The organism is Hallella absiana, from assembly GCF_025457485.1.
GTDB classification, from domain to species: domain Bacteria; phylum Bacteroidota; class Bacteroidia; order Bacteroidales; family Bacteroidaceae; genus Prevotella; species Prevotella absiana.
In genome coordinates this window covers 1-115,343 of sequence record NZ_JAMXSP010000011.1, presented here as the reverse complement: position 1 = coordinate 115,343, position 115,343 = coordinate 1, and the positions used below count along the sequence as shown (strand labels likewise).

General features: G+C 51.6%; 99 protein-coding genes and 1 pseudogene (1 of these 100 running past the window's edge). 73 read left to right on the top strand and 27 right to left on the bottom strand.

Features of this window, described 5'->3' with window-relative positions; genetic code table 11:
• The 7 genes from NG346_RS07640 to NG346_RS07610 form a co-directional block, all read right to left on the bottom strand.
• On the bottom strand, nucleotides 1-344 hold the beginning of the coding sequence (locus NG346_RS07640; RefSeq protein ID WP_262279926.1) for a thioredoxin-like domain-containing protein. The gene continues 793 nt to the left of window position 1, outside the view; only the first 344 of its 1,137 coding nucleotides appear in the window; its start codon is at nucleotides 342-344; its stop codon lies beyond the left edge, outside the window.
• 9 nt (nucleotides 345-353) lie between these two features.
• Nucleotides 354-1,073: a fibrobacter succinogenes major paralogous domain-containing protein gene (locus NG346_RS07635; protein WP_262279925.1), complete on the bottom strand. Its 720-nt coding sequence runs from the start codon at nucleotides 1,071-1,073 to the stop codon at nucleotides 354-356.
• A 28-nt stretch (nucleotides 1,074-1,101) separates the two neighbouring features.
• The gene (locus NG346_RS07630) at nucleotides 1,102-2,022 is read right to left on the bottom strand and encodes a hypothetical protein (RefSeq protein WP_262279924.1); all 921 of its coding nucleotides are present in this window, start codon (nucleotides 2,020-2,022) and stop codon (nucleotides 1,102-1,104) included.
• Between the two features lie 29 nt (nucleotides 2,023-2,051).
• Nucleotides 2,052-3,650, bottom strand: coding sequence for a RagB/SusD family nutrient uptake outer membrane protein (locus NG346_RS07625; RefSeq protein ID WP_262279923.1), 1,599 nt, complete (start codon nucleotides 3,648-3,650; stop codon nucleotides 2,052-2,054).
• A gap of 12 nt (nucleotides 3,651-3,662) precedes the next feature.
• Nucleotides 3,663-7,238: a SusC/RagA family TonB-linked outer membrane protein gene (locus NG346_RS07620; protein WP_262288546.1), complete on the bottom strand. Its 3,576-nt coding sequence runs from the start codon at nucleotides 7,236-7,238 to the stop codon at nucleotides 3,663-3,665.
• Between the two features lie 127 nt (nucleotides 7,239-7,365).
• Nucleotides 7,366-8,541 (bottom strand): FecR family protein, encoded by a 1,176-nt coding sequence (locus NG346_RS07615; RefSeq protein WP_262279921.1) that lies wholly within the window; start codon nucleotides 8,539-8,541, stop codon nucleotides 7,366-7,368.
• A 48-nt stretch (nucleotides 8,542-8,589) separates the two neighbouring features.
• A complete protein-coding gene (locus tag NG346_RS07610) occupies nucleotides 8,590-9,114 on the bottom strand; it encodes an RNA polymerase sigma factor (protein ID WP_262279920.1) in 525 nt (174 codons plus the stop codon).
• Nucleotides 9,115-10,110: 996 nt separating this feature from the next.
• Here NG346_RS07610 and NG346_RS07605 point away from each other — a divergent pair.
• From NG346_RS07605 to NG346_RS07570, 8 genes are all read left to right on the top strand, one after another.
• Entirely contained in the window at nucleotides 10,111-10,332 is a 222-nt protein-coding gene (locus tag NG346_RS07605) for a DUF2795 domain-containing protein (RefSeq protein WP_154534591.1), read from the top strand.
• Nucleotides 10,333-10,442: 110 nt separating this feature from the next.
• Nucleotides 10,443-11,375 carry a PorP/SprF family type IX secretion system membrane protein gene (locus tag NG346_RS07600; protein ID WP_262279919.1) on the top strand — a complete coding sequence of 311 codons (933 nt, stop codon included), beginning with the start codon at nucleotides 10,443-10,445 and terminating at the stop codon, nucleotides 11,373-11,375.
• 37 nt (nucleotides 11,376-11,412) lie between these two features.
• Complete coding sequence (gene porK / locus NG346_RS07595) at nucleotides 11,413-12,855, top strand: T9SS ring complex lipoprotein PorK/GldK (protein ID WP_262279918.1); 1,443 nt, start codon at nucleotides 11,413-11,415, stop codon at nucleotides 12,853-12,855.
• Nucleotides 12,856-12,860: 5 nt separating this feature from the next.
• Complete coding sequence (gene porL / locus NG346_RS07590; protein ID WP_262279917.1) at nucleotides 12,861-13,679, top strand: type IX secretion system motor protein PorL/GldL; 819 nt, start codon at nucleotides 12,861-12,863, stop codon at nucleotides 13,677-13,679.
• Between the two features lie 3 nt (nucleotides 13,680-13,682).
• Nucleotides 13,683-15,239 (top strand): type IX secretion system motor protein PorM/GldM, encoded by a 1,557-nt coding sequence (gene porM, locus NG346_RS07585; protein WP_262279916.1) that lies wholly within the window; start codon nucleotides 13,683-13,685, stop codon nucleotides 15,237-15,239.
• 49 nt (nucleotides 15,240-15,288) lie between these two features.
• On the top strand, nucleotides 15,289-16,338 hold the full coding sequence (gene porN, locus NG346_RS07580) for a type IX secretion system ring subunit PorN/GldN (protein ID WP_262279915.1): 1,050 nt from the start codon (nucleotides 15,289-15,291) through the stop codon (nucleotides 16,336-16,338).
• 71 nt (nucleotides 16,339-16,409) lie between these two features.
• Nucleotides 16,410-17,042, top strand: a complete 633-nt coding sequence (locus NG346_RS07575; RefSeq protein ID WP_262279914.1) for a porin family protein — start codon at nucleotides 16,410-16,412, stop codon at nucleotides 17,040-17,042.
• A gap of 777 nt (nucleotides 17,043-17,819) precedes the next feature.
• A complete protein-coding gene (locus NG346_RS07570) occupies nucleotides 17,820-20,414 on the top strand; it encodes a fimbrillin family protein (protein ID WP_262279913.1) in 2,595 nt (864 codons plus the stop codon).
• 168 nt (nucleotides 20,415-20,582) lie between these two features.
• Here the strand turns inward: NG346_RS07570 and NG346_RS07565 are convergent, their stop codons facing one another.
• Complete coding sequence (locus tag NG346_RS07565) at nucleotides 20,583-22,970, bottom strand: beta-galactosidase (RefSeq protein WP_396266755.1); 2,388 nt, start codon at nucleotides 22,968-22,970, stop codon at nucleotides 20,583-20,585.
• Between the two features lie 146 nt (nucleotides 22,971-23,116).
• The gene (locus NG346_RS07560; RefSeq protein WP_262279912.1) at nucleotides 23,117-25,636 is read right to left on the bottom strand and encodes a glycoside hydrolase family 127 protein; all 2,520 of its coding nucleotides are present in this window, start codon (nucleotides 25,634-25,636) and stop codon (nucleotides 23,117-23,119) included.
• Nucleotides 25,637-26,699: 1,063 nt separating this feature from the next.
• Between NG346_RS07560 and NG346_RS07555 the strand changes: the two genes are divergently transcribed.
• The 40 genes from NG346_RS07555 (at nucleotide 26,700) to NG346_RS07360 (ending at nucleotide 52,274) form a co-directional block, all read left to right on the top strand.
• Nucleotides 26,700-27,632 carry a hypothetical protein gene (locus NG346_RS07555; protein ID WP_262279911.1) on the top strand — a complete coding sequence of 311 codons (933 nt, stop codon included), beginning with the start codon at nucleotides 26,700-26,702 and terminating at the stop codon, nucleotides 27,630-27,632.
• Nucleotides 27,633-27,659: 27 nt separating this feature from the next.
• The gene (locus NG346_RS07550; protein ID WP_262279910.1) at nucleotides 27,660-27,887 is read left to right on the top strand and encodes a LytTR family transcriptional regulator DNA-binding domain-containing protein; all 228 of its coding nucleotides are present in this window, start codon (nucleotides 27,660-27,662) and stop codon (nucleotides 27,885-27,887) included.
• Nucleotides 27,888-28,114: 227 nt separating this feature from the next.
• Entirely contained in the window at nucleotides 28,115-28,561 is a 447-nt protein-coding gene (locus NG346_RS07545; protein WP_262279909.1) for a carboxypeptidase-like regulatory domain-containing protein, read from the top strand.
• 149 nt (nucleotides 28,562-28,710) lie between these two features.
• Nucleotides 28,711-31,014 (top strand): glycoside hydrolase family 3 C-terminal domain-containing protein, encoded by a 2,304-nt coding sequence (locus tag NG346_RS07540; RefSeq protein ID WP_262288545.1) that lies wholly within the window; start codon nucleotides 28,711-28,713, stop codon nucleotides 31,012-31,014.
• Between the two features lie 45 nt (nucleotides 31,015-31,059).
• Nucleotides 31,060-31,935 (top strand): proline iminopeptidase, encoded by an 876-nt coding sequence (pepI, locus tag NG346_RS07535; RefSeq protein WP_262288544.1) that lies wholly within the window; start codon nucleotides 31,060-31,062, stop codon nucleotides 31,933-31,935.
• A gap of 352 nt (nucleotides 31,936-32,287) precedes the next feature.
• On the top strand, nucleotides 32,288-32,614 hold the full coding sequence (locus tag NG346_RS07530; protein ID WP_262279906.1) for a DUF3467 domain-containing protein: 327 nt from the start codon (nucleotides 32,288-32,290) through the stop codon (nucleotides 32,612-32,614).
• A gap of 288 nt (nucleotides 32,615-32,902) precedes the next feature.
• Entirely contained in the window at nucleotides 32,903-33,283 is a 381-nt protein-coding gene (gene rpsL / locus NG346_RS07525; protein WP_262288543.1) for a 30S ribosomal protein S12, read from the top strand.
• A gap of 192 nt (nucleotides 33,284-33,475) precedes the next feature.
• Nucleotides 33,476-33,952: a 30S ribosomal protein S7 gene (rpsG, locus tag NG346_RS07520; protein ID WP_262288542.1), complete on the top strand. Its 477-nt coding sequence runs from the start codon at nucleotides 33,476-33,478 to the stop codon at nucleotides 33,950-33,952.
• Between the two features lie 31 nt (nucleotides 33,953-33,983).
• A complete protein-coding gene (gene fusA / locus NG346_RS07515) occupies nucleotides 33,984-36,089 on the top strand; it encodes an elongation factor G (protein ID WP_262279905.1) in 2,106 nt (701 codons plus the stop codon).
• A 96-nt stretch (nucleotides 36,090-36,185) separates the two neighbouring features.
• Complete coding sequence (gene rpsJ / locus NG346_RS07510) at nucleotides 36,186-36,491, top strand: 30S ribosomal protein S10 (RefSeq protein WP_154535321.1); 306 nt, start codon at nucleotides 36,186-36,188, stop codon at nucleotides 36,489-36,491.
• A gap of 61 nt (nucleotides 36,492-36,552) precedes the next feature.
• Entirely contained in the window at nucleotides 36,553-37,167 is a 615-nt protein-coding gene (gene rplC / locus NG346_RS07505; protein WP_154535320.1) for a 50S ribosomal protein L3, read from the top strand.
• Nucleotides 37,167-37,796: a 50S ribosomal protein L4 gene (rplD, locus tag NG346_RS07500; protein WP_262279904.1), complete on the top strand. Its 630-nt coding sequence runs from the start codon at nucleotides 37,167-37,169 to the stop codon at nucleotides 37,794-37,796. The genes rplC and rplD overlap by 1 nt, the downstream gene beginning before the upstream one ends.
• Nucleotides 37,797-37,816: 20 nt before the next feature.
• A complete protein-coding gene (rplW, locus tag NG346_RS07495) occupies nucleotides 37,817-38,113 on the top strand; it encodes a 50S ribosomal protein L23 (RefSeq protein WP_262279903.1) in 297 nt (98 codons plus the stop codon).
• A 3-nt stretch (nucleotides 38,114-38,116) separates the two neighbouring features.
• Nucleotides 38,117-38,944: a 50S ribosomal protein L2 gene (rplB, locus tag NG346_RS07490; protein ID WP_262279902.1), complete on the top strand. Its 828-nt coding sequence runs from the start codon at nucleotides 38,117-38,119 to the stop codon at nucleotides 38,942-38,944.
• A 21-nt stretch (nucleotides 38,945-38,965) separates the two neighbouring features.
• Nucleotides 38,966-39,235 (top strand): 30S ribosomal protein S19, encoded by a 270-nt coding sequence (gene rpsS / locus NG346_RS07485; protein WP_154535316.1) that lies wholly within the window; start codon nucleotides 38,966-38,968, stop codon nucleotides 39,233-39,235.
• A gap of 33 nt (nucleotides 39,236-39,268) precedes the next feature.
• Nucleotides 39,269-39,673 (top strand): 50S ribosomal protein L22, encoded by a 405-nt coding sequence (gene rplV, locus NG346_RS07480; RefSeq protein ID WP_154535315.1) that lies wholly within the window; start codon nucleotides 39,269-39,271, stop codon nucleotides 39,671-39,673.
• Nucleotides 39,674-39,681: 8 nt separating this feature from the next.
• Nucleotides 39,682-40,407: a 30S ribosomal protein S3 gene (rpsC, locus tag NG346_RS07475; RefSeq protein ID WP_154535314.1), complete on the top strand. Its 726-nt coding sequence runs from the start codon at nucleotides 39,682-39,684 to the stop codon at nucleotides 40,405-40,407.
• Nucleotides 40,408-40,421: 14 nt separating this feature from the next.
• Nucleotides 40,422-40,850 (top strand): 50S ribosomal protein L16, encoded by a 429-nt coding sequence (rplP, locus tag NG346_RS07470; protein WP_154535312.1) that lies wholly within the window; start codon nucleotides 40,422-40,424, stop codon nucleotides 40,848-40,850.
• Between the two features lie 2 nt (nucleotides 40,851-40,852).
• Nucleotides 40,853-41,047, top strand: coding sequence for a 50S ribosomal protein L29 (gene rpmC, locus NG346_RS07465; protein ID WP_154535310.1), 195 nt, complete (start codon nucleotides 40,853-40,855; stop codon nucleotides 41,045-41,047).
• Nucleotides 41,048-41,058: 11 nt separating this feature from the next.
• Nucleotides 41,059-41,316 (top strand): 30S ribosomal protein S17, encoded by a 258-nt coding sequence (gene rpsQ / locus NG346_RS07460; RefSeq protein ID WP_154535309.1) that lies wholly within the window; start codon nucleotides 41,059-41,061, stop codon nucleotides 41,314-41,316.
• Between the two features lie 2 nt (nucleotides 41,317-41,318).
• On the top strand, nucleotides 41,319-41,684 hold the full coding sequence (gene rplN / locus NG346_RS07455; RefSeq protein WP_154535308.1) for a 50S ribosomal protein L14: 366 nt from the start codon (nucleotides 41,319-41,321) through the stop codon (nucleotides 41,682-41,684).
• A 17-nt stretch (nucleotides 41,685-41,701) separates the two neighbouring features.
• Nucleotides 41,702-42,019, top strand: a complete 318-nt coding sequence (rplX, locus tag NG346_RS07450; RefSeq protein WP_154535306.1) for a 50S ribosomal protein L24 — start codon at nucleotides 41,702-41,704, stop codon at nucleotides 42,017-42,019.
• A complete protein-coding gene (gene rplE, locus NG346_RS07445; protein ID WP_154535305.1) occupies nucleotides 42,019-42,576 on the top strand; it encodes a 50S ribosomal protein L5 in 558 nt (185 codons plus the stop codon). Before rplX ends, rplE begins: the two co-directional genes overlap by 1 nt.
• Before the next feature lie 3 nt (nucleotides 42,577-42,579).
• Complete coding sequence (gene rpsN / locus NG346_RS07440; RefSeq protein WP_154535303.1) at nucleotides 42,580-42,882, top strand: 30S ribosomal protein S14; 303 nt, start codon at nucleotides 42,580-42,582, stop codon at nucleotides 42,880-42,882.
• A 115-nt stretch (nucleotides 42,883-42,997) separates the two neighbouring features.
• A complete protein-coding gene (gene rpsH, locus NG346_RS07435; RefSeq protein ID WP_154535302.1) occupies nucleotides 42,998-43,393 on the top strand; it encodes a 30S ribosomal protein S8 in 396 nt (131 codons plus the stop codon).
• A 14-nt stretch (nucleotides 43,394-43,407) separates the two neighbouring features.
• Nucleotides 43,408-43,980: a 50S ribosomal protein L6 gene (gene rplF / locus NG346_RS07430; protein ID WP_154535300.1), complete on the top strand. Its 573-nt coding sequence runs from the start codon at nucleotides 43,408-43,410 to the stop codon at nucleotides 43,978-43,980.
• A gap of 20 nt (nucleotides 43,981-44,000) precedes the next feature.
• Nucleotides 44,001-44,345 carry a 50S ribosomal protein L18 gene (gene rplR / locus NG346_RS07425; RefSeq protein ID WP_262279901.1) on the top strand — a complete coding sequence of 115 codons (345 nt, stop codon included), beginning with the start codon at nucleotides 44,001-44,003 and terminating at the stop codon, nucleotides 44,343-44,345.
• Nucleotides 44,346-44,351: 6 nt separating this feature from the next.
• Nucleotides 44,352-44,864: a 30S ribosomal protein S5 gene (rpsE, locus tag NG346_RS07420; protein WP_154535297.1), complete on the top strand. Its 513-nt coding sequence runs from the start codon at nucleotides 44,352-44,354 to the stop codon at nucleotides 44,862-44,864.
• Nucleotides 44,865-44,879: 15 nt separating this feature from the next.
• Nucleotides 44,880-45,056 (top strand): 50S ribosomal protein L30, encoded by a 177-nt coding sequence (rpmD, locus tag NG346_RS07415; protein WP_154535296.1) that lies wholly within the window; start codon nucleotides 44,880-44,882, stop codon nucleotides 45,054-45,056.
• A gap of 24 nt (nucleotides 45,057-45,080) precedes the next feature.
• Entirely contained in the window at nucleotides 45,081-45,527 is a 447-nt protein-coding gene (gene rplO / locus NG346_RS07410; RefSeq protein ID WP_262279900.1) for a 50S ribosomal protein L15, read from the top strand.
• A 2-nt stretch (nucleotides 45,528-45,529) separates the two neighbouring features.
• On the top strand, nucleotides 45,530-46,870 hold the full coding sequence (secY, locus tag NG346_RS07405; RefSeq protein WP_262279899.1) for a preprotein translocase subunit SecY: 1,341 nt from the start codon (nucleotides 45,530-45,532) through the stop codon (nucleotides 46,868-46,870).
• Between the two features lie 14 nt (nucleotides 46,871-46,884).
• Nucleotides 46,885-47,679: a type I methionyl aminopeptidase gene (gene map / locus NG346_RS07400; RefSeq protein WP_262279898.1), complete on the top strand. Its 795-nt coding sequence runs from the start codon at nucleotides 46,885-46,887 to the stop codon at nucleotides 47,677-47,679.
• A gap of 4 nt (nucleotides 47,680-47,683) precedes the next feature.
• Nucleotides 47,684-47,902: a translation initiation factor IF-1 gene (gene infA, locus NG346_RS07395; protein ID WP_154535290.1), complete on the top strand. Its 219-nt coding sequence runs from the start codon at nucleotides 47,684-47,686 to the stop codon at nucleotides 47,900-47,902.
• A 23-nt stretch (nucleotides 47,903-47,925) separates the two neighbouring features.
• The gene (gene rpmJ / locus NG346_RS07390) at nucleotides 47,926-48,042 is read left to right on the top strand and encodes a 50S ribosomal protein L36 (protein WP_009160995.1); all 117 of its coding nucleotides are present in this window, start codon (nucleotides 47,926-47,928) and stop codon (nucleotides 48,040-48,042) included.
• A 103-nt stretch (nucleotides 48,043-48,145) separates the two neighbouring features.
• Nucleotides 48,146-48,526, top strand: a complete 381-nt coding sequence (gene rpsM, locus NG346_RS07385) for a 30S ribosomal protein S13 (protein WP_262279897.1) — start codon at nucleotides 48,146-48,148, stop codon at nucleotides 48,524-48,526.
• A gap of 19 nt (nucleotides 48,527-48,545) precedes the next feature.
• A complete protein-coding gene (gene rpsK, locus NG346_RS07380; protein ID WP_154535288.1) occupies nucleotides 48,546-48,935 on the top strand; it encodes a 30S ribosomal protein S11 in 390 nt (129 codons plus the stop codon).
• 35 nt (nucleotides 48,936-48,970) lie between these two features.
• Nucleotides 48,971-49,579, top strand: coding sequence for a 30S ribosomal protein S4 (gene rpsD, locus NG346_RS07375; RefSeq protein ID WP_154535286.1), 609 nt, complete (start codon nucleotides 48,971-48,973; stop codon nucleotides 49,577-49,579).
• Nucleotides 49,580-49,591: 12 nt separating this feature from the next.
• Nucleotides 49,592-50,584 carry a DNA-directed RNA polymerase subunit alpha gene (locus tag NG346_RS07370; RefSeq protein ID WP_262279896.1) on the top strand — a complete coding sequence of 331 codons (993 nt, stop codon included), beginning with the start codon at nucleotides 49,592-49,594 and terminating at the stop codon, nucleotides 50,582-50,584.
• A 27-nt stretch (nucleotides 50,585-50,611) separates the two neighbouring features.
• Complete coding sequence (rplQ, locus tag NG346_RS07365) at nucleotides 50,612-51,208, top strand: 50S ribosomal protein L17 (protein WP_262279895.1); 597 nt, start codon at nucleotides 50,612-50,614, stop codon at nucleotides 51,206-51,208.
• A gap of 166 nt (nucleotides 51,209-51,374) precedes the next feature.
• On the top strand, nucleotides 51,375-52,274 hold the full coding sequence (locus tag NG346_RS07360) for a hypothetical protein (RefSeq protein ID WP_262288541.1): 900 nt from the start codon (nucleotides 51,375-51,377) through the stop codon (nucleotides 52,272-52,274).
• A gap of 90 nt (nucleotides 52,275-52,364) precedes the next feature.
• Here the strand turns inward: NG346_RS07360 and NG346_RS07355 are convergent, their stop codons facing one another.
• From NG346_RS07355 to NG346_RS07345, 3 genes are all read right to left on the bottom strand, one after another.
• Nucleotides 52,365-53,135 (bottom strand): septal ring lytic transglycosylase RlpA family protein, encoded by a 771-nt coding sequence (locus NG346_RS07355; RefSeq protein ID WP_262279893.1) that lies wholly within the window; start codon nucleotides 53,133-53,135, stop codon nucleotides 52,365-52,367.
• A gap of 267 nt (nucleotides 53,136-53,402) precedes the next feature.
• Nucleotides 53,403-55,994, bottom strand: a complete 2,592-nt coding sequence (locus tag NG346_RS07350) for a fimbrillin family protein (protein ID WP_262288540.1) — start codon at nucleotides 55,992-55,994, stop codon at nucleotides 53,403-53,405.
• Between the two features lie 348 nt (nucleotides 55,995-56,342).
• Nucleotides 56,343-56,516, bottom strand: a complete 174-nt coding sequence (locus tag NG346_RS07345; protein WP_262288539.1) for a hypothetical protein — start codon at nucleotides 56,514-56,516, stop codon at nucleotides 56,343-56,345.
• 536 nt (nucleotides 56,517-57,052) lie between these two features.
• Between NG346_RS07345 and NG346_RS07340 the strand changes: the two genes are divergently transcribed.
• The 6 genes from NG346_RS07340 (at nucleotide 57,053) to NG346_RS07315 (ending at nucleotide 62,275) form a co-directional block, all read left to right on the top strand.
• Nucleotides 57,053-57,496: an arsenate reductase ArsC gene (locus NG346_RS07340; protein ID WP_262288538.1), complete on the top strand. Its 444-nt coding sequence runs from the start codon at nucleotides 57,053-57,055 to the stop codon at nucleotides 57,494-57,496.
• Nucleotides 57,474-57,806 carry an ArsR/SmtB family transcription factor gene (locus NG346_RS07335; protein ID WP_262288537.1) on the top strand — a complete coding sequence of 111 codons (333 nt, stop codon included), beginning with the start codon at nucleotides 57,474-57,476 and terminating at the stop codon, nucleotides 57,804-57,806. Before NG346_RS07340 ends, NG346_RS07335 begins: the two co-directional genes overlap by 23 nt.
• A gap of 91 nt (nucleotides 57,807-57,897) precedes the next feature.
• A complete protein-coding gene (arsD, locus tag NG346_RS07330; protein ID WP_262288536.1) occupies nucleotides 57,898-58,320 on the top strand; it encodes an arsenite efflux transporter metallochaperone ArsD in 423 nt (140 codons plus the stop codon).
• 8 nt (nucleotides 58,321-58,328) lie between these two features.
• On the top strand, nucleotides 58,329-60,035 hold the full coding sequence (gene arsA / locus NG346_RS07325; RefSeq protein ID WP_262288535.1) for an arsenical pump-driving ATPase: 1,707 nt from the start codon (nucleotides 58,329-58,331) through the stop codon (nucleotides 60,033-60,035).
• Between the two features lie 54 nt (nucleotides 60,036-60,089).
• Complete coding sequence (arsB, locus tag NG346_RS07320; RefSeq protein WP_262288534.1) at nucleotides 60,090-61,124, top strand: ACR3 family arsenite efflux transporter; 1,035 nt, start codon at nucleotides 60,090-60,092, stop codon at nucleotides 61,122-61,124.
• 227 nt (nucleotides 61,125-61,351) lie between these two features.
• On the top strand, nucleotides 61,352-62,275 hold the full coding sequence (locus tag NG346_RS07315) for a DMT family transporter (RefSeq protein ID WP_262279891.1): 924 nt from the start codon (nucleotides 61,352-61,354) through the stop codon (nucleotides 62,273-62,275).
• Nucleotides 62,276-62,285: 10 nt separating this feature from the next.
• Here NG346_RS07315 and NG346_RS07310 read toward each other — a convergent pair whose 3' ends face one another.
• From NG346_RS07310 to NG346_RS07295, 4 genes are read right to left on the bottom strand one after another with little or no spacing between them, the layout of a single operon-like run.
• The gene (locus tag NG346_RS07310) at nucleotides 62,286-63,461 is read right to left on the bottom strand and encodes a sensor histidine kinase (RefSeq protein WP_262279890.1); all 1,176 of its coding nucleotides are present in this window, start codon (nucleotides 63,459-63,461) and stop codon (nucleotides 62,286-62,288) included.
• Nucleotides 63,458-64,147 carry a response regulator transcription factor gene (locus tag NG346_RS07305; protein ID WP_262279889.1) on the bottom strand — a complete coding sequence of 230 codons (690 nt, stop codon included), beginning with the start codon at nucleotides 64,145-64,147 and terminating at the stop codon, nucleotides 63,458-63,460. The genes NG346_RS07310 and NG346_RS07305 overlap by 4 nt, the downstream gene beginning before the upstream one ends.
• A gap of 51 nt (nucleotides 64,148-64,198) precedes the next feature.
• Nucleotides 64,199-64,771 carry a chromate transporter gene (locus NG346_RS07300; RefSeq protein ID WP_262279888.1) on the bottom strand — a complete coding sequence of 191 codons (573 nt, stop codon included), beginning with the start codon at nucleotides 64,769-64,771 and terminating at the stop codon, nucleotides 64,199-64,201.
• Between the two features lie 55 nt (nucleotides 64,772-64,826).
• Entirely contained in the window at nucleotides 64,827-65,360 is a 534-nt protein-coding gene (locus tag NG346_RS07295; RefSeq protein WP_262279887.1) for a chromate transporter, read from the bottom strand.
• A 201-nt stretch (nucleotides 65,361-65,561) separates the two neighbouring features.
• Here NG346_RS07295 and NG346_RS07290 point away from each other — a divergent pair, with 201 nt between their 5' ends.
• The 13 genes from NG346_RS07290 to NG346_RS07230 all read left to right on the top strand — a co-directional run bounded on the left by NG346_RS07290 (nucleotide 65,562) and on the right by NG346_RS07230 (nucleotide 93,361).
• On the top strand, nucleotides 65,562-66,809 hold the full coding sequence (locus tag NG346_RS07290; protein WP_262288533.1) for a TolC family protein: 1,248 nt from the start codon (nucleotides 65,562-65,564) through the stop codon (nucleotides 66,807-66,809).
• Nucleotides 66,810-66,817: 8 nt separating this feature from the next.
• Complete coding sequence (locus NG346_RS07285; RefSeq protein ID WP_262288532.1) at nucleotides 66,818-67,903, top strand: efflux RND transporter periplasmic adaptor subunit; 1,086 nt, start codon at nucleotides 66,818-66,820, stop codon at nucleotides 67,901-67,903.
• On the top strand, nucleotides 67,896-71,000 hold the full coding sequence (locus NG346_RS07280; protein WP_262288531.1) for an efflux RND transporter permease subunit: 3,105 nt from the start codon (nucleotides 67,896-67,898) through the stop codon (nucleotides 70,998-71,000). Before NG346_RS07285 ends, NG346_RS07280 begins: the two co-directional genes overlap by 8 nt.
• 137 nt (nucleotides 71,001-71,137) lie before the next feature.
• Nucleotides 71,138-71,401 carry a hypothetical protein gene (locus tag NG346_RS07275; protein WP_262288530.1) on the top strand — a complete coding sequence of 88 codons (264 nt, stop codon included), beginning with the start codon at nucleotides 71,138-71,140 and terminating at the stop codon, nucleotides 71,399-71,401.
• Between the two features lie 251 nt (nucleotides 71,402-71,652).
• Entirely contained in the window at nucleotides 71,653-75,633 is a 3,981-nt protein-coding gene (locus NG346_RS07270; RefSeq protein WP_262279882.1) for a hybrid sensor histidine kinase/response regulator transcription factor, read from the top strand.
• Nucleotides 75,634-76,448: 815 nt separating this feature from the next.
• Nucleotides 76,449-79,541, top strand: coding sequence for a SusC/RagA family TonB-linked outer membrane protein (locus NG346_RS07265; RefSeq protein ID WP_396266751.1), 3,093 nt, complete (start codon nucleotides 76,449-76,451; stop codon nucleotides 79,539-79,541).
• Nucleotides 79,542-79,588: 47 nt separating this feature from the next.
• Nucleotides 79,589-81,466: a RagB/SusD family nutrient uptake outer membrane protein gene (locus NG346_RS07260; protein ID WP_262288529.1), complete on the top strand. Its 1,878-nt coding sequence runs from the start codon at nucleotides 79,589-79,591 to the stop codon at nucleotides 81,464-81,466.
• A 45-nt stretch (nucleotides 81,467-81,511) separates the two neighbouring features.
• Nucleotides 81,512-84,331, top strand: coding sequence for a SusC/RagA family TonB-linked outer membrane protein (locus NG346_RS07255; protein ID WP_262288528.1), 2,820 nt, complete (start codon nucleotides 81,512-81,514; stop codon nucleotides 84,329-84,331).
• Nucleotides 84,332-84,354: 23 nt separating this feature from the next.
• Nucleotides 84,355-86,127 (top strand): RagB/SusD family nutrient uptake outer membrane protein, encoded by a 1,773-nt coding sequence (locus NG346_RS07250; RefSeq protein WP_262288527.1) that lies wholly within the window; start codon nucleotides 84,355-84,357, stop codon nucleotides 86,125-86,127.
• Between the two features lie 151 nt (nucleotides 86,128-86,278).
• Entirely contained in the window at nucleotides 86,279-87,262 is a 984-nt protein-coding gene (locus NG346_RS07245) for a DUF5627 domain-containing protein (RefSeq protein WP_262288526.1), read from the top strand.
• Nucleotides 87,263-87,381: 119 nt separating this feature from the next.
• On the top strand, nucleotides 87,382-89,076 hold the full coding sequence (locus NG346_RS07240; protein WP_262288525.1) for an endo-1,4-beta-xylanase: 1,695 nt from the start codon (nucleotides 87,382-87,384) through the stop codon (nucleotides 89,074-89,076).
• A 177-nt stretch (nucleotides 89,077-89,253) separates the two neighbouring features.
• On the top strand, nucleotides 89,254-92,247 hold the full coding sequence (locus NG346_RS07235) for a glycoside hydrolase family 98 domain-containing protein (protein ID WP_262288524.1): 2,994 nt from the start codon (nucleotides 89,254-89,256) through the stop codon (nucleotides 92,245-92,247).
• 151 nt (nucleotides 92,248-92,398) lie between these two features.
• The gene (locus NG346_RS07230) at nucleotides 92,399-93,361 is read left to right on the top strand and encodes a hypothetical protein (protein ID WP_262288523.1); all 963 of its coding nucleotides are present in this window, start codon (nucleotides 92,399-92,401) and stop codon (nucleotides 93,359-93,361) included.
• A gap of 790 nt (nucleotides 93,362-94,151) precedes the next feature.
• Here the strand turns inward: NG346_RS07230 and NG346_RS07225 are convergent.
• Genes NG346_RS07225 through NG346_RS07215 form a run of 3 tightly spaced genes read right to left on the bottom strand, consistent with a single transcriptional unit; the run spans nucleotide 94,152 to nucleotide 98,588 of the window.
• Nucleotides 94,152-94,982, bottom strand: a complete 831-nt coding sequence (locus NG346_RS07225; RefSeq protein WP_262288522.1) for a GSCFA domain-containing protein — start codon at nucleotides 94,980-94,982, stop codon at nucleotides 94,152-94,154.
• A gap of 14 nt (nucleotides 94,983-94,996) precedes the next feature.
• Nucleotides 94,997-97,873, bottom strand: coding sequence for an excinuclease ABC subunit UvrA (uvrA, locus tag NG346_RS07220; RefSeq protein ID WP_262288521.1), 2,877 nt, complete (start codon nucleotides 97,871-97,873; stop codon nucleotides 94,997-94,999).
• Entirely contained in the window at nucleotides 97,866-98,588 is a 723-nt protein-coding gene (locus NG346_RS07215) for a gliding motility-associated C-terminal domain-containing protein (RefSeq protein WP_262288520.1), read from the bottom strand. The genes uvrA and NG346_RS07215 overlap by 8 nt, the downstream gene beginning before the upstream one ends.
• 134 nt (nucleotides 98,589-98,722) lie before the next feature.
• On the opposite strand from NG346_RS07215, the gene NG346_RS07210 reads away from it, so the two are divergent.
• From NG346_RS07210 to NG346_RS07200, 3 genes are read left to right on the top strand one after another with little or no spacing between them, the layout of a single operon-like run.
• Entirely contained in the window at nucleotides 98,723-100,096 is a 1,374-nt protein-coding gene (locus NG346_RS07210) for a LysM peptidoglycan-binding domain-containing protein (protein ID WP_262288519.1), read from the top strand.
• A gap of 18 nt (nucleotides 100,097-100,114) precedes the next feature.
• A complete protein-coding gene (locus NG346_RS07205; protein ID WP_262279870.1) occupies nucleotides 100,115-100,846 on the top strand; it encodes a porin family protein in 732 nt (243 codons plus the stop codon).
• 46 nt (nucleotides 100,847-100,892) lie between these two features.
• Complete coding sequence (locus tag NG346_RS07200) at nucleotides 100,893-102,413, top strand: peptide MFS transporter (protein ID WP_262279869.1); 1,521 nt, start codon at nucleotides 100,893-100,895, stop codon at nucleotides 102,411-102,413.
• 145 nt (nucleotides 102,414-102,558) lie between these two features.
• Here NG346_RS07200 and NG346_RS07195 read toward each other — a convergent pair whose 3' ends face one another.
• From NG346_RS07195 to NG346_RS07180, 4 genes are read right to left on the bottom strand one after another with little or no spacing between them, the layout of a single operon-like run.
• Nucleotides 102,559-103,950 (bottom strand): PFL family protein, encoded by a 1,392-nt coding sequence (locus NG346_RS07195; RefSeq protein ID WP_262279868.1) that lies wholly within the window; start codon nucleotides 103,948-103,950, stop codon nucleotides 102,559-102,561.
• Between the two features lie 18 nt (nucleotides 103,951-103,968).
• Nucleotides 103,969-104,241, bottom strand: coding sequence for an ACT domain-containing protein (locus NG346_RS07190; protein WP_262279867.1), 273 nt, complete (start codon nucleotides 104,239-104,241; stop codon nucleotides 103,969-103,971).
• 53 nt (nucleotides 104,242-104,294) lie between these two features.
• A complete protein-coding gene (gene serB / locus NG346_RS07185; RefSeq protein WP_262279866.1) occupies nucleotides 104,295-105,581 on the bottom strand; it encodes a phosphoserine phosphatase SerB in 1,287 nt (428 codons plus the stop codon).
• Nucleotide 105,582: 1 nt separating this feature from the next.
• On the bottom strand, nucleotides 105,583-106,185 hold the full coding sequence (locus tag NG346_RS07180) for a TetR/AcrR family transcriptional regulator (RefSeq protein ID WP_154533459.1): 603 nt from the start codon (nucleotides 106,183-106,185) through the stop codon (nucleotides 105,583-105,585).
• 460 nt (nucleotides 106,186-106,645) lie between these two features.
• On the opposite strand from NG346_RS07180, the gene NG346_RS07175 reads away from it, so the two are divergent.
• Nucleotides 106,646-109,630: an FAD-binding and (Fe-S)-binding domain-containing protein gene (locus tag NG346_RS07175; RefSeq protein WP_262279865.1), complete on the top strand. Its 2,985-nt coding sequence runs from the start codon at nucleotides 106,646-106,648 to the stop codon at nucleotides 109,628-109,630.
• Nucleotides 109,631-109,736: 106 nt separating this feature from the next.
• Here NG346_RS07175 and NG346_RS07170 read toward each other — a convergent pair whose 3' ends face one another.
• Nucleotides 109,737-109,877 carry a hypothetical protein gene (locus NG346_RS07170; RefSeq protein ID WP_317620788.1) on the bottom strand — a complete coding sequence of 47 codons (141 nt, stop codon included), beginning with the start codon at nucleotides 109,875-109,877 and terminating at the stop codon, nucleotides 109,737-109,739.
• Nucleotides 109,878-109,978: 101 nt separating this feature from the next.
• Here NG346_RS07170 and NG346_RS14525 point away from each other — a divergent pair, with 101 nt between their 5' ends.
• Both NG346_RS14525 and NG346_RS07165 read left to right on the top strand, forming a co-directional pair.
• Nucleotides 109,979-110,146: a hypothetical protein gene (locus tag NG346_RS14525; RefSeq protein ID WP_317620787.1), complete on the top strand. Its 168-nt coding sequence runs from the start codon at nucleotides 109,979-109,981 to the stop codon at nucleotides 110,144-110,146.
• A gap of 99 nt (nucleotides 110,147-110,245) precedes the next feature.
• A complete protein-coding gene (locus NG346_RS07165; protein WP_317620786.1) occupies nucleotides 110,246-110,998 on the top strand; it encodes a hypothetical protein in 753 nt (250 codons plus the stop codon).
• Between the two features lie 53 nt (nucleotides 110,999-111,051).
• Here NG346_RS07165 and NG346_RS07160 read toward each other — a convergent pair whose 3' ends face one another.
• From NG346_RS07160 to NG346_RS07150, 3 genes and pseudogenes are all read right to left on the bottom strand, one after another.
• Nucleotides 111,052-113,061, bottom strand: a complete 2,010-nt coding sequence (locus tag NG346_RS07160) for a ComEA family DNA-binding protein (RefSeq protein ID WP_262279864.1) — start codon at nucleotides 113,059-113,061, stop codon at nucleotides 111,052-111,054.
• Between the two features lie 258 nt (nucleotides 113,062-113,319).
• Nucleotides 113,320-113,538 (bottom strand): annotated as a pseudogene (locus NG346_RS07155) (carboxymuconolactone decarboxylase family protein); the annotation flags it as partial.
• A gap of 213 nt (nucleotides 113,539-113,751) precedes the next feature.
• Nucleotides 113,752-114,954: an ATP-binding protein gene (locus tag NG346_RS07150; protein WP_262279863.1), complete on the bottom strand. Its 1,203-nt coding sequence runs from the start codon at nucleotides 114,952-114,954 to the stop codon at nucleotides 113,752-113,754.
• Nucleotides 114,955-115,343 lie beyond the last annotated feature (389 nt).

Sequence of the window (115,343 nt, the reverse complement as noted above, 5' to 3'; positions counted from 1 at the left end):
CAGTGGTTCTTTGCCACGATATTGAGGTTGTTGGTGATGAAGGTAGCCGCGCGTGGCCTGTCTATCTTCCCTGTAAAGGAGAAGGTATGGTTGCGGAGCACGCCAGAGCAGCACTCTACTGATTGTGCCGTGTCCGTGCTGACGAGAAGTCCCACGGCAGTCCCGTCGGGAAGGGGCAGACAGCCATGAAGGCGGAATCCATCATGCTGCGCCCAAGCAGTATAGCTACCGGTGAGGACCAATAGGACAAGGAGCAACAGCCTGTGCATGGCTGTTGCTGTCTTTTTTGTTGTGGCTATGAGCAGCCGTTCTCCCCTCATAGCATAGAAGTTGTTTGTTGTCATAGTAGTATCTTATTTTCCTTGTGTGTCACGAACAAAGCGAACGCTCATCATGTTCTGAACCGAAGAAGTATGGCGGTAAACATCCTGACGGTTGTACATCAGCTTGCGGATATAGGCCGTGCTCTTCAGGTTGTCGCCAGGTGTCGCTGTCCAGTAGTATCCCATGGCCTGTAGGAAGTAATATTTCGAGGCAAAGGAAGTAGACAGCCCGTCCATGAATCCACCATAGCGCATGTCGAGGCCGGTACCGTCTTTTTGGTGCATCAGTGTGCCCTGTACGGTTCCTCTCCATCCGTCGGCGTCGGCTTGCTGCTGTGTCATGCCGAGTGCCATCTCCAGTTTCTTCCAGTCGTCGTCGGTAGGCAGCCGCCATCCATCGGGAACTGCCTCCTGGGCCCCTTGCCAGGAGTAGAGATATCCATAGGTGCTGACGGTCTGTTGTGCCGCCGTGCCCTCTTCGTCGCCGATGGCATCGTTGGAGAGATAGATGGACCGGGTGTCATCGTTGCCTGTGTCATAGCGTGCATTCTCCACTGTCCAGTCGAGGCCACCGTAGGTGACATAGTGGTAGATGTTGCCGTCGCGTTCATCGGTAAACTCTCCGGTGGCTTCAGGGGTGATGTGGGGCACCGTCGTGTCATCATCGTCGCTCCCGCAGGCCGTCAGCAGGGACACCGTAGCTGTCAGCAGGGTTGCGGCAAGGAGCGAAAGAATATGTTTTCTGTTCATTGTCTTCTGTCTTTTTGTTGGTGTTTTCTTAGTATACATAGCCGAGGTCCGTGAGCAACTGCTTCATAGCCTGGTATTTGGTGATGATAGTGGGGTAGTCGGCATACTGTGTGCTCACCTCCTGCTCCGTATGTGTGAGTGCAAGGTTGACGTAGGATGCAATGTCGTCGTTCTGGGCAGGATATTGTCCCCAGAAGAGGTATCCCCAGGAGTAGGCGCCGTCGATGAATCCGGCGTTGTTCATATCCTTCATGTTACCATCGTCGTCAAAGTGTGGGTCTGCCACGTTGTGACCATAATACGCAGCCGAATACTGTGTGAAGGCGTTGAGGGCCTTAGCTGGCTGTTGCGCCACTTTGTTGCTAAGCAGGTCTACGAGGATACTTTCCGCTGTACTTTTCTTTGTTTCTTCGTCGGCACCATCGAGGACGTCGAGGGCCAGTGCCGTAGTCCTGTTGCCTACAGCACACTGTGGCTCGGCATCATAGGTGTAGACACCATCCGTTACGGTATAGCGTGTGATATGGCTGACGAGGAGCCAGGAGAAAGGCCGCAGCTTGGGACCGAGATGTGGCAGGATATAGCCTTCGAGGAAGCTGATGCCGTCCTTCATATCACTTATCTGCGTGAGATATTGGTATTTGAATGCCGTCCGCTGTGCGTTGGACGCCATGACATAGGACACGTCGAGGAGCTCGTTGGCATAGAGGGTGTTGCCCTCGGCATCGGTGCCTATGGCCTCATGGCGGAGGGTATCGTTGAAGAGGAGGTAGGAGCCCGTCTTCCGATAAAACTCGTTGCGCATGGCCGACACAGGGTTGGTGGCGCTGTCGGTGGCTAAGAATCGGTTTTGGTCAGCGTAGGACGGTGTGAGCTCGTCGTCGTCCGAGCAGCCTGCGATAGTCAGGCAGGCTGTGAGGGCGAGTATATAAATGAAGTAATGTCTCATGATTACTGTGTGTTGTGAATAGGTGATTGTTACAGTGCTGTCGAGGAGTATGTTCTCGTGCCGCGCTCATTGTTCTTCATGCCGTTGTTGGCGTCGAGAACTTCCTGTGGGATAGGCAGCACCCATCCCCAGTCGTCGGGCTGGAGGATGAAAGTGTGGAGGGCTGTGCGTCTGGAGGAGCTGCGACTCTCGTAGTAATAATAATGGTGCGTGATAGTCTCTTTCTGCGGCAGCACCTGGCAGACGCGGTAGCGGCGGAGGTCGAACCATCGCTGTCCTTCGAGGCAGAGCTCGCGCTCCCGCTCGTTGCGTATCGTCTTGATGAGGTCGTCACCGGTAGCCGTGACGGCATAGTCGGTGCCTGGCGCATAGCGCTGAGCCCGGAGGGTGTTGAGCGCCTGGCGGGCAGCATCCTCATGGCCCATATATGCCTCCGCTTCGGCTTTGATGAGATAAGCCTCTGCGGCACGGAAGCAGAACTTGTCAGAGATGTCGACATGGTTGAACGAGGTGGGCGAGTAGTAGGCATAGAAATAATACTGTGGGTCTGTGGGCTCCAAGGTGAGGTTCGTGGCTATGATGGGTGTCTTGGCATAACCGTGGAAGTCGCCGTTGGTCCAGATGAACTTTGACTTGCGCAGGTCATCGTCACTGTAGAGCCCGTAGATCTTGTCGGTGATGGTGAAGCTCTTGATATAGTTCATCGTGTAGCAAGGCATGGCGTTTCCTCCCATGGAGAAGATGAGCTCAGGAGAGGCGGCGTTGAGGATTCCAGCCTTCTGGTTGAGTGCGTTAAGGTTCTGCAGGGTAGGATGCTCGTTGATGACCTTCTGAGCATAGCGTGCGGCCAACTCCCAGTTCTGCATGTAGAGGTAGACGCGGCTCTTGAGGAAGTGGACGGCGACGGAGTCGGCACGGTACTTGCTGGGCTGGGCGCCATAGGCCGTGAGTTCCTTGTCAGCGATGTCAAGGTCGGAGAGTATGAGGTCATAGACTTCCTGTACGGTATTGCGCTGGAACGACTTGTCCTCAACGTTCTCCGAGGTCTTGATCGGCACTGCGAGGTCGGAGGATGCCGTGGCAGGGTCGTAGGCCTTGCCGTAGAGGTTGGTAAGGAAGAAATAATAGTAGGCACGCAGGAAGTGAGCTTCACCGTCGACTTTTATCTTGCCCAGCTGAGCGGCGTTATCGTTCTGCTTGAGTTTGGTGACACTGTAGATGATGTTGTTGGCCACGTTGATGAGTTTGTACATCTGTGTCCAGTTTCCGTTCTCGGTGTTATAGCCGGTGTAGCTGTCGTTCTGTCCGGAACGAGCCTGCCAGGTGAAATAGCCGAAGACGCGTTCCTTGCCGTCATACTCCATTAAGTTGTCGTCGTTGGTGGAGAGGTTCTCATCGAGCTCGTCACCGAGGAAGTGGAGGAAGAACTGATTGTCGTCATTGGCTTGTCCAAGGGTGCTGGACTGATATTGTGGCAGGTAGCAATTGCCGATGAGAAGCTCGTTGAGGTCCTCCCAGCTGTCGACATAGTCGGTATCCTGACTGTACTCTTTGAGGAAGTCGCCACAGCCGGTAACGGAGAGAAGCAGGGCAGCGGCGCACATATATTTATATATTGCGTGTATCATGATGGATAAGCATTAGAATTGAATATTGACGCCGAGGGTGAAATAGGGCGTGTCGGAGAGCTGCACCTCGGCAAAGCCGGACTGTGTGGGTGTCTGTCCTTTGAGCTTGCTGTTGCAGAAGGTGTAGAGGTTGTTGCCGGTGAGAGTCATGGCAAGTCGCTCAAGGTGGAGCTGCCTCAGTGCGTTGGCGGGAAGCTCATAGGTGAGGCTGATGCTTGCGATGCGCAGGTAGTCGGCACTGACGACGCGGAGATCACTGTAGTCGTACATCGTCCAGGCGTCGTTGGCGATGGCCACACCCTGGTAATTGCTGCCATTGGACCAATGCTGGCTGTATTGGTAGTATCCGGGTGCATCTGAAGACATGATGGCGGGGATATTGGTGTACAGCTCATCACCGGGCTTCTTCCATCTGTTGAGGACGGCGCGGTTGAGGTTGTACTGTGGATAGATTTGTCCGGGGTCGCTGTTGCCGCCGTTCTGTCCGTAGAGTTTGAAGAGCCGTATCTTGTTGCCTGCGGCATAGTCGAGGAAGATGCCGAGGCGCCAGTTCTTATAGGTCAGTGATGAAGAGATGCTTCCCGTGATATCGGGGTCTCTCCTGCCAGAGAGCGAGAGGACACGCATTGCCGTCTCGTAGTTGTCGAGTCCCACGAGCTCGTTGGCCCTGTCCTGCCAGTCGTCGAAGAGCGGACCGCCGTTGAGAGGATTGAGGCCTATGAAGCGATAGGAGTAGAAGGTGCCGATGGCTTGGCCGTTGACGAGTGCTGTGCCGTCGAGGTAGTCGCTGATTTTATACGTGTCGCCACCAGGTGTTGTCTCCATGCGGTTGATGATTTTGGAGAGGGAGGCAGAGAGCAGCCAGTTCCAGTTCTTCGTCTGCACGGGAGTAGCGGTGATAGAGAAGTTGTAGCCTTTGTTGAGAATCTTTCCCGAGTTCACGACATAGGAGGTAAAACCGTTGACATCGCTGATGGTCTTGTTCATAAAGGCATCGACAGTCATCTTGTGGTAGTATTCTATCTCCATCATGAGGCGGTTGTGCATGAACGCCATCTCCAGTCCGGTGTTGAAGGAGTGCGTCTGTTCCCATTTTAGGTTTGGATTGGCGAAGTTTGCCACAGTCGATGTCATCTCGTTGTAGTGAGTATCGAGCGCACCTTTGGTGATGGTGAGCACAGGCGTCTGTCCGTCGAGCATGTTGCCCTGACCACCGTAGGAGATCTTCCAGGTAAGGTTGTCAATCCATTTAGGATGCCAGTTGGTGATGTCGAGAACGTTGGCGAGTCCGGAGACGGACCAGACGGGAAGAATCTTCTCGTTGGATCTGTCGCCGAACTTGTTACTACCGTCGTATCGTGTGTTGGCGTTGAGGGTGAAGAGCGTCTTGTAGCTGTATGACAGCGTGCCGTAGGCCGAGAGCAGGTTGGTGCGTGTGTCAACGATCGTGGGCATGTTGGTGCTCAGCCAGGTGAGGTACGAGGTATAGGTGTTGGGTATGGACGTGACAAACTTCTTGCCTCTATCGCTGTAATAGCCGCGCTGGGTGTAGCTGTTGCCTGTGTAATGCGTGCTGCTGGCCTCGACACCGACAGCGAGGTTGATGTTATGCTGGAGGTTGGCACCGAAATATTTATTCATGTTGCCTTGCAGACGCATGGTCCAAGCCGTCATGTCGGTGTTGTTCTCCGACAGCTCACCACCAAAGGGCATCTTGCTCATCGACGGCTGGTCGGGAGTGACACCATATTCACTCTGCCGCTCATTGGCAGCATAGTAGCTCTTCTCACCATACCATCCCTCTTGTGTGGTGTTGGCGGTAGAGAAGGAGGCGATGGCATTGAAGTAGAGCCAGTCGTAGGCTGTGTATTTGAGATTGAAGGTCGACTTGAAGCCGTTGTCCTTCTGCTTGTTGTAGCTGTTGTCAAGCTCGTTGAGGATGTTGTAGTTGTAGGCGCCCTGTGTTGCAGTGCCTTTATAATAGTAGTAGGTGCCGTCGTCGTTGTAGGCCGGTATGACACGGCTGGTGTTGTAGGCGTAGTCGATGGCATTGACTTTGTCATAGCGTTTTCTGCTGTGGTAGCTGCTGAGCTGCAGCGAGAGCGCAAACTTCTGACTGAGGTTGAAGTCGAGGTTGGTGGCAGAGGTGATCCTGTTGTTGTAGTTGTTCTTGATAACGTCCTCATCGTTGGTGTAGCCCACGGAGGCGTAGTATCGGAACTTGTCGGATCCGCCGGAGATGTTGACGCTGTGGTCAGAGGAGACGGCATCGCGGCAGAGCAACTTAAACCAGTCGGTATTGCGTGTCTCATCGGCGTTGACGGCATCCTGAAACTGCTGCCAGGAATACTGTCCGCTGTAGTATTTGTCGATAGCATCCTCATAGCCCACGAGGACCATGGAGGAAGGATACTTATAGTGCATGCCGACCATATCGCGGGAAACGGCAGTGCGCTCTTTGGAGTCCATGAGATCTATCTTTCTGTCAGAGTAGCGTGGACGCCGACGGTAGGTACCTGTATAGTTGTAGGAGATGATGGGCTTGCCCTCACGACCCTTCTTTGTGGTGATGACAATGACGCCATTGGCTGCGCGTGTGCCGTAGAGGGCAGTTGCCGAAGCGTCCTTGAGGACGTCGATACGGTCTATGTCTTGAGGGTTGATACCTGAGATGGCGTTACCGATGCGGTTGACATAGTCAGGATCGTTGAGTACGCTGGCCGAGAGGTTGACTGGATTGCTGACGATAATGCCGTCGACGACCCAAAGAGGCTCGCGGTCGCCGATGAGAGTGCTGGTACCGCGGATGCGTATCTTCGGCACAGCATTGATTTCACCACTGGCATTGCTGACGACGAGGTCGGGGATGCGTCCTTGCAGCATCTTGTCAAGGCTGCTCATTCCGGGGCGGTCTATATCACTCATTTTCACACTGGTGACCGAACTGGTGAGGTTGCGGCGGTCGAGTTGCTGGTAACCTGTGATGACGACATTGTCGAGCTCCTGCGCGTTGTCTTCCAGTACCACAACAGCGTAGTCGTCGCGGTTGCCCCGCCACTGATTGTCCTTCATGCCTATGCTGCTGACGTTGAGCACAATGCGATCGCTCTTAGCGTCGATGGAGAACTTGCCGTCGGCATCACTCACCGTGCCCACACCATTGGCGCGGTCGCGGATGACAGCACCGATGATAGGCTCGCCGCTCTCGTCCATGACGATGCCCACAAGGTGCTTGCCGTCACCGATATTCTTGTCGTGAGGAATGTTGGCAGTGCGCATGATGACGATGTAGTCGTCCTTGCGGTCTGCGTGGAGGCCGTGCCCGCTGATAAGCCGGTTAACGACGGCCACGGGAGCCTGGTTGTCAGCCTTGAGCGTGACGCGGAAGTTGACATCATCATAGTTGTACTGTATCTTCAGCCCCGAAAGCTTTTCCACCCTCTTTAGAGCTGTGGTGGCTTTCTCGTTGCTGAACGATACAGAGATACGGTTTCTCACCTGTGCCAGGGCTATGGTGCACCAGCAGAGCAGCATGAGGCACAGCAGTGTGCACCTCCGTCGTCCCTGCCGTCCCCCGGCTTCTGTCATTGCATGAATCATAGGTAATAAAGTATTGATACTTATTAAATGTTTATTCTGCTCTCTTACTTACTTATTTATTGTCAATACGCTAAGCCTCAAGGTATTGTGCCCTAAATAAATGTTAAAACTAAAATCAATCTATTCGAAGTCTGTTGTCGTGAATCTCTACCTTGGTATGACTAATCTTGTTAAGTTCATCGACGACGCGTGTGACGGGCCAGTTGCGCTCGGCATTGAAGTGCAGGCGCGTGTTGATATCGGCATCAGGCATATAGCTCACGGGCATATCATACCATCGCCCTATCTCATCGACAATCTCTTGGAGCGTCTGTCCGTCGAAATAGAAATGTCCATCCTTCCAGCTCAGTGCCACGTCCATGTCGGCCTCCTGCGTCATCAGGTCTCCGTTGTCGAGTACGGCCTGATGTCCCGGACTGAGCATGACGGTCTTGCTGTGATAGCTTACACCGACCTTGCCGCTGACGAGTGTCACCTGTGGTGCGTCACCCTCAATGTTGCGAACGTTGAAGCGTGTGCCGTAGACAGTGGCGTGGCAGTCGCCGGCATCAACGGTGAAGGGCGATGCGGTGTCGTGGTGAACGTCGAAGAATGCCTCGCCGCGGAGAGTCACACGTCGTGGGGCGCCTTCGCCGAAGTGGCTGTTGAAGGCAATCTCACTGTCCACGCTGAGCCATACATGAGTGCCGTCGGGCAGAATCAGCTGTGCCGTCTTGCCCTTGGCCACATGCAGGGTGTAGGTCTCTGCATCACGCTGTGCACTGCGTTCCACCTTGATGATGTTGTCGGGTAGAACAGTGATGCCTCGGTCCCGGGCCGAGACGTTAGAGAGAACTTTGTCGCCAGCTATGAGCGACACGCCGCCTTGCTGGTGGGCATCGTCGATGGTCGTCATCTTCTTAGCAGTGATGGTTTGTGAAGACTGGTTGTCATTGTGTAACCATCCCTTAGGTAAGAGGGTGAAGAATAGCAATAGGGACGCAGCGAGGGCCAGTGCCACTTTACCCACCACGGCCCATCGCGAAGGATTTGCAGTGACGGTTGCGTCCTCGCTTGCTTCTTTAGGTTTTTGAGTTGTCTCCTGTGCTTCTCCGTCTGCTTTCACCGACTTTTCCTGCGCTTCTATCCGGCACCGACAAGCCTGAAATGCCACCTCGACATCGGGCGACGGCGTGTCGTCGAGGAGCGCGCGCTCAACGAGAAACGTGAGACGGGCATCTTGGATAGTGCCTTCCTGCGGGGATGTTCCTTGGGCTCCTTTGGAAGGAATATTGCTGTTGCGTGTTGTCATAGATGGTTCAATTTTGGTAATATTACGCCGAGTACGTGCTGTTGGTGCCTATGTGTATTCTTCTTTTAACATTTTTCGCATCATCTTGAACACTATGCTCATCCGTTTGTGAATCATGTTCACCGAAGTGTGGAGCACTTCTGCCGTTTCCCGGTAAGTCATCTTTCTGAAATAGGTGCACTTGAGGATGGACTTCTCAGGCTCGGGCAACTGTTCTATGGCTTCTTTGACCTGCTGTATGCGTTGCTCAAACTCCATAACTTCTTCCTCAGTGCCGAGTGGCGTCGTGCCAACTTGCAGGCGTGTGTAGCGGTCTATGGCCTTGTCGTGTCGCAGCTTGTCAAGGCAGCGGTGGCGTACGGTCGTGTAGAGAAATCCGACAGCCTGCCGGTCGTCGGGGGTCAGACTGCCCTCACGCAGCATCTCCCAAACGGTCTGAAAGACGCCGCCCGTAATGTCTTTGGCCTGCTCCTCGTCGCAGAGAAAAGTCAGCGCATAGAGATATAGCGGCTTGTAGAAACGCTTGAAGAGCGCTTCCATCCTTGCTGTCGTTGTCGGTACCTCGTTACACATTATTATATATAGGGCTTCCTGTCACCATCAGAACGATGGGACGGGGAGAACGCCCAACTTGTTAACTGGTGCAAAAATACGAGTTTTCTTTCAGATAACACACAGCAGTAGGGATCTAAATACTTCTTCTATGTTTTTTTTGTGTTTATTAGATGTTAGAAAGTCAATACCGAAGGGCCTCGTCTACTTCAATTCTTCATTTTCATTCTATTGGCGAGTCTTTTATGTGCTCGAAAGACAGACAATATATTCGTGTAGACTTCGTTTCTTACTTATGCTAACAATATTGTCTTCGTTACATAAGTTCTTGTCTACACTCTTGCGCCTGCCGCGTACGAGAGGTTTTGGCGTGCAGTCACCCTTTGCTTATCGTTTTCTTCGTGAAGTGATCACGGAGCGGTGGCCCTATTATGCTTACGACGATTTGAAAACGTTGTCAAGAGACGAGGATGAAAGAAAGTTGGGACAGTTGCTGTTGAGGTTATCCAATCACTTTGGACCGCGTCAGTGGTACTTTGGTAGCGATGACATCTTACGAAGATATAAGGCTTATGTTTCTGCTGGGTGCCACCGGACCCAATGTATTTCTGAGTTACCAAATAAGGTAGAGATAGCTTTGCTATCAGCAAATGGCTCTTTGCAGGAAGCGTTGCAGCATGTGTCTGACGATTCCGTTTTGATACTTCTTGATCTTCGTTCTCGTTCCCTTTCTTGCAGAGATACGATGCGACAGGCCATTGATGCAGGTGCCACTGCGTGTTTTGATCTGTACAATGAGGCTATCATCTTTTTCAATTCCAAGTTACACCCTCACATCTACAAAGTCAACTATTAGTTGATGGGGATGATGATTAAAGAGTCGTTAATAACCACTCTGTTTGTATAAAAAACTATTATAATAAGGATAAGCGGCTAAAAAAGTAAGTGAATAATTTGGTTTTTCGAATAATTTGCTTATTTTTGCGCCACAAATTTAATTGACTAACACTTAAGACTATGTATTGGACACTAGATTTGGCTTCCAAGTTGGAGGATGCTCCATGGCCAGCCACGAAGGATGAGTTAATTGACTATGCTGTACGTTCTGGCGCTCCAGATGAAGTGATTCAGAATCTTCAAGAGATTGAGGACGAGGGTGATGTCTACGACAGTATAGAAGATCTATGGCCTGATTACCCAACAAAAGACGACTTTTTGTGGAATGAGGACGAATACTAACGGGCATTTACGATAGTGCTTGACTGATGAAGCCGTTCCGTAAGGGACGGCTTTTTTAGTCTGATCACCCCAAGAAAACAATAAAGAAAGGCTTGAAACGTTATTGTGTTGTGAGAAAGAAGTTATACATCATATTGTTTATGCTATGGGGATGCGTCTGCATTTCCAAGGCTCAGTATGACCCTTCCTTCAGTCATTATTTCGACATGGAGACTTCTTTCAATCCGGCTGCTGTCGGTAAGCAGAGCAAGTTGAATGTCGTGGCGGCCTACGCGTTGGATTTCGCAGGTTTCGAGCACAATCCTCAGACGGCTTATCTCTCGGCCGACATGCCTTTCTATGCGTTGAAGACCTATCACGGTGTCGGTGCTCAGTTCCAGAACGATAAGCTCGGTCTGTTCACCCATCAGAAGTTAGGCCTTCAGTATGCTTTTCGTACCAAACTCTTTGGCGGACAACTCGGCGTCGGCGCCCAGGTATCTTTCTTGAACGAGAGTTTCGATGCTTCCAAACTGGATGTGGAAGATGCCAACGATCCTGCTTTTGCTACAGCTTCGGGCAATGGCATTGACCTTGCCGCCGGTCTGTATTTTCAGCGCCGTAATTGGTATGCCGGCCTTTCCGTTCAGCATGCCACAGCTCCATTGATCACACTGGGTGATCGCCAGGAATTGCAAATTGATCGCACCTATTATTTGACCGGTGGATACAATATTCAATTCCGATCTCCGTTTTTATCATTGCGAACGTCAATGCTCGCCCGTACCGACGGCACTGCTTATCGCGCTGATGTCACGGGCCGGCTGTATTATCAAAACAATGGTAAAGTGCTGTATGGCGGCGTAGGCTACAGTCCCACGAATTCCGTGACGGTGCTGCTTGGCGGCTCTTTCCATGGCATCGTGGTGGGCTACAGCTATGAAGTCTACACGTCAGCGATCAGCATAGGCAATGGCAGCCATGAGCTGTTCATCGGCTATCAGCATGATCTCAACCTGACGAAAAAGGGACGCAACCTCCATAAGAGCGTGAGAATCCTCTGATGTCGCAGTCATCCGAAAATATGAAATCAAGATGAATATGAGAAGATATATCTTTATATTAATGAGTGTTCTGACCTGCTCCCTGCTCTTGACAGGATGCTTCAGTGCCAAGTCCGCTTCATCGTCCGGTCGCGGTGGTGAAGTTGTTGGCGTTGGCGGAAAGGTCATGAACGAGCCTACTCCTTATGGCATGGTTCGCGTCAACCGTGGCTTCCTGAAGATGGGACTGAGCAAGCAGGACAGTCTTTGGGGCAAGTCCACGCCTACCAAGGATATCTCTGTGGACGGCTTTTGGATGGACCAGACCGAGATCACCAATTCACAGTATAAGCAGTTTCTCTATTGGGTACGCGACAGCATTCTGCGTACCCGCCTGGCCGATCCCTCTTATGGCGGCGACGAGTCCTATATGATCACAGAGGACAAGAATGGTGATCCCGTGAAGCCGCATCTCAACTGGAATAAGCGCTTGCCGCGTAAACCCAACGAAGATGAGCAGCGGGCTATCGAGAGCCTGTATGTCACCAATCCTGTGACGGGTGAGAAACTGCTCGACTGGAAGCAGATGAACTATAAGTACGAAGTCTACGACTACGTCACAGCAGCCTTGCGCCGCAACCGACTGAACCCGGCAGACCGCAATCTCAACACGGACGTCACGGTGGATCCTAACGAGGAGGTGATGATCAGTAAGGATACAGCCTACGTCGACGACGATGGCAATATCGTGCGGCAGACGATCAACCGTCCGCTGACCGGACCTTGGGACTTCCTCAATACTTACATCGTAAACATCTATCCCGACACCACTTGCTGGGTCAATGACTTCCAGAACTCAGACAACGAGGTCTACCTGCGCAATTATTTCTCCAATCCCGCCTACAACGATTATCCTGTTGTCGGCGTGACCTGGGAGCAGGCCAACGCCTTCTGCGCTTGGCGTACTGATTACCTGCTCAAGGGCTTGGGCCCTGAGGCACGCTATGTTCAGCGTTACCGTCTGCCGACCGAGGCCGAATGGGAGTATGCCGCGCGTGGCAAGGATCAGAACGAGTTCCCTTGGGAGAACCAGGATGTGGTGAACGGCAATGGATGTTTCTATGCCAACTTTAAGCCCGACCGCGGTAACTACACCAAGGACGGCAATCTGATCACCGCTAAGGTGGGCAGTTATTCCGCCAATTCCAATGGACTTTACGACATGGCAGGCAACGTTGCCGAATGGACCAGCACCGTCTATACCGAAGCCGGCGTGGACGCGATGAACGATCTCAACCCTCAGTTGCGCTACAATGCTGCAAAGGAGGATCCCTATAAACTGAAAAAGAAGAGTGTGCGTGGCGGTTCGTGGAAAGATCCCGAGAGCTTCATCCGCTCGGCATGGCGCTCATGGGAATATCAAAACCAGCCGCGCTCCTATATTGGTTTCCGTTGTGTCAGATCGTTCGCCAACTCCGTGACAGGAAAACAGAAAAGATAAGTATTATGACAAAGCATAGCAAATACAATTTGGTGTACCGTCTCCAAAAGTGGATGGACACGGTAGATGGTCAGACCTTCCTCAACTATGCCTATAGCTGGGGTGCTTCTGTCGTCATCTTGGGTGCATTGTTCAAGCTCACGCATTTGCCGGGCGCCAATATCATGTTGTTTGTCGGTATGGGCACGGAGGTTTTCGTGTTCTTCATCTCTGCCTTTGACCGTCCTTTCGACAAGACGGCAGACGGGCGCGACATTCCCACGCACATGACAGAGGAATACCTTGCCAGCGGACAGTTCTCCTATACCAGAGAGGAACAAAAAGCCGCTGCCGAGGAAACGGCTACCTATGAGCCGGCCCAGGCTTCAGCGACTGCTCAAAGTCAGTCTGCAGGTACTGTTGCTCCACAGCCAGCTCCTTTGTATGCAGCCTCGTCACAGCCGATGGCTCAGCCGCAGCCTAACTTTGTGCCACAGATGAGCGAGGAAGAAGCCAAGGCGCTCAACGAGGCTCAAGGCAACTATGTCGAAGAACTTAAGGCACTGGTCGAGACGCTGAAGAAAGTCAATGAGCAAAGCGAGCGACTGACGCGCGACAGTGAGGAGATGGAGAATCTCAACCGTACGCTCACCGGTATCAGCAAAGTCTATGAGATGCAACTCAAAGGTGCCAGCCAGCAGATTGGCACTATCGACCAGATCAATGACCAGACACGCAAGATGGCGCAGCAGATCGAGCAACTCAATCAGATCTACGCCCGCATGATTCAGGCCATGACCGTGAATATGAAGGCTGCCGCTCCTTTGCAGCAAGAACAACAATAAGCTATGGCAATCAAGAAAAGACCGGTCTCTCCCCGTCAGAAGATGATCAACTTGATGTATATCGTCTTGTTGGCCATGCTTGCCTTGAACATTTCTACCGAGGTGCTCAACGGCTTTTCCGTTGTCGAGGAGAGTCTCAACCGTACCACTGCCAATGCCTCTTCGGAGAACGAAGCCATCTATGGCGACTTCCGCCATCAGATGGAAGCCAATCCCGAAAAGGTTCGCGAATGGTTTGAGAAAGCCACTCATGTGAAGAATATGAGTGACTCTCTCTATGACTTTGCCCAGCAGCTCAAGGAAGAAATCGTGCGCAAAGCCGACGGTGCTGACGGCGACGTCCACAATATCAAGAACGACGACAACATCGACGCGGCGGGAGAAGTGATGCTGGCGCCTATCACGGGCAAGGGCAAGAAACTTTTCAATGCCATCAATGCCTACCGCGAGAACATCCTGCAATATGTCACTGACCCGCGTCAGCGCAAGATTATTGCCAGCAACCTTTCCACCAAAGTGCCGCACAAGCCCAACACCCTTGGCAAGAACTGGCAGGAATACATGTTTGAGAACATGCCGGTGGCAGCCGCTGTGACGCTACTCTCCAAATTGCAAAACGATGTGCGCTATGCCGAGGGCGAAGTGCTTCACACGCTGGTGTCGAATATCGACATGAAAGACATCCGCGTCAACAAGCTCAGCGCGTTTGTTGTCCCGGAGAAGACCACGCTCTATCCCGGTGAGCGCTTCTCTGCCAACATTGTCATGGCGGCTGTCGACACGACGCAGCAGCCCGAGATCTATGTCAACGGTTCCCGGGTGAATACGCGCAACGGACAATACAGTTTCACCGCAGGCGGTGTCGGCGAGCATCAGCTCAGCGGTTATATCCTTATGCGTAATACCAAAGGCGATGTGCTGCGCCGTAACTTCCTGCAGAAATATTCCGTTATTCCTGTGCCGGGAGGTGCCACCATTGCCGCCGACCTGATGAATGTGCTCTATGCGGGCTATAAAAATCCGATGAGCGTCAGTGTGCCGGGCGTGCCACAGAATGCCGTGTCGTTGAGCATGACGGGCGGCAGATTGTCGATGGTCGGCCCAGGCCGCTATGTCGCTGTGCCGTCTGCTGTCGGTCACGATGTCACTTTCCGTGTCTCAGCGCGCGACGGCAAGCAGGTGCGCTCCTTCCCGCCCTTCACGTTCCACGTGCGTAAGTTGCCCGATCCCACGGCCTATCTTTCCGTGGGCACCGATCGTTTCAAAGGCGGCTGGCTGATGAAGGGCAGTCTGATGGGCGCTCACCAGCTCAACGCAGCCATTGATGACGGCATTCTTGACATACAGTTCCGGGTAGTAAGTTTCTCTACCGTGTTCTATGACAACATGGGCAATGCCGTGCAGATGACCACTTCCGGTGCCTCGTTCAGCGACCGTATGCGTGAGCAGTTCCGTCATCTGTCCCATGGCCGCCGTTTCTACATCACGGAGATCAAGGCCGTTGGTCCCGACGGCATCACGCGCAGTCTGCCCGGTGCCATGGAGGTGAAGGTGAGATAAACATGTTTTAGACAGTATTCAAAGACAGATAGATCCAATGAAAGAGTTGATGAAAAAGATATTCTTCCTGATGCTGGCGGTCCTCTTCTCGCAGGGGATGACCGCACAGCCTAAGGCGCGCAGGGCCGAGCAGCAGGCTGCCGCGGCCCAGAAGTCCAATGCCAACAACATGACGGTGCGGGCGCAGATCTCGTTCCCAACGGAGCAGAAGATGAACGAGGACGTGGTATGGCGCCGTGATGTCTACCGCGAGATCAAGTTGGAGGATGAGGCTAACTCGGGCCTCTACTATCCCACAGAGCCCTTAGGCACGCAGATGAATCTCTTCACCTATATCTTTAAACTTGTCATGGCCGGCCCGCGTCATGGTGGCATCGCCGCTTATGCTTACGATGTCAACACGGGCAATGAGCGATTCGACGAGAGTGTGCGCATCCAGCCGTTGAAGTTTCTCGACGACTACCACATCTTCTATGAGCGCACCGACCGCGGTGTGCATATCGACGACAGCGACATTCCCTCGGCTCAGGTCAAAAGCTATTATATTAAGGAGAGCTCCTATTACGACCAGAACACAGCCACTTTCCATACCAAGGTCCTGGCGCTCTGTCCGGTGATGTATCGTGAGGACGACTTCGGCGATGGCGCTACCAAATATCCGCTGTTTTGGATCCGTTATGACGACCTTGCGCCTTACCTGGCCAAACAGACGATCATGACGAGCAACCTCAACAATGCTGCCACGATGAGCCTTGAGGACTATTTCGCCACCAACAGCTACCGTGGCAAGATCTACAAGACCACCAACATGCTCGGCAAGACGCTGGCACAGATAGCAGGCGGCGACTCGGTGAAGCTCAGCAAGGAGCAGTTGCGCATCGACAAGGAGATTGAGGCTTTTGAAACCCATATATGGGGCGATCCGGCCAAGCGCGACTCGCTGGACAGTATCGCGAAGCTCGACAAGAAGAGCAAGATCAAGCTCAAGAGTGCCAAGCCTCGCAGCCGTCGCTCTTCCGTGCGCACAAAGCCTCTCTCCTCGGGCTCTGTCACCCCAGGCGGTCAGGCGCGTGTCACCGTACGCCGCCAGCGTCATTGATCTTGTCGGATAGCAATACAATAGATATTGCAGCATACAGATAAATAGCAAACATAAAAGATAAGTAAAAAATGAAAAAGTTATTCGCAATGTTCGTGCTCGCTGCCGGCATGTTGCTGACTGCAACGACGGCGCAGGCACAAGTCAATTTTGGTGTGAAGGGCGGCTTGAATGTCACCAACATGTCCTTGTCCAACGATGTCTTGGATGCCTCCAACCGTGCTGGCTTCTTCTTCGGTCCTACCGTGAAGTTCACCTTGCCTATCGTTGGGCTGGGTGTAGATGCCAGTGCTCTCTATGACGAGCGCTCCGCCAAGGTGGAGAATGCAGGCAAAGAAGACAAGACCATCAAGCAGCAGCAGATCGCCATCCCCGTCAACCTCCGCTATGGTTTTGGCTTGGGCGACCTGGCCAGCCTCTATTTCTTTGGCGGTCCGCAGTGGGGTATCAACGTCGGTGACAAGAGTTTTAAGTGGTCAGACACGTCGAACTATGAGTTCCGTAAGTCCAATTTCAGCGTCAACCTCGGTGCCGGTCTGATGCTTGCCTCCCACTTGCAGTTGTCAGCCAACTACAACATCGCCTGTGGCAAGACAGCCGACGTGACGTGGCAGAACGCTACGTCAACGGTGACGGATCAGGTCACCAGCAAGTCCAAGAGCCGCAACAACAGCTGGCAGGTCAGTCTGGCTTACTATTTCTAACAGCAGTTCTGTTAGTTCTTAGATCAAGAACCATACAGAGAAACCATAAAAGGCGACGGCACACGTGTGCTGTCGCCTTTTTTCTTGTCCCGCATATTACGTCCGGAACCTGCGCTTCGCTGATTTTTCCAGACAAAACCACTTCCTGCACAACTCACAAAATAGATTAGCGAGCGCTAAGACTCCAATATCATTCGCTGGATAGTTACAAGAATTCACAGGAAGATTTGTCTTCTCTGTATTTAACACCCGCAAAGCATTCTACTCCCCTCTCCCTTGGAGAGGGGCACGGGGGTGAGGCTACTAAAAAAAATTGGGCGAGAACGTGGAGATTTCACAAAAACTCCGTATCTTTGCAGCGGAGTTGATGTGCGGCCCGCCGCATGTCTTCGCCGGACATAGTCGTGTCGTCGCCGTCGGCTAAGCGTAGCCGGCACACCAAAGGCCGCGACACATAAAGACGTTTACAAACATATATCTCTGAAACTCAAATCTCGCAAATTTGAATCCATACCAGAGGTAGAGGCATGTAGACGTCCACGAAGGTGTATTGTTACTGCATCCGAAAGGGTGTATTGTATAATATCCTCTCGTGGGCTCTATGTGCAATTATCTAGGTATGGGGGCAATGCGAGAGCCTGAGTTTCTAGATTAATTGTACAGATGCCCACGTTTTTTATGTCCTCACATGAACACATTATATATATAAAGGGAGCCGAATCAGGGGCGATTCTATAGGCCACGAAAAAGTAAGTAATATTAAAGGTCTGTAGAATTATGCGATTACGTCACTCTGTTTCTAAGTTCCGCTCTTGTGACCTGCTGCTGTTGTCACTAAGTGCGCTGTCGTTTCTCACCAGTTGCAGTGAGACGCTGACCGACAGCACGCCCGTTCTCTCTTTCGAACCAATCTCGTTTAAGGTGGATGCCATCGACGGCACGCCGGTCGCCCACTCTTCGAGCGCCTCGGCCAAGGCTTCCCGTGGCGTAGCGGCCGCCGCTATTTCCACGGCTCCTGCGCCCGATCCCCAGTCTTATTTTGCCGCTCCGCTGAAGACCACGGGCGGCGGCCACACGCTCTATCTCCATCCGCTCGTCTCCGAGCGTGTGGGCGGCGCTATGGCTGCAAAAGTCACCGACGAGCCAATCACGCGCGGCACGCGCATTGAGTCTCTCAGCCAACTCAAGCAGTTTGGCGTGTCCGCCATCCCATACGCCAACGACAACGCCTTTGCCTCGGCCACGCCCAACAGCCTCTTCTACAACGAGACGGCTACAAACGCAAGCTACGGCTGGAAGACAGCCAACGAGCACTATTGGCCTGCCACCGACAAGGTGGCCTTCTATGCCTATGCGCCCATTCCGTCTTCTTCCAATGGGCTGACGCTGTCCTCCGGCAGTACGCAGGGCACGCCCTATATCGACTATGCCCTTCCCGCCACTGCGGAGAACCAGCCCGACCTGATCGTGGCCACAAACAAAGGCCTGACGCTCGCCTCTGTTGGCACCAACAAAGCTGTGCCGCTCACCTTCGACCATCAGCTCACCTCCATCCGCTTTGTGGCCGGACCGGACATGCCGTCGGGAAAGATTACCTCAGTGGGCTTCACAAACATCGCCACCAAAGGACGGCTGTCGTTGGGCGGCAACTGGTCGACGACGGCCGCGGGCAACTACACCATCAGCAACATGAGTCTACAGCTCACGGGCTCAGATAACCAGGAGATAGTTTCTAGCACAAAGACGCTGCTGATGATTCCGCAGTCATTTACCACGGACAATCAGAAGATTGCCATCACCTACGTCTTCGACAACAACACGTATAACCTCACCGGTTCACTCAAAGGCACGTCGTGGGACAAGGGCCAATCCATCGTCTACAAGGTCTCGCCTCACTCCGTCTCAAAGTTGCAGTTGGGCAGCATCGCCTTTGCCACATCATGGGGCAACAACTATCCCAAGACGGCCTTTGCCGCCGGCGATGCCGTGGGCATCTATGTGGCTGATGCCAGCGGACTGAAATACAGCAACGTCAAGCTGACACTCGGGTCCGATGGCAAGTGGACACCAGTCTCCCGTGTGCTCCTGCCCGAGAACTGCAGGTACTATGTCTATTATCCCTATAGCACGAGTGGTCTCGCCAACACGGGCAAGGCTGCCAATGATGCCGCCACGTTCTTTGCCTCCGGCATATCGACATGGAACCCCAACGCAAATCAAAGCACGCTTGCTAACCTATATAACAGTGACTTGCAAGTGGCCGCAGGCGTTGTCTCCACGACAACCGCTTCTACCGTGAACTTTAGCATGAGCCATCAGATGGGATTGGCGGTCATCAATCTCGGACAGAAGACGCACTATGACTACAGACACTTGTCGACGGACGCGAACTTCAAGTGGCTACATGCGTCAAGCACGGTAACGGCCTCTTCGTCTTTCAGCGGCAATATGCCCTATAAGAACGGCAGTAATTATATGGCTGTAGTAAGAACGGCTTCACCCACAGTCTTCAAAAGTGTCTCTACTGATGCGGACAAATGGAGTTTGTCTTTTCAGCCTTCAGCCGGTCAGATAGTTACCAAGACTGCAATCAGTGCCCGCGCAGACAACAACGATGCTTACGTCATGGCAGTCGGTGACGTGTACTACAGCGATGGCGATATGTCGCATCAAAGCGAGAGCCTGATTAGTGGCAAGACACCAATCGGCATCGTGGGATATATCGGCAGCAACTACTGGACGGAAAAGAATACCAAGTCGAGCAGCGTGGGCGGTCATGCATTGGTGATGTGCTTAAAAACCATTGGCTCAACAGGTACCACAAACCATGGAACAAGCTATCAATGGAAGACAAGTGATACCGATGATGGCAGGTCAAAGGTAAACACTTCAGCCCTCATTATTGGTTCCTCTACCCAAGCTTACGGTTCTGGCTATAAAGAATCAGTGGCCTTGAACAACTCTGCCCATCCTGCGGCACAGGCAGCACTTGCCTATACCGCATTGAAGGCTCCGTCTACCTCTACCGGTTGGTTCCTGCCAACGGCCGGCCAGTATTATGCCATCATGCATGCCATTGGCGGTTACCCGTCAAGTGGCTGGAATATTAATGATTGGGTCTCCAACATGACAACGGTTTCGTCCAAAGTAAATACCGCCTTGAGCAAGGTGGGCGCGAACAACTATACCGAATTTTTCCAAGCGGTGAACACTTGGGAGTGGATCTCTACGGAGCTTTCCGCCGCATACACGATCATCGTCGATTCGGGAGTCGACGATGGGCAGGGAGCCGGTTCTGTTCGCTTCATCGACAACTACTACAACAACCACAAGACGGTCAGCCTTCCTGTCCGGCCGTTTCTCGCTTTTTAATCCCTTTAATATATAAAACAGTTACTTTGTAATCGCAGTAACACTTGCAAGTCGTGAGACTTGCCTCACACATCTCGCTAAACTCTAAGAGATGTATATAATTCAACCTTTGGGGCTTGTGGACTGTGAAGTTCGCAAGCCCTTTTTGGGTTGAAATGGGAATATCTTTTAGTACACAAACACCTTGCAGTCCTTGACGCAGCCCGGTGCTCCTTGCTCGGCGCGTGGCAGATATTCCATGGCTGTGACAGTCTGTACGGAGCCGAGGTCGATGACGAGCAGGTGGGGCAGGTCGGTGCCCGGAACAGTCTGCCAATAGGTGGACTCTTGCAGGTCGAAAGCCTTGTCGCCCGTGTGGTTGCCGTTGGCGGCATCTTCCGAGTCAGCGTATTTCGTCGTCCAAGACTCACGGCTGATACGATGACCTTGGGCATCCTGGAGATAGAGCTCAGCGATGGCGGAGAGGTCTTTACCACTATGATTACTACTGATGAGGATAGCCAGGAAGCGGCCCTGCTGTGGCTTGTCGAAGCGGATGGTCTGCCAACCGTTGCCGGACTGTAGTGCACCGCTGAAGGCTGGTGTGCGGCTATTCAGGTCAGGCTTGTCACCGATGTTGTTGTGCAGGTTGGTCTTCTCCAGTTGCAGTTTGTCGAGCTCTGGCTTGGCTTGTCCCCAAAGGACGGGGTTTGCGGTACCTGCCACGTCGAGCACCATGATGTCGTTCTTTCCTTTCCGCAGCCAGCAACCCGGGCAGTAGAGCGTCTGCTGAGGGCCGATGCGCCAGAAACGGCCAAGGGCGTGACCATTGACGTAGACCTGACCCTTGCCGAAATTCTCCATATTAATAAAGGTGTCGCCGACCTTACTGAGGTAGAAAGATCCGAGGAATACGCTTGGCTCCTTATCACCGTTGCGAACATTGAGGTGGGAGCGCAGTTCTGCATACGGCTTGCGGGATTGTGTGGCCAGCGTGTCCACGTCATCGGGAACGAGGCCGATGGTCCAGTCCTTGAGGTTGTAGGTGATGTCGTGCTGTCCGTCAGTTGTAGCGATGGTCACGTCGCCCGTAATGCCTTTGTAGTCCTTGATGGCGCGTCCGAAGTTGATGCGTCCCATCGCCTCTACGAGGATGTCGAGTTTATCACCTTTCTTTACAGATGGGAGCATGATACTCTTCTCGTTTTTCACGCGGTCGATCTTTCCGACAAACTCCCCGTTGATGAACACCTGTGCATAGTCGTGAGCGTCGCTGATGGTCAGTCGGCTTGGTTGATTGATTTCGGGCAGGGTAGTGGAGTAGAAGGCAGATCCCCATCCCATGTCCATCTCCTCGAAGGTTTGCGTGTCGTGGCTCTTCACCGAGCGTGTGATGAACTGGCAGAGAGGGATGCGGGCAGAGAGCTTCACCTTGGGGAAGCTGACCAGCGGAGCCGCAGGCTTGGGAACAGCGGGCAAGGCTTTGCCTCCATTGTATTTCTCCATGGTGTGTCGCAACTCAAAGAACTTAGGTGTCGTGCGGCCATATTCATTGATCGGCGCGTCGTAGTCGTAGGACGTCACGTCGGGTGCGAAGCCCGGGCTGTTGGCTCCAGCCCAGTGTCCGAAGCTCGTTCCTCCGTGCGTCATATATAGAGAGAAGGAGATGCCTTTGGAGAGCATCTCGTCGATACCAGCTACCATGTCCTTGGCCGGACGCGTCTCGTGGCGGGCCCCCCACTTGTCAAACCATCCGCTCCAGAACTCCGAGCACATCTTCGGCGCGTCGGGGCGCAGTTCGCCGAGTCGTTTGAACTGCTGGTCGATGTTGGCACCTGTGCCGAAGTTCATTGTCCACACCAAGTCATCGAGTCCGTTCTTGGTGAAGTTGCTCGACCAGTCGCACTGGAAGAGTACAGGACCAACGCTATTGCCTTGCTTGTCCTTGAAGTACCAATTGTCTTTAAGCAGGTCTCGGATGGCTCGGATGTAGGTTTTGTCTTCGCCGTAGCTGCCATACTCGTTTTCAACCTGCACCATGATAATCGGCCCTCCGTGCTGTATGGTCAGCGGAGCAAGTTGCTCAGCAACCTTCTCCTCGAAGATCTTTACACGCTGCATGAAGAACGGGTCCTGCTCGCGTAGCCGTATGTCCTTCTTCTTCAACAGCCACCAAGGCAGTCCGCCCATCTCCCATTCGGCGCACACATAGGGTCCCGGACGCACGATGACGTACATGCCGTGTTTCTGTGCCAACCGGCAGAAGGCGGCCACGTCGTTGTTGCCTGAAAAGTTGAAATGATCCTGCTGTGGCTCATGGATGTTCCAAAACACATAAAGGCAGAGCGTGTTCATGCCTAAAGCCTTGCACATCTTGATGCGTTGCTCCCAGTAGGGGCGGGGAATGCGCGGATAGTGCACTTCGGCAGCTTTGACGACAAACGGCTTGCCGTTGAGGAGAAAGGTGCCTTTTCCCACCGTGAAATCACCACTGCGGTTCGCTGCCTGGCTGGAGACGGGATTCAGCATCATAGCCAGTGCGAGCATGAAAAAAAGAATCTTTTGTTGTAACTTCATAGAAGAATTGTTATTAGGATTGTCTTCCACAAAATTACAAAAAAGATTCTTTCCTGTTGTTCACTTATCTTTCAATCAATCGTGCAGCAGAGAGAAATGTCGAAAAATGCCTTCTGATTCACGATTTGTTCCCTTCTGAATCTTAGCTATTTATTTGTTCTGACCAGTCTCAGACTATACCAGCCCGGGTTGGGCGTATTGCCGTCGGCAGACAGTCTGACGACGAACTTGGCGGTAGCCTTTCCTTGTTTGTTACGGAGGAGGCTGGCGGGCAGAGGATATTCAACATCGAAGAAGCCATTGGTCTCGCCTTCAGCTTTTTCCGGAATGACGATGTTGGCAATCGTCACACCGTTGACGGTCAGCGTGGCCTGACGACCCTTGTCGGCTGAAGTGAAGCGACAGCGGATGGCAAGGCTGTCAGTGTTTTCAGGTGTATTGAAGAGCGTGTACTGCACGTGTCCGCCTCTCTGGGCATCGCGATAGGTCTCGTCACGGAACGATCCGGCATGCGAGTCGGTGGAATAGTTGTATTCGTGTCCCGCCTCGTTTTGCTGTTCACCCGGAGAGACGAAGTCGATGGTGCGCTTGGCGAGCGCTTCTGCCTTGCGCTCTGTCTCTGCCATGTCGCTATGGGCGTAGCCCTCCGGAGTCTGCTGATACCAATAACACGAGTAGCGGGCGTGGTGGATTGTGGCAAACGGTTGCAACATGAGACGGGTCCAGTGGTAGCCTGCTACGCCCGGACGGCTCACATCCAGTGGAAAGCAAAGTGTGGACGGCTTTCCTTTGCCTACACGTGAGAGCACCTCACTGCGATTGCCGATGAGCAGAGGTGCCGTGGTGAGCGGCAGACTCTTGCCCACAGCACCGGGTGCATGGTCCATACGTCCTTCCCCGGCATATTCGTTCTTCAGTGGCTCGTAGCTCAATCCTGTTGCGTCAGCGTCAGCCTTGTCGCAGGCTGTAGTCTTGGCGGCAAGCAAGACGGGACCATACTCAAAGGCGACATAGTCCGGGAGGTTGGGGCAGGGCACCACACGCATCTGCATGGGCAGATCTACTTCCACCTTGTCGCCGGCTTTCCACTGTCGGTGTAGCTTGACGTAGGAAGCCTGCCCGACGGTTGTCTTGAGCGTTTGCGGCTCGCCATTGACGGTGATACGGAAGTCAGCAGTGGTCCACCAAGGATGGCGGATGGCCAGTGAGAAATTGCCGTCGCGGTTGATCGTCAGCGTGGTCTGCTGGCTATAAGGATAAGAAGTCGTCTGTGTCAAGTCGAAGCGGCGGTCGGAGAGATGACTTGGCGTGAAGAGATTGACGTAGAGCACAGAGTCGGCATCGTGGGTGTAGACAAACTGCCCGTACTTACTGTGGTTTTCCATGCCCGTACCGACGCAGCACCACATGCCTTTGTTTACTTGGGAATAGATGCGGTATCCTTGTGGGCGCAGCGTGGTGAAATAGACATATCCGCCCGTCTTCGGGTCTTGCGTGGAGAGGATATGGTTGAGAGTGGTATATTCGTAGAAGTCGGCGTAGCGGGCGTCGTGGGTGCGGTCGGCGAGTATTTCCGAGAGTTTCAGCATGTTGTTGGAGTTGCAACTCTCAGGTCCGTCGGCCCTGTCAATATAGCGGTTGCTGTTGGCTTTTGAGAGGAAGTGCTCCTCAACGCTGTTGCCGCCGATACATGTCGTGCGGTAATTTGCCACGTCGTCCCAAAAGTTTTGGGCTGCCTTGGCATAGCGCTTGTCGGCGGGGCTCATCTCTGCAATGCGCTCGAAGCCGATGTATTTTGGCACCTGTGTGTTGGCGTGCCGGTTGTCGAGAAACGTGGTGTTGAGCGTCTGCATACCGTCTACCATCTTTTGGTGTGAGAACGCCTTGGCAGCTTCGAGGTATTTTTTGTTGCCGAAGATCGTGTAGGCATCGGCGAGGACTTCATTCATACCTCCCTGCTCGGTGTTGAGTATGCTCTGCATCTGTGCGGTGCTGAGATGACTGATCAGCGCCACGGCCCAGTCTGCCATCTTGCGGTACATCTCTTTGGCGGTCTTGTTGCCGGTGTAGAGATAAGCATCGCGCAGTCCGGCCATCACCTTATGCTCGCAGTAGAAGGGCACCCATCCGCGAACGGGGTCGAAAGCTTTGGCGTTGCCCTGATAGAGTTCTCGCCACACCTCGTTGATCGGCTGCCCGCCGAGGAAGCCTTTCATACCCGTCTTGTCGTGTTGGTAGACGTCCTGACAGTCTTTCAGGACACTGAGCATATAGTCGAGTCGGGACTTGAGCAAGGCGCGTGTCTGCTTGTCCTGGCAGGCAGCGTAGGCCATGGCGAGGGCAGAGAGATAGTGCCCGCCCACGTGTCCGGAGAGGTCAAAGCCGTTACCGCCCCAGTTTTTGAAGTTGGGATGAAGTTGCAACCAATTGGTATAGCGTCCGGTGGTGAGTCCGGCCTGTCGGACGAACGGCGTGAGCAACCGGTCGGCATCGTAGTCGAGGAGTACCCGGATGTTGAGATCCATGGCGCGCTTCATGGGACTGTCGAGCAGCGTGACCTCACTGAGGTTGAAATGATGAGGATAGAGCAGCTCCTGTGCCAAGCCTTTTGCGGGCGAGGCCATCAGCATGGAGGCAGTGAGAGCGAACAGCAAAGTGTGTTTCATGATTTGTCTTTAGTATTTTGTTTTTAGTCATGTGCAAAGATAAGTGTTTGGCTCCATATATGCAAGAATCTCTTGTTTTTTATGTTTCTGTAACATTGACAATCTCGGTTGCTGGGCTCATACAGTTAGAAAATGACGGTACTCTTATGTGTTGCAGCTTGTATAAGTATTATTAAAAACTTTACAAAATCATGTCACGATTGTTGAATGAAATAGAGCGAAACCCGAAACTAAAATCAGCGAAAACCACAGTGAAAACCTCAAAAAGTGGTTCTGTCTGTGAGAAAACGGTGAGTTGATCGGGTTAAAACGGTGGAATGACACGCACAAAACGGTGAGATGATGCGGTCATCTCGGTTGTTTGATCGAAAATTCTCTAGAGAATTTTTCGTCAAAGTGCCTTTCTGACATAAAGGTAAAAGCCACTAAAATCGTATGTTGTTGATTTTTAGGCGTTTGTGGAAAACGCTGAAATTCGCGAAAATCAGACGAGAGACCAGTTTGCTGGCGAGAATCGTCTTCTCGTGGCCGGTTTATTGTCAGAATATCGAACATAAACACCAACCGAGAGAATGACGCCCTATGAGTATGTAGAAGAAGTACCTTCATGGAGATTATTATTCACACGAAGATCCACGAATTATCCACGATCTTCTCATAAATATAATAATTGATGAATAATTCGTGGTCAATTCTTGATCATTCAATGTCTTAATAGTCTTAATAGTCTTAATAGGGCAGAGTTAATGTTCATGAATCATGCAGGTTAACCAATTACAGATCTGTAACCAGAGAAAATTGCGAAGTTTCTGCACGTCAAGAACAAAGCGTTAGTAAACGCTTTTCCATAAAAGTCACCCACCCTTCGGGCTTCCGCAAAACGTTAGCTCTCAGAGTAGACGCTGCAAAGATACTATTTTTAAATTAATTAATCGATACTTAGAAGAAAAAAAATTTGCATAAGCATATACAAAATATTTCCAAGGATTTGCTTGTGTTCTCCAACTTTTTATACTATCTTTGTCCATGAAGAATAATTGTTGGACATAAATCGTGCCGTATTATGATAATTCATGTAGCAAACCCTATCTATGACTCCGTCTTCAAATATCTGATGGAAGACGAACGTATCGCCCGCACCATTCTCTCCGCGTTGCTGAAGAAAGAGGTTGTGGAAGTGCAGATACGCCGTAACGAGTACACCAATGGCTTTCGGGACAACATCTCCATGTTCCGCATCGACTTCGGGGCACGTATCCGCGAGGACGACGGGTCGCTACGTCTGATACTCATCGAACTGCAAAAGACATGGCTGGAGACAGAGACCCTCCGCTTCCGACAGTATCTCGGCGCGCAGTACGCCAACCCCGAAAACATGGTGCACGAGGAAATGCGGCCACCCTACGGCATTCCGATGGTTGCCGTATATATTCTCGGGCACAGGGTTGGAAATATAAATGTGCCCGTGCTTTATGTCAACCATAAGTCTTATGATTACGACGGCCATGAGGTAACCCAAGGCCTTCCCGACCCCTTTGTCGACAGTCTCGTCCATGACAGCATCATCGTACAGATCCCCCTCCTGCACGGACAGATCAACAACAGACTGTTCAAGGTGCTCAGCGTGTTTGACCAAACCAACAAAGAGAAGGACAACCGGCAGGTGATAGAGCTTGACGATGCCAATTATGAGGGTGATGCTGACATGCAGTATATCCTCCATAGGCTGATTATGGCTACAATAGATTCGCAAATTCGGCAGGACATGAATGCTGAAGATATATATATTACGCCTTTAGAGGACCGCGACACCGCCATTATGAGCCGTGACAAGATGATCAAGGAGAAAGATCAGCAACTCTCGCAGAAAGATCAGCAAATATCACAGAAAGATCAGCAACTCTCGCAGCAGAGTCAGCAATTGAATCGAATACGAGAGAAGTTGCGAAAGCAGGGATTGTCGGAAGACGAGATTGCGGAGATGTTCGGGAAATAAGAGGGACGTTGTGAACCGATGAGCAGAATGAACAGGTTGATAAACCAGCAGCTGCGCACCACGCTGACATCCGTTCTTGCCGATGCCAACGAGAAGAGCATCTTTCAATGCCACCGCTCGTTCATCGTCAACCTCAGCAACATCCGATCCGCTCATGGCAACTCCAACGGCTACCAACTCACTGTGGGCGACGAGCACCACACAGTACCCGTATCGAGAAGTTACGTAAAGACCTTGCGCTCGTTTGTCGGTTAAAAGACCACACTCATTGTTCTGCTCCGTTCTGTTCGGCGAGTTACAACTCGCCGCCCTCGCTGCCTGTCCCCCCCCCCTTGCGCTTCCGCTCAAAGCCAGCACTTTTCTGCTTAGTCATTCGTCCCAAATCCTTGCATTTCGTCCAGACACATAGGCGTATAGCCCCGTATTTAGCTGTCTGTCCCACAAATTTGCAGCGATGCGTTTCATGCGCTAACTTTGCCGGCATGAAACGCAACATTCTCATCCTCCTTCTCCTGCTGTCAGGCTACTGCCTTGGCTATGCACAGCAGTTGATATCGGGTACGGTGACCGACGACCGTCATCCGATCGTCGGCGCCAACGTCTTTGTCAAAGGTACGACAGACGGCTGCCTCACCGACTCACTCGGACACTTCTCCTTTTCAACGTTGAAAGCCGACAGCACACAGCTGATGGTCACCTGCATAGGGTATGACAACGCAGAACGCAATTGGCAAAAAGGACTTGGCCCGCCCGCCATCCGGCTATATGAGCGCACTACCACCATCGATGAGGTCGTCGTCACCGGCAGCACCTTCCGGTTCGGTCAGGCTAATGGCGTGAAACAGCCGGGAGCCCTCGACGTGGTGCTCGACGGAAAAACAAACACGGTAAATCTATGGAAGAGAATCTCCATACAGGGGGGCTATTAATTTTCTCGTTTTAACCGGCTTATAATTCTATAATTTTATCTATCTTTGCAACAACGTACAGCATAAAGGAGATTTCTCCAAGTGATGTAGACCTTCATATTACTATGTTTATGAGAAAAACCATTCTCGTCTTAATGACTCTATTTGCTATGACAAGTTGCAAGCATCAATTGACCGTAGACCAACAGGTGGATGCTCTCTATGAGAAGATGTCTCAGAAGGAGCGTATCGCACAACTGCGCAGTACCTACATGGATGACCTCTTCGATGCGGAGGGGCATCTTGACACCAGTAAGTGCCGAAAACTTATTCCTGATGGGATAGGCCATTTCTCGCAGTATGCCAGTCAGGCTCCGATGGATCCCAATGTGTTGTGCGACCGTGTTGCTGCCGTACAAGACTGGCTGATCCACAACACCCCCAGCGGCATCCCCGCCCTATTTCATGAGGAAGTGCTATCGGGAATCAATACAAGTGGGGCCACCATCTATCCCCAGCAGATCGGACAAGCCTGCTCGTTCAACCCTGTACTTGCTGAAAAGAAAACCCTGCAGACCGGTATCGCGCTGCGCAAGATGGGCGGTGTGCTCTCCCTTTCCCCTATGGTCGACGTATGCCGTACACCGAGCTTCAACCGCTTGGAGGAGTCCTATGGTGAGGACGGCTACCTTTCGGCCGTTATGGGTACAGCCTTTGTGCGTGGGCTACAGCATGGCGGACTGGACAAAGGTGTCGGTGCCTGCTCGAAGCACTACCTCGGTTACGGTGGTGGAGGCGATGCCGACGAGAAAGAGCTGATGGAAGAGATACTCCTGCCTCATGAGACGATGATACGCCTGACAGGCAGCAAAGCCCTCATGCCCGGCTATCATGCTGTCCATGGTACTAACTGCGTGGCCAATCACGAGATACTCACCGACATACTGCGTGGCTATCTCGGCTTCGACGGCATGGTGGTGAGCGACTATACAGCCATCGATCAGATACCCGGACTCGATACCCCAACAGAGAAAGCGGCGGCGGCCATCAATGCCGGCAATGATGTAGACTTCCCTTATGGTGCCAACTATCAACATCTGCAGGAAGGACTCGATCGGGGACTTGTCAAACCACAGGCTTTCGAACGGGCTGTGAAAGACGTGCTGAGGTATAAAGCGCGGGCAGGACTGCTCTCAAGTACACCTTATTTATATAGTAACGAGAAAATCGTCCTTGACAGTCCCGAAGAGCGGCAGACGGCATACGACATCGCCGCACAATCTGTGGTGTTGCTGAAAAACAGTGGTGTGCTACCGCTGAACGGCAAGCAACGCGTCTTTGTGACCGGACCCAACGCTAACAGCATGTGGGCGATGTGCGGTGACTATTCCTTCCCCTCGATGACCTATTTCTGGAAGATGAACGACAAGGATCTCGACCATCCCCATGTGGTAGGTCTGTGGGAAGGAATGCGTGACCGTCGTCCCGCTGACATCGAACTGTCGTATTCGCGAGGCTGTGACTGGACGGAGGAGATTGAAACCAAACTCAGCCATGGCGGCGACGAGCGGGCATGGGACTATAAGATGCTGCATCGTAAGGTAGATGCCGGAGAGAAAGCCGACAGCTCTGAGGCTCTGCGCATGGCACGCTCCGCCGACGTCATCATCGCGGCTATGGGCGAGAACGTGATGCTCTGCGGTGAGAACCGTGACCGTCAAGGTCTGAGCCTGCCGGGGAAACAAGAGCAGTATGTGGAGCAGTTGCTGGCAACGGGTAAGCCTGTGATACTCGTGCTCTTTGGCGGTCGTGCGCAGGTCATCTCGCGGCTGGCAGACCGTTGTGCCGCCATCTTGCAGGCATGGTATCCCGGTGAGGAGGGTGGACACGCTGTGGCTGACATCCTCTACGGCAAAGTGTCGCCGTCGGGTAAGCTCTCGGTCAGCTATCCGAAAGAGGAACTCAACGTGCCGATCTGTTACAACCGTTCCACAGTGCAGGACAGTAGGGTAGAGTGGCCCTTTGGCTACGGACAGAGCTATACCAGTTTTGCTTACAGCAATCTGGAAATGACAGATGAGGCCAAGACCGATGAAGACAGCTTCACATTGCGTTTCCGCGTGACCAATACGGGTCAGCGTGACGGTGACGAGATTGCTCAACTCTATCTCTCTCCGGCAGACGACAAACTGCCGGTACGCCCGATACAGTTGCAGGGCTTTGCAAGAGTTTCACTGAAAGCGGGTGAGACCAAGACGGTGACGATGAAAGTATATACTGAGCAGCTTGGCTACTACAGCCATGAACGGCAAAGACAATGGAATGTCGTTCCCGGCAACTTCGTGCTGAAAGTGGCTGCGTCGTCACAAGATATCCGGTTGCAGCATTCTTTGACACTCAAGGGTAAAACGGTCGTCAAGCCGCTTCGGGATCACTATTTCTCTGAGGCTCTGGTTCAAGGAGAAAAGGAGTAGGGAGGAACCAAGTTATATGTAGGACTAAAATATCAGATGGGTAAAATGAAGATTGAGACAGGTTACATGCCCTTCAAGGGCTTCAAGACGTTTTATCGTGTCGTAGGAGAGAAGACCGACCGTGCACCGCTGGTGCTTTTGCATGGCGGGCCGGGTTCCACACATAACTATTTCGAGGTGTTGGATCCTTTGGCAGAACTGACTCACCGACAGATCGTTTCTTACGATCAGATCGGATGCGGCGAGAGTTATGTCGAGGGACATCCCGAACTGTGGACACTCGGTACATGGATGGAGGAGCTCTCGTGCTTGCTGAATTACCTCCATATCACGGACTTCCATCTCCTTGGACAGTCGTGGGGCGGCATGCTGGCCATCGCCTACGCCATCGAGAAGAAGCCGCAAGGACTGCGTTCGCTGATCCTCTCCAGCACGCTGCCGCAGAGTCAGCTGTGGGGCAAGGAGCAACATCGGCTGATCACATTCATGAGTGAGGAAGATCAGAAGGCTATCGCAGAGGCAGAGCGCACCGGCAACTTCCAGTCACCGGCATACCTTGAAGCCAATGACCACTACGTGGCACGCCATGAGTTCGTCATCGGACCCGACACGCCGGAGTGTATGAGCCGTAAGAAACGCTTTGGTAATGAGGCTTATCTCGTGGCGTGGGGACCGAATGAATACAATCCGACCGGGACGCTGAAGGACTTCAACTATACCGACCGTCTCTGCGAAATCTCCTGCCCGACACTCGTCGTCAGCGGCACCAACGACCTCTGTACACCGTACATCGCCAAGACCATGTACGACAGAATACCAAATGCCAAATGGGAGCTCTTCTATGGTGCGCGCCACATGGTGTTTACAGAACAGACGGACAAATACCTCAAGATGATGACCGCCTGGCTGAAGACAGAGTAATCCGTTTATAAGACATAGTAACATAGTAAACAGAGTAAAATAAGACATAGTAACATAGTAAACAGAGTAAAATAAGACATAGTAACATAGTAAACAGAGTAAAATAAGACATAGTAACATAGTAAATAGAGTAATAAGACATGGTAACAGAGTAAACAGACTGTGTACAGAAATGTGTCGGTCGTGTTACAGCATAAGGAGAAAAATGATACAGGACAGAAAAAAGTGCATAAAGTTTTGGAAAGAACAAATCTTTTCTTTACCTTTGCAGTGTTATACCATGTTCTTACAGACTAAGACATAATAACAGAAACATAAATATATAGTAACCTTTAATTTAGCTTATTGAATTATGGCAGAAGAAAACAAACAACAGCCTCAAGAGGTAAAGATTGAGCTCAAGCCAGAAGTGGCTCAGGGCGAATACTCCAACCTTGCTATGATTAACCATTCCAGCAGTGAATTTGTCATCGACTTCGCACACATGCTGCCCATCGCTCCTCCTCAGATTTTCAGCCGTGTGATCATGGCTCCTGAGCACGCAAAGCGCCTGCTCTTCGCTCTGCAGGAGAATATCGTTCGCTACGAGAAAGAGTTTGGAGAAATCAAATTGCCTCAGGCTCCTCAGCCTGCTGACGAGGGCCGCACGATCGCTCCCTTCGGCACTGGCAAGGCATAATATTTAGCCGTTGGCTATCGTCTCTCCCCGAGCAATCGGGGAGAGCTTTTTTGTTTCAGACAGTGCCTTCAGATGTTGCGATGTGCTGTCAGATGTTATTAAATAATCTTAAATTTGATTTTCCCCTCGCTTTTTGTTTTATATATATTAGGTAGTTTGACGCTTTATTTGTACCTTTGCACCCCGTAACGGGTTAATTGTATTCGTGTTGTAATATCCCGAGATACACTAATCCGGTAATGCGTTGATTTAGAAGAAAATAAATATATAAAATTAAAAAGTAAAATTATGCCTACTATTCAACAATTAGTACGTAAAGGCAGAAGAGTACTGGTAGACAAGAGCAAGTCGCCGGCTTTGGACGGATGTCCTCAGCGTCGTGGCGTTTGTGTTCGTGTCTATACCACGACTCCTAAAAAGCCTAATTCGGCAATGCGTAAGGTTGCCCGTGTTCGTTTGACCAATCAGAAGGAAGTCAACTCCTACATCCCGGGAGAGGGCCACAACCTTCAGGAGCACTCTATCGTGCTGGTGCGCGGTGGTCGTGTGAAGGATCTTCCTGGTGTGCGTTATCACATCGTTCGTGGTACTTTGGATACCGCCGGTGTTGCCAACCGCACACAGCGCCGCTCTAAGTACGGAGCTAAGCGCCCAAAGGCAAAGAAGTAAAGAATCAACGCTAAGAGCCGGGGGCCGAGAGAGTGCTCTCTCCGGCCAGGGCTCAAAGCCTATTCAAGTAAAAATCCACTTTTTTAATCAGTTTTGCTGGAGAAGTTAAAACAGGTTGAGTAAATGCCCAGGTGTGGGCGTTGAAGATCATTTATGACAGCCCCATGCAGAATGAATATTTTTAATTAAACAATGAGAAAAGCAAAACCAAAGAAGCGCGTGATCCTTCCCGATCCCGTGTTCAATGATCAGAAAGTATCTAAGTTCGTCAACCACTTGATGTATGACGGTAAGAAGAGTACTTCCTTCGAAATTTTCTACAAGGCACTTGACATCGTCAAGGACAAGATGGCAAAAGAGGAGAAGGCTCCTCTGGAGATCTGGAAGACTGCCCTCGACAATATCACTCCGCAGGTGGAGGTGAAGAGCCGCCGTATCGGTGGTGCTACTTTCCAGGTGCCTACAGAAATCCGTCCTGACCGTAAGGTCAGCGTGGCTATGAAGAACATGATCGCTTTCGCACTCAAGCGTGGCGGCAAGAGCATGGCCGACAAGCTCGCTGCTGAGATCATGGACGCCTACAACAACCAGGGTGGCGCATTCAAGCGTAAGGAAGACATGCACCGTATGGCTGAGGCTAACCGTGCTTTCGCACACTTCAGATTCTAAGTTTCAACACACTTTAAGGTTAAAAAGAAAAATGGCTAATCGCGATTTACATTTGACGCGCAACATCGGTATCATGGCGCATATCGATGCAGGTAAGACAACTACCTCGGAGCGCATCCTCTTCTACACCGGAAAGACCCATAAGATCGGTGAGGTGCATGACGGCGCTGCCACGATGGACTGGATGGCACAGGAGCAGGAGCGTGGTATCACCATTACTTCCGCTGCAACTACTTGCCAGTGGACTTGGAATGGCAAGACCTATAAGATTAACTTGATCGATACTCCGGGACACGTTGACTTCACCGCTGAGGTTGAGCGCTCGCTGCGTGTGTTGGATGGAGCTATCGCTACTTATTCCGCTGCTGACGGTGTACAGCCTCAGAGCGAGACAGTGTGGCGTCAGGCTGACAAATACAATGTTCCCCGTATCGGATATGTCAACAAGATGGACCGCTCCGGCGCTGACTTCTTCGAGACTGTCCAGCAGATGAAGGATATCCTGGGTGCTAATCCTATCGTGATCCAGATCCCTATCGGTGCTGAGGAGAACTTCAAGGGTGTCGTAGACCTGATCAAGATGAAGGCTATCCTGTGGCACGATGAGACCATGGGCGCTGAGTATGAGGTAGACGAGATTCCTGATGATCTCAAAGACGAGGCTGAGGAGTGGCGCGACAAGCTCCTTGAGGGCGCTGCCGACTTCGACGATGCTCTGATGGAGAAATATATGGATGATCCTTCGACCATCACTGAGGATGAGATCATCGCTGCTGTCCGCAAGGGCTGCGTTGCCATGGAGTGCTGCCCAATGCTGCTCGGTTCTTCTTATAAGAACAAGGGTGTGCAGCCGCTGCTTGACTATACTTGCGCATTCCTGCCTTCTCCCGAGGATACTCCTGCTATCGTAGGTACCAATCCTGAGACTGGTGAGGAAGAGGATCGTAAGCCTCTCGAGTCTGAGCCTACTGCCGCTTTGGCATTCAAGATCGCTACAGACCCGTTCATGGGCCGTCTGGTATACTTCCGCGTATATTCCGGTAAGGTTGTGGCTGGCTCTTATGTCTACAACCCACGTTCCGGCAAGAAGGAGCGCATCAGCCGTCTGTTCCAGATGAACTCTCACCAGGAGATTCCTATGGATTCTATTGACGCTGGTGATATCGGCGCAGGCGTAGGTTTCAAGGATATCCGCACGGGTGATACGCTCTGCGACGAGAACCATCCTATCGTTCTCGAGTCCATGACCTTCCCTGACACGGTGATCTCTATCGCTGTTGAGCCGAAGAGCCAGGCTGATATGGCCAAGATGGACAACGGTCTCGCCAAGCTGGCTGAGGAAGACCCGACCTTCACCGTTCATACCGACGAGCAGAGTGGTCAGACCATCATCTCTGGTATGGGTGAGCTCCACCTCGATATCATCATCGACCGTCTGAAGCGTGAGTTCAAGGTTGAGTGTAACCAGGGTAAGCCTCGTGTGAACTACAAAGAGGCTATCACCAAGACCGTTGAGGGCTGGCGTGAGGTCTACAAGAAGCAGAGCGGTGGTCGCGGTAAGTTCGCTGACATCATCGTCACTGTAGGACCTAAGGATCCTGACTACAAGGAGGACGATCTGCAGTTTGTCAACGAGGTCAAGGGTGGTAACATTCCTAAGGAGTTCATCCCCTCTGTACAGAAGGGTTTCAAGGACGCCATGAAAAATGGTGTGCTCGGTGGCTTCCCAATGACAGACCTGAAGGTTGTGCTTACCGACGGTAGCTTCCACCCTGTGGACTCTGACCAGATCTCCTTCGAGCTCGCTGCTCACGCTGCCTTCAAGAATGTCTGCCAGAAAGCAGGTCCCGTGCTTATGGAGCCTATCATGAAGGTAGAGGTTGTTACTCCTGAGGAGAACATGGGTGACGTCATCGGTGACTTGAACAAGCGCCGTGGTATGGTCCAGGGTATGGAAGAGGCTCGTAGCGGTGCGCGCATCGTGAAGGCTATGGTGCCTCTGGCAGAGATGTTCGGTTATGTGACCGCCCTGCGTACCATCACTTCCGGCCGTGCTACCAGCACCATGGAGTATGATCACCATGCTCCACTGTCTCAGTCACTGGCTGAGCAGGTACTTGAGGAACTCAAGAAATAACAATTTTGAGCGAGGTGCCGCCTAGCGAATGACTCTTAGGCGGCATACCTCCTCAATCTTACACATTATTATATATATAATCATTTAATTACAGACATGAGTCAGAAAATTCGTATCAAGCTGAAGAGCTACGACCATCAGTTGGTCGACAAATCAGCTGAGCAGATTGTCAAGGCTGTCAAGGCCACGGACGCTATCGTTAGCGGTCCCATTCCATTGCCAACCCACAAGCGTATCTTCACAGTCAACCGCTCTACCTTCGTCAACAAGAAGAGCCGCGAGCAGTTCCAGCTGTCAGATTACAAGCGCCTCATCGACATCTACAGTGCCACTGGCAAGACCGTCGACGCACTGATGAAGCTTGAGTTGCCCTCTGGTGTGGAAGTGGAAATCAAGGTCTAATACCTTGCAGTATGTTCAAGAAGAATTTTATCATTTACGTTAACACAAAACATTTATTGAAATGCCAGGATTAATTGGAAGAAAAATCGGAATGACATCCGTGTTCAGTGCCGACGGTAAGAACACACCGTGCACTGTTATCGAAGCTGGTCCTTGTGTTGTTACCCAGGTTAAGACCGTTGAAAAGGACGGTTACAAAGCCTATCAGCTCGGTTATGCTGAGGCTAAGGAGAAGAGAACCAACAAGCCTATGGCAGGTATCTTCAAAAAAGCCGGTACAACACCAAAGAAGCACTTGGCCGAGTTCAAATTCGACGAGGAGTATAACCTCGGTGACACCATTACAGTTGAGCTGTTCAAAGACGCTAAGTTCGTTGACGTCATTGGCACATCCAAGGGTAAAGGTTTCCAGGGTGTCGTGAAGCGTCATGGATTCGGCGGTGTCGGTCAGAGCACTCACGGTCAGGATGACCGCGCCCGCAAGCCGGGATCTATCGGTGCCTGCTCTTACCCTGCAAAGGTCTTCAAAGGCATGCGCATGGGCGGCCAGATGGGAGGTGATCGTGTTACCACTCAGAACCTCCGTGTATTAAAGGTGATTCCGGAGCAGAACCTGCTCATCGTGAAGGGTTCTTTCGCCGGTTGCAATGGTTCAACAGTTTTAATTGAGAAGTAATGGAAGTTAGTGTTTTGAATATCAACGGTCAGGAGACCGGACGCAAGGTGGCCCTGAACGACGCCATCTTTGGCATTGAGCCTAACGATCATGTCATCTACCTCGATGTGAAGCAGTATCTCGCCAACCAGCGCCAGGGCACTGCCAAGGCTAAGGAAAGAAGCGAGCATGCTGGTTCTACCCGCAAGCTCGGACGCCAGAAAGGTGGCGGCGGCGCACGTCGTGGTGACATCAACTCACCGTTGCTCAAGGGTGGTGGCCGCGTTTTCGGTCCTCAGCCCCGTGACTATGGTTTTAAGCTCAACAAGAAAGTAAAAGTTCTTGCTCGTAAGTCTGCGCTGTCTTACAAGGCTCAGGAGAATGCCATCATCGTGGTGGAAGATTTCAATCTTGAGGCTCCTAAGACTAAAGATTTTGTAAATATCACTAAAAATCTTAAAGTTGACGGCAAGAAAGCTCTCGTAGTTTTGCCAGGTATAAATAAAAACGTATATTTGTCCGCTCGTAACATCGAAAAGGCTGAAGTGATGTCTGCTGATCAGCTCAATACGTACAAAGTTTTGAATGCTGATGTGCTCGTCGTCGCAGAAAGTTCTTTGAAGACTATCGACAACATCTTGGATAAGTAAAAATTAGGAGACAAAGTATTATGGCATATATCATCAAACCCCTGGTCACAGAGAAGATGAATAACATTACAGACAAACGCGCAAACCGCTACGGTTTCGTCGTTCGCCCAGAGGCTAATAAGCTCCAAATCAAGAAAGAGGTCGAGAGTCTGTATCATGTTACAGTAGAGGATGTGAACACAATGCGCTACGCTGGCAAACGCTCCAGCCGCTATACCAAGGCAGGCTTGATCCGCGGTCAGAAGAACGCATTCAAGAAGGCTATCGTCACCCTGAAGGATGGTGAGGCCATCGATTTTTACAGCAATATAAAATAAAAAATGGCAGTACGTAAATTCAGCCCGGTAACTCCGGGTACAAGACACAAGGTTATTGGCACGTTCGAGGAGATTACTGCATCCGTGCCAGAGAAGTCTCTCGTTTACGGTAAGCGTTCTACCGGTGGTCGAAACAACACCGGTAAGATGACCATGCGCTACATCGGCGGTGGTCACAAGAAGAAGTATCGTCTGATCGACTTCAAGCGAGAGAAAGATGGTGTTCCTGCTGTAGTAAAGACAATCGAGTACGATCCTAACAGATCGGCTCGTATTGCTCTTCTGTTCTACGCAGATGGTGAAAAACGTTACATCATTGCTCCTAACGGACTCAAGGTCGGTGACAAGCTGATGTCTGGCGCTGAGGCAGCTCCTGAGATCGGCAATGCTCTCCCACTGGCTAACATTCCTGTCGGTACCGTGATCCACAACATCGAGTTGCGTCCGGGACAGGGTGCACGCCTGGTTCGTTCGGCTGGTAACTTTGCTCAGTTAACTTCTCGTGATGGCAACTACTGTGTCATCAAGCTTCCTTCTGGAGAGACTCGTCTGATCCTCTCCGCTTGCAAGGCCACTGTAGGTAGTGTCGGTAACTCTGACCACGCTCTTGAGCAGTCCGGTAAGGCCGGTCGCTCTCGTTGGCTCGGACGTCGTCCTCACAACCGTGGTGTCGTGATGAACCCTGTCGATCACCCGATGGGTGGTGGCGAAGGACGTCAGTCTGGTGGTCATCCACGCTCTCGCAAGGGCTTGTATGCTAAGGGTCTCAAGACTCGTGCACCTAAGAAGCTCTCGAACAAGTACATTATCGAAAGAGCTAACAAGAAGTAATCAAGTTAATTAGAGCAAATTATGAGTCGTTCACTTAAAAAAGGTCCTTATATCAACGTTGCCCTCGAGAAGAAAATTCTCGCTATGAACGAGAGTGGCAAGAAGAGCGTCGTTAAGACTTGGGCCAGAGCATCCATGATTTCACCCGATTTCGTGGGTCACACTGTTGCTGTCCACAACGGTAATAAATTCATCCCTGTCTACATCACTGAGAACATGGTCGGACACAAGCTCGGTGAGTTCGCTATGACACGTCGCTTCGGCGGACACTCTGGCAACAATAAGAAGTAATCAGGGCAAACCATTTAAAATGAGTAAACAATAATGGGAGCAAGAAAACATATCGCGGCCGAGAAAATGAAAGAGGCCCGCAAGAACATGTACTTCGCCAAGCTCAAGGGTGTGCCTTCTTCTCCACGGAAGATGCGTTACGTAGTAGACATGATCCGTGGCATGGAGGTCAACCGCGCACTTGGTATCCTGAAGTTCTCTAACAAGCATGCTGCTGCTGACATCGAAAAACTGCTTCGCTCAGCCATTGCCAACTGGGAAACCAAAAACGACCGTAAGGCCGAGGATGGTGAGCTGTATGTCAGCAAGGTCTTCGTTGATGAAGGCGTGACCATGAAACGTATGAGACCGGCACCGCAGGGCCGTGGCTATCGCATCCGTAAGCGTAGCAACCACGTCACTCTCTTTGTTGATGCCAAAACTAATGACGAAAAATAATAAATAGAATGGGACAGAAAGTAAATCCAATAAGCAACCGTCTGGGTATTATCCGTGGTTGGGACTCAAATTGGTTCGGTGGCAAGGACTTCGGTGACAACCTCGTTGAGGACAAAAAGATCCGTCAGTACCTTAACAAGCGTCTGGAGAAAGCCAGCGTTTCGCGCATCGTCATCGAGCGTACTTTGAAACTGGTTACCATCACTATTTGCACTGCCCGTCCGGGTATCGTCATTGGTAAAGGTGGTGCTGATGTCGACAAACTCAAAGAGGAGCTCAAGAACCTCTTCAAGAAAGACATCCAGATCAACATCTTCGAGGTGAAGAAGCCTGAGCTTGATGCAAACATCGTCGGTCAGAACATCGCCAGCCAGATCGAGCATCTGATGGCTTACCGTCGCGCAATCAAGATGGCTGTTCAGAACACAATGCGTGCTGGTGCTGAGGGTATCAAGATCCAGATCTCCGGCCGTCTGAACGGTGCCGAGATGTCTCGTAAGGAGATGTACAAAGAGGGACGTACTCCTCTGCATACATTCCGTGCCGACATCGACTACTGCCAGACAGAGGCTCTCACAAAGGTCGGCCTGCTGGGTATCAAGGTGTGGATCTGCCGCGGTGAGGTGTATGGCAAGCGTGAGCTCGCCCCCAACTTCTCTCAGGAGAAGAACGAGCGCGGACGTAACGGCGGCCGTCAGAACCGTGGTGGCCGTAGAAGAAACAATAACCGCTAAAAGTAGAAGCTACAATGTTACAGCCAAAAAGAGTAAAATATAGAAGACCTCAAGACGGGCGCGGCAACAAAGGCAACGCCCACAGAGGTACTGAGCTGGCTTTCGGAACCTTCGGCATCAAGACACTTGAGGCTAAATGGCTCGACAGCCGTCAGATCGAGGCAGCCCGTGTAGCTGTCAACCGTTATATGAATCGTGAAGGTCAGGTGTGGATCCGTATCTTCCCTGACAAACCTATCACTCGCAAGCCTGCTGATGTCCGTATGGGTAAAGGTAAGGGTGATCCTGCTGGATGGGTAGCTCCCGTAACTCCGGGACGTATCCTCTTCGAGGTAGAGGGCGTGAGCCTGGCAGTCGCCAAAGAGGCACTGCGCTTGGCCGCTCAGAAACTCCCAGTCAAGACTAAGTTCGTCATCAGACGCGATTTTGATAAAAACGCTTAATTATGAAGATTAAAGAAATTACAGAACTCGCCGACAAGGACCTGCGCGAGAAGCTGGAGCAGACTGAGGCAGCTTTGAATCAGATGAAGCTCAACCATCAGGTAACTCCGCTCGAGAATCCATCCACGATTAAGGCTACGCGTCGCGACATCGCACGGATGAAAACCGTGCTCCGCCAGAGAGAACTTAATAAATAATTCACGGACAGATGGAAAAGAGAAATTTAAGAAAGGTAAGACAGGGTGTGGTGATCAGCGACAAGATGGAAAAAACCATCGTCGTGGCTGCCAAGTTCAAGGAGATGCACCCTATTTATGGTAAGTTTGTCCAGAAGACTAAAAAATACCACGCTCATGACGAGAACAACGAGGCTCATGTAGGTGACACTGTTCAGATCATGGAGACTCGTCCACTCTCTAAGACTAAGAGATGGAGATTAGTACAAATCGTAGAAAAAGCTAAGTAATCATGATACAGGCATTATCAAAACTTACAGTATGTGATAACAGCGGCGCACGCGAGGCAATGTGCATCCGTGTTCTCGGTGGTACCGGCCGTCGTTACGCCAGTGTGGGTGACGTCATCGTTGTGGCTGTACAGAATGTCATCCCTTCCAGTGACTTGAAGAAAGGTGCAGTATCTAAGGCTTTGATCGTTCGCACGAAGAAGGAAATCCGTCGTCCCGACGGATCTTACATCCGCTTCGACGACAACGCTTGTGTGCTGCTTAACAACGCTGGTGAACTTCGTGGAAGCCGTATCTTCGGCCCCGTGGCTCGTGAGCTTCGCGCTGTCAACATGAAGGTCGTCTCCCTCGCACCTGAGGTGCTTTAATTCTAAAACGTACACGAATGAATAAGTTACATATCAAAAAAGACGATACCGTGATTGTCCGCACCGGTAGTGATAAGGGCAAGACCGGTAAAGTGCTCAAAGTGCTGGTTAAAGAAAACCGCGCCATCGTGGAAGGCATCAACATGGTGTCAAAGAGCACAAAGCCTTCAGCTAAGAATCCTCAGGGTGGTATCGTTAAGCAGGAGGCTCCTATTCACATCTCTAATTTGGGACTTATCGACCCGAAGAGCGGCAAGGCTACCCGTATCGCTATCAAGCGCGAGGGTAAGACTGTCACTCGTATCGCTAAAAAATCAGGGGAGGAGATTAAGTAATGGATACAGCACAGTTAAAGAAAAAGTACAAGGAGGAGATCGCTCCTGCACTGCAGAAACAGTTCAACTACTCTTCAGCTATGCAGATCCCTGTTCTGAAGAAGATCGTCATCAACCAGGGCTTGGGTGATGCTACGCAGGACAAGAAGATCGTGGATGTAGCCATTAACGAGATCACCGCAATCACAGGTCAGAAGGCTGTGGCAACCTACTCTAAGAAGGATATCGCCAACTTCAAACTGCGTAAAGAGATGCCTATCGGTGTCATGGTGACTCTCCGTCGCGAGCGCATGTATGAGTTCCTTGAGAGACTCGTTCGTATCTCTCTGCCTCGTATCCGTGACTTCAAGGGTATCAATACCAAGTTCGACGGTCGTGGTAATTACACATTGGGTATCACAGAGCAGATCATCTTCCCGGAGATCAACATCGACCAGGTAGACCGCATTCAGGGTATGAACATTACCTTTGTGACTTCTGCCAAGACTGACGAGGAAGGTTTCGCTCTTCTGAAGGCCTTCGGTCTCCCATTTAAAAACGCTAAAAACGATAAATAAGTTATGGCAAAAGAATCAATGAAAGCCCGCGAGGTAAAGCGCGCTAAACTCATCGCACGTTACGCTGAAAAGCGTGCAGCGCTGAAGAAGGTCATCGCTACTACCAACGATATCGCAGAGGCTTATGAGGCTGCCCGTAAACTTCAGGCTATCCCTAAGAACGCTGACCCTATCCGTCTGCACAACCGTTGCAAGATCACCGGTCGTCCAAGAGGTTACATGCGTCAGTTCGGCATCTCACGTATTCAGTTCCGCGAGATGGCTTCTCAGGGCTTGATCCCCGGAGTCAAGAAGGCTAGCTGGTAACTCACCTTTCACTACAGGTTGGTGGCTGGCTAGTGGGACGCCAGCGCCTGACCTGATTACAAGATCATTTTTTAATATTGTCGGGGTAGTCCCGATTAATTAAACATTTATATTTATGACAGATCCAATTGCCGATTATCTGACAAGACTCAGAAACGCTATCATGGCTCACCATCGTGTGGTCGAGGTTCCTGCGTCTAACTTGAAGAAGTCTATCACAAAGATTCTCTTCGAGAAGGGTTACATCCTGAACTATAAGTTCATCGAAGATGGCCCTCAGGGTACTATCAAGGTTGCCTTGAAGTACAATCCTGAAACCAAGCAAAACGCTATCAAGTGTTTGAAGCGCGTCTCTACTCCTGGTCTTCGCCGTTACACAGGATATAAAGACATGCCGAGAGTAATTAACGGACTGGGTATCGCCATCTTATCTACGTCCAAGGGTGTCATGACCGACAAGGAGGCTGCTGATCTTAAGATCGGTGGTGAGGTTCTTTGCTATGTTTATTAATAGGAGGTTACAAGATGTCTAGAATAGGAAAATTGCCAATTCACGTACCGGCAGGTGTTACAGTTAATTTCGACGAGAAATCTTCTGTTGTTACTGCTAAAGGTCCTAAGGGTGAACTCTCTCAGCAGATTGATCCTTCTATTAAGTTTGATTTCCAGGACGGTGTCATCACACTTTCTGTCGACGAGAACAGCCCCGTCGACTACAAGCAGAAGCAGGCTTTCCACGGCCTCTATCGCGCACTGATCAACAACATGATCGTTGGCGTGAGCGAGGGCTTCAAGAAGGAGCTGGAGCTTGTAGGTGTTGGTTATCGTGTCAGCAACCAGGGCAACCTGATTGAGTTCTCTTTGGGTTATACTCACCCTATCTTCATCGAGCTTCCTAAGGAAGTGAAGGTTGAGACAAAGTCTGAGCGTAACCAGAACCCTCTCATCACTCTGGAGTGTGCCGACAAGCAGTTGCTGGGTCTCATTTGTGCTAAAATCCGTTCTTTCCGCAAACCTGAGCCTTACAAGGGTAAGGGTGTCCTGTTCAAGGGTGAAGTCATCCGCAGAAAGTCTGGTAAGACCGCTGCAGCTAAGTAATTTTATAAGAATTTACTATTATGACAACAAAGAAAGAACAAAGACGAATTAAGATAAAGTTCCGTATCCGCAAGCACGTCAACGGAACTGCTGAGCGCCCACGTCTCAGTGTATTCCGTTCTAACAAGCAGATCTACGCTCAGGTGATCAATGATGTAGATGGCCGTACTTTGGCTTCTGCTTCTTCTCTGGGTATGGAAAAGATGCCTAAGATCCAACAGGCTGAGAAGGTCGGCGCACTGGTCGCTGAGAAAGCAAAGTCTGCTGGCATTGAGACAGTGGTCTTCGACCGCAATGGTTACCTCTATCATGGTCGTGTGCAGGCTTTGGCTGATGCTGCACGTCAGGGTGGTCTTAAATTTTAATCGATTATGGCAATGAATAAAGTAAAAGTAAATAGTGACGCAGAATTGAAAGACCGCTTGGTTGCTATCAACCGTGTGACGAAGGTTACAAAGGGTGGTCGTACGTTTACATTCGCTGCCATCGTCGTTGTTGGTGATGGTAAGGGCGTGATTGGCTACGGTCTGGGTAAGGCCGGTGAGGTTACCGCTGCTATCGCCAAAGGCACTGAGGCTGCCAAGAAGAACTTGGTGAAGGTTCCTGTACTTAAGGGTACTGTTCCTCACGAGGTTGAGGTGAAGTTCGGTGGTGCAATCGTTCTCCTGAAGCCGGCAGCAGCCGGTACCGGTCTGAAGGCCGGTGGTGCTATGCGTGCTGTGCTGGAGAGTGCAGGTATCACAGATGTCATCGCAAAGTCTAAGGGTTCTTCCAATGCCCACAACTTGGTGAAGGCTACTTTCGCAGCTCTCTCAGAGATGCGTGATGCTTATCAGATCGCTGGTGAGCGTGGCATTGCAATGGACAAAGTGTTTAACGGTTAATAGGGTAACAAAACTATGGCAACAATCAAAATCAAGCAGATTAAGAGTCGTATTGGTGCTCCTGTCGATCAGAAGCGTACACTCATCGCTCTTGGCCTCCACAAGATTTCTCAGGTGGTCGAGGTTGAAGATACTCCTAGCAACCGTGGCATGATCCGCAAGGTGTTCCATTTGGTTGAAGAGGTGAAGTAATAATCTTTAAATTCAGACGAAATCATGAAATTACATACATTAACCCCGGCTAAGGGTTCTACCCACTCTCGTCGTCGTATCGGTCGTGGTCCAGGTTCTGGACTTGGTGGTACTTCTACCCGCGGTCATAAGGGTGCTAAGGCTCGTTCTGGCTATAAGAGAAAGATTGGCTTTGAAGGTGGTCAGATGCCTTTGCAGCGTCGTGTGCCGAAGGCTGGCTTCAAGAACATCAACCACGTTGAGTTCTTCCCTGTCAACCTCTCTACACTCCAGAAGCTTGCTGAGGAGAAGAACCTTACTAAGATCGGCGTAGCAGAGCTTGTTGCTGCTGGCCTGACCAATGGTAAGAAACCTGTTAAAGTTTTAGGAAATGGTGAGCTGAAGGCCAAGATTGACGTCGAGGCCAACGCTTTCTCTAAATCTGCAGAGGCAGCTATCCAGGCTGCCGGTGGTAACGCAACCAAAATCTAACAATGAAAAAGCTTATAGAGACACTGAAGAACTGTTGGAGGGTTGAAGATCTGCGTCAGCGGCTTCTCATCACCCTTTTGTTTACGGCTATCTACCGTTTCGGTTCATTTGTAGTATTACCGGGTATTGATCCGGCTAAACTCGACCAATTGCAGTCGCAAACCAAAGGTGGCTTGATGTCACTGTTGGACATGTTCTCCGGTGGCGCATTTTCCAACGCATCTATCTTTGCGCTTGGTATTATGCCTTACATCTCGGCTTCCATCGTTATGCAGTTGCTCGCCGTCGCTGTGCCTTATTTTCAGAAGATGCAGCGTGAAGGCGAAAGCGGGCAGAAAAGAATTCAATGGTATACTCGTGTGCTGACGGTAGCTATCTTGCTCTTTCAGGCACCGAGTTACCTGATTAACCTGAAGATGCAGGCCAGCCAGGCACTGGCAAGCGGTATTGCTTGGCCTGTATTCATGGTGCCCGCTACCATTATCTTAGCCGCAGGTAGTATGTTCATCCTTTGGCTGGGTGAGCGCATTACTGATAAGGGCGTGGGAAACGGTATCTCCTTGATCATCATGCTGGGTATTATTGCCCGCCTGCCTCAGGCTTTCATGCAGGAGGTCAGCTCTCGTTTCACTGCCATCTCCGGTGGTGGACTTGTGATGTTCATCGTCGAGATCCTTATTCTCTATGCTGTCATCATGGCTTCTATCCTCCTTGTTCAGGGCACTCGCAAGGTGCCTGTCCAGTATGCAAAGCGTCTGGTCGGCAACAAGCAGTATGGTGGAGCAAGACAGTATATCCCTTTGAAGTTGTTTGCTGCTAATGTGATGCCTATCATCTTTGCGCAGGCATTGATGTTCATCCCATTGGCTATTGTCCAGTATCAGAGTGACGGTGCTTCCTGGTGGGTACGCGATATGCTGAACAACAGAAGTCTGATGTATAACATCGTCTATGTGATTCTCATTGTCGCTTTCACCTACTTCTATACGGCTATTACTTTGAATCCTCAACAGATGGCTGAGGACTTGAAACGCAACAACGGATTTATTCCGGGAGTGAAGCCCGGTCATGACACTGCTGAGTATATCGACACTGTTATGTCTCGTATCACTTTCCCTGGATCTCTGTTCATCGCTTTCATCGCCGTCATGCCAGCTCTTGCCGGATTGCTGAATGTGCAGGACGCTTTCTCTCAGTTTTTTGGTGGTACCTCCTTGCTGATTACAGTAGGTGTGGTTATTGATACTTTACAGCAGATTGAGAGCTACTTGCTGATGCGCCACTACGATGGATTGCTGAATGCAGGTCATACCAGACCGGCAGGAGCAGTTAGCGCATATTGATTTAGTCTCTTAGAATGAAAATATTTCTTAAGACTGAAGATGAAATAGACCTTATGCGAAAGGCCAACCGACTTGTCGGTGCGACCTTAGCTGAGGTTGGTCGTCATATAAAGCCAGGAGTCTCAACGCTCCAATTGGATCATATCGCTGAGGAGTTCATACGCGATCATGGTGCTACACCAACATTCAAGAACTTCCCCAATCCTTTTGGAGGGCCTTTTCCTGGCTCTATCTGTACATCGGTCAACAATGTTGTCGTGCACGGTATACCAAGTGACAAGTGTATTCTTAAGGAGGGTGACATCATCTCTGTAGATTGTGGTACACTGCTCGATGGATACAATGGTGACAGTTGCTATACATTCTGTGTAGGTGAGGTGAGTGACAAGGTGAAGAATCTGTTGAAGGTCACGAAGCAAAGCTTATATAAAGGTATAGAGCAGGCACGTCCCGGTCACCATCTTGGAGATATAGGAGCTGCCATACAAGACTATTGCGAGTCGTTTGGCTATGGCGTTGTTCGTGAGTTGACCGGTCATGGTATTGGTCGTGAGATGCATGAAGATCCTCCTGTTCCCAACTATGGCTCTCGTGGTAATGGTGTCTTGTTGAAAGCAGGTATGTGCATTGCCATTGAGCCGATGATTACGATGGGAGACCGCAAGATCTGGTTGCTCCCCGACAAATGGGGTATCATCACTCGTGATGGTCAGCCAGCCGCTCATTTCGAGCACACGATTGCCATACGTAAAGATGGCGCCGAGATTTTATCAACATTCGAAGAAATTGAACATTTAGAAGAAGATTAATATTATGTCAAAGCAGTCAGCAATAGAACTGGACGGTACAGTTATCGAAAGCCTTTCCAACGCTATGTTTCGCGTGGAGTTGGAAAACGGAGTGAAGATCATCGCAAACATTTCGGGAAAGATGCGTTTGCATTACATCAAGATTCTCCCCGGTGATAAGGTTAAAGTGGCTATGAGTCCTTACGACTTGACCAAAGGTCGTATTGAGTTCCGATACAAATAATATTTTTTTATATATCTGACGATATGAAAACAAGAGCATCATTGAAGAAGCGCACACCCGACTGCAAGATTGTACGTCGTAAGGGTCGTCTTTTTGTTATCAACAAGAAGAATCCTAAGTATAAGATGCGTCAGGGCTAAGTTAAAAAAACGTAATCAGGTGCTAATGTCACAATAAATTAGTACCTTTGCGTGCTTTTTAGCAAGAAGACACTATTTTTTAAATTATTATTTTATTCAACTAATGGCAATAAGAATTGTTGGAGTAGATTTGCCCCAGAATAAGCGTGGCGAAATCGCATTGACTTATATCTATGGTATAGGTCGAAGTAGTTCAGCAAAGATATTGGATAAGGCCGGCGTGAGCCGCGACCTGAAAGTCAGCGAATGGAATGACGATCAGGCAGCCAAGATCCGTGAGATTATCGGCGCTGAATTCAAGGTGGAGGGTGACCTTCGCTCAGAGGTACAAATGAACATCAAGCGCCTGATGGATATTGGTTGCTACCGTGGTGTTCGTCATCGTAATGGTCTTCCCGTTCGCGGACAGAGCACAAAGAACAATGCTCGTACCCGTAAGGGTAAGAAGAAGACTGTTGCTAATAAGAAGAAGGCTACCAAGTAATTAAGAGGAGAAATTAATTATGGCAAAGACAAAAGCAACATCTAAGAAAAGAAACGTCAGAGTTGACGCTATGGGACAACTTCATGTCCATAGCTCGTTCAACAATATCATAGTATCTCTTGCCAACAGCGAGGGTCAGGTGATCTCCTGGTCATCTGCTGGTAAGATGGGCTTCCGTGGTTCTAAGAAGAACACACCGTACGCTGCACAGATGGCAGCTGAGGATTGCGCAAAGGTAGCTTATGGTTTGGGCCTCCGCAAGGTCAAGGCTTTCGTGAAGGGTCCGGGCAATGGACGTGAGAGTGCTATTCGTGCCGTCAACGGCGCTGGTATCGAGGTTACAGAGATTGTAGACGTTACGCCGTTACCACACAATGGCTGCCGTCCTCCCAAGCGTCGTCGTGTATAATTTACGTGGTACAATAGTTAAATTGAGATTAAATTATGGCAAGATATATAGGTCCAAAATCTAGAATTTCACGCCGTTTCGGTGAGGCCATCTTTGGTGCTGACAAGGTTCTTTCTAAGCGCAACTTCCCCCCGGGGCAGCATGGCAACGACCGTCGCCGCAAGCAGTCTGAGTATGGTATGCAGCTGGCTGAGAAGCAGAAGGCTAAGTACACTTATGGTGTTCTTGAGCGTCAGTTCCGCAACTTGTTCGACAAGGCAGCAAAGGCAGACGGCATTACTGGTGAGAATCTGCTTCAGTTGCTTGAGAGCCGTCTCGACAATGTAGTTTATCGTTTGGGTATTGCTCCTACACGTGCAGCTGCTCGTCAGATGGTTAGCCACAAGCACATCACTGTTGACGGTCAGGTAGTGAACATTCCTTCTTATCAGGTGAAGCCTGGTCAGATCGTTGCTGTTCGCGAGAAGGCTAAGTCTCTTGAGGTGATCGAGGCTGCTCTTGCAGGCTTCAACCACAGCAAGTATCCTTGGTTGGAGTGGGATGAGAACACAAAGAGTGGTAAGTTCCTTCACAAGCCTGAGCGCGCTGACATTCCTGAGAATATCAAGGAGCAGTTAATCGTTGAGTTGTACTCTAAACAATAAATCATTAAATTAATGGCGATATTAGCATTTCAAAAACCTGATAAAGTAGTGATGCTGGAGGCTAACGACCACTACGGAAAGTTTGAGTTCCGCCCTCTCGAGCCTGGCTTCGGTGTTACCATCGGTAACGCCCTGCGACGCATCCTTCTTTCATCGCTGGAAGGCTATGCTATCAATACTGTGCGTATCGCCGGTGTTGAGCATGAGTTTTCTTCCGTGCCCGGTGTCAAGGAAGATGTGACCAACATCATTTTGAATCTCAAGCAAGTTCGATTCAAACAAGTAGTAGAAGAATTCGAGAACGAGAAAGTTAGTATCACCGTTGAGAATTCCACAGAATTCAAAGCCGGTGATATCGGTAAGTATCTGACTGGATTTGAAGTGTTAAACCCTGATTTGGTGATTTGTCATTTAGACTCCAAGGCAACCATGCAGATCGACCTGACGATCAACAAGGGTCGTGGCTATGTGCCTTCTGACGAGAACCGTCAGTTCTGCACGGATGTCAATCAACTTCCGATCGATTCCATCTACACCCCTATCCGCAATGTGAAATACAGTGTAGAGCCTACTCGTGTCGAGCAGAAGACCGACTACGACAAGCTCGTCATTGAAGTCACAACGGACGGTTCCATCCACCCGAAGGATGCACTGAAAGAGGCTGCAAAGATCCTTATCTATCACTTCATGCTCTTCTCTGACGAGAAGATTACTCTTGAGAACCCCGATCAGGACGGCAATCAGGAGTTTGATGAGGAGGTACTGCACATGCGTCAATTGCTGAAGACCAAGCTGACTGATATGAACCTCAGTGTTCGTGCACTCAACTGTCTGAAGGCTGCCGACGTCGAGACACTTGGTGACTTGGTACAGTACAACAAGACCGACCTCTTGAAGTTCCGCAACTTCGGTAAGAAATCGCTCTCAGAGCTTGATGATTTGCTCGAGAGTCTGAATCTGTCGTTTGGAACTGACATTTCAAAGTATAAATTGGACAAGGAGTAATTCTGGTCCCTATTCATTCAAAAACAAATGAGACACAATAAAAAATTCAACCATCTGGGTCGTACTGCATCTCATCGTGCTAGCATGCTGGCAAACATGGCATCTAGCCTGATCATGCACAAAAGAATCACTACGACTCTCGCAAAGGCCAAGGCTTTGAAGAAGTATGTAGAGCCTTTGATCACACGTTCTAAGAACGACACCACCACCAGCCGTCGTGTTGTCTTCCGTTATCTGCAGGACAAGTATGCAGTGAAGGAGCTTTTCGGCACAATCGCTGCTAAGGTTGCAGACCGTCCGGGTGGCTACACTCGTGTGATTAAGCTCGGTCTTCGTCAGGGCGATGCTGCAGAGATTGCTTTCATCGAGCTTGTAGACTTCGATGAGAACATGGCTAAGGCTCCTAAGGCAGAGAAGAAGACTCGTCGTAGCCGTCGCTCTACCAAGAAGGCTGTCGAGGCTGCTCCGGCAGAGGAGGCTGTTGCTTCCGCAGACGCAGAGAAGACTGCTGCTCCCGCTGAGAAAAAGGCTGCTCCTGCAGCGAAGAAGGCTGCTTCTGCAAAGAAGAAGACCGCTTCTGCTGAGAAGAAAGCTCCTGAGGCAGAGGCACCAAAGGCTGAATAATCTCTTTGAGAATCATTCTTTGAAGATAAAACAAAAGCACTTGCTCATTGATTTGGGCAAGTGCTTTTTTTTATAGGGATTCCCCTAATATGAATAGGGAAAAATGATTTGGCGATTTCGACATTTTTTCCTAATTTTGTTGCGTCAATTAAGAAAGGACATGATCATGAAAAAGACGTTTCTACTATTGATATGTATGTCTACGCTGCTTTATAGTTGCGACTCATATACTGGTGCCGGCGCATTCTCCGGCGCTCAGATTGGCTCTATCCTCGGCTCTGCTATTGGTGGTATCTCGGGAGGCCCTCGCGGCTCTGATTTGGGAACGATCGTTGGTATGGCAGGTGGTGCTGCTGTCGGTGCAGCTGTTGGTCAGGCTGCTGATCAGCGTCAGGCTTCGCGTGTTGGTGATATGCAACGCAGAAGATCAGTAGAACGCGACGGGGCTCCTTATCAAGACCGCTATGGACAGACTGTAGTTCCTGGTTATGGTAGGGAGTATAGCGAAGCGCCAAGTGATCAGGAGTCAGTGGTTGACTCTTCTAGTTATGGCAGTGGCTTCGATGGCAATAACAATCATGACGATCGTATCTACGACTTCCAGTCGAGTGATTACACCGGCAACTACAGTGCCCAGCAGCCACAAACCCGTATGCCACAGCATTCGAGCGTAGAGCAGATTGCCAAAGGCTTCACCTATACACCGTCCTTAGAGATCCGCAATGCTCGTTTCGTCGACGACAATGAGGATGGAACGATACAGCGCGGTGAGCTTTGCAAGATTATCTTTGAAGTTTATAATGTAGGTAAGCAAGCAGTCATGGATGTGGTACCAACGGTTCTTGAGACGACGGGTAACAAGCATATCTACATCTCGCCTAACATGCATGTAGAGCGTATCGATCCGGGCAAAGGCATCCGCTATACTGCCATTATCACTTCCGACAATGGTCTTCGCAATGGTGCCGTCCGCTTCTGTGTCAGCGTTGTGCAAGGCAATCGCAACATCTCTAAAGTGAGTGAGTTCAATATTCCTACGTCAAAGGTATATGCCCAGGCTCGTTAAGTAGGTATCTGCTTAAGCTGATTAAATCATATTCATAATAATGTTATTCCCTGACACTAACATGGTATCAGGGATTTTTTTGTCTTCTGCTCAGTCACCGAACCAGTTCTTGACTTTCTGAAACACGCTACGCCATATCGACGGATCTTCCTTCTTTGTGCCTGTTTGCGGGCGCGAAGAAGGCTTTTTTTGATTGCTGGGAGTTCCGGGATGATGCGCAGCCATCATCTGCTGTCTTTCTTTCGCTTGTTGGCTGGCAGTCAGTTTCCGTTCTTCTTCCTTTTTCTCTTCTTTGGCAATCTTTGCCTCTTTTATTTCCGCCAGTCGTTTGGCCGCCTGTTGCTTTCTGGCTGCTAAGCGTTTGTCCTCCATTTCGTGCTCCTCGTCGGCTTTTTGGTTCCATTCCTTGATGAAACTGTAGCGTGCCTTAGAGAAGTCAAATTCAAAGTCCGGCATACCCGTCTCCACGTCGTCCATGCGATAGGGTGGGTTGTTGCCCGACACGCGCTGCACTTCCACCATGGCCAGACCTTGTGCGAGCATACCTAATTGTGCTGCCGCGCCATAGCTCAGATCTATGATGCAGCCGCGGCGATAGGGACCACGGTCTGTGACCTTGACGATGATGCTCTTCTGATTTCTGAGATTGGTGACCTTGAGCAGAGTGCCGAAGGGCAGTGTGCGGTGGGCGCAGGTCAGACTGTCGTGATGCAGTCGTCCGCCGTCAGCCGTCCTTGCTCCCGTAGCCTTACGGGAGTAGTACGTGGCCTTGCCTTTCTGCGACCGGTGTTGCGCCGATGCTGTGAGCGTAAGCAACAGCAAGACCAAACAAGCGAGTCTATGCGTATGCTGATGCTTCATAGTGGCAAAGATACGAAAAATATCTGAGAATCAAGTGATTTTGATGTAGAAAGATGATAAGCGGGCAGATTGAGGCCTATAAATAGATACACTTTTTTCGATCTGTCGTTTAAGATATACCGGTGCTATTACTTAAAAGGCTTGCGAACTTCACAGCCCACAAGCCCAAAGGTTGAATTATATACATCTCTTAGAGTTTAGCGAGATGCTTGTGGCAAGTCTCACGACTTGCAGGTGTTACTGCGATTACTCTATATATTAAGGGGATTAAAATGCGAGGAAAGGGCGAACTGACGAGAGCGCTGACTTGGTACTACGACCAGTGCTGATAAAGCGTATAGAGCCATCCCCCATCCTATCATCGACTCCAGAATCGATGTCGATCGCAAACGTGGCGGAAACCTCCGTAGAGGTCCACTCCCAAGTGTTCTCCGCTTGGAAGAACTCGGTATAGTTGTTCGCGCCCACCTTGCCCAAAGCGGTATTTACTTTGGACGAAACCGTTGTCATGTTAGATACGAAATCATTAATGTTCCAGCCACTCGACGGGTAACCGCCAATGGCATGCATGATGGCATAATACTGGCCGGCCGTTGGCAGGAACCAACCGGTAGAGGTAGACGGAGCCTTCAATGTGGTATAGGCAAGTGCTGCCTGTGCCGCAGGATGGGCAGAGTTGTTCAAGGCCACTGATTCTTTATAGCCTGAGCCGTAAGATTGGGTAGATGAGCCAACAATAAGAGCTGACGTGTTTACCTTTGACCTGCCATCATCGGTTTCGCTTGTATTCCATGCATAGGCAGTATTATGATCTGTAGTACCAGTGGAACCGATAGTCTTTAAGCCCATCACCAAACCATGACCGCCTATCCCCTTTGCCTTGGTATCTTTCTCCGTCCAGTAGTTGCTTCCCACATATCCCACGATACCGATAGGCGTTTTGCCATTTGCGAGACTTTCCTCATTATGTGTTATCGCTCCGTCACTGTAATATACATCGCCGGGCTTTAGGAAGTAAGGTTGAGTAGCAGACGGAATCGCATTCAGGGACGCAACTGCTCCAGCACCACTTGCGGTGACGGCTGCACTCCATTTCCCAAGCACATTATCTGATGTACCAAACGTTGTGCTTGTCTTTGGCTTTATGACTTTCACATAATTATCTGTTGAATGCAAGATGGGTATCTGTCCGGTAAAGGAGTTGGAAGCCTTCATTGTCTGTGTATTCGTGAATGTATAGCTCTTATCCGTGCTCAGATAATGGTTCGTCACGGTACCGGACTTTAGCGTGATGACCGCCAGTCCCATCTGATGGCTCATGCTAAAGTTCACGGTAGAAGCATTTGTTGTGGAGACAACGCCTGCGGCCACTTGCAGGTCACTGTTATATAGGTTAGCAAGCGTGCTTTGATTTGCGTTGGGGTTCCATGCCGATATACCGGAGGCAAAGAACGTGGCGGCATCAGTGGCAGCCTTGCCCGTGTTGGCGAGGCCACTCGTGCTATAGGGATAATAGACATAGTACTTGCAGTTCTCGGGCAGGAGCACACGGGAGGCTGGTGTCCACTTGCCATCGGACCCGAGTGTCAGCATGACGTTGCTGTATTTCAGTCCGTTGGCATCAGCCACATAGATGCCCACGGCATCGCCGGCGGCAAAGGCCGTCTTGGGATAGTTGCTGCCCCATGATGTGGCAAAGGTGATGCTGCCCAACTGCAACTTTGAGACGGAGTGAGGCGAGACCTTGTAGACGATGGACTGGCCCTTGTCCCACGACGTGCCTTTGAGTGAACCGGTGAGGTTATACGTGTTGCCGTCGAAGACGTAGGTGATGGCAATCTTCTGATTGTCCGTGGTAAACGACTGCGGAATCATCAGCAACGTCTTTGTTCCGGAGATAATATCCTGGTTCTTTTGGTTCTCTGAGCCCATGAGCTGTAGACTCATGTTGCTGACGGTGTAGTTGCCCGTGGCCGTCGTCGTCCAGTTGCCGCCCAGCGACAGCCGTCCTTTGGTGGCGATGTTTGTGAAGCCCATCGAGGTAATCTTTCCCGACGGCATGTCCGGTCCGGCCACGAAGCGGATGGAGGTGAGCTGATGGTCGAAGGCGAGCGGCACAGCCTTGTTGGTGCCAACAGTGGCGAGCGTCAGGCCTTTGTTTGTGGCCACGATCAGGTCGGGCTGGTTCTCCGCAGTGGCGGGAAGGGCATAGTCGATGTAGGGCGTGCCCGCTGTGCTGCCGGAGGACAGCGTCAGCCCATTGGAAGAAGAAGGAATGGGAGCGTAGGCATAGAAGGCCACCTTGTCGGTGGCAGGCCAATAGTGCTCGTTGGCAGTCTTCCAACCATAGCTTGCGTTTGTAGCCGTCTCGTTGTAGAAGAGGCTGTTGGGCGTGGCCGAGGCAAAGGCGTTGTCATTGGCGTATGGGATGGCGGACACGCCAAACTGCTTGAGTTGGTTGATAGATTCGATGCGCGTGCCGCGCGTGAGCGGCTCGTCGGTGACCTTCTCGGCCATAGCGCCGCCCACACGCTCGGAGACGAGCGGATGGAGATAGAGCGTGTGGCCGCCGCCCGTCGTCTTCAGCGGAGCGGCAAAATAAGACTGGGGATCGGGCGCAGGAGCCGTGGAAATAGCGGCGGCCGCTACGCCACGGGAGCCCTTGGCCGAGGCGCTCGAAGAGTGGGTGACCGGCGTGCCGTCGATGGCATCCACCTTAAACGAGATTGGTTCGGAAGAGAGAACGGGCGTGCTGTCGGTCAGCGTCTCACTGCAACCGGTGAGAAACGACAGCGCGCTTAGTGACAACAGCAGCAGGTCACAAGAGCGGAACTTAGAAACAGAGTGACGTAATCGCATAATTCTACAGACCTTTAATATTACTTACTTTTTCGTGCCTATAGAATCGCCCCTGATTCGGCTCCCTTTATATATATAATGTGTTCATGTGAGGACATAAAAAACGTGGGCATCTGTACAGAGTCACCCAACTTTCAGGTCGTAGGAAACCTCTCTCATGGGCAATATGCACAGAACGCCCACGCGATATGATACAGCATACCCTTTGGGGTAAGCATATAAGCATACCTTACGCGGACGTTCACCTCGCACATCTTCATGAGAGATTCAAATTTCCTACGTTTGAAAGTTGAAGATAATGTTTGTAAACGTCTTTATGTGTCGCGGCCTTTGGTGTGCCGGCTACGCTTAGCCGACGGCGACGACACGACTATGTCCGGCGAAGACATGCGGCGGGCCGCACATCAACTCCGCTGCAAAGATACGGAGTTTTTGCGACATCTCCACGTTCTCGCCCAAGTTTTTTTTAGTAGCCTCACTCCCCTCTCCTTTGGAGAGGGGCACGGGGGTGAGGCAGAGCATTTAGCTGTTGATAAAACTGACAATTTTCCGCCCACGAGAATCGTTTCTTTCGGGCGAAGGCCTATCCTGCTCTGATTTTTGCGAAAATAAGCGTGTTTTTATAAGTAACAGATAATCAACGTGTTGTATAATCTCGCCTTTTATGACATGCCGAAACGGCCTTGTTTTCGCAATGTTTTCCTGCCTTTTCCCTGCCACCTCAGGCTTTCGACAGGACAAAATCGGCGAGATGACCCAGACAAATCACCGAGATGATCGTGTCAAAAGGCTGAGATGACAACACGAAATCACTGGTTGGGTCTTGCGACAAGTCTGAGATGGGACCGGATAACCGGAAATCCATAGATCTCATTTCTATTTTGTGAGTTGCGCAGAACATAGTTTTGTCAAGAGAAATCAGCGCAACGTGTGTCCGAATATAATGTGCAGGAATTATCAGATTTATGAGAAATCAATGCCCCGTGGCTTTAAATATTGTTAATGAATATCAGATTGCTTTGGTGGATAGTTCTTATGTTCGTATCTTTGCGAACGATATGAAGATATTGATTCTCTGCACTGGTAACAGTTGTCGCAGCAAGATGGCGCAAGCATGCCTACAGCATTTGGATGCCGGACTCTATGTGAGGTCGGCAGGCACGCGTCCTGCCCACAATACGCATCCGTTGGCCGTAGAAGTGATGGAGGAGGCAGGAATGCCTGTTCGCGATTTGCAGCCACACGATGTCAGAGAGTATACGCATGAGGAGTGGGACTTCGTGATTACCGTTTGTGACCATGCACGGGAAACGTGTCCTGTCTTTGTGGGGAATGTGAAACATCGGTTGCATTTGGGCTTCCCTGACCCAGCACAGGCAAAGGGTACAAGGGAAGAGCAACTCTCTGTATTCCGATCCACAAGGGATCATATCACATTGATATTCAATGAATTCTATCATAAATATATTCAAGACACTCATGGACACGAAACGAGACTATAGCCTCAAGGCCGAGCAGATAGCACGCTTTGCCAAAGCACTGGCCCATCCCGCCAGAATACAGATATTGCAGTTCCTCGCCAGCAGGCAGGAATGCTACTTCGGCGACATCCACGACGAGCTGCCCATCGCCAAGGCCACCGTCAGTCAGCACCTCAAGGAACTCAAGGATGCCGGACTCATCCAAGGTACCATTGAGGCTCCAAAAGTGAGATACTGCATCAACCGCGACAACTGGCAGTATGCCCACGAGCTATTCTGTAATTTCTTCTCTAAGGAGATCAAGGGCTCGGACTGCGGTTGCGGAAAGTAATAAACGACAGTAGGCGGGTAGTGTGTCGCCCGCCTATTATAATAGAAACATTATTCGTAGTTTTGCAAACAACTAATAAAGTATATTTACCATGAAAGAGATTGAGATTTTCGACCCGGCCATGTGCTGCTCCACAGGAGTTTGCGGCCCCAGTGTTGACAAGAACTTGCTGCGTATCGCCACGCTCATTGATGCATTGAAGAATATGGGCATCGAGGTGAAACGCCATAATCTGAGCAGTGAGCCACAGGCTTTTATCCACAACGAAAAGGTGAAGCAGCTGCTTCAAGACAAAGGCGCCGACGTGCTGCCCATAACACTTGTCGGTGGTGAGATTGCAGTCGTGGGACAATATCCCACGACTGCACAGATGAGTGAGTGGACAGGTAAGGACCTGACATTTGTTCCTGTCAGACAGAGCACTTGCTGTGAAGAAGAGGAATCCCATGAGGGCGGTTGCTGCTGTGGAGAGCACAAAGACAGTCACGACAGCGGTTGCTGCTGTGGCAAATAGATGTAGCGATGAAAGAATATGCTATCCAAGAGGTGGAGCAACAGAAATATCTGTTCTTCACCGGTAAGGGTGGCGTGGGCAAGACCAGTCTGGCCTGCGCCACTGCTATTGCCATGGCCGACAAAGGCGAACAGGTTCTGCTTATCAGCACCGATCCTGCTTCCAATCTTCAGGATGTCTTCCACCAGGACATCTCGCAGCACGGCACGCCTATTGCAGAAGTGACGGGACTGACCGTGGTCAACCTCGATCCGATCAAGGCTGCCGACGAGTATCGCGAGTCGGTGGTAGGTCCTTACCGTGGTGTGCTGCCCGACTCTGCTATCGCCAATATGGAAGAACAGTTGTCAGGCTCCTGCACTGTGGAGATTGCCGCCTTCAACCAGTTCTCCGACTTCCTCACCAATGCAGAGGATGCGCGCAAGTATGACCACATCATCTTCGACACAGCGCCCACCGGCCACACCCTGCGCATGCTCCAGCTGCCAACGGCCTGGACATCTTTCATCAAGACGAGCAAGCATGGTGCCTCGTGCCTTGGACAACTGTCGGGACTCGAAGAACGTAAGGAAGTTTACCGGCAGGCTGTGGACAACTTGGCTGATGGCAGCAAGACCAAGCTGATACTGGTCAGCAGACCGCAACAGGCTGCGCTCAAGGAGGCTGACCGGTCAGCACGTGAACTCCGGCAGTTAGGCATTGCAAATCAACTACTTGTGGTCAACGGGCTCATGGAGTCTCCCAACAACAACGATGAGCTGGCTGCAGAAATGTACGCCACACAACAGCAGGCCTTAGACGCGATGCCCGATACTTTGGCTGCAATGGAGACCCTGTATGTGCCGTTGCGCTCTTACGACATGGACTCCGTGGGCAACATCCGCAAGATGCTTCATGCTGACAGCTCAGTCGATGCTTCGCTTTCTGAAAGTATCGGCGACTACAAATCCCTCGACACCCTCATCCGCACCATCCACGACACGGGCAAGCGCGTGGTGTTTACCATGGGCAAGGGAGGTGTTGGCAAGACCACTATTGCCATGCAGATAGCCTTGGGGCTGAAACAGTTAGGCGACGACGTACTGCTCACCACCACTGACCCTGCCAATCATCTTAACGCCCATTTAGCTGAGCATGCCGGTATTGAAATGGCTGTCATCGACGAGCAAAAAGTATTGGAGGCCTACAAGGATGAGGTCAGAAAGAAGGCTCGTGAGGCCGGCGTGACCGACTTCTCCTACATCGAGGAAGACCTGCGCAGTCCTTGCACCCAGGAGATTGCTGTTTTCCGCCGTTTTGCCGAAATCGTGATGCAGGCCGACAATAAGACGGTTGTCATCGACACGGCGCCAACGGGTCATGCCTTGCTGCTGCTCGATTCCACGCAGAGCTACGACCGACAGATAGCCCATAGCGAGGGCGACGCCCCTGTTGCCGTTCAGCGCTTGCTGCCCAGGCTGCGCGACGACAGTCAGTCGGAGTTTGTCATCGTCACCCTGCCTGAGCCTACACCCGTGCTGGAGGCAAAGCGTCTGCGCGCTGACCTTGAGCGTGCAGGCATTCATCAGCAGTGGTGGGTGGTCAACCAGTGTCTCATCCTAAACCATTCCACCGACAGTTTCCTGCGTGCAAAAGCAAGTAGCGAGGCGAAATGGATTGAAGAGGTCAGACGCATCACCGGTGGTCACTTGGTGTTGCGCCCTTGGATCAAATAACAACAGAGCTTTTCATTTGTATCACAAAGAAAGAGAATATCGTTTTCGTTTATCATGGAAGAAAGAAAAATTGGATTCTTTGACAAGTACCTTACGTTATGGGTACTGCTGTGTATTGTTGTTGGCATTGCGGTGGGCAAGTTTCTGCCTGCCCTTCCACAGACGCTTTCGCGTTTTGAGTATGCTCATGTGAGCATTCCCGTGGCCATTCTCATCTGGGTGATGATCTACCCGATGATGATGAAAGTGGACTTCCAAAGCGTGAAGAATGTGGCCAAGCATCCCAAGGGGCTGGTGGTGACGTGTGTGGTCAACTGGCTCGTCAAGCCTTTCACTATGTTCGGCATCGCATGGTTCTTTCTTTTTGTGGTCTTTCAGCGGTGGATACCTACGCCACTGGCCCACGAATATCTGGCTGGTGCCGTACTCTTGGGAGCCGCTCCCTGCACGGCGATGGTGTTTATCTGGAGCTATCTCTCCAACGGCAATCCTGCTTACACACTCGTGCAGGTGGCTGTCAACGACCTTATCATCCTCGTGGCCTTCGCGCCCATCGTGGCTTTGCTCTTGGGAGTGAGCGGCGTGGAGATACCTTACGACACACTGCTGCTGAGTGTAGTGCTTTTCGTGGTGCTTCCGCTCATCGCCGGTATCGTCACGCGCACAATGGTCATCAAGCGGAAGGGCAAGGAGTATTTCGAGCAAGTATTCGTACATAAGTTCGACCGATACACCACAGCCGGATTACTGCTCACACTCGTCATCCTTTTTTCCTTCCAAGGTGAGACCATTCTGCGCAATCCCCTCCATATCGTGCTCATCGCCGTGCCACTCATCCTCCAGACCTACCTCATCTTTGCCGTTGCCTATGGATGGGCCAAGGCCTGGCACCTTCCCTACGACATCGCGGCCCCCGCAGGAATGATTGGAGCGTCCAACTTCTTCGAGTTGGCTGTCGCCGTAGCCATCAGTCTGTTCGGCTTGCAGAGCGGTGCTGCTCTTGCCACCACCGTCGGCGTGCTCACCGAAGTGCCCATCATGCTCTCATTGGTGAGAATCGCCAAGGCGACGAGAGACCGATTCCATTAAATGTGTTGGCATGCAGATCCGACGTTTCTCGCGGTGATGCATGGATGCGTTTTGCACGGCGAAGAATAAACACTGTGTGTCAAACTTAGCAGCTGTCGCAGGTAAATGCAGTCGCAGTATTGTATTTGACTATGACGGAAAATGGAAAAAATGTCTTACCTTTGCATTGAATCTTGATCGGCATGACGAAACAAACGCGTGCCGGCATGATGGTAATGACATAAGAAATGATGAAGAAGACGCAATCGGTATCCATTTTTCAACGCCCGCTGTGGGTGGCAATCTTTGCTTTGACGGCAGCCATAGCGTGGGGCTTTGCCTATCCACTGATCAAGTTGGGCTATGGCGAGTTTCAGATTAGTCCGATGATGACAGGCAGCAAGATGCTCTTTGCCGGCGTGCGATTCAGTATAGCAGGACTGATCATCTTGGCAATGGCGAAGCTCGGACATAAGGACTTCCACGTCAGAAACGGCGCCGACTGGTGGTATGTGTTGCTCTTTTGCCTTGTCAACACCGCCCTGCACTATGCCTTCTTCTATATTGGCCTCTCGCATAGTGAGGGTTCACGTGCCGCCATTCTCAACTCGCTCAGCGTGTTTTCTGTGGTGATCATGGCTTGTATGTTCTTTAAGAGCGACCGCATGACCACTAACAAGATTGTAGGATGCGTGATAGGTTTCGCCGGTATTCTGTCGTTGAACTTAGGAGGTGCGGACAGTGGACGCTTCACCTGGCTCGGCGACGGCATGATCATCCTCAACGCACTCTGCGGTGCCACCGCCTCACTGCTCACCCGTGGACTCGGCAAGCGTGTCAACGTGTTTGTCGGTACAGGCTATAGTCTGGCTATCGGAGGCTTGATCCTCGTAGGCTGCGGCCTGCTCTTCGGCGGCACGCTACCCCGCGTCACGGCATTGGGAAGCCTTTGGCTGTTGCTGCTTATCGCCATCAGCACCGTAGGCTTCTCGCTCTATAACAAGCTGCTCACCTGCAACCCTGTCGGCAAAGTCGCAATCTACAACTCGCTGATCCCCGTGGTCGGTGCCGTCAGCTCGTGTCTCTGCCTACACGAGACGTTCTATTGGAAATATGTGCTGGCCGGAGCTTTGGCGACAGCCGGAATCTATATCATCAACAAAGGAAAGTAGGGGAAAGGGACTAACGAAAAGCCACGCACACCGTCGTGCCCTCACCCTGCTGCGACTCTACGCTGACTTTGGCTCCATGCTTCTCCAGAATAGCCTTGGCAAGGGCCAGCCCCACGCCGTGGCCCATCACGGAACCCGTGTTGGATGCGCGGTAGAACGGTTCGAAGATATGCGGCAGATCGTCTTTGGGAATGCCGATGCCTTGGTCACGAATCACGACAAGATGGTCGGACACGGTGATGGCGACAGGCTTTCCGTCGGAATATTTGATGGCATTGTTGATGAGATTGTGAAAAGCCATACGCAGCAGATGAGCGTCAGCGGAAACCGTGAAGTCACTCTTACAGTCCAACTCGCAGCGTCCCTCAGTGAGGCTTTGCAACAAGGAAGCAATGTTCACAGGTTCGAGTTCCGTCATCTCCTCGCCACTTCTGACATGAGAGAATTGCAGCAGCTCACGCATGATCGTCACCACGCGCTCCGCTTCATGGGCGATACGCCGCAGGATGTCCTGATATTCCTGAGCAGAGTAGTCGCGCAACAGTCCCACCTCGCATTCGCCTTGAATAGCCGTCAGCGGATTGTTGATCTCGTGCGACGCATTGTTGACAAACATCTTTTCGGTCTGATAGTCGCGGTCGATGCGGTCGAGCATGCGCATGGCATAGAGACGACTGATGAGCCAGAGCACGCCGGCAGAGACGAGCACGAGAAAGAGCAGTGCCCACCGCAGTGTGCGTGAGATGTCGGCACCATAGGGATTTCGGCTGAGTACGATGACGGCAAAGGTGCCCGTGTTGTCGTAATAGACAAAGGCCGTTCCCACCTCCTGCCCATGCTCGAAGTTCACTGTCTGATTGGCGTAGAGCTGCTTGATCTGCTCGTCATCGAGATAAGCGCTGAGCACCTGTCGTGCCAAGTCGCGGTTCTCCACATTGACAAAGAGTTCCTTGGAGGTAGGGATAGAAGCCTTTCGGCGGATGACCACATTGCGGTATTTCACAGGATCGAGCTCATCCTTGGAGAACTTCTCCTCTGCCACGGCATGTGCCTTTTCCTGCATGTAGTGGAAGTAGAGGTTGCGGATGTAGTTGGAGCTGAAGAAGTAAAACACCATGCCGGCGATGAGAAGCAGCCCGATGGTAATGCCGGAGTAGATGAGCGAAATCTTGTGTCCTGTCTTCATGGTCTTTCCTCCCTGCTGAAGCAGTAGCCTACGCCGACGATGGTGTGGATAAGCTTCGGCTCAAAACCCTCGTCGATTTTCTGTCGGAGATAGCGCACATAGACATCCACGACATTCGTATTGGTGTCGAAGTCCTTGTCCCACACGTCGCGCAGCAACTGTCGCCGTGTCAGCGTCTCGCCCTCGTGCCGCATGAGATATTCCAGCAGCCGGTATTCCTTTGTGCTCAGATCCACTTCGGTGTCCTGCCGGCGTGCCTTGTGCGTAGCCGCGTTGATGCTCAGGTCGCCGCAGGTGAGCGGGGCCGCCTGGCGATAGCTTTCAACGCGTCGCAACAGCGCATTGATGCGAGCCACGAGTTCGGTGAATTTAAACGGCTTCACCATGTAGTCGTCGGCTCCGGCTTGCAGTCCCAGTACGATGTCGTCGGTAGTACCGAGCGCGGTGAGCATGAGCACTGGCAGTGCGTAGCCCCTCTGCTCGCGCAGATGGCGGCACACGTCGAGTCCCGTCATGCCCGGCATACGGATGTCGAGCAGTGCCAAGTCGTAGTCGTTGGCCTGAAGTTTCTCCCAAGCCTCGTCACCTCTGCTTGCTCTGTCCACCTCAAAGCCAAAACTCTCCAGCCCACGGCACACAAAGTCGGCAATGTTCTCCTCGTCTTCAGCCAGTAATATCCGTTTCATAACGTTTTTTGTTGATTGTATCTTTCGTGTGCAAAAATACTATTTTCTTTTCTAATACACAACCAATCCCACGATACCGCAGACAAGCAGTGCCAAAATGGGGTTGACTTTATAGCGCAGTGTAGCAAAGAAGACAGCCACGCACAGGGCGATGCTCAGAATAAAATAAGGTATGCTTTGAGCCGGTGTACCGAAGTTCTCCTTGTTCATCAGCAGCAGTGCAGCGGCAGCGATGAGACCGATGATGGCTGGTCGCAGTGCTGCAAAGACATGCTTCACCCAGGGCGCATCCTTGTGGGTGAGCAGATAATGACTGATGCTGATCATCAGGATAAACGACAGCCACATGATGCTCAGCGAGGCAAGCACTGAACCGAGCACGGCTGCCCACACGGGATAGCCAGCATTGATGACTGATGTATAGCCTACATAGGTGGCGGCGTTGATGCCGATAGGTCCTGGTGTAGACTGACTGATGGCCACGATGTCAGTAAACTCTGCATTGGTGAGCCAATGGTTTTTCACAACCGTCTCGCTATAGATCAGCGACAGCATGGCGTAGCCACCTCCAAAGTTAAAGATGCCTATCTTGCTGAATACATAGAATAGTTTGAGAAATATCATCCTTAATCTCTTTGTTTATAAATTCTAATTGAGAATAACTCCTAATTTCTAATTTCTAACTTCTAACTCTTACCTTTCCATACAGGTATCCTCCCACTCCTGCTACGATGATGATCCAAATCGGTGACACCGAGAAGGCGGCGATGAGCAGACAGCTCACCACGGGGATCCAGCATGTCGACCACGTGATCTTCGCCGTACGTGCCATCTTAAAGCAGGGAGCGGCGATGAGGGCTACCACAGCAGGGCGCACGCCACGGAAAAACTTCTCGACATAGACGTTATCCTTGAAGTTATGGAAGAAGATGGCGATGAGCAGTATTGCGATGATAGAGGGTAGGGCGATGCCCAGTGCACCGACGATGCCGCCCCAGACGCCACGCAACTTGTAGCCAATGTGACTTGCCATGTCGATGGAGAAGATGCCGGGCGTGGTCTGCGCCACCACCATGATGTCCATAAACTCCTCTCGGTCGAGCCAATGGTTCTTGTCGACATACTCCCGTTCCATGATTGGTATCATGGCATAACCGCCACCGAGGGTGAACGCACCTATCTTATTACACGTGAGAAAGAATTTTAAAAGCATTACCTATTATATTAAAGATGTCGTTATATGTCAAGGAAACTGTTTCTCCTGTTTGACACTGCAAAGGTAGGGAGCTTTGACGGGGTTGGCAAAGAAAGGCTATTAAAAACCTTTAATATGGTATGAAAGCATTCTCATCAATTCTGTTTCAGCACGTTGCGCAAACTCCGTAACTTTGTGGCGATGAAAAAACAGAGTAACATGAAAATACGATTATGGCTGATGCTGCTCGTGGCCTGGGCTTGTTGTGATGGGGCTCTGGCTGAGCGGCTCAGCTTAGCTATGGCCGACAGGCTGCTGGTTCAGCGCAATCACGCTCTCCGTTCCGCACGCTTAGACGTGAGTGCCGCAGAAGGGCAGTTGGCGCAGTCGCGACGCTACGACAATCCTACGGTGAGCGTGATGTACAACGTGCAGAATCCCACCAACCGCCGATGGTTTGACGGCGGGCACGACGGCGAAGTGGATGTGCAAGTGTCGCAGCCCTTTGCGATCGGTGGCCAGCACGCCGAGCAGGTGAAGCAAAACGCTGCTTTGTTGAAGGCTTCTCTCAGCCAACTGCTCGTGACGCAGCGCGACTTGCGCACCGAGGTGCACACCGCTATGGTGGACCTCTATTATCAACAACGGCAGGCTAAAGTCTATGACGAAGAAATCTCCTCGGCAGAGAAAATCCTCGCCGCCTACCGAGAGCAAAGCGAGAAGGGAAATATCGCGGCCATGGAGACACAGCGTATCGCCACGATGGTATATCAACTGCGCAAGTCCCGGGCAGATCTGCTTCTCGAAGCCTCTGCGTTGGAAGTTCAACTGCGTCAACTCTTGGGCATCCCGGGCAACGAGCCTCTCACCGTGGACATCGATGAGCAAACGGCCATCGCAAATGCTTCTGGCCTCTATCTCGCTTTGCAGAGCAGTCAGCGTGCTGCACTCGACACCCTGCCCGAGATGCAGTTGCTCAGCCATCAGACCGAGGCCGCACAACATGCACTCCGCTGGCAACAGAGCCAGAGTCTGCCTCAGATGGCTGTGCAAGGAGAGTATGATAAGAATGGAAGTATCGGTCATAACTACTTTGCTGTGGGACTGAGCGTCGCTGTTCCGCTGTGGAACCGCAACCGCGGCAACATTCGCAGTGCGCAAGCTGCCGTGGAACAGGCCAACATCGACAAGGAGCGACAGCAGCTCGCGCTGATGCAGCAACGTCAGGCTGACCTCGACATCGTGGGTCAATATCTCAAGCAGCTGGCTGAGCCTTCGCCTACACTCGACAGTGATCTCGGTCAGATGCTCCATGCTGCAGAACAGCAGTTTATGAGCCGCCATATCTCGCTTGTAGAGTTTGTGGACCTATATGGCAATTATCGCGACACGATGCTCGCCCGCCTCGATGCCAAGAACAAGATGCTCCAGGCTGCCGAGCGACTCAAGGTCATGTGGAATAAATAACGAGAATAATGAAAAAGCAAAATATCTTATTCCTTGCCGGGCTCTTGTGCCTGGCCTCCTGCTCGCAGAAGGAAAAGAAAGCGGAGCCGGATACATACAAATCACTGCGCAACGAAGTCGTCGAGGCTACACCCGTAGAAAAGCGGGTCTACGGCGATGAGCTCACGCTCAATGGTGACGTGAGCTGTGACGAAGCCCTTGTGCGCAAGGTGTTTATCCCCTGTAGTGGCAGGGTCAGTGGATTGACTGTAGAGGTCGGTGACCAGGTGGCTGCCGGTCAGCGCTTGGCCATCATCCATAGCGAGGAGGCTGCTGACTACAACAAAGGTCTCGCTGATGCTGACGCTCAGATCAAGATGGCACAACGCGACTATCAGATGAAGCAGGACATGCACCGCTCCGGCATGGTGTCGGACAAAGAGGTGGCCGAAGCACGCGAACAACTGCTCATGGCCCGCAGCGAGCGCAGCCGTCTGTCGGCTGTGGCGGGCATCAATGGCTTTGGCGGAAAGGCTACTGCTGTGTTGCGGTCGCCCATCAGCGGCTATGTCACGGCAAAGAATATCTATAACGACAGCTATGTAGGTCAGGACAGTGGTGACGGCGGCGAGGCTCTGGAGATTGCAAACCTCAGTCGTGTGTGGGTGATTGCCGATGTCTACGAGAGCGACATCGCCAAGATCCATCAGGGTGCTCCTGTTACCGTCACCACGATGGCATACGACGGCGAAGTGTTCCGTGGACATATAGATAAGGTGTACCGTGTCCTTGACAGCGAGAGCAAGACGATGAAGGTGCGCATCACCCTCGACAATGCCCGTGGTCTGTTGCGCCCGGGAATGTTTGCCACTGTACACGTGTCTACCGGTGGGGGCTGTGCGGCACTTTGCTGTGTACCCACCAAGGCGATCGTCTTCGACGGCGGTGTGGATTATGTCGTCAAGGAAGTCGGCAAAGGGCGCTACCAGCGTCAGCCCGTCAAAGCTGAGCATGTGGGTCACGACTATGCCTATATTCTCAACGGACTACAGCCCGGCGAGCGTGTGGTGAGCAAGAGCGCATTGTTGGTTTTTAACACGCTTGGCAATGAATAAGATCATCGATTTCATCATCGCCTTCTCGCTCAAGCGCAAGTATCTCATCCTCGTCGTCACTCTCGCCGTGGTTGTTATGGGCGTGGTGAGCTTTCGTCAGACACCTATCGACGCCTTTCCTGATGTGACCAACACCAAGGTGACGATCATCACACAGTGGCCGGGACGATCAGCCGAGGAGATAGAGAAGTTTGTCACCATCCCCATCGAGATCGCCATGAACTCAGTGCAGAAGAAGACCGATATCCGCTCTACCACACTTTTCGGTCTTTCCGTGGTCACCGTATGTTTCGACGATCATGTCGACGACGAGTTTGCAAGGCAGCAAGTCTACAACCTGCTTCACGATGCCGACCTGCCCGACGGTGTGGATCCCGATGTGCAGCCGCTCTCTGGACCTACCGGAGAGATCTATCGCTATACGCTCCGCAGCGACAAGCGGTCGGTGCGGGAGCTGAAGACGCTGCAGGACTGGGTCATCGAACGAAAGTTGCGCTCCGTACCCGGCATTGCCGACATCGTCAGCTTCGGCGGTGAGGTGAAGACATTTGAGGTCAGCGTCAATCCTAACCAACTCGCCACCTATGGCGTGAGCTCGCTCGAACTCTATCAGGCCATTGCCAACAGTAATGTCAACGTTGGCGGTGACGTCATTCAGCGCAGCTCTCAGGCATACGTGGTACGTGGCATCGGACTCATCAACAATGTTCGCGAGATTGGCGACATCGTTGTGAAGAATGTCGGTGGTACGCCTATCCTTGTGCGCAACCTCGCCACTGTTCATGAGAGTTGTCAGCCTCGGCTTGGTCAGGTGGGACGTGGCAAAGACAATGATGTCGTAGAGGGCATCGTGGTCATGCGCAAAGGTGAGAACACGGAGGAGGTCATCAAGGCACTGAAAAACAAGATTGAAGAGATACAGCACGACGACCTGCCCAAGGACGTGAAGATCGTACCGTTCTACGACCGCGAGGACCTTGTCAACCTTGCCGTGGGCACGGTGATGCACAATGTCTTGGAGGGAATCATCCTCGTCACCCTTGTGGTGCTGCTGTTTATGAAAGACTGGCGCACAACGGTGATCGTGGCGTCTGTCATACCCTTGGCACTGCTTTTTGCCTTCATAGCTCTGCATGTCTGTGGCATGAGTGCCAATCTGCTCAGTATGGGAGCCATCGACTTCGGTATCATCATCGACGGTGCCGTGGTGATGGTTGAGGCACTCTTCGTCGCTTTGTCGGCGCAGGCACGTACCATCGGCATGGAAGCGTTCAACCGGCGTAGTCATTTGGGTATGATCCGACAGACAGCACGCGGCAAAGCCAAGTCGGTGTTTTTCTCCAAGCTCATCATCATCACGGCACTGCTGCCAATCTTTACATTCCAGAAAGTAGAGGGTAAGATGTTCTCGCCCTTGGCTTATACACTCGGCTTCGCCCTGCTCGGTGCTTTGCTGTTCACGTTGACGCTGGTGCCGGTGCTGTCGTCGATGTTGCTGAAGAAGAATGTACGGGAGAAGAAAAACCGTTTCTTAGACTATGTCTACCGCTATGCCGACACAGCCTTTGCCTATTGCCATCACCATTGCCGCAAGGTCATCGCCGTGTCGCTCGTGGCGATGGTGGCGGGACTGGGCTGCTTCAAGCTGCTTGGCTCTGAGTTCCTGCCTGAGATGAACGAGGGATCTATCTATGCGCGTGCCACCCTGCCGCAGAGTGTGTCGCTCAAGCAGAGTGTGAAACTCGCCAATGAGTTCCGCAACATCCTGCTGACCTATCCTGAGGTGAGCCAGGTGATGACGCAGACGGGACGTCCCAACGACGGTACCGACGCCACTGGATTCTACAATATCGAACTCTTTGTGAAGCTCTATCCCGAGAAGGAGTGGAAGGCGGGACGCACCAAAGAACAGGTTGTTGACGATATGAACCGGCGGCTGAGTGTCTATCCGGGTATCGACTTCAACTTCTCGCAACCAATCTCCGACAATGTGGAGGAGGCCGTGAGCGGTGTGAAGGGAGCCATCGTGGCGAAAGTCTACGGCAAGGATCTCGCGCAGAGCGAGAAACTGGCTTGGCAAGTCTATCACACGATGAAGCCCATCCGCGGCATCACCGACCTTGGCGTCATCCGCAACATGGGACAACCAGAGCTGCAGATCGACATCGACGAAGACCGGTTGGCTCGTTACGGTGTGAAGAAAGACGATGTTCAGAGCATCATCGAGATGGCGATAGGCGGTAAGGCTACGTCGCAAGTCTATGAGGATGAACGAAAGTTCAACCTTGTAGTACGCTACGAGGAACCGTTCCGCGACAACGCGGAAGCCATCGCAAAGATTAAGGTGCCCACAGAGGACGGACAGATGATTCCCATCGGCGAACTGGCAACGATACGATCCATCACCGGTCCGCTGATCATTTATCGCGAGAACCATGACCGCTACTGTGCCGTGAAGTTCAGTGTCCGCGACCGCGACATGGGTTCGGCTGTCGATGAGGCACGTGCAAAGGTGGCGAAGGCGGTGAAGCTACCAGCCGGTTATAAGATTACTTGGAACGGTGACTTCGAGAACCAGAAGCGTGCCTCGGCACGTCTGGCGCAGGTGGTCCCCATCAGCGTGCTGCTGATCTTCGTCATTCTCTATGTACTCTTTGGCAATGCGCGCGATGCGGGACTGGTGCTCACCAATGTACCCTTTGCGGCAGTAGGCGGTATCCTCATCCTGCTCATCACGCGCACCAACTTCTCCATCTCGGCAGGTATCGGCTTCATCTGTCTCTTCGGCATCTGCATCCAGAATGGTGTGATCATGCTCATGGACATCAAGCACTTCCTGCGCCACCGCTACGCACTTCCCGACGCAGTGACGCGTGGCATGCACTCGCGCATCCGTAGTGTGCTGATGACGGCTATGATGGCTACCCTCGGCTTACTGCCCGCCGCACTCAGTCATGGCATCGGCAGTGAGAGCCAGCGTCCGCTCGCCACGGTGATCATCGGTGGACTCGTAGGTGCCACGATCTTCACGCTGTTCATCTTCCCGCTGATCGTCGAGAGGATATACAGTCATGTCAATATCAAGAAGTTGAGATAAAAAGATTGAGACATTGTTAGAATGGTTACAGGGCATAAAGCAATATGAAAGCAGTGAAGTCCCGATTGAGACATCATCGGTCATTGCAGTGCGGGCTGCTTAGTTTGTTTCTGGTGTTATCCTTGTGTTTGACATCCATGACGGCAGTGGCACGTAGCCGCTATATGACGGTAAAGATTCCGGTCTGCGGTTTGAAGGAGCAAAAGAAGAGTCTCGACTCTTTGGCACGATCACTCCCTGGTGTGTTCTCCACGTCATGGAATTCCCGTCATCAGCTCATCATTGTGGTTTATGACCGGACGGTGACCAGCCGTCAACGGCTGATGAAAGCACTTGGCACTACGCGCTTGCTGCATGAGGAGAGCAGAGATTCAGAAGAGTCGCAACACACTTCTGACTAAACGGCAAGGAGCTAATTATCTCGTTTCGTCAATACCTTATTATATATGTATGTTTGTATGCCCGGTAGGAACCATATTCCTATCGGGCATAATTTGTTTGTTAGCGAGGGAAAACAGAAAAAACGTTGCATCATTACATGATAAATGTTGCACATATTGGACTTATAGGCACCGAATGAAACGTCTTTCCAAGGTTTTTCGTATCTTTGTAGGCGTTATCAACCTTTTACAAGACTAAAGCCCTATCTAAGATGAGACGTTTTGCACAGATATGTTTGTTGCTGTTCTTCGCAGTGTGTCTGCCGAAGAACACATCGTTGTATGCCTTTGCCAAAACCGAGCTGCCCATAAATCCAGAGTGGAAGTTAGGTGGAGTCCTATACACTGGCAAGCAACTCTCCAGTAGTGCCGTCAAGGCAGTGTGCCAAGACCGTTATGGATTTATGTGGATAGGAACCGACTATGGACTCAACCGTTTTGACGGATATAGCTTCTCACTCTATCAGCATCATCGCAACGACAGCCACAGCATTGGCAGTAACGAGATCTGTGACATACTGAGCGACAGCAAAGGCAGACTGTGGGTAGGCACAAATAAGAATTTGTCTCGCTATGACATTTCTACTAACCGCTTCGACAACGTACCTTTTCCGAAGAACATCCAGCCGCGAGTCTCTGATCTGGTGGAAGCAAAGAATGGCGATATCTTTATTGCCACATCAGGTTATGGTGCCTTTGTGATTCGCAATGGCAGCGACAAAATAGAAGAAGCGACACGACTCAACCACCTTATTAATGATAAGATGCTGGGGCGGCTCTGCTTTGACCATCAAGGTAATCTATGGATGACAGGTAAAGATAATGTCTTCTATCGCATTGCTATGAGGCAGGGGCACATTGTAGGAACGAACCGATGGAAACTGCCCCAAGGCGATGTGCGGCTATTTACTGTCACCCGTGATGGTACCGTACTTCTGCTTTTCAAGAATGCGCTATTGGCTAATCATGGCAACAGCTTTGTAGCTTCCGATTACAATATCTCTTCTCAAATGTTGCAGGCAGGATTGTCCTGTGCCAAGGAGTCTCCGTCGGGACAATTATATATAGGTACTGAGCGGGGCCTCTATCGTGTGCATCGTGGGGCAGCACCGGAGCTTGTCAATTATGTTCATGACCGCTTTGATCTCCGCACAGCACCGGTACATGCCCTGGACTTTGACAAGTACGGCAATCTATGGGCTCGCTGCTTCCGCATTGGCGTATTGCTGCTCAACGACCGCCCTCTGCCCTTTCAGATATGGTCATTTACCGCTCAAAGCACTGCGTATGACGTCGCTCTATCTTCTGTGGCAGCTACCGATGATGGTGGGATGTGGTGTACAGCATGGGGCAACGGTCTGTTCCATTTCAATCACAATGGTATTGTCACGCAACACATAGGCGGCATTTCCGATGCGAATGTGGTCTATCATGCCCGCGACGGTCACTACTGGGTAGGTCGCACCGATGGCTTTTATGAATTGAATCCTACGACGGGTAGTCTCTCTCTTGCTTTGAAGTATGCCGGCTATAAAGGCGTGATGTGTGATGACGGCTTGGGCACCATCTTCTTCTCCGTGATGGGACAGGGTGTGATGAGTTACAACACTCGCACAAAGACGTCACGCCAATATCGCTCCACCGACAAAAGTCCCTTGGGCCATCTGTGCAACGACTGGGTCGTCGCGATGGTTGTGGACCGTAACCAGTGTCTGTGGATTGCGACGACGAGCGGAGTGAGTTGTCTTGACTTGCGAACCGGCAGTTTCCATCCCTTCGGATGGAATTCGCTGTTGGCAGATCATGTGATCGAGTCGCTCTGTGTTACTCCCGATGACGACATTGTAATTGGCACCGAGTCGGGACTCTGTCTCTACGACCGCCATTCCCGTCATGTCAAGTTCTTCCCTGGCAGCACGATGTTGCAGGATCAAAAGATCTGTAGCGTGCAGAGCGACACGTGGGGCGACTTATGGGTGAGCACGCCGACAGGACTGTGGCAATATGACCATCTCACCCGCCGCTTCATCTCTTACGGTACCGGCTATGGTCAGATCACAGGCGAATATCTTGGCAATGTGTCTTTCCGCTCAGCCGACGGCATGATCGGCTTTGGTTTCGACGGTGGCGTGACGGTGTTCTATCCTCAGACCGTAAAAGGGATACAAAACCGGCAGGGTAGGGTATGGCTCACGGGCGCTGTGATCGACGACCTCTGGCAATTGCCGCAAGAGGGTCAGATCGACATGTATCCCCGCAACCATACACTGACGCTCACCTTCTCGCTTCTCGACTATCGTGATGCTGCCGGTGTGATCTATGAATACCGCATCAATGGTGGCGGATGGCATACCAACGCGACGGGCGACAACACCATCCGGTTCAACAGTCTCGGCACAGGCACCTACTCCATCGAGGTGCGTGCCGTCTATGGCGGTCATGCCATCACCGGTGTTTACAAGATTGTGGTGGTGGTACACGCACCCTGGTATGCCAGCACGTGGGCTTTGTTGTTCTATCTGTTGCTGCTCTGTCTGCTGGGCTACTATCTGTGGCATCTCTATTGGCATCGCAAGCAACATCAGTTTGACGAGGCAAAGATGCGGTTCCTCATCAACGCCATGCATGATGTACGCTCACCGCTGACGCTGATTGTCAACCCGTTGCACAACCTGTTGTCGGCAGAGACAGACCCCTCGAAGCTCAACCTGTTGCAGGTCATCGACCGCAACACGAAGCGTATCAGTCAGTTGGTTAATCAGATTCTCGACAAGCGCAAATTCGACAAGCAAGCTATGCAGATCCATTGTCAGCAGACGAGTCTCATCAAGTTGATCACCGGCACTTGCAAGCTCTATGAATACGAGGCACAGCAGCGTGGCATCCACTTTACCTTTGAGCATGACTATGATGTGATGGTATGGATCGACCGGATGAACATCGACAAGGTGATTGGCAATCTGTTGAGCAACGCCTTTAAATACACTGATGACGGTGGCGAGATCAAGGTCACGCTGTCGTCGACAGACTCCAAGGCAATTATCCGGGTGATGGACAATGGCATTGGTGTGGGCGACGAGGAGACTGCCAAACATCTCTTCGACCGTTTCAGCCAAGGGGTGAACAAGACGAATCTGAAGATACAAGGCACCGGCATCGGACTGGATCTCTGCCGTTCTGTTGTGGCTCTGCACCATGGAAAGATAGAAGCATCCAACCGCACTGACGTAGCGCATGGCGCTTGCTTCACGGTGACGCTGCCTTTGGGGAAAGAACATCTCAAGCCTGAGGAGATCATAGACGAGAAGGCGCAAAGTGAGAAAGCCCTTACTGGCACGCCACGTCCCAGGAGTAATGTTCAGGTGATGGTGGTCGACGACGATGAGGAGTTGACGCATTACGTTGCCATGCAGTTAGGCGATGAATATCATGTCACGACAGCGGGCAACGGGCGTGAGGCGTTGAAGGAGCTGCTGCTGATGCCTGCACGTTACGACATCGTGGTCAGCGACGTCTCCATGCCGGAGATGGATGGCATCACGCTGTTGGAGCGTATCAAGGAGAATCCTCACCTGAGTGCTCTGCCTGTCATCCTGCTTTCTTCCAAGGATGCCATCGATGACCGTGTCACGGGCTTGCGCCATGGTGCCGACGCTTATCTCTCCAAACCATTTAACATGGAAGAGTTGCGGCTGACTATCGACAACCTTGTCAATACGTTACGACGTGTCAAGGGTAAGGCGACGACGGAACCGCAGATAGATAAGATGATCGGTCAGGAAGAGGTGAAAGGCAACAACGAGATACTGATGGAGCGCATCGTCAACTGCATCCATGAGCATCTCTCCGATCCCGAATATAATGTAGAGACATTGGCAGACGATATTGGTCTGAGCCGTGCCCAGCTCCATCGCAAGATGAAGGAGATGACGGGTATATCCACCGGTAAGTTCATCCGCGACATGCGCATGAAGGAGGCTGTCCACCTTCTCAACTTGGGTACCATCAACATCTCGCAGATCGCCTACCGTGTAGGCTTCAATGACCAAAACCACTTCTCGCAGGTTTTCAAGCGGTACTATGGTGTGTCGCCGAAAGAGTATAGGGAGAGGAAGCCCTTCCCTAACCCTCCCCAGGGGGAGGGAATGGAAATACCCAAGCAGCGTATCTTTCACACGAATTCCATGGATTAACCACGAAAGAATTCCATGAATTAACCACAAATTACTCACGGATAATTAATTTATGAGTAATTTGTGGTTAATTTATGATGATTCGTGTTTAAAAGAAAAGTTGGTAATATTTTGACAAAACACTGTTCGGGTTCACTTGCAATCTAGAGAGAATGAAAGGGCGTCATGAGCTTCAAAGAATGAAAGAACGACAACTTTTCAATGATTTTTCTGTTGTCATGCCTACAAAAAGGTACTTTGATGCTGTCACTACGCCGAGATGACAAGGTCAGAAAGGCGTGATGATAGCATCAGACAGCCTTTCTGATGAGAAATTCTCTAGAGAATTTTGCGAGAGAAAGCCAAGCTGATGTGAGTATAAACGACTCTTGTTTGTAGTGTATTGATAATCAGAAAGATACAAAAATGGCTCGATTTTCGCAAAATTCAGCGCAAAGTAGGTCTTCGTGGAAAAGAATCGATTCTCAGGGCCTGTTTTTTGTCAGTTTACACAACAAAGTTGGGAATGGTCTAAGCGCGTCTATGCATGCACATGAACGACTTGCTTCCATCTGGCTATCTTTTGTAGGATGTGACGCGTCTCGCGTCGCAACCTCCTAATGTGTTGCATTTTTGTTCTGTTTGTTGGGATCTCACTATTCTTTTTCTCTTATGTAACATTCGTATGTAACATCTCATATAATTGCCTGATTTCACCCGCGGTGCAACAAACGTCAATGTCTGTTGCAACAAATAATAGGTTATAAATACTATGTATTGTTTAATTTTGCGCCGGAAAAGCTAAAATTAACATAATCAATCTAATCGTAGACCAAATGAAGTATCTAAATCTATTTGTGTTGAAGGCGATGCTGTTAGGCACGATGATGGTCAGTCCAGGACTTGCGGTCATGGCGCAAAACGGCTCCACGGTCGTTGGCTCTGTGGTCGACGAGAATGGCGAGCCAGTCATTGGTGCCACTGTGATGCTGAAAGGCCACAAGGGTGTCGCTACGGCTACCGATCTCGACGGTCATTTCAAGCTGGAGGTACCATCCAAGGGTGGCACCCTCGTGTTCTCGTACATCGGAATGCTCAACAAGGAAGCCCGTGTCTCCGGCAAGCCCATGCAGGTCGTCATGCAGGAGAATGCCCGCCAGCTCAACGATGTTGTCGTCGTGGGTTATGGCCAGCAGAAGAAGGCCTCTGTCGTGGGTGCCATCACACAGACCGATGCCAAGACGCTCGACCGCTACAGTGGCGTCCCCTCCTTGGGTCAGGCATTGACGGGTAACCTTCCCGGTGTGATCACCTCTTCCTCCACTGGTATGCCTGGTCAGGAAGATCCGAAGATCATCATCCGATCACAGACGTCTTGGAACAACAGCGACCCGCTCGTTCTTGTCGATGGAGTGGAGCGTCCGATGAACACTGTCGACCTTAGTTCCGTGCAGACAATTTCTGTTTTGAAGGATGCCTCAGCCACCGCTGTTTATGGTGTCAAGGGTGCCAATGGCGTTATCCTGATCACCACCAAGCGTGGTCAGGAGGGTACGGCACGCGTGCATGCCAAGGCCAACGCCACGGTGAAAGTCGTTTCAAAGCTGCCTGAAAAATACGACAGCTACGACACGTTCCTATTATTAAATGATGTCGTCGAGCACGAGCTCGCCATCTCGCCCAATGCCTGGGGCAGCTACAAGCCCATGGCGATCATCAATAAATACCGCTATCCCGCCAATGCTGATGAGTGGGACCGCTATCCCAACGTAGACTGGCAGAAAGAGCTTTTCCGCGACTATGCCATGTCGTACAATGCCAGTGTGGATGTCAGCGGCGGTACGAAAAACGTGAAGTACTTCACTTCTGTGGACTTCACCCATGAGGGTGACCTTTTCAAGAAGTTCGGCAACAACCGCGGCTATCATTCTGGTTTTGGTTACAACCGTATCAACATGCGTGCGAACCTTGACTTTGCTCTGACCCACACCACCAAGTTCTCTGTCAACTTGTTCGGCAGCAATGGCGTGCGCCACTTCCCATGGGGCCAGGGCAGCGACTCCAACAGTTACTGGTCTGCCATCTACCACACGGCACCCGATGCCATGCGCCCTGTCTACAGCGACGGCACCTATGGCTTCTACGCTCCGCGTAACGCCGACGCTCTCAACTCTGTCAAACTGTTGGCAACGAGCGGTGACGAGAAGCTCACCAACACACAGATCACCACTGACTTCATCCTGGATCAGAAGCTCGACTTCGTCACCCGCGGACTGAGCTTCAACGCCCGCCTGTCGTTTGACAATACCATGGTGGAGAGCGGAAGAGGTATCGACGACCTCTATCACGACGCACAGGCTAAATGGATCAACCCCGACACGGGAGATGTCACGTGGCAGCAGGATCCCGACTACACCGAGACGGTCAGCTGGTCTGTCAACGGCGGTAGCGTCAACACTGGAGCCACCTACCGTAAACTCTATTATCAATTGCAGTTGAACTATGCCCGTGCCTTTGGTCTCCACAATGTGACAGCCATGGGACTGTTCTCCCGTGAGGACCGCGCTGCGGGTTCCGAATTCCACCACTATCGCGAGGACTGGGTGTTCCGTACCACCTACAACTATGCGATGCGCTATTTCTTCGAGTTCAATGGTGCCTACAACGGCAGTGAGAAATTCAACAACGATCACCGTTTTGCCTTCTTCCCCTCGCTTTCCGGTGGCTGGATGCTGACCGAGGAGCCCTTCATGAAACCCTTGCAGAAATATATCGACATGTTCAAGGTACGTGCTTCCTGGGGTGTGATCGGTGATGACAATGTCGGTGGCCGATGGCTCTATAAGGATACCTATTCTTATGGCGGAACCACCAAGATCGGCTCGCCGTTGAGCGACTCGCCGTATACTATCTACCGTCAGAGTCAGCTTGGCAATCCCAATGTGCGTTGGGAGACGGTGGAAAAGCGCAATCTCGGTTTCGACTTTGCATTCCTCAAAGGGCTTGTAGCCGGTAGCTTCGATGTCTTTGCTGACCGCCGTAAGGATATTCTGATCGATGGCGGCTCGCGTGCTATACCAACTTACTTTGGTACCACAGCGCCCACAGCCAACCTCGGACGTGTCCATAGCCACGGTTGGGAGCTTGCCCTGCGCTTCAACAAGGTCTGGAACAGCGATTTCCGCACATGGGCCAACTTCAATATGACTCATGCTGTGAACAAAGTGATGTTCAAGGACGATCCACAGCTTCGTGCCGCCTACTTGAAGCAGGCCGGATACGCCATCGGCCAGGTACGCAGCTATATCGACAAAGGCTTCATCACCAACTGGGATGAGCTCTACGGCAGTCCCGAACGTGAGACCAACAACGGCAACAAGCTCGTGGGCGACTATCAGATCGCCGATTTCAACGCTGACGGTAGAATCACCTCTGACGATGTGGCTCCTTATAAATACACTGAGTTCCCTCAGAACACCTTCAGTACCACTGTCGGTGCCGAATGGAAAGGACTCAGCATCAGCCTACAGTTCTATGGTGTGACAAATGTCACCCGTTACATCCAGTTCCCGACCTTCGCCCGTGAGATCCACGCCGCGTTTGACGAAGGTACCTATTGGAATGCTGTGACCGGCTCAGGCAAACTCACCTTGCCACGCTGGACCACAACCACAGACGGCAGTGCTTCGGGGACCCGCTACTTCTATGATGGCGCTTTCCTGAGATTGAAAAATGCCGAGATCGCCTATACCTTCAGAGGTGCGTGGGTACGGCGCCTCAACATTCGTGCCCTGCGCTTCTATCTCAATGGCGACAACCTGCTCTTGTGGACCAAGATGCCGGATGACCGTGAGTCCAACTTCAGCGGAGGAGACGGTGCCTATCCTACTGTGAGACGTTTCAATCTGGGTATGGACATCACCTTCTAAGCTATATATATAACAAGGTGTATGAAACCTGTTCTAAACACTGAATCATGAAAAAGATACTATATACTGCGATGTTTGCCATGGCCTTGTTGTCCATGACCACCTCGTGCAAGGATTACCTCGACAAATCGCCTTTGAGTGACATCAGCGAGGAGGATCCCTATAAGAACTATACCAATTTCCAAGGCTTCACCGAGGAACTCTACAACTGCATCCCCATGCTCACACAGTGTGACTACCACAGCTGCTGGAACTTCGGTGAGGATGAATATTGGCAACCCTCCGAAACCCGTGTCTTCGCTTATGCTGTAGACCAGGGCAACTACTGGGGATGGAACGACTGCTTTTACTCTTTCTTCCACACTGGAGCACCCGGCACCACGGGCACTGACCGCTTCCAGAAAGGTCATCTCTGGGGACTGTCATGGTACGGCATCCGCAAAGCCAATGTGGGACTCGCCAATCTTGACCTGCTCACCAATGCCACGCAGGAAGAGAAAAACCTCATTGCCGGACAGCTCTATTTCTTCCGTGGCTTCTTCCACTTCATGCTCATGCAGTACTGGGGCGGTCTGCCATATATCGATCAGGTCATTCCGGCTGATGCCGTGATGCGCTATCCTCGTCTGACCTATCAGCAGACAGCCGACAAAGCAGCCGAGGACTTCCAGAAGGCTGCCGACCTGCTGCCCGTCGACTGGGACAAGACAACGGTCGGAAAAGCCACTGCCGGAAAGAACAACCTCCGCATCAACAAAATCATGGCTCTCTCGTTCTTAGGCAAGGATCTGCTTTGGGCAGGATCGCCATTGATGAATAAGGTCAGCACCGGCGACGCTAATTATAATAAGGAGTACTGCCAGCGGGCTGCTGAAGCCTTTGGACAGGTGCTGAAGATCTGCGATGAGACCGGACGCTATCAGCTGGCCGACTTCAAGGACTATACCGAACTGTTCTATACCTATAACCAAAGCTATAAGCTGCCGGGACTGAAAGAGGCGATCTTCTATGAGAACCCCAACGGCAACTGGCGCTGGAACATGGTCAACGACTTCCGTCCGTCAACGCTCAGTGGTTCGGGTATCAAGGTCTATCCTACGGCCAACTATGTCGACCTCTTCGGTATGGCTAACGGCAAGCCCATCAAAGACCCGACAAAGAAAGACCCTGACAGTGGGTACGACCCGGAGCACCCCTTCAAGAACCGTGACCCACGCTTCTACAAGGACATTATTTTCGACGGCGAGAAGTGCGTGAAAGACGGCAGTAAGGTCGGCAACGATGCCCATCGGCAGTATGCCTCTCTCTATACCGGCGGCACCTATCGCACCGCTACGCCTTCCAAAGACTGCTTCACCGGATACTTGAACATGAAGTTCACCAGCCAGTATTGCAACGACTGGGATGGCTACCGCGAGAACAACAACATGGTGCTCAGCCTTATCCGCTTGGCCGATGTCTATCTGATGTATGCTGAGGCTGTCGCTGAGGGCTATGGTTCCGCTACCGCCACGGCCAAGGACTACACGATGAACGCCGTGACTGCTGTGAACAAGATCCGTGAGCGTGCCGGTGTGGGCGACGTAGCAGATGAATATCTTACCACTCTCGACGGCTTCATGAGCGAGCTGCGCCGTGAGCGTGCCGTGGAACTTGCGTTCGAAGGTCATCGCTGGACCGACCTGCGCCGCTGGCTGCTCGTCGACAAGGAGCCGTATACACTGAAGAAAGCTGTATACTTCGACCGCGCTAAAGACCAGACCGATGCCGACCGCTACAAGAATCCAGAGAACAACCATGTCGTCAACCTGCGTGAGGAAGTACTCTCTACGCGCCACTTCACTGAGAAGCACTACTGGTTGCCCTTCCTCAAGAGCGACGTACAGATGTATCCCGAATTCAAGCAAAACCCAGGATGGGAATAAACTTGTGTCTGGTAAACATTAAGAACAAATAAGAAGAATAATTCCATGAACAACAAGATTCTATATATCGCATTCGTCCTTGCCATGGCTCCTGCCCTGAGCCGTGCTCAGGCCCAGACGGTTGCTGACAGCACTGCCGCTCAGCAAGTTCATGTGGCCTTTGGCAAGGTCAACAAGAGCGATCTTCTTGGCGGCGTCAATGAAGTCAATGTGGCTGACCTGCTCAAGAAAGACTACCATGCCTACAGCCTCGACGGCATCAGTACCATGGTGGGTGGTTATAATGGCAGCATTTGGGGACAGTCTCCTTTGGTGCTTATCGATGGTGTGCCCCGCGATGCTTCTGAGGTCGACGCTACCGAGGTGGAGACCGTCACCGTGCTGAAAGCTGCGTCTGCCGTGGCTCTCTATGGCTCACGCGGAAGTAAGGGTGTCGTGCTCATCACCACCAAGCGTGGCAAGGCACAACGGCTCACCATTGAGGCACGGGCCAATGCCGGACTGTATGTGCCCAAGCGTTATCCCCACTATCTCGGCGCTGCTGAGTATATGAGTCTCTATAATGAGGCCTGTGACAACGATGGCATCGCACATCAATACTCTGATGCTGATATCTATAACACTGCTGCCGGGACTAATCCCTACCGTTATCCCGACATGAACTTCTACAGTTCTGACTATCTGCGCAAGGCTACCTTACGCACCGATGCCACAGCAGAGATCACTGGCGGCAACCAACGCGCAACCTACTACGCCAACTTTGGCATGACCTATAACAACGGTCTCATTAAGTATGGTGGGCATCACAAAGACGACAACCTCAACTTCCGTGTCCGTGCCAACATCGATATGACTATCACAAGTTGGCTGAAGGCTTTCGCTAATGTAGGCGTGCATATTAATAATGCTTACACCTATCGTGGTGACTTTTGGGGAGCCGCTGCCAATCTTCGCCCCAACTGGTATTCAGGCTTGCTGCCCTTGGACATGATGGATATGAACAATGAGAATGTCAGCAACTTGGTATCGACAAGCAATCATATCATTAACGGCAAGTATCTTTTGGGCGGTAATACTGTCAATCAAACCACGCTCTTCGGTGATATGCTGGCTGCGGGATATGTCAAAGACAAACGGCGTAACTTCCTCTTTGATGTGGGTGTGAACGCAGATCTGGGCATGATCACGCCGGGTCTGTCCTTCAAGTCAGCATTCAGCGTCGACTACTACGACTATTATTCTGAAGGCTACAAGGAGGGATATGCTGTCTATGAGCCAGTATGGGCTAATATGAATGGCAAGGACATGATCATTGACCTCAAGCAGTACGGCAAGGACAGCCGATCTGCCAGTGAGTATGTCGGTTCAAGTACCTATTACCAGACGATGACTTTCCGCACCCAGTTTGACTATAACCGCACTTTCGGTAAAGTCCACAATGTAGGGGCTACCCTGATGGGCTGGGGCTATCAGCGTCAAAACAGCAATGACAGCAGCCACAGCGGATCGTCGTATCACCGCACGACCAATGTCAATGCAGGCTTGCGTGCCACTTACAACTACAACCATCTCTACTATGCCGAGTTCGACGGTGCCCTTGTCCACTCTGCCAAGTTGGCTCCCGGACACCGCAACGCATTCTCGCCGAGTGCCACGCTCGGTTGGCGCTTCGGTCAGGAGAAGTGGTTCAAGAACGCACTGCCTTTTGTCGATGACGCAAAGATCGACGCTTCCTACAGCGTGCTCAACCAGGATCTGGATATCAGCGACTACTACATGTACAAAGGCTACTACGACAACAAGGGTGGCTGGTATACCTGGGAAGACGGCTCGCAGGGTGGTTTCTGCAATACTTCGAAGCGCGGCACCAACACCGACCTCGGCTTTGTCAAGCGCAAAGAGTGGCGTATTGGTCTTGACGCTTCGCTGTGGAACAGCCTGCTGACGGTTGACATGAACTATTTCCATCAGCTCACCGACGGTCTTCTCACCCAGGGTGCCTCTACTGTCTATCCTGCTTGGTTCAACGGCAACGGCTCGTTCCTGCCCTACCTCAACTACAATCAGGATCAGCGCTCAGGCTTTGACTTTACGGTGAAGGCCGACAAGCACTTTGGTAAGCTCGAGGCTATCCTCGGAATTAGTGGTATGGTCTATTCTTCCAACGCCAAGAGACGCGACGAGGTATGGAGCGAGGATTATCTCTACCGTCAGGGGCATGCACTGGACGCTCAGTGGGCCTATGTCTGTGAAGGTTTCTTCAGCGACCAGGCTGACATTGAGAACCATGCCAAGCAGACCTTTGGTGAGGTAAAACCTGGTGATTTGAAGTACAAGGACATCAACAACGATGGTGTCATTGACAGCAAGGACCAGATTGACTTGGGTAAAGCCGGATGGGGAGCCACTCCTTTTATCTATGGCTTCAACCTCACGCTGAAATACAACCGCTTCACCTTCTATGTCGACGGCACTGGCAACATGGGTGGCATTGGCTTTAAGAACAGCAGCTACTATTGGCTCAAAGGCACAAGCAAATACACTGCCGTGGCCCGTGGACGCTGGACACCGGAGACGGCCGCTACCGCTACCTATCCCCGCCTGACCACAAAGGACAACAGCAACAACCTGCGCAACTCTACCTTCTGGCTGAAGAGCACTGACCGTTTCGACCTTGGACGTGTACAGCTCACCTACGATCTGCCCGACAACTGGTTCACCGGCAAGGTGGTCAGCGGCATGAGCATCTACGCACTGGCCGAAGGACTCTTCACCATCTCCACCGACAAAGAGTGGCGCGAGACAGCTGTAGGCGGCGCACCTTACAACCGGTTCTACAACCTCGGTGTGAAGCTTTCGTTTTAATCAACTTCTTAAGTAATTGCATTATGAGATTTAAATATTTCATTCCTGTCCTTGCTTCGGCAGCATTGCTGCTCACGGCGTGCGATGATGTGTTCACGCCCGCCATCGAAAACTTCAAGGACATCGATATGGTCAACAAGGAGCCTGATTTTGCAAAAGGTTTCCTGATTACCGCCTACCGCACTTTGCCCGGCTATTACGACAACAGCGACGTGGCTACTGACGATGCTGTCACCAACGGCAAGAGCGACTCTTACATGAAAGTGGCTACCGGTTCTTGGACCGCTTCATTCAATCCTTTCAACCGCTGGACGCCCGACTACAGTGCCATCCAGTATCTCAACACCTTCCTCGACAAGGTCGATGGCGTGAGATTTGTCAAGACTTCAGCTGTTGTGGACAGTCTGATGAAGATACGCATGAAAGGTGAGGCCTATGGACTGCGTGCCATCCACCACTATTTCCTGTTGCGCGCTCATGCCGGATTCTCTGAGGATGGAAAATTGCTCGGTGTGCCTATCCACAATTCTTCCATCGGGGCCAACAGCAACTTCAACGAGGAGCGCCCGTCGTTCCAGACTTGTGTCGATTCGATCCTGGCTGACTTTGACCGTGCCGAGAAACTTCTTCCTGAAGAGTATGGCGACATCTCGTCGGAGTCTCAGATTCCAGAGAAATATCGTAAGGTAACCACTGACCCGGCACTCTACAACCGTGCCATGGGCAATGTGGCCCGTCAATTGGTCAACGGCCTGATCATTCAGTCGTTCCGCTCCCGTCTGCTGTTGATGGCCGCCAGCCCTGCTTATCAGGACGCAAGCAACAAAGCTACATGGGAGCAGGCTGCCAACGCTGCCGCCACGGTGGTTGACTATGCGATGGGACCTGAGGGACTGAGCCAGACAGGTGAGACCTACTACACCAACACTGATGAGATCGCCGCTCTTAAAGAGGGCAGTAATCCCGATGAGATCATCTGGCGAGAGAACCTAGACACCAAGTCTATCAGTGAAGAAGAGAACAACTATCCTCCTTCGCTCTTCGGTAAGGGCTATATCAACCCAACGCAGAACCTCGTCGATGCCTTCCCTATGGCCAACGGCTATCCTATCACTGACGCACGCAGCGGCTACGACAGCAAGAACCCGTATGCCGGGCGCGATCCCCGACTGGCTAAGTACATCATATACAATGGTGCTAAGGAAGGACCGCAGAACACGGTTATCTACACGGGCAGCAAGCTCGGTACCGACGATGGCGTGAACGTCAAGGAGACTTCCACACGCACTGGCTACTATATGAAGAAGCGCTTGAACATGAATGTCAACTGCAATCCTACTTCCAAGACAAACGTAAGCCGCTATAATCCCCGCATCCGCTACACCGAGATCTATCTCAACTATGCCGAGGCTGCTAATGAGGCTTGGGGACCACAGGGCAATGGCACACACAGCTATTCTGCCTACGACATCATCAAAGCCATCCGTCATCGCGCCGGACTCACCGACGACAGCTATCTCGACGAGTGCGCTCAGTCGAAGGACAAGATGCGCGAACTCATCCACAACGAGCGCCGTCTGGAGCTCTGCTTCGAGAGCTTCCGCTTCTGGGATTTGCGTCGTTGGAAAGGCAACCTCAATGTCACGGCTCAGGGTATCGACTGGGGCACGGAGTCTTACACGCCGCTGACCGCTGTAGAGAAGCGTGACTATCAGGACTATATGTACTTTGGCCCTATTCCACAGTCAGAGACGCTGAAATACAGCAATCTGAAACAGAACAAGGGTTGGAAATAACAGATCAGCCTCTCTGACGCTTTTTAAGAGAGAGGGAGACAACCCCTCTCTTACTCTCCCCTAAGTGGGGGGATATGAAGTAATAATTAGTTTCTTCCTTTCTCTTAGAAAGAGTTTGGAGAATAGCAAAGAACTTAAAATGAAGAAAACAATGAATAAGCATTTCGTTCTCAAATACATTCCACTGCTCGCCCTTCCTATGTTGCTGGGCCTGACATCTTGCCATAGCGGTGATCAGGAGTTTCCTGACTATGGCTCGACCAGTGTGTACTTTTCCAACCAAGGCTATGTGCGCACCATCGAGTTGGGTGAGGACTTGGAAGTGGATCTCACCAACGACAACAACCATGAGTTCAGTCTCAACGCTGCCATGGGTGGAGGCTACGGCAACAAGCGCGACATCAAAGTGAGCTTTGCCGTGGATCCCACGCTGCTCGACAGCAAAAGTTTCGACGACGGCACGCCGATGACGTTGTTGCCCAGCGACTATTATCAGTTGGAGAGCAACACGATGGTGATCCCGTCGGGTAAGATACAAGGTGGCGTGAAGGTGAAGCTCACCGATGCCTTCTTCGCTGACCCGCTGGCTACAACCCGTCACTATGTGCTTCCCGTGCGCATCACCAATGTGGAGGGTGCCGACAGCGTGCTGGAGTCAAAGAACTATGTGCTCTGTGCCGTGAAGTTTGTCAATCCCTGGCAGGCCACTTACCTGCGTCGTGGCGTGGATGTCATCACCAACGCCGATGGCACACAGACCACAGAGGTGCGCCATGCACAGTATGTCGAGAATGACGAGCTGATGAACCTTACCACGCTTGGCTTTAACGCAGCAGCGATGAATGTTTCGTTGAAAGACGCAAGCGGCAAGGCAACAACTTGTAAACTGCAACTGCTCTTCAACGGCAACGAATGCAAGATCAGTGCGCTCACCGAGGGCTTCACTGCTGATGGCAGCGGTTCGTTTGTAGAGAAGGGCGAGAAGCAGAGCATGGGCGGCAAGGACCGCAATGCGCTCTATCTCAAGTATACTGTCAGCTCTGCTGCTTTGGGCAAGTCGGTCACCACGACAGATACGCTCGTGGTGCGTGACCGCGGCATTGCGCCGGAGTATTTCACGCCTAAAGACAAATAGGCGCACAGAAAGATCAAATAGTGCTTTTGTCAAGAATTGGAGAATCCGAAAGTTTCTCCGATTCTTGGCAGCACAAAGACAGCCTATAATCAATTCTTAAAATTCAAGAATCAATGAATATGACGAAATACAAGATCCAGACAGTTCTTGCCGCAGGCCTTTTCCTGTTGGCAGGATGTGCGGATGAATATCAGTCGGACTATCAGACCGACCAGCCTGCCGATGTTGCTTTGGCCAACTATGTAGGCAGTTTCGACGTGCTGAAAGCTTATGCCGGTTCCATGCATATTGGTGCTGAGGTGCCTATGTCTGCTTTAGGCTTGCACAACACAGCCTACAGCCAGTTGCTCACCAACTTCTCCGATGTGCAGCCGACAGATGCCTTCACCCATGCGGCTACGGTGAGTGATATGGGAAAAGTGGACTCTACGCGTGCCGTTGATGCTTTAGCCGAGGCCAGTAACGCCCAACTGACGGTGATGGGCGGTGCACTCTCTTCACCGCTGTCTACGCAGACGAGCTATATGAGCAATGTGACGGCAGATACCTATGTGCCAGGCACTACGAAAGTAGGAGACTTCAAAGTTGTCGATTTCAACGATATGGCTCTCGGAACGAAGATTAACGGTTCCGGTGGTACGCCTGCCGAGGTGGTCCAAGATCCCAATGGTGAGAAAGGACACGTGCTACACTATACAGCGGCTTTCAACCATTGCTTTGTGAATGTCAAGCTGCCAGAGGGCATGACGTTGGGGGATATTACGGAAGGCTATTGCGACTATATGTTGTTGAGCACCGGATGGGTTCCTGCCTCTGTGGTGAAAGTCGTGGTGGACGGAACCACAATCGAAGGCTCTGCAACCAATGCAGTAGGGCAGGGCATAGAGAAAGGAAAATGGGGTATATACCATTTTAGCTTAGAAGGCATCCAGGATAAATTGTCTGCTGAGCAGAAAGCTGCCAAATCGTTCCAGTTAGGTATCGGTGATGTCTGCTCCAATCCTAACTACTATATAGGTGCCATCACACTCACGGGAAGCTATAGCACAGTCGGCCACTATGAGCCGCGTCCTTTGGCAGAGAAGCAGGCTGATGCCCGTAAAGCCTTGAACACATACATGAAGACCGTTGTGGGCGGTTATGGCGACAAGGTGAAGACTTGGATCCTTGCTGCTGACTATCTCGCAGGGCAGGGACATCAGGGTCGTCTGCTCACTTCCAAGGACGACGATACACATTATTATATTAATGAGTATCTTGGTGATGACTTTGTCGTGGACTTGGCAAAGATGGCAAAGAGTTATCAGAACGACGCTGTGTTGTTCTATAGTGATAATGATCTTGACCGCGATGCGACGAAACTTGCTAACTTGGAAACGATGATCAAGGAGTGGAACGACAAGGGTGCCGGGCTTGCCGGTGTCAACGCTGAAGTGCATCTGCGCTACAATGCTGGCCAGTTGTCTGCTTACAAGGAAGGTATCGACAACATGCTGAAAGCATTGGTTGCCACCGGTCTGAAGGTTCGCCTCTCTGGACTTGACATGGAGGCTGTGGACGATAATGGAAATGTGATTCCTGTCAAAAAGCTTTCCGAATCCGATATCAAGGCCATGGCAGACTACTACGACTATGTCGTCAAACAGTATATTTCTGTTGTTCCGGAGGCTCAGCGCTATGGCCTCTCGTTCTCGGATTATACGTCAGACGGCAACCACGTCGGTTTGTGGTCGGGATCCTACAACCGTCAGTCAACCTATGCCGGTGTCGCCAGCGGACTGCAAGGGACAACAGCTCAGTGGCCGACCGAATAAACTACGTGTCTATCGTATGCTATTTTATCAGGAATAGAAGAAGTGGGGAACCAATCTGCTGATATGTACATATCAAAACGGGAAGACTTCTCCAGTTCTCTATTCTTGATAGAGTATGGTCTCTGAATTCAACTGGAGACACATCGCTCGAATTATATATCTACTAATGAATATCCTATGAAAACAATCTTACGCAATCTCTTATTATTATGCCTCTTGGCCTTGAGTTTGTCAGTGAGCGGTCAGCAGCGACGTCCCATTGACTCGCGTCATCCAATGTGGCTGATTCATGTCGACGTTTGGAACAAAGCCAATCCTCAGGCAATCATCGACATGATTCCAAAGGACATCCGTCCCTTTGTCTGCATGAACCTCTCACTCTCTTGTTCGTACGACACAGAGAAGGAAGTCTATAAGATGCCGCAAAATGGCGTGGCCACATATAAGTCATGGGCTACCGTTTGCCAGCAAAACGGCATGTGGTTTACTTGTCAGCCAGCCAGTGGCGGACACACACATATCCAAGACACTGACCTCGACACTTTTGAATATTTCTTCAAGCACTATCCTAATTTCCTCGGATGGAACTATGCCGAACAGTTTTGGGGATTTGACGAGAAAGGAGACAAGAGCTCGAGTACTCAGGAGTCTCGTATCGCGCTCTTTGCCAAGCTTGTGGAGATGTCGCACAAATATGGTGGCTTCCTCACCATCAGCTTCTGCGGTAACATCTGGTCGCACGCCTTGTCACCGGTAGGTATGCTCAAGCGCAATGCCGATTTACTCGCTGCCTGCAAGAAATATCCCGAGGCGATCCTATGGCTCTATAAATACACGACGACATCGTGCTTCTACAATACCGAGAGTGTCACATGGGGACCCTATATCGCCGGTTTGGCCAACAACTATGGCGTACGTTACGACAACTGTGGATGGAATGGAGCTCTCGAGGTGATGCTTGGCAAAGACAATGGGAAGAAATATCCTGTTGCGGCCGGACTCTCCACGGTCATGGAGCAGAGCTGTGTCAACGGTGGTGCTGTCTGGGACGGGCCGGAGCTCATCTGGACGGAAGATATCAAGAATCTCGACAACACAAGGGTTAACGGCTATACACACCGTAACTGGGGCTTCTATCCTGGCTTCCAAAATGTGTGGGTGGACATGTTCCGCAAGATCATCGACGGCTCCCTCTATATCCCTACACGGCAGGAAGTGCTCGGAAAGACAAAGATCGTCGTTGTCAATGACATCAACACCGGAGACATCGAGAACCAGTATGGCGGATGGAACGACCTGTACGACGGGTTGTACAAGCAGGACGATCCTATGAACAAAGGCAATGGTTACTTCATGGATAACCTGACGTGGTTCAAGAAGACCGGTCGCTATGGTGCCATTCCTATCGTGCCGGAGCTTCATGACAATCTTGCCAAGGCAATCCCACTGCAAATAAAGAAGTCGGCAAAATGGTCCAGCCAGCGCGATAAGCTTAAGGACTTTAATGCGCAGTATCCTGTGGTGAGCACGGGCGACCTCTATGTCAACCGCTACCGCAACCAGCTGATCACCTACACGCCGTACTCCTATTTTAATAAGAAACGGACGGCAACGGCAACGATACCTTTGCAGTATAACACTTGCAAGGAGTTGAATCTCACTTGGGGCATGCTCACGGCTGCCGCTGTAAGAGAATATGCTGACCATATCAACTTCTATCTCAACAACTATCGTGTCGATACCATTGCACCGGTAACCGACAGGATTGTCGTCAAGGGCGCAACAGCGAAGCCAAGCTATACCTATACGGTGGGTACGGAAACGATTCCTGCTACAGTAGCCGGCAATCAGCCACAGGCCACGCTCTCTGACACTTGGGATGCCGCTACGGGTACATACACGCTGCTTGTCTCGCACTGTGGCTCGGTCAACATCAAGTTGAGTTGTCAAGGCAACGCCACCGGACGCAGCACCGACTATCTCCCCGATACTTCCTTGGAGCGTCCCAAGCAGCCTGAAGCATACGCCGGTCCCGTCACCATCGAGGCTGAGGACATAGACTATCGATCTATTCAGGAGTGCTGTCTGAGTCCCTACAATGTTCATCCCGACGAGCGCGGCAATGCGGGCAATGGCTACATCATCATGGGAACCAGCAAGAATGGCAGTTTGCGTCACGTGTTCAATGCCAATGTCGGCGGTAACTATCGTGTGACTTTGCGCTATATGAACACCGACAAGAAGGGTAACCTGAAACTGAATGTGAACGGCACGGAGAAGAAAGTGGGCTGCGCGGTCACCGGCAACAACAATTGGAGCACGGTGAGCCTCGGCTTCCAGTTCAACAAAGGTGCCAACACGCTGACGATCGACAACATCAGCGGTACGAATCTCTGCCTTGATCAGGTTGTCTATGAGCCAACCTCTGAGCAGGTCAAAGACGATGTCGCCTTTGAGGATGAGCCCGATGAGCCTGCCATCCCCACAGATCCTGCCTATCCTTATGTCGTCCTTAAAGACAACTTCGCACAGGAAGGTAGTGGCAAGGTGCCACAAGGTTGGGTAATGGCCGATGGCGACAAGATTGTCTCTCCTGGCACCTATGGCTCTGGCCCTCGTATCTTTCAATTCCCGGAAGGCAGTACGTTTACCTATGGACTGTATGTGCGGACACCGTCCTCCAATGACGGTTATGGTATTTATGGCACAATGCCAGGCTATCAAGTGTCTTTGAAATCCTCGGCAAAATACTGTTTGGGTCTTGACGCCGTTGCTTGGAAAGATACGCCTTACTTAAAGGTAGAGGTCCTTGACGAGGAAAATGGCGTGATCAAGAGCACGATAGCTCCCTGTAAGCCTAATTTGGAAGGATCGACAACGAACACCTTCACGGGCGCCACTCATATCTCTCTCGGCTTCACGGTGCCAAAAGACGGAAACTATCTCTTCCGCTTCAGTCCTGTGCTCAATGAGAATGGTGACGGAGGCTACTGGCGCGAGACGATGATCGGAAATATTGTGCTGACCTCTGACACTCCTTCGACAGGAATACGCAATCTGTTGTTCGATGCCAAGGATGCTGGAAAAACTTACGATCTGAGTGGACGCCAGGTAAGCGGAAAGGCGACCGGCGTCATTATCAAGAACGGGCATAAGTATATCTTGAAATAGCAGACAGGAATGCTAAGACTGATATGAAGTCTACAAGAATTTTTAATGAGTGTGTATCGCTCTATTAATCAAATAACAACTAATAACTAATAACAACAGCACTATGTAGAAATTTTTATCTCTTTGTGTAGCTCTTCTTGCAGCTACCCAAATGTTTGCCAGCTTTGTGCCGAAATTCGGCGAAAATGGCAAATGCACCATTTCGCTCTCTGACCTCAAAGCAACAGATGGCGTGACGATTGACGCTAAGGCTGGGACGATCACCAGCGACGGCAAGGGCGAGTTCTATGTCGATCTGCCTGCTGAGGGCGTGGATCTGTCGGCCTGCACAAACATGACCGTTGAACAAGAAGGCGATGACATCGTACAGTTCCTGCTGGTGGAAGACGCCAAAAATGGCAAGGTCGATAACTTCTACAGTAGTAAGTATAATCTCGATCTGACAAAATACGCTGACAAGACCAGCGCTGTCAACAAGATGGAATGGCACTGCAATGCTGCTGGCACGATGACGGTGAAGTCCATCACACTGACCAAGAAAGTGGAGTCCCACTTCCAGTATAAGGCTGATGAGACCGCGCTCACTGATGTGTTCTTCCATGCATGGAGTGCCCCGACAGAAGGTGAGGACCAAGGCGCGGTTCCGTGTACGTTGGCACTGAACCAAGAGTTGAGTGGCGGTGGTCTGGTATATGGCAACGGCAATGTCGACTACTTGCAATATGCTCCTCTTGTCGGTTTCAAAGAGATCCGCATCTATGGTGACCCCGGTCTTAAATATCGTGTGCTGCTCAATCGTGAGACTGATGGTGGAAAACTCGTTGAATTGAATCCCGAGGGCGATGAAAACGGCCTTGCCGTCTGCGATATCTCGTCGCTGCCCTACGTTCATCTCAATGCCATTAAACTAGCATGGGGATCCTCTAAGGGCGTTGTCAAAGGACTTTGCGTCTCCAAGGCAACATCGACAGGCATCCGTGAATGCCATGTCGCCAATGGACAAGACATCATAGCCTCCTATAACCTTGCTGGCCAAAAGGTGAGCCGTAATGCCAAAGGACTGATCTTGCAAAAGACAAAGGACGGAAAAGTCATCAAGCGAATTGTACGCTAAGTCTGGAATTTGTATCTCATGGTATTATTTAAGCTGTAGGGAGGGAATGCTGAGAAGCATTTCCTCCCTTTGTTGTGTTTAGGCCTAATTCAGCTATATTGGAAGGTCTTTGGTGAAGGGCCGATTGCTGATTCTGACATCAAGCTCAATGCGTAGGGATTCAACGAGGGTGCCTATACACGGGCCTCCAAAATTCGCAAAATTCGGGGCAAAGGAGGACTTCGCTCTGAATTTTGGCTGTATTTGGGCGGAAAAATGTCATTTTTTAAGACGGTGGAAGGAAAGCACACGGTTTCGACCGCAATATATCATGGTGCCGGTGCCAAGATTCCAATTGCTGTATTTTGTGATGTTGATTATCTATGGTGATGAGATGATAGGTTTCAGAAAATGGCGGGCGTAAATGTAGATCGTGCTTGGTAGTAGGCTCACGCCTCACGGCGTAAGACAAACTCCAGCATGATTGTTACTCTGAAAATAAAAATCAATCTTTCTTTCCTTGACTAACAACCTGTTGAATAGTTGAATTAAACAACCTTGTAATCTACCTAAATAATAACTAAAACCTTTTCTTAAAACCTAAAAACCTTTTCGAATCTGTCTTTTTCTTAACTGTTACAAAGGTACATCTTATTCGTGTAACTGCCAAATATTAAGTGTTTGTTTTAACCTTTTCTGTGATTGCTGTGCGCGATAACAACAGTTGTTAACCAATGGTGGCAGTACTACACTTAAAGTGTTAACGATATTCATCCTTGGAAGCTGTGGTGGAGAAATGGGGCACATCGTGTCATTCCTCAAAATGGTATTTGTTCTTTAGTACCTTGTAATCCTCTTGCGCTTTGTGAAGAAACTGCTGGTATTCGGCAGACTGAGGGTTGAAGGGACGGTGCTCAAGGGCTTTGCGGATCGGGTGCCACTGCTCAAGGAAGTGGAGTGTGGCAGGAGAGAAATAGGTGTCGGCCATGCGCTCGTAGATATAGCTGACTGCCTGCTCACTGGGGTGGAGCATGTCTTCCTGATAGAAGCGGTAGTCACGGAGCTCATCGTTGACAATCTCGTAGGAAGGAAAATAGGCAACCGTCGGGTCATCAAACGTTTTGATGACCTGGTCGACAGCCAACAGCAGCGTGGCCTTGGACAGCTGACTGCCATGATAACCGTATTTGCGATAGCGGATTGGACTCACGGTAAGCAGAAACCGCGTCTTGGGAAAGGAAGAGCGGATCAACCGGATCGCCTCAGAAAGTGCCTCGGCACACTGGCTGACAGTCAGCTGCTCTTCATGGAAAAGCTTTTGCGGCCGCTTCTGACAGTTGTCCACGATCTCACCCGTGGCGATGAGGCGGTAGACATGATTGGTGCCGAGCGTGAAGACAGTAGTGCCGGGTTCGTCAGTGCAGAAGGGCAGCTGGCCGGCATCGCTAAGCCGCCTGACCGTATGGAGCACGCTCACCGGATTGTACATCACACCGAATGGATTGACGAGCGCACGGAACTTCTCTTCCTTGAACCGCTTGCCGATGTTGTCGGCAAAGCACGATCCCACGAAGAGCATCCGCTCGCAGGGCTCGATCTGCCACGGCGAGGCCGCAATGGTGACGGGTGTGGTGAACTGCATAACAGACTATCTTATCAAATCTTGTTTTCAGACTTTGCTTTCTCTAATATCGCTTTCAGGAATCGCGGCGTGTATCCCAGTTTGCTCTTGGCCACCTCTTCGGGTGTGCCCTTGGAGAGCACCTGACCACCGCCACGGCCACCTTCCGGTCCCATGTCGATGATATAGTCGGCCAACTTGATCACGTCGAGGTTGTGCTCGATGATGATCACCGTGTTGCCACGGCTGACGAGTTTTTCCAAGACCGCCATGAGAATGCGGATGTCCTCGAAGTGCAGACCCGTCGTCGGCTCGTCGAGGATGTAGAGCGTCTTGCCCGTGTCGCGCTTGCTGAGCTCTGTGGCGAGTTTCACGCGTTGGCTCTCACCACCGGAGAGCGTCGTGGAGCTCTGTCCGAGTTTGATGTATCCGAGTCCCACGTCCTGCAGTGCCTTGATCTTCGGCAAGATGGTCGGCACGTTCTCGAAGAACTCCACGGCCTGGTTGATCGTCATGTCGAGTACGTCGGCAATGGACTTGCCTTTGTAGCGCACCTCCAGTGTCTCACGGTTGTAGCGTTTGCCGTGACATACCTCGCAAGGCACATAGACATTGGGCATGAAGTTCATCTCTATCGTCTTATATCCGTTGCCGCCGCAAGCCTCGCAGCGGCCGCCCTTGACATTGAACGAGAAGCGTCCCGGCTTATAGCCACGGATCTTAGCCTCGGGCAATTCCACAAACAGATTGCGGATGTCGCTGAACACGCCTGTGTAAGTGGCAGGGTTGGAGCGCGGTGTGCGGCCGATAGGACTCTGGTCGACGTTGACCACCTTGTCGATGTTGTCGATGCCGTCGATGCTGTCGTAGGGCATCGGCTTTTTGAGCGAACGGTAGAAGTGCTGTGAGAGGATAGGCTGCAAGGTCTCGTTGATGAGCGTGGACTTACCCGATCCCGATACACCGGTGACCACGGTCAGCGTGCCGAGCGGGAAGGAGACGTCGATATGTTTCAAGTTGTTGCCCGACGCACCGTGGATGGTGATCATCTTGCCATTGCCTTTTCGGCGCTCGGCCGGAATCTCGATGGCGCGCTCACCATTGAGATACTGAGCGGTGAGCGTGTCGGTCTTGAGCATCTCTTCCGGCGTGCCCTCGAAGACCTCCTCACCACCTTTGCGTCCTGCCTTCGGTCCGATGTCGACAATCCAGTCGGCGGCGCGCATCATGTCCTCGTCGTGCTCGACGACGACGACGGTGTTGCCTTGGTCGCGCAGTTCCTTGAGCGAGTTGATGAGTCGCTCATTGTCGCGCTGGTGCAGTCCGATGCTGGGCTCGTCGAGGATATAGAGCACGTTGACGAGCTGCGAGCCGATCTGCGTAGCCAGACGGATGCGCTGGCTCTCACCGCCCGAAAGTGTTGCCGACTGGCGGTTGAGGGAGAGATAGTTAAGACCCACGTCGAGGAGGAACGACACGCGGGAGCGCAACTCCTTGATGATCTCGTGGGCAATGCGCTTCTTGCCTTCTTCGAGATGATCCTCGACCTGGTCGAGCCAGTCACGCAGCAAGTCGATGTCGAGGTTACTGACCTCGCTGATATCCTTGTCCCAGACACGATAGGCGAGAGCCTCTTTCTTCAGTCGTTTGCCGTGGCAGACGGGACACTCCTTGTCGGCCAGGAACTGTGAAGCCCATTTCTGTCCGGCTGCGCTGTCGTCGCTCTCGATGAGCGTGCGCAGGTATTTCACGATGCCGTCAAAGGCCACGAAGTAGTCCGTCGAGGTGTGCACCTTCTCTTTGTCGATGCGTATCTCTTCGAGCGTGCCGTTCATCAGTTCGTCGACAGCGTCCTCGGGTATGTCCTTAAAAGGCGTCTTGAGGTTGCAGTCGTATTTGCTGAGTATCGACTCTATCTGCCAGAAGATCATCTGGTTCTTGTATTTGCCCAGCGGCGCGATGGCTCCTTGATGAATCGAGAGGGTAGGGTCGGGGACCACCTTCTTCATGTCCACCTCGCTGACCACGCCGAGTCCTTTGCAATGAGGGCAGGCACCTTCGGGTGAGTTGAACGAGAAGATGTTCGGAGCAGGATCGCCGTAGGAGAGGCCAGTGGCGGGATCCATCAGCCGTTTGGAGAAGTTGCGGCACTCGTCCGTCTCCTTGTCGAGCATCATGATGGCACCGTCGCCTTGGCGCATGGCCGTGGCGATGGTCTGAGCCAGACGCTCACCGTCGTCGGGGCGGACGCGCAGCTTGTCGATGACCACCTCGATGTTATGATTCTTGTAACGGTCTGTCTTCATGCCGCGGGCAATCTCCTTGATCTCGCCGTCCACGCGGACATAAAGGTAGCCTTTGCGGCGCAGGCTCTCGAAGAGCTCGCGGTAGTGGCCTTTGCGCTGGCGGACGAGGGGTGCAAGGATATACACTGCCTTGCCGGCATAGTCGTGGAGGATCATGTCGACGATTTTCTCCTCGGTGTATTTCACCATCTTCTGTCCGCTGAGATAGCTGTAGGCCGTACCGGCGCGTGCGTAGAGCAGACGCAAGTAGTCGTAGATCTCCGTCGTGGTGCCCACTGTGGAGCGTGGATTCTTGTTTGTCGTCTTCTGCTCGATGCTGATGACGGGGCTCAGTCCCGTGATCTTGTCGACATCGGGCCGCTGCATGTTGCCCAGGAAGTTGCGGGCGTAGGCCGAGAACGTCTCTATGTAGCGGCGCTGTCCTTCGGCGTAGATGGTGTCAAAGGCCAACGACGACTTGCCCGAACCCGAGAGTCCGGTGATCACCGTCAGTGAGCCACGCGGAATCTTCACGTCGATGTTCTTCAGGTTGTGGACGCGTGCGCCATAGACGTCGATCCATCCGTTCTGGAACTGAGGGTAGAGACTTCTGTCTTTTTTATTCATTGTTGTTGCTTGTCGTTTCTGAGTATCCGCGTAACAGGTTCACGTCACGCTTGATATGATAGTTTCGCCCGTCGGCACCTTTGGCCTTGACGAGCACGTAATAAACACCCTGCGCCACGTCCTTGCCGTGGAATTTGCCGTCCCATCCTCCTGCAGGGTCGTCCCAGGAGTATAGTTTTTGTCCCCATCGGTTGAAGATAGTGGCATGGAACTCCACGATGCTCTTGTATCCGCTTTTGACCTTGTAGACATCGTTGATGCCGTCGCCGTTGGGCGAGAAGGCGTTGGGCATCTCCAGTTTGCTCTCCGCGATGGCGATAGAGAGCGGCGAGCCCTCGCTCTGCCAGTAAGTATCGGTGTAGGCGATGGTGTCATTGCCCTGCACAAAGGTGGCCCAGAGCTCCACGAGATGTGTGCCGGCCTTGGTGAACGTGTACTGCGTGTCGGTCTCATATCTGACGAGATAGGGATTGGAACGCTGGCCTTCGAGATAGAAATGCCATTCATAGTGGGCATTCCACCCCTCGGTATCGGTGGCATTGGCGTGGAAGGTAGCCGCCAGGGGAGCCTGGTCGTCGGCAGAGGTCACGGTTTGCTCGTTGCCCTTGCTGTCGGTGTAGGTAAACGACGGAGCAATGGCGGGCGTGGACTGAGCCATGCCGAGCAGCGGGCATGTCAGCAAGAGTGCGGAGATGATGGTGCGAGTGATGTTCATTACGATAATGGGTTGATGCAAAGTTAGTGATTTTTATAGGAAATGAAGTGTAGATACGGATATTTTTTGTATTTTTGCAAGTGATTATTCTTAGAAGTATTCATTCATACGATTATAAAAAAGAAAAGATAGAAATGATTCAGCGTTTTATAGGCAGAGCGTCGCGCTGGCGGCTACTTCTGCTGTATCTGTTTTTTGTTGTGGCGGTCCCTGCTTGTGCACAAGACACGTCCAATCATATCTATAAGGTAAAAAAGAGTGACACGCTCTATGGCATCGCCCACTATCACGGCATCACCGTAGATCAGCTGATCAATGCCAATCCCGAGATGAAACTGCCGGGCTACCAGCTCCATAAGGGTGCTCGCCTCTATATACCTGCTCCCCAGAATGCTGCTGCTACGAACAGTGCAGCCACTAAGCCCGTGGCTCAGAGCACTGCTGCCAAGCAGGGCAAGGTGCTGCGCGTGGGTGTGGCGCTGCCCCTGCACAATGTCGACGGCGACGGCAAGCGCATGGTCGAATACTATCGTGGCATTCTCCTGGCTTGCGACAGTCTGAAGCGTACGGGCTATTCCATCGACATCCACTCCTGGAACCTCGACGCTACGGCTGATCCCACGATCATGACACACGACCCGGCAGCCGCTCAGTGCAACATCATCTTCGGTCCGCTCTATTCCGTACAGGTTCATGCGCTCGCAGAGTTCTGCAAGGCGCGCGACATCAAACTCGTCATCCCGTTCTCAATCTCCGGCGATGACGTGACCAGCTATACCCAGATCTTCCAGATTTGGCAGAGCGACGACAAACTCAACAACAACGCTATCGAGGCTTTCCTCAAACGCTATAGGGATGCGCGCGTGGTGCTTATCGACTGCAACGACAAGACTTCGAAGAAAGGCAACTTCACCTTCGGGCTGCGCAACCGGCTCTCCGCCCGTGGTCAGGAATATCGTGTGACGAACCTCAACAGCAGTCTGGAGATGTTTGGCAAGGCCTTTGCCCCAAACCGTCTCAACGTGGTGGTGCTCAATACCGGACGCTCGCCCGAGCTCAATCAGGCGATCGCCAAGTTGCGTGCGCTGCGTGCTCAGCAGCATGGGCTGAGAGTGGCGCTCTTCGGCTACAACGAGTGGCTGATGTATGCGCCCGGCAATGTCGACACGTTTTGCTCGTTCGATACCTGCGTGCCCTCCTATTATTATTACAACAGTGTGGATCCGCGTACGAAAGCTTTGGAAGCTGAATATCAGAAATGGTTCCACACTCAGCCGATGTATGCTTATCCCCGTTTCTTCCTCACGGGTTACGACCATGCGCAGTTCTTCCTCCGTGGTCTGGCCAAATACGGCAAGGCCTTCAAGGGCACAGCCGGACAGAGCACTTACCGGCCTTTCCAGACTCCGCTCGTCTTTAAGCAGGTGGGAGATAAAGGTATGCAGAACGACAACTTCCAGCTGATCCACTTCGCGACCGGCGGACGCATCGAGTCACTCACTTATTAACATTCGAAATCATCGCACATGAAGCATCTGCTCATCCTATTTCTCTTCCTGGCTCTGCCCTGGTCGCTCTTCGCGCAGATCGGTGAGCATCGCAACACGCTGTCGGTGGGACCGACGGCCGGATGGAATATCACCAACATCAAGTTCACCCCGAAAGTCGAACAGAAGGGCTTTGGCGGATTCTCCGGCGGCGTGGCGCTGAGATATACGGTCGAGAAATATTTCTCCACCATCTGCTCCATACAGTTGGAGTTGAACTACGCGCAGATGGGTTGGAAAGAGGATATCAAGGACATCAACAACAATCCCGTCATCAACGCCACAACGGGTGCGGCGGAGAACTATAGCCGTACGATCAACTACGTCCAGGTGCCCTTCCTGGCGCATCTGGCTTGGGGCAAGGAAAAGAAAGGACTCAACTTCTTTGTCAATGCCGGACCGCAGTTGGGGGCGTATATCAGCGAGTCGACAAAGAGCAACTTCGATTTCGACAAGCGCAACACCGCTGACCGCGTGAGCAGCGTCGTGGCGCAAGACACGATGAAGGTGGAGAAGAAGTTCGACTACGGCATCGCGGCCGGTCTTGGCGTGGAATATTCCATCCCGAAGGTCGGTCATTTCCTGCTTGAGGGTCGCTACTACTATGGTCTGGGAAATATCTATGGCGACTCCAAGCGCGACTATTTCGCGTCGAGCAACTATCAGACCATCAGCATCAGGCTGACTTATCTCTTTGATCTGGCGCACTAAAGCAAATCAGAGTCTCGTGAATTATTAACTACATAAATTTAATGCTATGTTTGAAAATCAACCAAAAGGGCTTTATGCCTTAGCTTTGGCCAACACAGGAGAGCGTTTCGGCTACTACACGATGCTGGCTATCTTCGTGCTCTTCCTGCAGGCCAACTTCGGATGGGGTGAGGGTCTGGCCGGCACGGTCTACTCCACGTTCCTCATGCTCGTCTATTTCCTGCCGATCGTCGGTGGTGCCGTGGCTGACAAGATCGGCTTCGGCCGCTGTGTGACGCTTGGCATCCTTGTCATGTTCATCGGCTATCTGCTGCTCGCCGTGCCCGCCGGCAATGGCGTGGCTGCCATCTCGATGATGGCTGCGGCTTTGCTACTGATCTCTGTCGGCACATCGCTTTTCAAGGGCAACCTGCAGGTGATGGTTGGTAAACTCTATGACGATCCCCGTTACGCTTCCCAGCGCGACAATGGTTTCTCTATCTTCTATATGGCCATCAACATCGGTGCGCTCTTCGCTCCGACGGCTGCCGTGAAGCTCCATCAGTGGGCTATGAACTCGCTCCATGCTTCCGAGGCTTCGGCTTACCACTATGCGTTTGGCGTGGCCTGCGTGTCGCTGCTCGTCTCCATCGCCATCTACTATGGCTTCCGCTGGACTTTCGCCTCGGTAGACAACACGGCCAAGAAAGCTGAGAACAAGGAGACCGCCGCCGAGAATGCTGTGGCACATGAGGAGACACCTGAGGAGAAAGCTGATACTCACAGCCGACTCGTAGCACTCTTCCTCGTTTTCGCTGTGGTCATCTTCTTCTGGATGGCTTTCCATCAGAATGGTCTGACGCTGACCTATTTCGCGCGCGACTTCACGCAGACATCCGCAACAGGTTGGGTGGGTATGCTCTTCGATGTGACCAATCTCGTGGCTGTCATCTTCATTGTCTATTCACTCTTTGCCCTGTTCCAAAGCAAGACGGGACGCGGTAAGATCATCTCTCTGGTCGTCATCCTGGCTGCTGTCGCCTATCTCGTTGTGCGCTATACCCATGAGGCTGGTGCCGTGAGCATCGAGGCTCCTATCTTCCAGCAGTTCAACCCGAGCTTCGTCGTGATGTTGACGCCGGTGAGCATGGGACTCTTTGGCTGGCTTGCCTCCAAACAAAAGGAGCCCTCTGCGCCTCGCAAGATTGGTTTCGGTATGCTTGTCGCCGGTTTTGCTTATATGATCATGATCTGCGCCTCTGTCGGACTGAGCTATAACCTCAACGACGCCCAGCGTGTTTCTCCTCTCTGGCTCGTGACGACCTATCTCGTGCTGACCTTTGCTGAGCTGTTGCTCTCACCGATGGGCATCTCGTTTGTCAGCAAGGTGGCTCCGAAAAAATATCAGGGTCTGATGATGGGATGCTGGTTCGGTGCCACGGCAATCGGCAACTTCCTCGTCCAGATCCCTGCTTATCTGTGGAAGGCAGTGCCTCTGACGATGGTCTGGGGTGTGCTCGTCGCCCTCTGCCTTGCCAGCTTCATCTTCATTTTCTCTGTGATGAAGAAGTTGGAGAAGGTCTGCTAATCGTTGACTTTCATCGTGGGGGTACACATTATTATATTATAGTGAACTCCTTTATAATTAAAACAAGTGCACTCCTTCATAATAAAAGAAATCCCGGACAACAATGTTGTTGCCCGGGATTTCTGTATAGTGGTTGGGGGTACCTTTAGTTCTTAAACGAGTGGACAGGGGCAGGGATGCGGCCGCCGCGGTTGACGAGTCGCTCGGAAGAGAAGGTGTTGACCGGCATGATAGGTGCATGGCCAAGCAGGCCGCCCCATGAGATGCTGTCGCCGACCCGCTTGCCGATTACCGGGATGATGCGCACGGCTGTGGTCTTTTGGTTCACCATACCGATGGCGGCTTCGTCGGCAATGATTCCCGAGATCGTGGTGGCAGGCGTGTCGCCGGGGATGGCGATCATGTCGAGTCCTACCGAGCAGACGCAGGTCATGGCTTCGAGTTTCTCGATGTTCAGTGCTCCGGCATTGACAGCGTCGATCATACCCTGGTCCTCGCTGACGGGGATGAAGGCTCCGGAGAGTCCGCCGACATAAGAGCTGGCCATGATACCACCTTTCTTCACCTGGTCGTTGAGCAATGCCAAGGCAGCTGTAGTGCCCGGTGCTCCCGGCTGCTCTACGCCGATACATTTCAAGATGTCGGCAACAGAGTCTCCGACTGCTGGCGTCGGTGCCAGGCTGAGGTCGATGATGCCAAACTCGGCACCCAAGCGTCGGCTGGCCTCCTGAGCCACATATTGTCCTACACGTGTAATCTTGAAAGCTGTCTTCTTGATGGTCTGGCAGAGCGTCTCGAAGTTCGCCTCACGACCGCCATTCTCACGGGCTCGGCGGTCCATCTGTTCCAACGCATATTTCACTACGCCGGGACCGGAGACGCCGACATTGACAACGGCGTTGCCCTCGCTGACTCCATGGAAGGCACCGGCCATGAACGGGTTGTCGTCAGGAGCATTGCAGAAGACCACGAGCTTGGCCGGACCGATGCACAGACGGTCAGCACTGGCTTCGGCAGCCTGACGCACGATCTCGCCCATGAGTTTCACGGCGTCCATGTTCAATCCATTCTTGGTGCTGCCCACGTTGACGCTTGAGCAGACAAGGTCGGTCGTGGCCAGAGCTTGTGGAATGGAGCGGATGAGGAGCTCGTCGGCGGGTGTCATGCCCTTGCTGACAAGTGCAGAGAAACCACCGAGGAAGTTGACACCCACAGCGGCGGCTGCGCGGTCCAGTGTCTGGGCGATCTTCACGAAGTCGCCTGTCGTATGGCAGCAGGAGGCACCGATGAGTGAGATAGGCGTCACGCTGATGCGCTTATGCACAATGGGGATGCCGATCTCGCGCGAGATCTCCTCACCCGTGCGCACCAGGTCGCGTGCCAATGTAGTAATCTTGTTGTATATCTTCTCGCAACATGCGTCCACACTGTCGTCAGCACAGTCCAACAGGCTGATGCCCAGAGTGATGGTGCGCACGTCGAGATTTTCCTCTTCGACCATTTTATTGGTTTCGAGGACTTCTGATAGGTCTATCATTGTCTTATTCCTCCATGATTAGATGCGGTGCATCTGGTTGAAGATTTCTTCCAATTGTATCTTTGTCTGCACGCCGATGCTCTTGCCGATCTCGGTTAGCTCATTGCTTACTTGCTCAAAGGTTTTCTGTGTATCGGTTACGTCAACAATCATCATCATGTTGAAGAATCCGTCTACGATGGTCTGCGTGATATCCAAGATGTTCACCTGGTTGTCGGCGAGATAGGTGCACACTTTGGCTATGATGCCGACAGCATCCTTGCCCACTACCGTGATAATAGCTTTTGTCATGTCTTACAATATTTTATAGATTACATTTCTTGTTTTGTGATTGTCATATTGTGTTAGCCCTTTGTCTCCATTTGCTTTGGCTCTTCGATGTAGCTGTCTTTGAAGCCGAGGAAGTAGAGTACGCCGTCAAGCCCCAGGCTGTTGATGCTCTGCCGAGCACCGGCCTGCACGCGCGGCTTGGCGTGGAAGGCGATGCCCAGTCCGGCTTCGGTGATCATCGGCAGGTCGTTGGCACCGTCACCCACAGCGATCGTCTGCGCGAGGTTGACTTTCTCCACCTGCGCGATGAGCTTCAGCAGTTCTGCTTTGCGCTTGCCGTCGACAATATCCCCGACATAGTGACCCGTGAGCTTGCCGTCTTCGCCTATCTCCAGCTCGTTGGCATAGACATAGTCGATACCGAATTTGCGCTGGAGATATTCGCCGAAATAGGTGAATCCGCCGCTGAGTATCGCAATCTTGTAGCCACAGCGCTTGAGCACCGTCATCAGCCGGGGCACGCCTTCGGTGATCGGCAGATGCTCGGCAATGTCCTGCATCACACTCACGTCGAGGCCCTTGAGCAGTGCCACGCGCTCGGTGAAGCTCTCTTTAAAGTCGATTTCGCCACGCATGGCGCGCTCGGTGATCGCTCTGACCTTGTCACCGACACCAGCACGCTCGGCCAGTTCGTCGATACATTCGGTTTGGATGAGCGTGGAGTCCATATCAAAACAGATGAGACGGCGCATGCGGCGGTACATGTCGTCGCGCTGAAACGAGAAGTCGATGCCCATGCCCTGGGAGAGCTGCATCAGCTCAGCCTGCATGCGTTGCCGGTCTTCGGGATTACCGCGGAGCGAGAACTCGATGCAAGCCCGCACGTTGCGCTCGGGATGCATGATGCTCGGGCGACCCGTGAGGCGGATGATGGAGTCGATGTTCAGTCCTTGCGCTGCTACGATCTTTGCGGCACCGGCGATGTCGCGCGCTGAGAGGGAGCGGCCGATGACGGTAAGGATATAGCGGTTCTTGCCCTGTCGGTTGACCCAATCCTCGTACTCCTCGTCGGTGATGGGCGAGAAGCCTATGTTCACACCGAGCTCGTTGGCCTTGAAGAGCAACTCTTTCATCACCTGACCCGACGAGCGGTCGTCGATGCGGATGAGGATGCCCAAGGAGAGCGTGGCGTGGATGTCGGCCTGACCAATATCCAACACCGTAGCGTCGTAGTTAGCAAGGATATTCGTGATCTGCGCCGTCAGTCCGGGGCGGTCCTGACCTGTGACACTGATGAGTATTTGTTCCTCCTTGCTGGAATTATAGTCGTTGTTGCGAATGTCTTTCTCTGTGTTGTCCATGCTATTTCATCAAACTGTTATGCTTGTTGCCCAGCGCACCGTAGACGACTTTCTCCACGAGCGGTTTGCTTGTCTCTTCGGTGAGCCCATGGCCGAGCCGCCCGTAGATAAAAGGCACTTCCAATCCCTTGATACAATAATGAGTGATGTCGGCAACAAGGTCCACGTTGTCAATGTCGAACTCTCCGTCAGCCTTTCCGTCGGCATATACTTTTCGGAAAAGTTCAATCTCGTCCTCGTCGAAATTCTTGCGCACCTTCTCCACCGTCCAGATGTTACGGAAGAACTCGGCGCGCAGGTTGCCGTTGCGCACCACCGTTTCCTTGATCATGCTCAGGTGAGTGTAGATGAGCTCCACGATCTTGTCTTGCGGCCGAATCTTTTTCGCGGCCACCTCGTCGAGCTTGTCGCTCAGTCGTTCGAGTTCCGACTCGATGACAGCATAATAGACATCCTCTTTTCGGTTGAAATAGGTATAAAGCGTGCGGCGGCCTTTGCCCGAGGCCACGGCAATGTCATTCATCGTCGTGCCGGCAAGTCCGTTCTTGGCGAAGAGTTGTCTCGCCACATCCACTAATTTCTGCCTTGTCTTTGAGATTGACATGTTGTTTCTGCTATTTAGTGCACACTGTGTTGCACATTTGTAATCTATGTGCAAAAATAACTGATTTTTCTGAGATGACAAAATCATAACGGCGATTTATTATTCTTTGCCTCATTTTCTTGTCATTTTGTTTTTTCTCGGTCTTTCTTTCGGAAGCGTTTGCGGCAATATGCTACAATACAAAACAAACGGCAAGGCTATTTGCGGTGTCCTATATGTTTTGTCGTTTGTTGCTGTCTCGTGACAGTTTTCATCAGCTCATCCGTGTGGTGCTGTTGAACATCGCTTTGGTCTCTTTTGTCTTGTCTCTGTGTGTCCTCACTATCCTAATGATGATTCAATGTTCAAAATAATAGTTTTGAATGATTATGATTATTATAGCTTATAAAATATAACGCTTATTATTTGTTAATGCTGCTAATATTAGTTACCTTTGCAGAAGAAGATAAGTCACGTTATTATGATCGATCCACATATTAAGCAGCAGTTTCTTTCCGAGGTTAAGCAGGCTATTCCGGAGAGACAGATATACACCGATAGTCTCCGTACTTATGCCTGGGGCACTGATGCCAGCTTCTATCGTATGACCCCGCAAGTCGTCGTCCGCACAAAGAACGAGCAGGAAGTGCAGGCGGCCTTCAAGGCGTGCAAGAAATACGCCATTCCGTTTACGCTCCGCGCTGCCGGCACGTCGCTCTCCGGACAGAGCTGTACTGACTCCGTGCTCATCGTGGCAGGCAAAGGTTGGGAGCAGTTCCACCTGGATGATGACAAGAATGCCATCACCCTTCAGCCCGGTATAACGGGAGGACGTGTGAACAAGATTCTGAAGCCTTATGGGCGTGTGTTCCCGCCTGACCCGGCCTCGGTGGGCAGTGCAATGATCGGTGGCATCGTGGTCAACAACGCCTCGGGCATGAACTGTGGCGTGCATGCCAACAGCGATCACATGTTGCTCAGTGCCCGCCTCATTCTTACCGATGGCACCATTCTCGATACCGGCGATGAGCAGAGCCGTGAGGCTTTCCGGAAAAGTCATCCCGAGTTTATCAAGAAGATCGAGACTCTGCGTGATGAGGTGCGGAAGGACGCTGACCTCACGGCGCGCATCAGGTATAAGTATTCCATCAAGAACGTCACGGGTCTCAACATCCGTCCGCTTGTCGACTACGACGATCCCTTCGACATCATTGCACACAGTATCGTGGGTTCTGAGGGAACGCTTGCCTTCCTCTCCGGTGTCCGCATGAGAACGCTGCACGAATATCCTTACCGCGCATCGGCTATGGTTTATTTCCAGACCGTGGAGGAGAGCTGTAAGGCCATCGTCGCTTTGAAACAGTTGAAAGCCGACGAGGACGACATGGCGATGACCTATGAGAATCTCAAGGTAAAGAGTGCGGAGATGCTCGACTATCTGTCGTTGCAGAGTGTCGACGACCCCGTCTATCTGAACTATAAGAAGGATGTGGATGCAGGTCGTATTGACGGCGTAGCCAAAGGCGACTACCATAATCTCACGGCTGTCCTCACCGAGACCAAGGCCCTGACGCCGGAAGGACTGAAGGCAAATATCCAGGAGATCATGGACACACTCTCTCGGTTCCACCTCTATGGCGAGCCCGCCTTTACCGATGACCCGAAAGTCTACGGCAAGTACTGGTCTATCCGCTCCGGTATCTTCCCTGCTGTGGGTGGCCAACGGCCAGTCGGTTCTTCCTGTCTTATCGAGGATGTGGCGTTCCATATTCAAGACCTTCCGCATGCTACTGTGGATTTGCAGCAGCTCATCGCACGCCATGGCTACAAGGATGCCTGCATTTATGGTCATGCTTTCGAGGGTAATTACCACTTCATCCTTAATCAGAGTTTTGCCACAAAGGAGGAGGTAGAACGCTACCGCAACATGATGGAGGATGTGGTGAAGCTCGTCGTGGGAAAATACGACGGTTCTTTGAAGGCTGAGCATGGTACCGGACGCAATATGGCTCCGTTTGTCAAGTATGAGTGGGGCGAGAAAGCCTATGGCGTGATGAAGCAGTTGAAGCAGATCTTCGACCCTGACAATATCCTCAACCCGGGTGTCATCTTCAATGATGATCCCGACTGTTTCATCGAGCATCTCAAGCCGTTGCCCGTGCTCCACTACGATCTCAAGCCGCGCCAGGAAGATGGGGACGGTCATTTAGCGGCTTCAACGATGGACGAGATGGTGCACGGCGTAGAGAAAGCGAACCGCTGTATAGAATGCGGCTTCTGCGAAATCAACTGTCTGTCGTGTGGCTTCACGCTCTCCTCAAGGATGCGTATCGCCTCTCAGCGGGAGATGCTTCGTCTCAGACAGACTGGCGAGAATCCGAAACGGCTCGCGGAGATGGAGAAAGACTATCGTTATCTCGGTGAGCAGACGTGTGCCACAGATGGCCTTTGCGCTACCTTCTGCCCGATGAAGATCAACACGGGCGATCTCACGCATCTGCTGCGTCAACTCTTCATGGACCAGCATCCGGAGCAACGGGCTATCGGGCAAATAGGTGCCAACCATCTCGGTGCCATGAAAGATGTGGTGCGTGGCGCGCTCACAGCGGCCTCGTTAGGTAGGAACGTGCTCGGTACAGCAACTATGAAGAAAGTGTGCGGTGGACTTCATCAGCTCGGTATCCCGCAGTGGTCCACGGCTATGCCGGGTGCCATCCGCAACCCGTCTCAGGCGATGCTTGACCAGCAGCCGTCTGAGCTGAAGGTGGTCTATCTGCCGAGTTGCATCAACCAGACCATGGGGCTGACGAAAGGCGCTCCTGTCAAGCAACCGCTTGTCAAAGAAACGTGCGCCCTGCTGCACAAAGCCGGCTATGAGGTAATCTTCCCGAAGAATATGAAGAACCTTTGCTGTGGACAGATCTGGGAAAGCAAGGGTATGACAGATATTGCTGACCGAAAGACAGCTGAGACCGAGCAGGCACTTTATGAGGCCAGTGAGGGCGGTCGTTGGCCGGTGCTCTGTGACCAGAGTCCTTGCCTCCACCGGCTGAAGAAGATGGTCACCCGTGTCAAGCTCTACGAGCCCGCGGAGTTCATCTTCACCTTCCTTAAAGACAGACTCACGTTCCATCCTACTCACCGGCTGGTAGCCATTCACCTGACCTGCTCCACGCGTGAGATGGGGCTCAGCGACACGATGCTCGCAGTGGCGCGCATGTGCACCGATAACGTCTTTGTGCCGGAAGGCATCGGCTGTTGCGGCTTTGCCGGTGACCGTGGGTTCTCACATCCGGAGCTCAACGACTGGGCTTTACGCTCGCTCCACGGGCAGATAGCGGAGCATCATATCGAGCGCGGCTATTCCAACAGCCGGACGTGCGAGATCGGACTGGAGGCCCATGCCGGCATCCCCTACATGAGCATTGTGTATCTCGTCAACGAGTGCACAGAGCCAAGAAGCTAAAAGATAAATGAATCCAGCATAACAAATCGGGGTGCTGCTAAAAGGCAGCACCCCGATTTGTTATTTCTTCAATTCAACATCAAAGTAAAAATAAGCCTTCCTACTCTTAACTTCTATATCTCGTAGTCCACCAGACCCTTGGCATTGTGATGACTTTGAGACGACGAAACCAGCGGCGCGGTGATGTAGGATCGAACTGTTTCGACTGGCTGCTGATGATGTAGTAGCTGGCGGAGTAGTCGTCCATAAGAGACGTGAAGACTGACTTTATTCTGGAGCACTTCTCGTTGATGGCTTTGTCAAGGGGATTGGTAAGTCGCCCCCATCATCGCTTCTGTGGCCAAGAGCATGGGAATACTGACGATAGGCATCGTGACCATACCGTTCTATTTTGAGAAGAACAGGAAGATCATGAAGACTTTGAAGGGTGTTGAGGAGATGCGGAAGAATGTCGACTCATTACTCATTATTAATAATGAGAGCATCTGCGACGTCTATGCCGACTCGGAGCTCTAGGATGCTTTCAAAGCCGCGGACAATATCCTGTGCAATGCCGCTAAGAGCATATCCGAGCTGATTACCATTGAGGGCAGTATCAACCTTGACTTCCGCGATGTGGAAACAACGATGCGTGAAGGCGGTGGTGCCATCATGGCTATTGGCAGAGCGCGCGGTGAGAGACGTGTGGAGAAGGCAATCGTCAATGCTCTTGAGTCGCCATTGCTCTACGGCAGTGACATCTCCAATGCCAAGAAGATACTCTTCAATATCTATACGAGCGAAGACAAACCATTGTTTGTCAGTGAGATGCGTGAGATAGATGCTTTCATGTATGGCTTGAATCCTAATATAGATGTGATTTGGGGTACAAGTGACGACAACACCCTTGGCGAAGATGCAAAGGTGATTATTCTTGCTACGGGGATCGACAACCGCTTCCTACCCGATGACAAACACGACGATAGCGACGAGGAGTATTACAATCAGATCATCGCGAAACTCTATCGTGAGCCTCTGCTGTCGCAAAGCGCAGCGAAGAAGAAAGCCGGGAACGTACCGAAAGAAACAGAGAAGACTCCCCAGACTCCTGATGCTCCCTTGAATGGAAACAAGACAGAAGATCATGGGGATGCAGCGATGTCACCCTCCATCTCTTTCGATATGACTCGTAAAGAGACGGATACTAAAGAGACTAAGAAAGAAACAGATCAGGAAGCTGATGGTCTGGAGGCAGAACCTGCGAAACCAAAGAAAAATTCACCGAAGGCTACAGACGTTGCCCCTCATAAGGTTCCCTCTTTCCTTGATAAGCTCAAAGGACACTTGAAGAGAGGTCTCACGGTACTGACCAGCGATATGGACGAGTGAAGCGGATCTTGTGTCATTGCAAAATGCTGTAGGCCGTTGACTGTTCGGTAATATCAGAACCGCCACTTTGCCTGCATCTCCAGTTCCATGCGACTGTGACCGTTGACATGCTCCGGTCCGGAGGATGATGATACATTGTGGAAATAGTTGGTGTTGCCCAACTTCAACAGAACCATCAATTTGTGACCGATGTCTGCGCGGGCGGCAATGGCGTAGCGGATGCCTTGTCCGGCAAACATCGGAAAGGAGAAGTTGTAGAGCAGTCCGCGCTCATAGCTGTAGACACGTGAGAGAAAATCGTCGGTGTGGAAGTAGTTGGCGCTGAGAAAAGTCTGGAACCACGCATGTTGGTAGCCAACATATTGCGAGATCATGTATCCCCGGCTTGTGGTTTGTTGGTGACAGATGCTGAGGTCGCCTTGTGTTCGCCATTGCCAGCAACCGGTTGCGTAGCCGATCATGGCGCGTGAGCGATATTCGTTGCGCCATGTCAGACGGTCGGCTTCGCTGTCGTTGCGTTCCCGTCTTCTCACGCGTGTCCTGAGCAGATAGCTCCATCCTTGCCGGTTACCACTGAACTGAAGCAGCGCGTCGATGCTGTGCGAGGCGGCGGAAGCCTGGTATTTCGGCCATGCGAAGTAGGCGGCGTCGACATATCCCATCAAGCACGCAGCGGACGACGGTGCCCACTGCATGCCAAGATAGAGTCCGCTCTCGTCGTTGACCGAACCGCCGTCGGCATAGCTCTGGCTGAACAGCGAGTAGTACTGATAAGGATAGTAGCGTTGCAAGGCCATCACCGACAGCGAGGGCGTGAGCAGATAGCTGAGCGTGTTGATGGTGGCTACCGTACCGCAGTCGCCCGTAGCCGTTTCTCCGGCAATGTTGAGTTTTGCTGAGACATAGCCATAGTCGATGCTTGCATTCCAGAAATGCTTTCCCTGCGGATACCACCGGCGGAAAGGTTGCGTGGTGTTGGGCTTCAGTGTGCGGTTGAAAGCAGTGGCGAAAGCCGTGACGCCTGCATGAAAGCCATTACGGAAAAAGCTGAGGTTAGTGCCCACGAGCGTCTCATCGGTGTTGCGTCGCCGTGCCATCTCGCTGGGTGTGCGGTGGTAGCCGGTCTTTAGGATTGTGGTCACTGTGCCTGTGGAGTCGTTGAGCGTAGCGTCGATCTTTCTCCATGATACGAAGCCGGTCAGCGTAACTCGTCGGTTGAGGCGTATGGCGGCTGCTGCGCCTTGCAGGTAGTTGGCTTCCGACCGGCTGCTGTGTCCGATGATATTGTTGGTGGAGGCCCCTAACGTAGCCAGCGTGTTGAGTTTGCCGAGTCCGAACGATGTGTTCATGATCAGCCCCATGCCGAAACGAAGCCGATAACGTCCTACTACCAAGTTATGGATGATGCCTGTGTTGCGGAGTTGCAGATAGAGCGAGTAATAGTCATAGCCGCAAGCATTCTTTCCCGCGAAGAAAGGCTCTCCGGCATCTTGCGAGGCCACAAAGCCCAGCTTGAGGCGTTGCCGGTAATTGAAGCTGTAGCGCAGCCAATGCTTGTATTTATATCCGAGAAATCCGTTTTTGTCACCCTCTCTGTCATAAAAAGGTATTTTCAGCGCAGCCACCACTTCCTGCCGTCCTGAGCGTATGATGCTGTCAAGAGGAGGCAGCGTATCGGACGTTTTCTCCGGTCCGATAGCAACAAACTGCTCCAGCATGTCGGCATCCTGCTTGCGAAAAGAGGGAAGCATGCGCAGTTCCACGAGGCTTTCAAAACGTCCGGCACGATGGCGGTACTCCATGATGTCCATCACCTGCTGGGCAGAGAGGAAAGGCAACCGTTCCAGGTCCTCGCGCGTACAGCTGTTCAGATCCATCTTCTCATGAGCCAGTTCACTGAGCATCTCGTAGGTTTCTTGCCAGGCGTCGCTTTCAGCGTCCTCGCGTTGACCGAGTTCACTGTAGTATTGTTGCCATGTCTCAACAGGATCTTGCGCGTACATGGAAATGGACGCACCGAAACAAAGCAACAGCATAACAAAGATGCGGACCGGTCTTTTCATGGGCTTCTCAATTGGTTCTTCTCATGTGGTTTTCATGACTCGCCGATGTAGGTAGGCAAGGTTTTCATTGGCAAAAATAAGAAAAAAACGCTTACCTTGTACTCTAAGAGCGATATTTTTTTCTTTCTAACAGCTTCTTTTTTCCAAAGAGGATTCTATTTCTGCGATAAAACGGAGCCCCCTTGATAACACTAAAGAGCTGCGTCGTGGGGTTAGAGAATATTCTGATAGAGATAACGGTATAACATGGAAGCGAGTCACACAGATGAGAAGCTGTCCGCCACCTGTCGTGGCGTGGTGGATGTGCCAGTTGTTGCGGCATCCGGGTTCGAAGGTGACGTTGTGGATGGAAATCTGTTCCGTGGAGATAGGAGTAAGATAGCTCTGTCCGATGAAATACTGGGCATAGGCGGTATTCGGCTCGCCGATGGGGAAGACCATCTCGCACTGGAACTGTGCTTTGGCGTCAGCCAAAGCGTCGGCCTCATCGGCCCACACCCTATTCTTCTCATATCTTGTTTTCCTGTTTCCGGTTGCAAAGTTACGAGATTCTCGTCAGTTGACTGTTACCCCGATTAAGGCAGCTTATAACCCTTATTGCGGAAATTCTCTTTACGCTGCAAATAGAAAAGCCATGGCTCGCCCATGGTAAGGCTGAGTCATGGCTTGACGATGGCAATGTTGAAGACTCTATTCTTCATTCATCATCCACTTCAACGCGTTGATGCGAAGAATTCCATCATAGTCGGAATCCGGGTCATCATCCAATGTGAGGAGATACTTCGGATAATGGTCGTCAATGTTTCTTAAGGAAGCCAACTCCCGCTCCAAAGTCGCTGGGTCTCTGACGGTAGCGGCCACCTGATAATAAGCAAGGCCGTCAGCATTCATGGCTACAAAATCCACCTCAAGTTGATCGTTCTTGCCGACATACACCTGCCGGTGACGGTGCAGAAGCTCAAGATAGACTTCGTTTTCCAGAATTCTTCCCACATCGAAACCTCTTGAGCCCAAGAGCATCCGGCGAAGCCCAATGTCCACAAGGTAGTATTTGGTGAGCGACTTAAGCAGTTGCCGCCCCTTGATATTGTAGCGTTTGGCCTCGTAAAGAAAGAATGTCTCACAGAGGGCATGCATATATTTTTCCACCGTCTTCTGGTCTATCTTCCTGCCCTCTGCCGTCAGAAGATCCGCGATACGCTTTGTCGAGAGGATGTTACCGATGTTGTCTGCTGCAAAACGGATGACACTCTCCAGCATCGTCACGTCCTGTATCTTCAGGCGCGTCATGATGTCCTTCACCACAATGGTATTGTACACGGCATCAAGGTAATCGGATATTTCTTCGGTGGAATCCAGTTCCAGGGTATAGGGGAAACTGCTATTCGTAACATATCGGTTGTAACTGTCCTGCAGGTTGTCTTGCCCGCCTATAGCCTCAACATACTCTCTAAACGACAACGGGAGCATGGGTATCTCAACGTATCGACCGGAGAGTAGCGTGGCAAGCTCACCGGAGAGCATATAAGCATTGGACCCTGTGAGATAGATATCAGTATAAGGCTTGAGATTAAGACTATTGATGACATCTGGGAAGTCCTTCACATGCTGTATCTCGTCAAAGAAGAGATAGGTCATCTCGGTATCAGAGAGCAGTTTCTTGATATAGTTATAGAGGTTTTGGGGATCACGGAGACTAAAATAATCGTAGTCTTCAAAATTGATAAAGACGATGCGCTGGCTGCTCACCCCTTGGGTAATCAGCCAGTCGCGGTATATCTCCATGAGGGTAGACTTGCCACACCGACGAGCACCAGTAATGACCTTTATCAGTTTCTTGGCTCTAAATTTCTTCAGCTTGCTGAGATATTCTCGGCGCTCTATTCTCTTCATAGTCGTGCATGATTAGTTATTACTGGCGCAAAGATAGCAAAAGTTTTAGGAATCCATTCCGAAAAATATCTAAAAATACAAAGTTTTAGGAATCTATTCCGAAAAGAAGCCGAGAATACGAAGTTTTAGGAATCCGTTCCGAAAAGTTTGCTCTATAGCACGGGGAAGTATGGTCAATTAGAGTTGGCAAGAATCACAAATCCATGGAAAGATTGTCAGTGGGGGCATTATCTCGATTATGGCAGCTGTAACCCTTATTGCGGAAATCGGCCCAAGGGGGATTGTCCGTGGCGGACGGATGCCGCTGCCTAACCAAAGACAGTAACACATCTATAGAAAAAGAAGGGTATATCCCTTATTCCCTTCAGGCATGACCTGAAGGCTTTCAT

Bases quoted from the DNA above. Each gene is read 5' to 3' on its own strand.
- NG346_RS07635 (WP_262279925.1), bottom strand. From the start codon at position 1,073: ATGAACAGAAAACATATTCTTTCGCTCCTTGCCGCAACCCTGCTGACA.
- NG346_RS07630 (WP_262279924.1), bottom strand. From the start codon at position 2,022: ATGAGACATTACTTCATTTATATACTCGCCCTCACAGCCTGCCTGACT.
- NG346_RS07625 (WP_262279923.1), bottom strand. From the start codon at position 3,650: ATGATACACGCAATATATAAATATATGTGCGCCGCTGCCCTGCTTCTC.
- NG346_RS07620 (WP_262288546.1), bottom strand. From the start codon at position 7,238: ATGACAGAAGCCGGGGGACGGCAGGGACGACGGAGGTGCACACTGCTG.
- NG346_RS07615 (WP_262279921.1), bottom strand. From the start codon at position 8,541: ATGACAACACGCAACAGCAATATTCCTTCCAAAGGAGCCCAAGGAACA.
- NG346_RS07610 (WP_262279920.1), bottom strand. From the start codon at position 9,114: ATGTGTAACGAGGTACCGACAACGACAGCAAGGATGGAAGCGCTCTTC.
- NG346_RS07605 (WP_154534591.1), top strand. From the start codon at position 10,111: ATGTATTGGACACTAGATTTGGCTTCCAAGTTGGAGGATGCTCCATGG.
- porK (WP_262279918.1), top strand. From the start codon at position 11,413: ATGAGAAGATATATCTTTATATTAATGAGTGTTCTGACCTGCTCCCTG.
- porL (WP_262279917.1), top strand. From the start codon at position 12,861: ATGACAAAGCATAGCAAATACAATTTGGTGTACCGTCTCCAAAAGTGG.
- porM (WP_262279916.1), top strand. From the start codon at position 13,683: ATGGCAATCAAGAAAAGACCGGTCTCTCCCCGTCAGAAGATGATCAAC.
- porN (WP_262279915.1), top strand. From the start codon at position 15,289: ATGAAAAAGATATTCTTCCTGATGCTGGCGGTCCTCTTCTCGCAGGGG.
- NG346_RS07575 (WP_262279914.1), top strand. From the start codon at position 16,410: ATGAAAAAGTTATTCGCAATGTTCGTGCTCGCTGCCGGCATGTTGCTG.
- NG346_RS07570 (WP_262279913.1), top strand. From the start codon at position 17,820: ATGCGATTACGTCACTCTGTTTCTAAGTTCCGCTCTTGTGACCTGCTG.
- NG346_RS07565 (WP_396266755.1), bottom strand. From the start codon at position 22,970: ATGAAGTTACAACAAAAGATTCTTTTTTTCATGCTCGCACTGGCTATG.
- NG346_RS07560 (WP_262279912.1), bottom strand. From the start codon at position 25,636: ATGAAACACACTTTGCTGTTCGCTCTCACTGCCTCCATGCTGATGGCC.
- NG346_RS07555 (WP_262279911.1), top strand. From the start codon at position 26,700: ATGATAATTCATGTAGCAAACCCTATCTATGACTCCGTCTTCAAATAT.
- NG346_RS07550 (WP_262279910.1), top strand. From the start codon at position 27,660: ATGAACAGGTTGATAAACCAGCAGCTGCGCACCACGCTGACATCCGTT.
- NG346_RS07545 (WP_262279909.1), top strand. From the start codon at position 28,115: ATGAAACGCAACATTCTCATCCTCCTTCTCCTGCTGTCAGGCTACTGC.
- NG346_RS07540 (WP_262288545.1), top strand. From the start codon at position 28,711: ATGACAAGTTGCAAGCATCAATTGACCGTAGACCAACAGGTGGATGCT.
- pepI (WP_262288544.1), top strand. From the start codon at position 31,060: ATGAAGATTGAGACAGGTTACATGCCCTTCAAGGGCTTCAAGACGTTT.
- NG346_RS07530 (WP_262279906.1), top strand. From the start codon at position 32,288: ATGGCAGAAGAAAACAAACAACAGCCTCAAGAGGTAAAGATTGAGCTC.
- rpsL (WP_262288543.1), top strand. From the start codon at position 32,903: ATGCCTACTATTCAACAATTAGTACGTAAAGGCAGAAGAGTACTGGTA.
- rpsG (WP_262288542.1), top strand. From the start codon at position 33,476: ATGAGAAAAGCAAAACCAAAGAAGCGCGTGATCCTTCCCGATCCCGTG.
- fusA (WP_262279905.1), top strand. From the start codon at position 33,984: ATGGCTAATCGCGATTTACATTTGACGCGCAACATCGGTATCATGGCG.
- rpsJ (WP_154535321.1), top strand. From the start codon at position 36,186: ATGAGTCAGAAAATTCGTATCAAGCTGAAGAGCTACGACCATCAGTTG.
- rplC (WP_154535320.1), top strand. From the start codon at position 36,553: ATGCCAGGATTAATTGGAAGAAAAATCGGAATGACATCCGTGTTCAGT.
- rplD (WP_262279904.1), top strand. From the start codon at position 37,167: ATGGAAGTTAGTGTTTTGAATATCAACGGTCAGGAGACCGGACGCAAG.
- rplW (WP_262279903.1), top strand. From the start codon at position 37,817: ATGGCATATATCATCAAACCCCTGGTCACAGAGAAGATGAATAACATT.
- rplB (WP_262279902.1), top strand. From the start codon at position 38,117: ATGGCAGTACGTAAATTCAGCCCGGTAACTCCGGGTACAAGACACAAG.
- rpsS (WP_154535316.1), top strand. From the start codon at position 38,966: ATGAGTCGTTCACTTAAAAAAGGTCCTTATATCAACGTTGCCCTCGAG.
- rplV (WP_154535315.1), top strand. From the start codon at position 39,269: ATGGGAGCAAGAAAACATATCGCGGCCGAGAAAATGAAAGAGGCCCGC.
- rpsC (WP_154535314.1), top strand. From the start codon at position 39,682: ATGGGACAGAAAGTAAATCCAATAAGCAACCGTCTGGGTATTATCCGT.
- rplP (WP_154535312.1), top strand. From the start codon at position 40,422: ATGTTACAGCCAAAAAGAGTAAAATATAGAAGACCTCAAGACGGGCGC.
- rpmC (WP_154535310.1), top strand. From the start codon at position 40,853: ATGAAGATTAAAGAAATTACAGAACTCGCCGACAAGGACCTGCGCGAG.
- rpsQ (WP_154535309.1), top strand. From the start codon at position 41,059: ATGGAAAAGAGAAATTTAAGAAAGGTAAGACAGGGTGTGGTGATCAGC.
- rplN (WP_154535308.1), top strand. From the start codon at position 41,319: ATGATACAGGCATTATCAAAACTTACAGTATGTGATAACAGCGGCGCA.
- rplX (WP_154535306.1), top strand. From the start codon at position 41,702: ATGAATAAGTTACATATCAAAAAAGACGATACCGTGATTGTCCGCACC.
- rplE (WP_154535305.1), top strand. From the start codon at position 42,019: ATGGATACAGCACAGTTAAAGAAAAAGTACAAGGAGGAGATCGCTCCT.
- rpsN (WP_154535303.1), top strand. From the start codon at position 42,580: ATGGCAAAAGAATCAATGAAAGCCCGCGAGGTAAAGCGCGCTAAACTC.
- rpsH (WP_154535302.1), top strand. From the start codon at position 42,998: ATGACAGATCCAATTGCCGATTATCTGACAAGACTCAGAAACGCTATC.
- rplF (WP_154535300.1), top strand. From the start codon at position 43,408: ATGTCTAGAATAGGAAAATTGCCAATTCACGTACCGGCAGGTGTTACA.
- rplR (WP_262279901.1), top strand. From the start codon at position 44,001: ATGACAACAAAGAAAGAACAAAGACGAATTAAGATAAAGTTCCGTATC.
- rpsE (WP_154535297.1), top strand. From the start codon at position 44,352: ATGGCAATGAATAAAGTAAAAGTAAATAGTGACGCAGAATTGAAAGAC.
- rpmD (WP_154535296.1), top strand. From the start codon at position 44,880: ATGGCAACAATCAAAATCAAGCAGATTAAGAGTCGTATTGGTGCTCCT.
- rplO (WP_262279900.1), top strand. From the start codon at position 45,081: ATGAAATTACATACATTAACCCCGGCTAAGGGTTCTACCCACTCTCGT.
- secY (WP_262279899.1), top strand. From the start codon at position 45,530: ATGAAAAAGCTTATAGAGACACTGAAGAACTGTTGGAGGGTTGAAGAT.
- map (WP_262279898.1), top strand. From the start codon at position 46,885: ATGAAAATATTTCTTAAGACTGAAGATGAAATAGACCTTATGCGAAAG.
- infA (WP_154535290.1), top strand. From the start codon at position 47,684: ATGTCAAAGCAGTCAGCAATAGAACTGGACGGTACAGTTATCGAAAGC.
- rpmJ (WP_009160995.1), top strand. From the start codon at position 47,926: ATGAAAACAAGAGCATCATTGAAGAAGCGCACACCCGACTGCAAGATT.
- rpsM (WP_262279897.1), top strand. From the start codon at position 48,146: ATGGCAATAAGAATTGTTGGAGTAGATTTGCCCCAGAATAAGCGTGGC.
- rpsK (WP_154535288.1), top strand. From the start codon at position 48,546: ATGGCAAAGACAAAAGCAACATCTAAGAAAAGAAACGTCAGAGTTGAC.
- rpsD (WP_154535286.1), top strand. From the start codon at position 48,971: ATGGCAAGATATATAGGTCCAAAATCTAGAATTTCACGCCGTTTCGGT.
- NG346_RS07370 (WP_262279896.1), top strand. From the start codon at position 49,592: ATGGCGATATTAGCATTTCAAAAACCTGATAAAGTAGTGATGCTGGAG.
- rplQ (WP_262279895.1), top strand. From the start codon at position 50,612: ATGAGACACAATAAAAAATTCAACCATCTGGGTCGTACTGCATCTCAT.
- NG346_RS07360 (WP_262288541.1), top strand. From the start codon at position 51,375: ATGAAAAAGACGTTTCTACTATTGATATGTATGTCTACGCTGCTTTAT.
- NG346_RS07355 (WP_262279893.1), bottom strand. From the start codon at position 53,135: ATGAAGCATCAGCATACGCATAGACTCGCTTGTTTGGTCTTGCTGTTG.
- NG346_RS07350 (WP_262288540.1), bottom strand. From the start codon at position 55,994: ATGCGATTACGTCACTCTGTTTCTAAGTTCCGCTCTTGTGACCTGCTG.
- NG346_RS07345 (WP_262288539.1), bottom strand. From the start codon at position 56,516: ATGCTCTGCCTCACCCCCGTGCCCCTCTCCAAAGGAGAGGGGAGTGAG.
- NG346_RS07340 (WP_262288538.1), top strand. From the start codon at position 57,053: ATGAAGATATTGATTCTCTGCACTGGTAACAGTTGTCGCAGCAAGATG.
- NG346_RS07335 (WP_262288537.1), top strand. From the start codon at position 57,474: ATGGACACGAAACGAGACTATAGCCTCAAGGCCGAGCAGATAGCACGC.
- arsD (WP_262288536.1), top strand. From the start codon at position 57,898: ATGAAAGAGATTGAGATTTTCGACCCGGCCATGTGCTGCTCCACAGGA.
- arsA (WP_262288535.1), top strand. From the start codon at position 58,329: ATGAAAGAATATGCTATCCAAGAGGTGGAGCAACAGAAATATCTGTTC.
- arsB (WP_262288534.1), top strand. From the start codon at position 60,090: ATGGAAGAAAGAAAAATTGGATTCTTTGACAAGTACCTTACGTTATGG.
- NG346_RS07315 (WP_262279891.1), top strand. From the start codon at position 61,352: ATGATGAAGAAGACGCAATCGGTATCCATTTTTCAACGCCCGCTGTGG.
- NG346_RS07310 (WP_262279890.1), bottom strand. From the start codon at position 63,461: ATGAAGACAGGACACAAGATTTCGCTCATCTACTCCGGCATTACCATC.
- NG346_RS07305 (WP_262279889.1), bottom strand. From the start codon at position 64,147: ATGAAACGGATATTACTGGCTGAAGACGAGGAGAACATTGCCGACTTT.
- NG346_RS07300 (WP_262279888.1), bottom strand. From the start codon at position 64,771: ATGATATTTCTCAAACTATTCTATGTATTCAGCAAGATAGGCATCTTT.
- NG346_RS07295 (WP_262279887.1), bottom strand. From the start codon at position 65,360: ATGCTTTTAAAATTCTTTCTCACGTGTAATAAGATAGGTGCGTTCACC.
- NG346_RS07290 (WP_262288533.1), top strand. From the start codon at position 65,562: ATGAAAATACGATTATGGCTGATGCTGCTCGTGGCCTGGGCTTGTTGT.
- NG346_RS07285 (WP_262288532.1), top strand. From the start codon at position 66,818: ATGAAAAAGCAAAATATCTTATTCCTTGCCGGGCTCTTGTGCCTGGCC.
- NG346_RS07280 (WP_262288531.1), top strand. From the start codon at position 67,896: ATGAATAAGATCATCGATTTCATCATCGCCTTCTCGCTCAAGCGCAAG.
- NG346_RS07275 (WP_262288530.1), top strand. From the start codon at position 71,138: ATGACGGCAGTGGCACGTAGCCGCTATATGACGGTAAAGATTCCGGTC.
- NG346_RS07270 (WP_262279882.1), top strand. From the start codon at position 71,653: ATGAGACGTTTTGCACAGATATGTTTGTTGCTGTTCTTCGCAGTGTGT.
- NG346_RS07265 (WP_396266751.1), top strand. From the start codon at position 76,449: ATGAAGTATCTAAATCTATTTGTGTTGAAGGCGATGCTGTTAGGCACG.
- NG346_RS07260 (WP_262288529.1), top strand. From the start codon at position 79,589: ATGAAAAAGATACTATATACTGCGATGTTTGCCATGGCCTTGTTGTCC.
- NG346_RS07255 (WP_262288528.1), top strand. From the start codon at position 81,512: ATGAACAACAAGATTCTATATATCGCATTCGTCCTTGCCATGGCTCCT.
- NG346_RS07250 (WP_262288527.1), top strand. From the start codon at position 84,355: ATGAGATTTAAATATTTCATTCCTGTCCTTGCTTCGGCAGCATTGCTG.
- NG346_RS07245 (WP_262288526.1), top strand. From the start codon at position 86,279: ATGAATAAGCATTTCGTTCTCAAATACATTCCACTGCTCGCCCTTCCT.
- NG346_RS07240 (WP_262288525.1), top strand. From the start codon at position 87,382: ATGACGAAATACAAGATCCAGACAGTTCTTGCCGCAGGCCTTTTCCTG.
- NG346_RS07235 (WP_262288524.1), top strand. From the start codon at position 89,254: ATGAAAACAATCTTACGCAATCTCTTATTATTATGCCTCTTGGCCTTG.
- NG346_RS07230 (WP_262288523.1), top strand. From the start codon at position 92,399: ATGTTTGCCAGCTTTGTGCCGAAATTCGGCGAAAATGGCAAATGCACC.
- NG346_RS07225 (WP_262288522.1), bottom strand. From the start codon at position 94,982: ATGCAGTTCACCACACCCGTCACCATTGCGGCCTCGCCGTGGCAGATC.
- uvrA (WP_262288521.1), bottom strand. From the start codon at position 97,873: ATGAATAAAAAAGACAGAAGTCTCTACCCTCAGTTCCAGAACGGATGG.
- NG346_RS07215 (WP_262288520.1), bottom strand. From the start codon at position 98,588: ATGAACATCACTCGCACCATCATCTCCGCACTCTTGCTGACATGCCCG.
- NG346_RS07210 (WP_262288519.1), top strand. From the start codon at position 98,723: ATGATTCAGCGTTTTATAGGCAGAGCGTCGCGCTGGCGGCTACTTCTG.
- NG346_RS07205 (WP_262279870.1), top strand. From the start codon at position 100,115: ATGAAGCATCTGCTCATCCTATTTCTCTTCCTGGCTCTGCCCTGGTCG.
- NG346_RS07200 (WP_262279869.1), top strand. From the start codon at position 100,893: ATGTTTGAAAATCAACCAAAAGGGCTTTATGCCTTAGCTTTGGCCAAC.
- NG346_RS07195 (WP_262279868.1), bottom strand. From the start codon at position 103,950: ATGATAGACCTATCAGAAGTCCTCGAAACCAATAAAATGGTCGAAGAG.
- NG346_RS07190 (WP_262279867.1), bottom strand. From the start codon at position 104,241: ATGACAAAAGCTATTATCACGGTAGTGGGCAAGGATGCTGTCGGCATC.
- serB (WP_262279866.1), bottom strand. From the start codon at position 105,581: ATGGACAACACAGAGAAAGACATTCGCAACAACGACTATAATTCCAGC.
- NG346_RS07180 (WP_154533459.1), bottom strand. From the start codon at position 106,185: ATGTCAATCTCAAAGACAAGGCAGAAATTAGTGGATGTGGCGAGACAA.
- NG346_RS07175 (WP_262279865.1), top strand. From the start codon at position 106,646: ATGATCGATCCACATATTAAGCAGCAGTTTCTTTCCGAGGTTAAGCAG.
- NG346_RS07170 (WP_317620788.1), bottom strand. From the start codon at position 109,877: ATGGACGACTACTCCGCCAGCTACTACATCATCAGCAGCCAGTCGAAA.
- NG346_RS14525 (WP_317620787.1), top strand. From the start codon at position 109,979: ATGGGAATACTGACGATAGGCATCGTGACCATACCGTTCTATTTTGAG.
- NG346_RS07160 (WP_262279864.1), bottom strand. From the start codon at position 113,061: ATGAAAAGACCGGTCCGCATCTTTGTTATGCTGTTGCTTTGTTTCGGT.
- NG346_RS07150 (WP_262279863.1), bottom strand. From the start codon at position 114,954: ATGAAGAGAATAGAGCGCCGAGAATATCTCAGCAAGCTGAAGAAATTT.